Source organism: Streptomyces venetus, assembly GCF_039540295.1.
Taxonomy (GTDB): Bacteria; Actinomycetota; Actinomycetes; order Streptomycetales; family Streptomycetaceae; genus Streptomyces; species Streptomyces venetus.
In genome coordinates, this window is record NZ_BAABET010000010.1 from 223,620 (window position 1) to 336,694 (window position 113,075).

Here is a 113,075-nt window from a genome sequence, read left to right on the forward strand (position 1 = left end):
ATCCACGCGGACATGCGCGAGACCGACCTGATCTTCGACCACCCCGACACCAAGCGGCTGATCGACTTCTCCGAGCCGGTGTGTGTGCTGTTCAACTCGGTGTTCCACTGCATCCCGGACAGCGACACCGACGGGCCGCTCGCGGTGGCCCGCCGCGTGCGGGAACGGCTGGCACCCGGCAGTTTCATGGTGATGTGCCAGTTGGTCAGCGAGGACGCCGAGGTCCGTGACTTCGTCACGAACTTCATGGACCAGGCGACGCAGGGGCATTGGGGCCGCGTGCGCGAGCCGAAGGACGTCGCCGCCTACTTCAAGGACCTGGAGATCCTGGAGCCGGGGCTGGTGGAGGTGTCCACCTGGCGTCCGGACACCGAGGTGGCGCCCCGTCAGCTCACGCACGAGTGGATCGAGTTCGGCGGCGTGGGACGGATCCCGGCGGAGAAGTGACCGCGGCGCCCTGCGCGGGACGCCGGTCGTCCCGCGCACGGAGCCCTCGCGTCAGGGGTAGCGCTGCTCCATCGTCCGGCGCAGCAGCTCCAGGGAGTCGCGGGGCTTGAGCGCCTCGTCCGCGAGCCGGTCCAGCGCGATCCGGTACTCCTCCGTCTCGTCGCGGTCCTCGAGGAAGTTCGCGCTCTTGATGTGCTCCAGATAGACCACGTCGGGAAGGTCGAGGCCGCCGAAGCGCAGATAGGTGACCGGGATGGCCGGCGCCGAGGCGTTCGTGACGCTCAGCGGCACGATCTGCAGGGTCACGTTGGGGCGTCCGGCCATCTCCACGAGGTGCGCGAGCTGCTCCCGCATCACGTCGGTGCTGCCGAGGACGCGCAGCAGCACGGACTCGTCGATGATCGCCCAGAGCTGCGGGGCTTCGGCCCGCGACAGCAACCGCGCCCGCCGTTCACGGAGTTCGACGCGACGCCGCACCTCACCGGCCGGGGCATTGGGCAGACCTCGCTCCACCACGGCCCTGGTGTAGGCAGGGGTCTGCAACAGGCCCGGCACGTACTGGATCTCGAAGGTACGGATGGTGGCGGCGGCCTCCTGAAGTCCGACCAGCCGGTCGAACCACTCGGGCATCAGCCGCTTGTCGTACCGCTGCCACCAGCCCGGCTCACCGGCACGCTGCAGCAGTTTGAGCAGCACCGAGACCTCGTAGTCGTCGGTGCCGTAGAGCTGAAGCAGCGCGCGGACGTCGTGCTCCGTCGGTGGGCGGCGGCCCTTGCCCGACTCGATGCGGGAGAGCTTCGCGGCACTGAAGCCGACAGCGCGTGCCGCCTGGTCCTGTGCGAGCCCGGCGTCCTCGCGGAAGCCTGCGAGCTGCACACCGACCAGCATCTTCAGCAGTGTCGGCGCAGGCTCGGGCCTGTCCAGGTAGGGTTCCAGACGGGAGATGCGATGCGACGCGGCGGACATCCTGACTCCCAGCAGACCGGCACAAGGGCGACTTACACTATCGCACCCTGCCCGGCCTTCCCGCACCCGTCCGAAGAAGCCGCTCGCAACTGGGTAGTTGAGCTCCGGTCACAACAGGTGGTCGAACTCGCCGTCCTTCGCCCCGGCCACGAACGCCGCCACCTCCGCCGCCGTGTAGACGAGCGCGGGACCGTCGGGGTCACGGGAGTTGCGCATCGCGATGCCCCCGTCGACGAGGGCGGCCACTTCGACGCAGTTGCCCTCGGCGTTGCTGTGCCGGCTCTTGATCCAGCAGGCGCCCAACGAGCTTGCCTGCACTCCGTTCTGCACTGGTGGCATCGCAGTCTCCTTGCTGTTCTCGTTCCGACTCGCGTACCCGCGACGGCTTGATGTGTGCGCAATTTCTCGTGCAATTGCACGCGAGGGCCTTCAGCGTGGATAATAGCCGCGGCGTCAACCCCCGGGCTGGCGCCGCGTCCTGACGTCGCATCGGGGAGATGCCGTGTCATCAGCTGCGCAGTACGTGCTCCGTCCGCCGGGTGAGGTGGCGGCACACACGGGCGCACCCGGCACGAGCGACACACTCCCGGCCGGGCCGCGCGCGGAGGCGTCGTACGGGATCCCGTCTTCGGCGCCGGAGAAGCTGCCGCAGTTCTCCGGTTCCCTGTCCGCCTCGGCCGACCTGCGAGTCGAGTGCAGCCGGGAGGGATTCTCGCGGGCCCGGTCCTTCACCCGTGACACGCTGCACGCCTGGTCCCTCGACCACCGCTGCGACGACACCACGCTGGTCATCACCGAGCTCGCCGCCAACGCCGCGACCCACGCGGCGCCGGGGACGGCGGATGCGCCGGGTGGGCCGGAGATCCGGCTCGGATTGCTCCTGGCCCCCACCCGCCTGCTGATCACCGTCTCCGACCCCGACGACCACCCGCCCGTGTACGGACCCGAAGGCTCCGGCCTCGTGGAGCACGGCCGGGGCCTGCACATCGTCGACGCGCTGTCCGAGGAGTGGGGCTGGACCCCCTGCCCTCCGGCGGGCAAGACGGTCTGGGCCAGGTTGTCGACCCGTCCACCCCACTGACACGACTGCCGCGGAAAGGCCCCTCGCCATGCGCAGCGCTTCGACGGAACACCCGAGCAGCGAGCGCCCACAGCGCCCCGACGTCCCCACCGGGGTGGCCAGGAACACGCCGCTCATGACCCTGGACCGCGTGCCCTGGGACGACATCCAGGACTCCACCGGTGCGGCGACAGCCATTCCCCTTCTGCTCAACGGCATCGCCTGGGGCGACGCCGACACCGCCCGGTCCGCCCTGGACGATCTGCGGAAACGGATCTGCCAGTTCGGCTTCGTCGTGGAGCAGGCGACGGCCGCCACGGTCCCCTTCCTCTGGGAGCTCGCGAAGCTGCCGCAGGTGACCTGCCGGCCCCAGATCATCCGGCTGCTCAAGAACATCGCCGACGCCCGGCAGTGGGAGAGCACGGCAGCCGCCTATCCGAAGCTGCTGAACCGCCGGGAGAATCCGGTGGTGTGGGAGCGTGCGGCGCGACAGGCGGTGCGTGCGCGGCGCGCGGAACTCGGGCGGCTGCTGGCGGACCAGGACGCGGAGATCGCACGGGCGACGACCGAGCTCGCCCGGTCCCTGGGCGCCTGACGTTCGTCGCGTCCCGTTCGCCGTGTCCCGCCCGGCCGGCCGCGTGCCCGCCAAAGCGGAAACGGACGCGCAGGCCCCGTCCGCCCACAGACGTGATGAAACGGTGAGAGCCCCCTGTCACCATGGGTGATGCCTCTCGCCTCCCGGGGCCTGGCAGTGTAGGAATGGCACATGGTCCGACTCTTGGGTCGATCCGGGACTCGATCGCCCCTGCGGCCCGGCGCTGCGCCGTCCTCTCGGCAGCGGCGGGAGGCGGGCCCGTCGCGGTGGAATCCGATGGCGGGGTTGCGGCCGGCGCTGGGGGGACGAAGCGTCGCCGGACAGGTGTTCCTGCTCGTCGTGGTGATCGTGCTGCTGCTGGTGGTGGCGGCCGTGGTGGCGCTGGTCCTCCAGGTGCGCCACGACACGACGAAGGAGGCCCGCAACCGCTCACTCGCCGTCGCGGAGACCTTCGCCAACGCTCCGGGCACCATCGCGGCACTGGAGAGCCCCGACCCCACGGCCGTGCTCCAGCCGCGCGCCGAGGCCGCCCGTGAGCAGTCGAAGGTCGACTTCATCGTCGTCATGAACACCGACGGGATCCGCTACACCCATCCCAAGCCGGACCGCATCGGGAAGAAGTTCGTCGGGACGCTGGCGCCCGCCCTCGCCGGGAGGACGGTGATCGAGCAGGTCGAAGGCACCATCGGCCCCCTCGTGCAGGCCGTGGTGCCGGTGAGGGCCCCGGACGGCCGGGTCGTCGGGCTGGTGTCGGCGGGGATCACGACGAAGAACGTCGGCGGCACCGCCGACCGTCAGTTGCCACTCGTGCTGTCCGCCGCCGCGGTGGCGCTCGCCCTGGCGACGGCGGGCGCCGCGCTGGTGAGCAGGCGGCTGCTGCGCCAGACCCACGGGCTCGGGCCGCACGAGATGACCCGCATGTACGAGCACCACGACGCGGTGCTGCACGCCGTACGCGAGGGCGTGCTCATCGTCGACGACGAGGGCACGCTGCTGCTCGCCAACGACGAGGCGCACCGCCTGCTCGGGCTGCCGGCCGACGCCGAGGGCCGGCACGTCCTCAGTCTGGGACTCGACCCGGGCACCGCCGACCTGCTGGCCTCCGGGCGCGTCGCCACCGACGAGGTGCATCTCGTCGGGGACCGGCTGCTGGCCGTCAACCAGCGCACCACGGACCGTGCGGGTGTTCCGCCCGGCAGCGTCGCCACCCTGCGTGACTCGACGGAGCTGCGTGCCCTGTCCGGCCGGGCCGAGACGGCGCGGGAACGGCTCAACATGCTGTACGACGCCGGGGTGGGTATCGGGACGAGCCTGGACGTGACCCGTACCGCCGAGGAGCTGACCGAGCTGGCCGTGCCGCGGTTCGCCGACTTCGCCACCGTGGACCTGTTCGACGCGGTGCTGAGCGGCGGGCAGCCCGACGCGGCGGCCGCGCTCAGCCGGACGGCGCTGAGCGGGATCCGCAAGGACGCGCCCCTCTATCCCGTCGGCGAGCGGATCAGGTTCGTCGACTCGTCCCCGCAGGGCCACAGCCTCAGCACCGGACGTCCGGTGCTGGAGCCCCGGCTGGGCGAGGCACCCGGCTGGCAGGCACAGGACCTCGAGCGCTCCGCGCAGATCGTGGAGTACGGCATCCACTCCCTGATCACCGTGCCGCTGCGGGCCGGCGCCCTGGTGCTGGGCGTGGTCAGCTTCTGGCGCTCCGAGAAGCCGGAGCCCTTCGACCCGGACGAGCTGGCCCTGGCGGAGGAACTGGTCGCGCGGGCCGCCGTCTCCATCGACAACGCGCGCCGCTACACCCGTGAACACAGCATGGCGGTGACGCTCCAGCGCAGTCTGCTGCCCCGGAACCTGCCGGAGCAGGACGCGCTGGAGATCGCCTACCGCTATCTGCCGGCCCAGGCCGGGGTGGGCGGCGACTGGTTCGACGTGCTCCCCCTGTCCGGGGCCCGGGTCGCGCTGGTGGTCGGGGACGTCGTCGGCCACGGGCTGTACGCCGCGGCCACCATGGGGCGGCTGCGCACCGCCGTGCACAACTTCTCCTCCCTCGACCTCCCGCCCGACGAGCTGATCAGCCTGCTGGACGAGCTGGTCAGCCGTATCGACCAGGACGAGACGGAGGAGGAGGGCAGCGCCCCGGTCACCGGCGCGACCTGCTTGTACGCCGTCTACGACCCGGTCTCCCGGCGCTGCACCGTCGCCCGGGCCGGGCATCCCCCGCCGGCCCTGGTCCGGCCCGACGGCAGCGTGGAGTTCCCGGACGTGCCGGCCGGCCCCCCGCTCGGACTCGGAGGTCTGCCGTTCGAGACGGCGGAGCTGGAGCTGGCCGAGGGCAGCCGGCTCGTCCTCTACACCGACGGGCTGGTCGAGGATCGTGAGCGGGACATCGACGTCGGTCTGGAGATGCTGGGCGAGGCGCTGGGCCGGGCCGGCGAGTCCCCCGAGGAGACCTGCCAGGTCGTGCTGGACTCGCAGCTCACGGCCCGCTCCAGCGACGACATCGCCCTGATCGTCGCGCGCACGCGGGCGCTCACCGCCGACCGGGTCGCCGAGTGGCCGGTGCCGGCCGACCCGGCGGCCGTGGGCGAGGTGCGGGCGGCGGTCACCCGGCAGCTGGCCGAGTGGGGGCTGGACGAGCTGACGTTCACCACCGAGCTGATCCTGAGCGAGCTGGTGACCAACGCGCTCCGGTACGGCGGCGGCCCCATCCACGTACGGGTGATGCGGGACCGCAACCTGATCTGCGAGGTGTTCGACAGCAGCAGCACCTCGCCGCACCTGCGGTACGCGACGATGACGGACGAGGGCGGGCGGGGTCTGTTCCTCGTCGCGCAGCTCGCCGAGCGCTGGGGCACGCGTTACCTGCCGGCGGGCAAGGTGATCTGGGCGGAGCAGCCGTTGCCGTGAGCGGCCGTCGGTCCGTGCGGCACCTCTGAGGCGGCGGCTCGCAGGACCGGCGTGCGGTGTGCGGCGTCGCCCGTAGCGCCGATAAGGCCGTCTGTGACCGGTCATAAAGTCGCCTTATGAGCTCATAGACCGGACCCGCGTACCAACTTAGGCATGCCTCAGTTTAGGCTTCACAGCGAGATCGCTTGTCGCCGCTCGAAGGGAACCTGACCATGCCCCGCCCCCTGCGGGTAGCCATCGTCGGATCCGGCCCCGCCGGGATCTACGCCGCCGACGCCCTGCTCAAGTCCGAGGTGGCCGCCGAACCCGGTGTGTCCATCGACATCTTCGAGCGCATGCCGGCGCCGTTCGGCCTGATCCGCTACGGCGTCGCCCCCGACCACCCGCGGATCAAGGGCATCATCACCGCCCTGCACCAGGTCCTCGACAAACCGCAGATCCGGCTCTTCGGCAACGTGGACTACGGCACCGACATCAGCCTGGACGATCTCCGTGCGTTCTACGACGGCGTGATCTTCGCCACCGGCGCGACGGCCGACCGGGCGATGTCCGTCCCGGGCATCGACCTCGACGGCTCGTACGGCGCCGCGGACTTCGTGTCCTGGTACGACGGCCACCCGGACGTGCCGCGCACCTGGCCGCTGGAGGCGGAGAAGGTCGCCGTGCTCGGCGTCGGGAACGTCGCGCTCGACATCGCGCGCGTCCTGGCCAAGACGGCGGACGAACTGCTGCCGACGGAGATCCCGCCGAACGTCTACGAGGGTCTGAAGGCCAACCGGGCCAAGGAGATCCACGTGTTCGGCCGACGGGGCCCGGCGCAGGCGAAGTTCAGCCCGATGGAGCTGCGGGAGCTGGACCACTCCCCCAACATCGAGGTCATCGTCGACCCCGAGGACATCGACTACGACGAGGGCTCGATCGCCACCCGGCGCGGTAACAAGCAGGCCGACATGGTCGCCAAGACTCTGGAGAACTGGGCGATCCGCGACGTCGGCGACCGGCCCCACAAGCTCTTCCTGCACTTCTTCGAGTCGCCGGTCGAGGTCCTCGGCGAGGACGGGAAGGTCGTCGGCCTGCGCACCGAGCGCACGGAGCTGGACGGCACCGGCAACGTCAAGGGCACCGGCACCTTCAAGACCTGGGACGTCAGCGCGGTCTACCGGGCGGTCGGCTACCTGTCGGACAAACTCCCCAAGCTGCCCTGGGACATCGACTCGGGCACCGTCCCCGACCAGGGCGGCCGGGTCATGCAGGAGACCGGCGAGCACCTGCGGTCCACGTACGTCACCGGCTGGATCCGGCGCGGCCCCGTGGGCCTGATCGGGCACACCAAGGGTGACGCGAACGAGACGGTGTCCAACCTGCTGGACGACTACGCGAACGGCCGGCTGCACACGCCCGCCTCCCCCGCCCTCGACGCCGTGGACTCGTTCCTCGCCGAGCGGAACATCCGCTTCACCACCTGGCAGGGCTGGTACGAGCTGGATGCCGCGGAGAAGGCGCTGGGCGAGCCGGAGGGTCGCGAGCGCGTGAAGATCGTCGAGCGTGAGGACATGCTGCGGGCGAGCGGCGCCTGACGCCTCACACCTCGGGGCGGGTTCGGTGGCATTGTCACCGAACCCGCCCTTCTGCGTACTTGAAACGTGTACGATCCGGATGCTTCACCGAACCATCACATCGCCTTCACCAGAAGGCCATGCAGGGGGGGACGAACGTCCATGCGTATACGCCTTGTCGCCACCACGGCCGCCGCTGCCGGAGCCCTGACCGCCTTGACGGCGGTTCCGGCCCAGGCCGCCGAGTACGACTCCGCACTGAAGATCCGGGGTGTCCAGTACGACGCTCCCGGCCGCGACTCCAACCGCTGCTCGACGGGGAACACCGACGACGAGTACCTGACGATCAAGAACTACTCGCGGTCGACGACGGTGAACCTCAAGGGGTACGTCGTCAGGGACGCGGCGGGGAACAGGTTCACCTTCACCGCGAGCCACACCCTCCAGCCGGGTGACTACGTGAAGCTGCGCGGTGGCAACGGGACCGACTCCGACGCCGGGAACGTCGTGTACCGCGACAACTGCAACTTCATGTGGAACAACGACAAGGACACGATCTACGTGTACAAGCCGTCCGGCAGCCGTGCCGACGTGCATTCGTACACGAGGAGCGGCTCCGACGGGGACGGCAACGGGTACATCACGTACCACGGCTGACCCTTTGCCGAAACGGCAAAGGGTTGGTGTGCGTCGCGGCGGGCGCTGGATGATCGGTGGACCGAGAGCCCCTTGCTGGACCGCGGGAGGATCCATGCCGCAGACGTCCGCCGTCGACCACACGCACCGCCTCGTGCCTTCACCGGCCGGTCGCATCCACCTCGTCGAGCAGGGTGACGGGCCGCTGGTGCTGCTGCTGCACGGATTCCCCGAGTCCTGGTACGCGTGGCGTCACCAGCTTCCGGCGCTGGCCGCCGCCGGTTACCGCGCGGTGGCCGTCGACGTACGCGGCTACGGCCGTTCGTCCCGGCCCGCGGCGGTGGACGCCTACCGGATGCTCGAACTGGTGGCGGACAACGTCGCCGTGGTGGAGGCGCTGGGCGAGCGGTCCGCGGTGGTCGTCGGGCACGACTGGGGTGCGACGATCGCCGCGACCTCCGCGCTGGTCCGGCCCGAGGTGTTCCGCGCGGTGGGGCTGCTGAGCGTGCCGTACACGCCGCCCGGCGGCCCCAGGCCCAGTGAGGTCTTCGCGCGGATGGGCGGCGAGGAGGAGTTCTACGTCTCCTACTTCCAGCGGCCGGGCCGGGCCGAGGCGGAGATCGAACCCGATGTGCGCGGCTGGCTGGCGGGCTTCTACGCCGCCCTGTCCGCCGGCACCAGCCCCGAAGCCGACCCGCACTTCGTGGCACGGGGAGGGCGGTTGCGCGACCGGTTCCCCGCCGGCCGTCTGCCGCACTGGCTGAGCGAGGCCGACCTGGACGTCTTCGCCGGAGAGTTCGAACGGACGGGGATGACAGGTGCCCTGAACCGGTACCGGAACATGGACCGGGACTGGCAGGACCTGGCGGCCTTCGCCGGAGCCCCCGTCACCCAGCCGTCACTGTTCCTGGGCGGCGGTCTGGACGCGTCCCTGACCTGGCTGGCCGACGCGATCGAGGCATATCCGACCACGCTGCCCGGACTGCTGGGCTCCCACATCCTCGACGGCTGCGGGCACTTCGCGCAGCAGGAGCGCCCCGACGAGACCAACCGGCTCCTGATCGACTGGCTCCGCGCCCTCGACCGCTGAGTCAGCGACCGGGCAGCCAGCGGTCCAGATAGGCCCACAGGCCGGTCAGGTCGGTGCCCCGTGCCGCGTAACCCACATAACCGTCGGGTCGTACGAGGGCGTGGGCGGTGCCCGGCCAAGGGCTGTCCGCTCCCAGGTGGTGGACGCTCACCAGGCCGTGGGTGAGCGGGGCCCGTGTCCAGTGGTGCGCGGGGCCGGTGAGCAGGAGGTGGTAGCCCGGTGCGGAGGTTCGCCGTTGCAGTCCGGCCGGCTGGTCGGGGAGGCGGTCCCCTGCTCGTGGTCCCGCCGCCGGCCGGTGCGGTCCGGTACGGGAGGCGGGACTTCGGCGGTAGTGGATGCCGAGTTCGGAGACCGTGCGGAAGAGCCGCGCGCGGAGGCCGGGGGCGCGCAGGAGCAGGGGCGCGAACCGGGGTGCCAGGTGGTTGCGGGCCAGGCGCAGGGCCGGGTGGTTGTTCGTGCCGACCGTGAACGCCCGGTCGGTGAGGCGCCGAACACCGTGACCGACGGGAGCCCGCTCCGCCTCGTACGTCTCCAGCAGTTCCTCCGGCGCCGCGCCACGGCAGACGTGGGCGAGTTTCCAGCCGAGGTTCAGCGCGTCCTGGATGCCGGTGTTCATGCCCTGGCCCCCGGCCGGGCTGTGGATGTGCGCCGCGTCGCCGGCCAGGAAGAACGGGCCCTTCCGGTAGTGGGTGGCGCCGCGGTTGTGGAGCCGGAAGGAGGTCATCCAGACCGGGTCGCGCAGGGTCAGCCCGTCGGTCGTCCAGTTGTCGGCGAGCCGCTGAAACAGTGTCAGTGTCACCTTCTCGGCCGGAGCGCCCGGCGGGTGCATCGCGATCATCCGCCAGGTGGCCGGGGTGCCGAGCGGGAAGAAGAACAGCAGTCCGTCCGCGGTCATGAAGGTGTGCGCGGCTCCCGGCTCCAGCCCGTCGACCTCGAGATCGGCCAGCAGGAAGGTCTGCGGGTAGGAGTACCCCTGGAAGCCGATGCCGGCCTGGGCGCGCACGGTGCTGTGGGCTCCGTCGCAGCCGACGACGTAGCGGGCCCGTACGGATTCCTCGCCACCGTCCCCGTGTCGCAGCCGGCAGGTGACGAGTGCGTCCCGCGGCTCGGCGCTCAGCAGCTCCGTGCCTCGCTCCACCCTCACGTCCCCCTCGGCCAGACGCTCCGTCAGGACCGCCTCCGTCTCCGACTGCGGGAGGAAGAGGAGAAAGGGGTACGGCGAGTCGTCGCAGCCGACGTCGAACACCGGTACGCGCAGCAGCCGTCCGCGCAGATGCAGCTGGAGCCGGACCGCCGTGCTGCCCCGGTCGACCAGGTCGGCGGTCACGCCCGGGCCGGCCAGCATCTCCAGGGTCCGGGGCTGGATGGCCGGGGCGCGTGACTCCCGCGCCCGGTCCAGCGATCGGTCGACGATGCGGAACCCAGTGCCGTAGGCGCGCAGTTGGGTCGCGAGGGCGAGTCCGGTGGGGCCCGCGCCGACGATCAGGACGTCCAGGGGTGCCGTCATGACATCCACCGTAGACGCGGCCGTACGGCGTGCCGGGGCCCTCCGCGACGTGTCCGCGGCGGAGGGCTCCCGTCCGGTGGTGCGGGTTCAGACCTCCAGGTCGGCCTCGATCCGGCGGAGCTGGTGGCGGGCCATCGCCAGGTTGGACCGGCTCCCGTCGAGCACGAGGTAGAGGAACAGCCCGCTGCCGCCGCGTCCCTTCAGCAGCCGGATGAGGTGGTACTGGGAGTTCAGGGTGATCAGGATGTCCTCGATCTCCTCCTTCAGGCCGAGGAGCTCCATGGTGCGCAGCTTGGCCCGCACGACGTCGGTGTTGCCCGCCGCGGCGACTTCGAGGTTGAAGTCCTTGGTGCCGCCGAGGGTGCCGAGGGCCATGCCGCTGGTGTAGTCGACGAGTGCCGCGGCCGTCGCTCCGTCGATGGAGCTCAGGCATTCCTTGAGTGCGGTCTCCGTGTTCGCCATGGGTCGGTTCCTTTCGTTCGGTGTTCTTCGGTCGGTCCGGAGGTTCGGGTGGTTCAGGTGCCGGTCTGCGGGCGCGGCTGATGGGTGGGCCGCTGCGGGGTGCGTACCGGGAGGGTGCCGATGGGGCGGGCCGTGGCCGGGGGCGCCGTGGCGCGGTGTTCGGCGGGTTCGGGCGCGGCCCGGTCGGCGTGGCGGCCGGTGCCGGGGCCGACGCGCGTGGCCACCAGGTCCGCGATGCGGCCGCCGCTGCGCCGGCCCTCCAGGTGCAGGCGGCCGACGTTGACGCGGTCTTCGGCGAGGAGGGTGAGGACGGCGGTCGTGCCGGCCGCGTACGTGGCGACGTAGCCCCGGGCGCCACGCACCAGCAGTTCGCGGAAGTCGCCGCGGCCGGCTGTGTCGGTGAGGCGGTAGGCGACGCCGAGGGCGGCGGCGGTGAGGGCCGCGAGTCCCTCGGGTTCCGTCTCCGGTACGTCGTGGGCGAGGACGAGTCCGTCGACGGTGGCCGCCAGGGAGCCCGTGAGCCGCGGTACGCGGGTGCGGAGCCGACGCAGTTCGTCCAGGACGTCGGTCTCGACGGCCATGAGCAGTCTCCTTTCGGCACGCTGTCGTCGCGCGCGGATCACAGTGCCTCCAAGGCGTGCAGGAGCCGTCGCAGCAGTGCGGTGTCGGGCTCGTCCGGTGCCGCCGGACGAGGGGCGGGGCCCGGCTCGGTGGACGCGGTGGCGGGGGCGGTGGCTGGGGCGGGGGCTACGGGGACGACCAGCCCGGCGGCGGCCAGGCGGCGGAGTTCGACCAGGGTGTGGAAGGTGCGGCAGGCGAGGGCACCGGCGATCTGGGCGGCGGTGCGGACGCCGTCGACCTGGGCGAGGGTGCGGCCGCGTCGGGCCGGCAGGTCCACGGTGTCCCGCCGCACCCGGGCGAGCGGGGCGAGGTCGATGGCGGGCTCGGGCCATATGCGGTGCAGCAGTTCGCGACGGCGTCTCGACTCGCGCAGGACGGTGTCCACCGGTACGGAACGGACCGCGCCGAGCCAGTGCGTGACTCCGGGGCGGAAGCGGAGCGCCGGTCCGTCGTGGGCGAGGACGAAGTACGCCGCGTCGAACAGGGCGCCCAGGTGGCACAGTTCCAGCGCGCCGGTGGTGAGTTGGCCGCTGTCCACCAGTTGCCGCCCGACGCGGCAGCCGCGTCCGGCCTGGTCGATCGCCTGCCACCAGCCGTCCGCGGCGAGCGCGCCGCTGTGGGTGAGCAGGTCGCCGAGGTCTGCTGTGACGGCGGACTCGACGTGGACGACGTGTCCCGCGGAGAGGTAGAAGATCCCCCACTCGGTGGACAGGGCGCCGCTCGCACCCTCCGCGGCGAGGGTTCCGAGCAGGGCCGAGGCCGGTTCGTCCGTGCGTGGGGTCAGGGCCGACGCGATCATCCGAGCACCAGTCTGTCCGCCATCTCGGCCAGCCGGATGCGGGCCAGGGCGAGGTTGCCCTCACCGCGGTCGAGCCATAAGTGCAGGAACACCGTGCTGTCGAACGTCGTGGCGACGAACCTGAGCAGGTGGTACGAGTCGGCGTTCGTGATGATCAGGTCCTGTACGGGTGGTTCCTTGCCGGACGGACCTCCGGGGTCGTCGCCGGCCGGGGCGAGCGCGCCGCTCTCCGTGGCGAGGCGGGCGAGCTCGGCGGTCTCGGCGGCCGTGGCCTCCGCGTCTCCACCCGGTGCGTCGCCCACCGCGCCCAGGGCCAGACCGCTGATCCAGTCGACCACCGACGCCCCTCGCGCACCAGGCAGCCGCATGGCTTCCAGCAGACTCTCGTCGATTCCGGGCACGCCGGATCCCCTCCCCCTGCACGGCCGTTCCCGCGAACGTGAGCACGACACTACGGAATGTGCTCGGCGCAGGTGAGCGCTTTGGCATTTTCCAAAGGAATGTGCAGTGGAGTGAACAGAGGGGCATGTGGGATCGATCCGAAGCGAGCAGGAGTCGTCGCGCCGCGCTCCGGGACTCTCAATCACCGTCGTGACCTGGGCTCCAGCGAGCCGAAGCCTGCATCCCGCGCTCCGCAGCGGGGCGCATGCTGGGGCGACTTCCGCAGGGTGCCTCAGGGCTCATGCTGACCACTCGCGGCTCAGCTCCAGCTCTGCGAGGTCCTGGGCCACTCGCTGTACGGCACCGGGCGGCCGGTGAACGCGTCCAGGACCAAGCGCTCGCCGACCGGCCGGTCCAGCTCGACCGACACCTTTTCGCCGCGCATTTCACTGCTGCAGTTACCGTCCTCGGAGCCGGCCGCGGATGCGGACAGCACCACGCTGCCGCTCGTCTCGAGCACCCCCACGGTGGGGCCGTCGTCGCAGGAACCGTGGGTGGCCACCACAGTGATGGACCGGCTGTCCTTCGACACCTCGGTGAGGCCACCGAGTGGCGCCAGCACGTCGGTGGGTACTTCTTCCTGCCCGAGCGGCTTGATCGGTGGCGCGGGGGGCTTGGACGGGCTGACCGCGGCCCGTTTGAGGGGACCGGCGTAGCCTTCCACGGTGAACAGCCAGGCCGGGACGGTCGCCGGTCCGCGAGTGGTGACCACGGTCATTTCGCCGAGCCGCGCTCCGGTCACTGTCAGGCGGGGTCCGGGGCTGCTGTCACGGTCCAGGGTCTTGTAGGCCTTCTCGGCCTCCATCAGTGGTGTCGTGAGCGAGCTTCCGCTTTTCCACCTCACGTGTCCGCTCTTGTGCGGGGCGGACGGGAGCTTCCCGCGCAGGTCGAAGTTCCCGGTCTCATAGGCGCGCCTGTCTGCTGCGCTCCGGAGGCCGTTCTCGGGCGGCTGAACGACTGCCTCCATGGGGTAGTAGCCCTCGTGCCACGCCTCGGCTGCCTTGGAACCGGCCCAGGCATCGGCTACCTGGCGGGCGCGAGCCCCCGGCTGAGGCGCCGGCTCGGTGCTGCGGGCCTCTGCGTCACCGTGGTGGGCCTCCGTGGTGCCGCACCCTGCGGCGGCTCCAGCTCCGACGGTGCACATGGCAAGCACGGTGAGAAGGCGGATGGTGCGCCTGATGTGGGTATGCATGGGTCTCCCCGGGGCTGGTCGGTGACCGACAGAGGTTGGGTGACGGACGAGTGGGGGCCGTTCCCTCCCTGTGACGCGCCGCCCCCGGCCCGGGTTCGGTCCCGTCCTCGTCCGCCCGAACCCGTTCAGATCAGCGGACCTTCAGGTCCTGCTTGTTGAGGGCAGGCTCCCGGCCCGTATCTCAGCAGGGCGGCGCCGCCTGCCCGGAACGAAGACCTTCGCCGTGTGGCCTGTGAGCGAGCGCCTCGCTGTGGGTGGGGGATTCAGCTGGTCAGGTGGGTGACCACCGAGCGCATCGCCTGGTGCATGGCCGGGAGCGTTTCCTCTGGTGCGTCGAGGGTTTCGAACCCGTGGTGGCCGTTGGGGACATCGACCAGTTCGAGGCGCGCGGCACAGTCGCTGCTCGCGGTGACGAACGCATCGACGGTTGCGGCGATCTCGGGTGTCTCTCGCCCGGCGCGAAGGAGGACGATGGGCAGGGCCCCCGCCTGCTCGACCGCCCTGGCGGGATGGAAGCGGCTGCCGGCCATCCCCCAGGCGGGAAGCGGAGCCAGAATGGGGTAGGAGGCGGCCAGGCAGCGCAGCCAGGTGGGGGGCTGTGTCAGCCAGTCCGTGGTGAGCAGGCCGCTGCCGGAGAAGAACCACAGGGCGATCCGCTCGGCGTCCACCCGGGCGTCGGCCCGCACCAGTTCCACTCCGGCGGCGATGTCCGCGGCGGCACGTTCGTAGTCCGCGATGTCGTGGAGGCGGTGGTCGAGGGTCGCGCCGACCATGCCGCTGGCGGCGGCGAAGCGGGCGTATCCCACCAGGGCCAGCCACTCACGCGGGCTCGGCCTCGCTCCGGCGGGCACCGGTCCGCCGTGCACGAAGACCACAGCCGGTGCTGGGACCTCGACGTCGGGGACGTACAGATCAACATGACTTCGGCGCTCGCGAGGCAGCTCGGGGACGTCCAAGGGGAACGGGCGCAGGTGGGCAGGCGTCTGCGCATCGTCGCCGGCCGGCCGCAGGCGGTGCCCCTCACCGTCCGCGGCCCGGAGCAGGACGTCCGCCAGTGCGGCGGGGCAGGACAGCATCGGCCAGTGCCCGGTGGGAAGCTCGAAGAAGGTGACCTGGGGTGCGGTCAGAACGGCCAGCGCCGGGTCGCCGAAGTCGACGAGCCTCTGCACCAAGTCGATAGTGGCGCCGTTTCGCGCGCACAGCACGCCGGTGACGGGAACCGCGGCCACCGCTCCGGTCAGCCGCAGCGGCTGCAGCAGGGTGCCCAGCGGCTGAGGCGCTGCCAGGGCGGTCAGCCGCTCCAGGGCCGCCTCGCCGAGGTCGGCGGTGCTGCCCCAGCGCTCCCACTCGTCGTGGGCCGGTGGTGCCAGCACGCCCTCGCGCTCGCCGGCCTCGGCGCGTTCGGCCAACTGCGCGCGCAGTGCCTGGTCCGGCACGGCGGCCAGGGCCGGGACACCGTTCTGCGGCATCCCGCAGTCCAGGTACACGACGCGTGCGATGCGCTCCGCCCGCCGATCAGCGGCGCCGAGCACGGGGTGGATCCCGTAGTCGTGACCGACGAGCACGATCTGTCGCCCGGACGTCACGTCCACCGCGTCGATCGCCGCGATCACGTCCTCGATGTGCGTCTCCAGACCGACGTGCGCCGACACGGCGGGCCGGGCCGGGTCGATGCCCGTCAGCGCGACCGCGTGCACCGCATGGCCCGCCGCGACCAGCCGCGCGGCCGTCTCCTGCCATACATGAGCCCCGGTGAACGTCCCCGCCACCATGATGAACACCTGCACAAAGCCCTCCCCGGACTCGTCACGTGGCGCCGCGCCGTTCGCGTACGCCAACGTCCGCGGACACGGCGTCTGCCTGGCCCGCGCACCGGTACCGTAGAAATTCCCCTTAAGGGAGGTTCAACTGTCCACGTCACACGAGCCGTTGTGGAGCATTGGGGAGCTCGCCGAGCGCGCCGGTGCCACCGTGAAGACCGTCCGCTTCTACTCCGACCACGGCCTGCTCCCCGAAGCCGCCCGCAGCAGTGGCGGACACCGCCGCTACGGCCCCCAGGCACTGACCCGGTTGCAGCTGATCCGCTCCCTGCGCACCCTTGACCTGCCCCTGCCCGAGATACGCCGCATCCTCGAGGACGAAGACGCGACCGGCCCCGCACTGGAGAACGCCCTCGATATCCGTCTGCGTGAGCTCGGCAGTGAGTTGAAGGCCCTGCGCTGGCGGGAAGCGGCACTTGAACTGGTGCGGGACTGCCCGCCGGCTCAGCGCGCCGGTCGGCTGAGGCTGCTCAGCGCGCTCGACACCCCACCGAGCACCGCACCACTGGCCAGGTTCTGGCGCACCTGGCTGCCACCGCGGATGCCACGCCCGGCAACCTCGGCATTCCTGGAGGCGGCCGTCCCCCAGCCGCCCGACGAACCGCACCCGTCCCAGGTACTCGCCTTCGCCCGGCTGCACGCCATGATGACGGCTCCCTGCACGGACGGCAGGCCGCCCCAACCGGATGTGCACCGAGTCGCAGGGGCCCGCGGTGCCGCCCTTCTGTACGCGGGCCTCCTCGAAGCATTCGAACTCGCGGCGCCGCACCTGCGCCGGGCACACGACCCGCATCCCGGCGAGGCTCTGGACGCCTACGTCGCGGCCTACGCGAGCGCTTACGGCAGCCGTGACACCCACGAGTTCCGCCGCTCGCTGGCCACCCGTCTGTCGGCCGAGCCGCGCCTGGACCCGTACTGGGAACTCGCCGCCGTCGTCCTGACCCCGCCGGGCAGCCGCCCGCAGCCGACCCCGGGCTCCACGGACAACTGGCTGCGCACGGCACTGCAGTTCGACAACGCCAGAGCGGCTTGAGCCCGGATATTGCATCCGAGAGTCACGGAAAAGCGAACAACGAGTAACAGAAACCACGTTTTCCCCGCAATTTCCCCATGGCATGGAGAGAGTGTGTGCGCGGCCAGTCGGCCGCAACGCACACCACACCCACTCCCCCGGACAGCCTGTCCCGTTGCACCGCCGTGGCCGACGGAATCCTCGTCGAACGCTGCCGTCTTCGGTGGTTCATGGCCACGGGACACTTGAAGGGACAAAGAGGTCCATGGGCAAGAAAATGGGACGTCCGCACGGCAACGGCCACACGGCAAGGCCGGGTCGGAGAAAGGCCGGCCGATCCAAGCGCGCGTCCGGCAAGCTCGTGCGCATGTACCGCCGCTACCACGCGTGGCGCGCCCCGTTCCCGCTGTGGGCGCGGATCGTGTGCGACATCCTGTTCTGGGCCGTCATCGCCGCCGCGGCCTATGTGGCGATCGGCAGCCTGTGCGGAGCAATCCTCCTCGCGGCTCCCCTTGTGCTCCGGTTCCTCGGACTCGCATCGAGCAAGGAGTACGACGACGGCATCGACTGGAGCGACCACCGCATGGGAGGGCAGATCAGGAACCCCGGGCCCAAACTCTAGAGTGGGGCGAACGCTGCGACGAGCCGGTCGTGGAGGGTCTGCGCACAGCGGTGGGGGTCGCGGCATGGTGTGATCGTGTAGATGCCGCGGGTCGGGGGGTCGACGAGCCTCACCGTGGTGACGTCGGTCCGCAGCGCGCACGTCAGCACGCCGGGTATCAGCGCGATGGCATGACCCGTCGCGACCAGGGCCAGCTTGCCGGGCAGATCTGCTGCGCTGAGGTCGATGCGCACGCTGACCCCGGCGCGGGCGGCGTGCTGACGCAGGAGCGCAGCCGAACCGTCGTTGTCCTCGACCCAGGTCTGGTCGGCCAGCGCCTGGATGTCCACCGGACCGCTCCCGGCCAGCGGGTGTCCGACGGGCAGTACGACGACCATGTCGTCCAGCCCGAGGAACCGTCGTTCCAGCCGCGGGTCCTGGGGCAGTCCCGGTGGGGCGTCGGTGACGACGGCGATGTCGATATCGCCGTCGATCACGCGCTGGTGCAGTTGCGCGCTGAGGCCGGGGACCAGGCTCCAACGGATGGCTCCGACCTGCTTCAACAGGCCCCGGACGGCCTCGGGGACGATCCCGGAGGCCAGAGAGGGGGCGGCACCGACGGCCAGCGGCCGGTTGAACGCCCCGTCGCGAGCGTCTCGTGCGGCGCGGACGGCGCGGTCGGCCTCGTTGAGTGTGGCCAGGGCGTGGCGCCGGAACACCTCGCCGGCAGGCGTCGGACGCACACCGCGTGCATGTCGCTCCAGCAGCGACACACCGAGCTGCCGCTCCAGTCCGGCGATCTGCCGGGAGACGGCCGATTGCGTGTGGTTGAGTTCGGCGGCCGCCGCCGACAGCGACCCGAGACGGCACACGGTCACGAAGGTCCGCCACACAGTCAGATCCATCGCGCCAGTATGCCCGGCAGGCATGCGTGTCTCGCAGGGCTGACCTGCGAAACCTGCGCTTGTCGCAGCTGCCGCGGTGCACCACTCTGGCGCACATGACCCCACCACGCACGCCACGAACCGTCGCTGTCCTCGGCTTGGGGCGCATGGGCGCCGCGCTCGCGGCCCGACTCGCCGCCAAGGGCTGGGACGTAGTCGGCTGGACACGCTCCGGGCGTACGTCAGGCACCGTCGAGGTGACCGGCGATCCGGGTGCCGCCGTGGCCAGGGCCGACCTGGTGCTTCTGTCACTGTTCGACGGGCCTGCCTGCCAACAGGTCCTCGACGAGGTCGGCGACTCGCTGCGCACGGACACCATCGTCCTGAACGCCAGCACCATCGCTCCCGCCGAGGCGTCGCAGCTTGCCCGGCGACTCGGCCCGGCCTATGTCCACGCGCCCGTCCTCGGCTCTGTGCCGGCCGTCGCTGCCGGCACCCTGGAGATCCTTGCCGCCGCCGACCAGGACATGCTGGACAGGGTCCGGCCGGTTCTGGAAACGCTGGGCACCGTCCGGCGCGTCGACGATGCCTCCACCGCCGCCGCGCTCAAGCTGATCGCCAACCACAGCCTCGCCGGAGCCGTCCTCGCGCTGCGTGACTCGCTGCGGCAAGGCGAGGCGCTCGGCCTGTCGCGTGCCCAGGTGCTGGATGTCCTCGCACTCGCCCCACTCGGGGGGCTCGTGGCCCGCAAACGGCCCTTCCTCACCGACCAGCCGACCGCGTGCACAGCCGAATTCACCATCGGTGCGCTGGCCAAGGACATGGCACTGCTGTCCGCCGCGTCAAACACCCCTTCGCGCAGCGCGGCCGACCTGGCCGGTACTCCCGCCGGTCCGGAGGCCGACATCGCCGTCGCCGCCACGGTCCCCGCCGTAGCGAGTACCGTGCTCGAACCGCTCCGTGCCTACATCCGCGGGCACGCCACCGGCGACCCCGCACACTTCCGCGACGCGTTCCTGCCCACCGCCCACATCGAGGGCATCCGGGACGGCGCTTTCGTCTCGTGGCGCCTGGACGAGTACTGCGCCCTCTTCCCCGGCCGGCCGGCCCTGGACGAACCGACCCGCTCCCGCCGTATCGACGTCACCGACGTCCACGGCACCGTCGCGACCGCCACCATGACGCTCTGGCACGGCCCGGACACGTTCACCGACATCTTCCTGCTGGTCCGCGTCGACGCCGGCTGGCGCATCGCCAACAAGGCCTACCACCGTCACTCCTGAGAGAGCTGGAACCGGTCCGGCGCGACCTGCCGGATGTCACGCCTGGACGGTGGGGCGGGCGAACGTTGGTCTCACCGAGCTCGACGCCGGGAAGGCGGCCGGTTCCCTCCGTACGGACGTGGACGCCCACGGGGTCTCGCTGCTCATCGTCTACCTGAGCCGACTGGATCGGGGATGGGAGGGTGGCCAAAACCCATCCCGTGGAGTGCCGTGCGAGCGTCTGCTCTAGTCTCTCGTGCATGGCACGCTGCTTTTCGGCCTACCAGGTGACGAAATCAGCCACGTACGCCGAGGTTGTCAGGAGGACCGTTGCACCACGATGAGCGGGCAGACCGGCCCGGAAGCCACGGCGAGCACCAGATCCAACGTGAACTGGGCACGGTCGGCCGCGCCGACCGCTTCTACGACGAGCAGGTGCTGGACCGGCTCAACCCACGGATGCGGGAATTCGTGGCCCGCCAGGAGATGTTCTTCCTCGCCACCGCGGACAGCCACGGCGAGTGCGACAGCACCTTCCGGGCCGGCCCACCCGGATTTCTCCAGGTACTCGATGACGCGACCCTGGCTTACCCGGAGTACCGCGGGAACGGCGTGATGGCCTCGCTCGGCAACATCCGGGAGAACCCGCACATCGGCATGCTGATGATCGACTTCTCCCAGGACCGCATCGGTCTGCATGTCAACGGCCGCGCACAACTGGTCACCGATGACACGATGCGCCGGATGTTTCCCGGCCTGCCGGTCGATCCGGTCCCCGGCAGGCGGCCCCACCTGTGGGTGTGGGTCGAGGTCGAGGAGGCATACATCCACTGTTCGAAGCACATACCGAGACTTGTCCGGGCACCGCTCCGGCAGAACGGCGACAGGACGGACCTGTCCACCGCCGACGGCGAGCGGGCCTGGGGTACGGACGACGCCAGACGCAAGGGCGGCGACTACTTCGGAGCGGCGTCCCAGAATCGCGGGCTGACTCCCCGCTGAAGTCGACTCCCCCGAGGCATCGCGCATGACCGAGCTGGACTCGCGGTGCCACAGTGAGCCGTCCGGGCTCCGGTTCAGCCCGGTCCGCGGCGGCCGACGGCGGCACGCACCCGGTTGAGCCCCTCGGCTCTCCAGTGGTCCCGGTCCGGCATCTGGTCGTCTCGGCGCCAGCGCCAGGCCGAGAACAGCGCCCAGTTCAGGGCGCGGCACCGGTGCGTCAGGTCGTGGTCGGCCCCCGCATAGTGTTGTGCCACGTCTTCGGGCGCATGGGCGAGGTCGAACTCGATCGGTCCGCGGCAGCACGTGGCGAGGTCCACGAAGAGCGGCCCTCTTTTTGTGTTCAGCAGGTTGCCCGGGTGCGGTTCGCCGTGCAGCAACTGCTCGCCGGCGCTGTCGGCGCTGATCGCGGTGCTCAGAACACTGAGGGTGTCACTGAGGAACCGCCGGTCGGTATCGCACAGCTCGGGGGACCGCTCCCGGTTGTTCACGTCTCTCAGTGCCACCGCGACCCGGTCGGTGAAATGCGGTGCCTCCAGATCGATGCGGCGCAGTGCGGCGTGGTGCCGCTCGAACACGTCCGCGTAGTCGGCCGGCGCGGTCTCCGAGCCCACAGGTTCGTAGTAGGTCCAGAGCGAGATGGCGAAGGTTCCGCGTACGTGGACGCGGGGGGCGACTCGCGGGTCGAGCTCAGCCACCGGGGCGTCGACGCCGGCGAGACGGTGAGCGACCTCGACTTCGAACTCGGAATCCGCCAGCTGCCCCGAAGGTGCGACCCGAGCCAGGACACCGCAAGGGACCAGGCGCAGCGCGACACGGTCCGAGTTGTGGATGACGATCACCTCGTCGACCTGAAGTCCCAGCTCCGAAGCGGTCGCCCGTGCCGCCTCAACCGCGCGCCGGAGTTCCGACGGCTCCACGGCACCCTCCCTCACTCACTCATGCGGTGGCCCTACGTCGTTCGGTATGCCCGGAGAAAGGTCCGCACCCCCTCGACGACGAGTGGCCGCACGCGGGCGTCCTCCGCGGCGTTCGCGGAACCGAGCCTGTCCAGTGCGACGCCGAAGGTCAGCGCGATGAACTGGTCGGCCGCGAGCCGGGGGTCGGGGACGTCGAGCAGCCCGGCCTCGGCGAAGGCGGCGAACCGTTCGGCCAGTGCCTCGTCGGGGGTGTCGGCCATGGAGTTGTAGCCCCGGTGCGGCAGGTGGCCTGATTCCGCCCGCACCAGTCGTTGCAGCGTTGCGTACTCCGCCGAGCCGAGCATGTCGGTGGCGATGCGCATCGAGAACGTGACCAGGGCGCCCTCGAGTTCGCCGGCCTCGGTGAGGTCGGTGAGGGTGTCGTCGAGGGTGCGCCGGATCGTGGTGATCAGTGATTGGCCGACAGCGTCGACGACTGCCTGGAGCAGCGTCTTCTTGTCGCCGAAGTAGTCGTAGACCGTCCGCTTGGACACCTCGGCCCGGGCGGCGACGGCGTCGACGCTGGACCGGTCGAAGCCGTCGGTGAGGAACAGTTCACGGGCCGCGGTGAGGATGGCGGCCCGCTTCCGCGTGGACCCCTCGCGCAGTGTCTTCGTGGTCGGCATGGGCTCATCCTAACCTTTCTACACTGCACGGTGTAGTGTAGTTTGACGTCCACGGCCGGCCCGTTCCTCGCCCGGCCATGACGGAAGGACGTCCATGACCACAACCCTGGCTCCCCCGGTTCACATCGGGAAAGCCGCTGTCGGGGCCCTCGGCGTGCTGGCGGTCGCCACCGGTGCCCTGGAGTCGGTGGTGACGCCGACGCTCCCGCTCCTGCAACGCGAACTGGACATGAGCCCCGCCGAAGGGGCGTTACTCAGCATCGTGCTCCTCATCACCGGCGCGCTCGTCACACCGGTCGCGGGCAAGTTGGGCGACCGCTACGGCGGAAAACGGATCCTCATCCGGCTGATGGCGGTGGTCAGTGCCGGTGGTCTGGTGTCCGCCCTCGCTCCGAACCTGCCGGTGCTCCTGCTCGGCCAGGTACTGCAAGGGGCGATGGTGGGCGCGCTCCCCCTGTCGTTCATCCTGGTGCGCCGGCACCTCCCCGCGGGAGAGTCGAAGGTGGCCATCGGGGTGGTCAGCGGGTTGTTCGTGGGGGGCGGGATGGCGGGGACCCTGTCGGCCGGGCCCGTGGCGGAAGAGCTGTCCCGGCACTGGATGTTCGCGCTGCCGACGATCGCGGTCGTCGGGGCCACCCTGCTGGTGAACAGGCTGATGCCGCATGACCCGCCGGGCCGGCCGGACGACGCCGGCATCGACTGGCCCGGCCTGGTTCTCCTGAGCGGGACGCTGGTCACGCTCATGCTCGCGCTCGCGCTGGCGCCCGACATCGGCTCGCAGCCCCTCGCGTTCGGCGCTCTCATCGTGGTTCTGGCCGCTTTCGTGACCGGATGGACGGCCGTCGAGCGTCGTGCGGCCTCGCCGATGGTCGACCTGCGCATGCTGGCACGGCCCGCGATGTGGAAGTCGTGCGTGCTGACGTTCGTGATCTGCGTCGGTACCTCGGTGGCGGTCTACCTCGTCCCGCAGCTCTTCGCGGTGTCCGGCGACGGGTACGGCTTCGGGGCCGGCGCCACCGAGATCGGCTTCTTCCTGCTGCCCGGTGCCGTGGCCGCGTCACTGGCCGGGCCGATCAGCGGGATCGGGGCGCGGCGTTTCGGCTCGCGTGCCGTGGTCACCGCCGGGATCTTCCTCATGGCCGCCGCCCTGACCACGCTGGCGGCCGTGCACACCGAGGTCTGGCACCTCGTCATCGGCAAGGCGATGATCTCGCTGGCCAACGGCCTGTGCGTGACGGCGATGGTGACCAGCACCGCCACGTCCGTCGGTCAAGGTGACACCGGCATCGCCACCAGCCTGGTCCTCGTGACCCGCGTGATCGGCTACGCCGTGGGTGCGCAGGTCGGCGGTGCGCTCCTCACGGCCGGAACCCCTTCCGGTTCGGACGTCCCGGCGGAATCGGCCTTTGTCGCCGGCTTCATCATCGCCGGCGCCGTCACGGCGCTGTCACTGCTTCTCGCCCGCACCATGAGCCAAGGAGTCAAGGAATGAGCCGCACCGGTCTGTCGAGGCGCAAGGTCCTGATATCCGGGGCCGGCGTCGCGGGGCCCGCCCTCGCGTTCTGGCTGAACCGTCACGGATGCGCCGTCACGGTGCTCGAGAAGGCGGGCACACCTCGTGGCGGTGGCTACCCCGTGGACGTGCGCGGCACCGCACTGGAAGTCGTCCGGAGGATGGGAATCCTCCCGCGGCTGCGGGACGCGCACATCGACCTGCGCCGGCTGACCTTCCTCGACGGGGACGGCAGCGAGGTGGCCTCGCTCGACCCGCACACCGTCACCGGCGGTGTCGCGGGACGGGACCTGGAGGTGCGGCGCGGGGATCTGACCGCCGCTCTTCACGCCGCGGTCCGTGACGACGTGGAGTTCTTGTTCAACGACTCCGTCGACACCCTCGACCAGTCCGGCCACGGGGTCGACGTCACCTTCCGCGGAGGCGGCAGGCGGACGTTCGACATGGTGTTCGGTGCGGACGGTCTGCACTCACGTACCCGCGAGTTGCTGTTCGGTCCGGAGCAGCAGTTCCACCGCTACCTCGGCTACTGCTTCGCCGGGTTCACCATGCGCAACACCTTCGGGCTCGCGCGCGAGACCGTGATGTGGAACGACCCGGGCCGGGCCGCGGCACTCTACGCGGTGGACGACGAGGACGACGTGCACGCCCTCCTGAACTTCGCCCACCCGGACCCGCCGTTCGAGGCGTTCCGGAACCCGGAGGCCCAACGGGACCTGGTCGCCGCGGTCTTCGCCGACGCGGGATGGGAGGTCCCGGGCATGCTCGCCGCCCTGCGCGACGCGGACGACCTGTTCTTCGACGCGGTCAGCCAGATCCGCATGCCTCGCTGGTCCGGCGGCAGGGTCGCGCTCGTGGGCGACGCCGCGTACGCGCCTTCGTTCCTCACCGGCCAGGGCTCCAGTCTCGCGCTCGTCGGCGCGTACATGCTCGCCGGCAACCTGGCCGGCCGGGACCACGCCGCGGGCTTCGCCGCCTACGAGCACGACACCCGCGGGTTCGTGACCCTGAACCAGGATCAGGTCGGCAAGGGCGACGCCACACTCTTCCCGACCACCGCCCTGGCCCTGAAGCAGCGCAACGACATGCTGCGCAATCTCAGCGCCATGCCCTCCACGGAGGAGCGGCCGGCCCATTCGGCACTCACCCTGCCCGCATTCACGCCCCTGACCTGAGCACTCGGGACACTGTGGGCCGGGCAAGTCCTAAGCCTGTGCGACCCGTTCGCGTCCCTCCGGCAGCAGCCAAGCCTCCGCGTCCCGAAGGATCCGCGCGGCGTCGAAGCCGTCGTACTCCAGGAGGACCGACCTCATCGTGCCTCTCCCCCGGTACTCGTCCATGATCGCGACGTGCTCCGGCAGGCGTACGAAGCCCGCCAGAGCCCGTCGCCCGGTCCACACCGAGACCGATCCGCAGCGCCGGGCGGTGGGCATGACCCACAACCACATCCCGACCGCTCCGTCGAGATGCGGCCAGTGGCGCCGTAGCGCGAAGCCCCGACGCGCGATTCCGGGCAGGGCCCGGTAGGTCTCGCTCGTGAAGTCGGTGACGCTGACGATCAGCGGACCGCTCCGGTGACCGCGCGTGCCGCTGCCGGCGTCGTTCGCCGCGCCGCCGTCCGGGGCATCACCGGCCGGGCCCGGGCTCCAACTGCTCCTCAGCACGGCCGCTGCGTCCAGGACGGGTCGCGGCCGAGCAGGGCGAGCAGGCGGTGGCCCGGCGGGGCGTCGTCGGGAACGGCGATCCGCCGGCGGAACGCGGTACCGGCGCCGCGGCCCTCGTCCGGGACCCGGGCGGCGACGCGCAGGGCGGCGGTGGTGAGTTCGGCGGAGGGCTCCCACGGGGCGCCGATCGTCACCGCGACGTCCCAGGCGTGTGCCACGTAGTCGAGCACGTGGAAGCCGATCGCGATCCGTCCGGGGACGGTGAAGCCCTCGCCCACCTCCGGCAGCGCGAACTTCCGCTCCAGCACGCCGTCCTGCGCGAACGCCGCGGTGACCTCGTCCGCCGATGCCTCGTACGCCGCGGCGGGGTCATCGCCGAGATCGCCGCCGTGCCACACGGCCCACGGCTCACCCGCGCCGCTGGCGGAGGCGGCGAACCCTTCGTTCTGGCTGACCAGATGGCGGAGCAGGCCGTACAGGGTCCAGTCCGCGCACGGCGTCGCCCGTCCCAAGTGATCGGTCTTCACCCGGGAGACCGCCTCCCCGGCCAGCGACAGCGCCTGGCGGTCCAGTCGTCGTATGTCCATGGCCGGAGCGTAGGATCACACAGCGGTTCAGCTCCAGAGCCAATATGTCGTCAGTTGATTGAGCCAATCGCGAGCGCCGGAGCCGACGACGGCCGAGTCGATATCGCACAGTCGAGACGGGAAGCCGACATGGACGTGCACGTCAGGCTCGACGGGAAGCGCGACCTGTCCGGCCAGATCTACCGCCAGTTGCGTGCCGCGATCCACGACGGGCTGCTGCGGCCCGGCGATCCGCTGCCCCCGACGCGGGAACTGAGCCGCCGTCTCGCGGTGGCCCGCAACACCGTCGGCGTGGCCTACGAACGGCTCGTCGCCGAGGGTTACGCGGACAGCAGGGTCGGCTCCGGGACCCATGTGCGCGCCACGGGCCTGCCCACGCGCGGGGCCGCGACCGCCACCGGCACCCCCGGCTCGGGGCTGCGCCCGCGCGCCCTGTGGGCGGGCCTGTCCCCATGGGCGTCCCCGGAGATCACGGGAGCGACCACGGCGGCCCACGACTTCCGGGCCGGCTTGCCGGACGCCCGGCTCTTCCCCTACGACGCCTGGCGTCCCCTGATCGCCCGGGAAATGCGCCTCTCGGCGACCGGGGGCGTCGGATACGGCGATCCGGCCGGCCACGCCGGGCTGCGGGCCGCACTCGCCCGGCACCTCGGACTCTCGCGCGGGGTGCGGACCCACCCGGACGACGTGCTGGTGACCACCGGCACGCAGCAGGCCCTCGACCTCATCGGGCGGGTGCTGCTCGAACCGGGTGACCGGGTGGCCGTCGAAGAGCCCGGCTACCCACCGGCCCGGCTGCCGTTCCTGGCGCAGGGTGCCGACGTCACGGGCGTACCGGTGGACGCCGAGGGCCTGCTGGTGGACGCCATCCCGCCGGACACCCGTGCGGTGTACGTCACCCCCGCCCACCAGTTCCCGCTCGGCATGCCGATGTCCCTGCGGCGCAGAACGGCGCTGTTGCGATGGGCACGACGGCACGGAGCGGCAGTGATCGAGGACGACTACGACAGCGAATTCCGGTTCGGCGGGCGGCCGGTCGAGACGCTGCAGAGCCTGGACCGGGACGGGCACGTCATCTATGTGGGGTCGTTCTCCAAGGTGATGCTGCCCTCCCTGCGCGTCGGGTACCTGGTGGCGCCCGCCACGCTGCGCACAGCACTGCGCACCGCGAAGTACACCGCAGACTGGCACACGGCGGTCCCCACGCAGGCGGCGCTCGCCCGCTTCGTCGACGACGGGTTGCTGGCCCGGCACATCCGCCGGATGCAGCACACCTACGCGGCCCGGCACCAGTCGGTCACCGGCTTGCTCACCGACCACTACGCGGACCTCACCGAACTGGTGCCGTCCGCCGCGGGCCTGCATGTGACCGCGTTCACCCGGGGCCGCCTCGCCGAACCGGGCGCCGTCGCGGACCTGGCCGGCCGGGCCCGGGCGTCCGGCGTGGCGGTCTACACCCTGGCGGAAGTCGCCGCGAACCGCTCCGCACGTCCGGGCCTCGTCCTCGGCTACGGCTCGATCAGCACCCCGGACATCGAGCCGGGCCTGTTCCGCGTACTCGGCCCGCCGGCTCGGTCAGCGGGGCCGCCAAGGTGACCGACGCCTACTCCTTCGCCTCCGGCGGCAAGGCGGTGACCGGTGTCGGCAACGGAAAGGGGGGTGGCCGGTGGTCCACCGGCCACCCCGGCCGCCCCGGCCACCCCGGTCGGCACGGTGACGAACGTTCCCTGGGCGTCCGGCGTCATAGCGGTAGCCGTCTTCGAAGGGACCGCCGCCATGACCGCCGTTTCTCTCACCGCCCGTGCCGTGGCCGGTGCCGTGCTGATCGGAGGGGTGTTCTGCGTGGCCGCCGCCTGCGGCAGCGGCGCCCCGCAGAGCGCGCAGCCGCAGGACCGCGCCCCCTGGCAGGAGCCCGCCTCGTACACCTACACGCTCCGGTCCAGCGAAGGAGAGCGGAGTCTGCTCGGCACGTTCCGGATCTCGGTCCGCGACGGCGCCGTCGTCAAGTCGGTGGGCCTCGACGGCATGGGCCGACGCGCGGTCGAGAGCGCCCCCGACGCGGTGCCCACCATCGGGGAACTCGTGGAGGAGTTGGAGCAGGCCCGCCGCGAGGACGCGGACACGGCCGAGGCGGAGTACGCCCCCGACGGGCACCCGGTACGGATCACACTGGACTGGGAAAGGAACGCGGTCGACGACGAGGCGCGTTACGTCATCAGTGCCTACGAGCGGACCGAGCAGTAGGGGACGCTGGACGCCCGTCACGGTGGCTGCACGCGGCGTGCCAGTCTGCGTGCCCAGGCCTGGCTCGGCCTTTCGACGTAACGATAGGTCATTAGGCAGATGGGCAGGAGCACCGTGAAGAACGCGATCTCGAGCGCGAGTTCGTCGTGCCGCTGCCGGCCGATCGTGCTGTCGATCACCGCCAGCAGCAGCGGGTGCACCAGGTAGACCGAGTAGCTGATCGTTCCCAAGCCGGTCAGCAACCTCGGTATGCGCCGGCGCCGCGACGCCATTCCGGCGCCGAAGGTGAGGACGGCCAGGAGGAACGCCAGGATCCAGCCCCGTCGTGTGAAGTGGTCGCCGTCGCCGTACAGGGAGGCACTCCCCACAGAACAGGCGACCACCACGACGGCGGTGCCGACCGCGCGACGCCAGGTGCTCTGACCGTGCTCGGCACGGTGGACGGCGGTGCCGAGGAACATCACGGCGAGTACCACCAGGCTCTCCCAGAGCGGAACGGTGCCGTTGCACAGGACCAGGGCGAGCGCCAGCACCCCGCCCAGCACGCCCCCGAACCTCCGGAGAACGGGTGACCTGGCGCTCGCACAGCAGATGGCGCCTCCCATGGCGATCGAGGCGAACGCGATCAGCGGGCCGGTGCCGACCAGGCCGGACAGGGCGGAGGCCGGCAGCACGACCCCTGCCGTCACGCTCAGGGCGGCGAGCACGGCCCCTGTGACGGCGATCGCCGCGGACTGTTGATGCAGGCGGACCGTGAACAACGCGACGACCAGCAGGTAGAAGGACATCTCGTAGGAGAGCGTCCACAGGACGAGCAGGAGACTGGGCGTGCCCAGCAGCTCCTGGAGCATCGTGACGTGGGCGACGGCCACGGCGAAGGCGCTGTGCCCACCGAAGTCACGTGTCTCCGCGACGCCTGAGAGGTGAGCGGCGAGGAGCACGGTGACGACGACGGTCCAGAGGGGGTACACACGGAGGACCCGTCCGATCCAGAACGTCCGGACGCAGCCCCGGCGTTCCAGTGACGCGGGGATGATGTAGCCGCTCACCAGGAAGAACAGCATGATGCCGTAGCGGCTGGTGTTGAACTGCGGCATCAACTCCCGCCGGAAGTCCGCCATGAAGGTGTACGAGGAGTGGTCGAAGACCACGACGATGGCGGCGATGCCGCGCAGCGCGTCCAGCCAGCCCAGTCGCGACGGGCCGGCCGTCGTGATCGCCGTAGGAAACTTGAAGGGGACGGACGGTGAACCCGCTGGAGAAGCGGGTTCCACGGGTGGGGATTCCATGATCCGAGTTCAGCGGCCGGGGCATTGTTCGGCAGTACCGTTCCGGCGGCCGAACATTGCCTCTGTCACGGGGGCAGCGGAGGGGTGAGGGTGTGGCGGGGCGTCGTGAGGTGCCGGTGGATCCGGCGGCGGGTCCGGTGCAGCGGTTCGCGTTCGAGTTACGCAAGCTGCGGGCAGAGACGGGAGGAATCACCTACCGGGCCCTGGCCCAGAGGGCGGGTTACTCGGTGACCACCCTGTCGCAGGCCGCGGCGGGCGAGCAGTTGCCGACGCTGCCGGTGGTCCTGGCCTACGTACGGGCCTGCGGAGGCGAGGAGGCACTGTGGGAGGCGCGGTGGAAGGAGGCAGTGGAGGAGTCCGCCGGTGACGCCACCCGCGACGCCGAGGGAGCACCTGCGCCGTACCGGGGGCTCGCACGGTTCGAAAGCGGCGACAGCGGCCTGTTCTTCGGCCGGGAACAGCTCACCGCCGACCTGGTCGACCTGCTGCGCCGCCGTCGGTTCGCCGCGGTGTTCGGCCCTTCCGGCAGCGGCAAGTCCTCCCTGCTGCGGGCCGGCCTGATACCCGTCCTCCGGCGGACTCAGGAGGCGGACCTGCGTCCGGCGGCGGTCCGGATCCTGACTCCGGGCGAACGCCCCGCCCGCACCCACGCCTCCCTTCTCACACCCGTAGGGCCGGGCGACGGCAGCGCCGGCGCGGACACGTTCGTGATCGTCGATCAGTTCGAGGAGGTCTTCACCCTCTGCCACGATGCCGCCGAACGTGCCCGCTTCATCGACCTGCTGCTGGCCGCCGGAGAGCCCGAGAACCGATTGCGGGTGCTGCTGGCGGTGCGCGGCGACTTCTACGGACGCTGCGCCGAGCACCGCGACCTGGCCGAGGCACTGCGCGATGCCAACCTGCTGGCCGGTGCGATGAGCCCGGCGGAACTGCGCGACGCCGTCGTCAAACCGGCCGCGGCCGCCGGACTGACCGTGGAACGCGCCCTCACCACCCGGCTGGTCGAGGAGGTCGCCGACGCGCCGGGCGGGCTGCCACTGCTGTCCCACGCCTTGCTGGAGACCTGGCGCCGCCGCCGGGGCAAGACCCTCACCATGGCGGGCTACGAGGCGGCCGGATGCCTGGACGGCGCGATAGCCAAGACCGCCGAGAAGGTCTTCGGCCGGTTCACCGACGACCAGGCGGCCACTGCCCGCCGGGTGTTGCTGCGTCTGATCGCCCCCGGTGACGGCACCCCCGACACCCGCCGTCCCGTCGAACGCGCGGAACTGCTGCCCGGCACCGGCCGGGAGGACACCGCCCAGGTGCTGGAGGCACTCGTCCGGGCTCGGCTGCTCACCCTGGACGGCGACACCGTCGAGATGGCCCACGAGGCCCTGATCACGGCCTGGCCCCGGCTGCGCGGCTGGATCGAGGAGGACCGCGAACGCCTGCGTGTGCACCGGAACCTGACCGATGCCGCCCACGCCTGGCAGGAACTGGGACGCGAGAAGGGCGCCTTGTACCGGGGAAGCCGGCTCGCCGCCGCGCGGGAACACTTCGGCGGCGCACCCCGCGAGGATCTGACCGATCTGGAGCACGCCTTCCTCGACACCAGCCGTGACCACGAGCGAAAGGGCCGTCGCCGGTACCGGCTGATGCTCGGCGGGGTCACCGCCGCCCTGTGCATGGCCCTGGTCGCCGCCGGCCTCGCCGTCGGACAGTGGAGGAGCGCGGTCACCGCCCAGGTCCTGGCCCAGTCCCGGCAACTGGCCGCCGAGTCCGGTGCACTGCTGGACACCGAACCCGACCTCGCCGCACTGCTCGCTGTCCAGGCCTACCGCACCAGCCCGACCCGCGAAGCCACCGCCGCCCTCTACGCGGCGGCGGCGCTGCCACTGCGCAAGCGCCTGATCAGCGGCGGCGAACCCGTGCGATCCATCGCCCTCAGCCCGGACGGCCACACCCTCGCCACCCAGAGCGGAGACGGGAAGGTGCGGATCTGGAGTCTGCCCGGAGGGCGGCTCCGGCGCACGTTCACCGGTCACGACATCAGCACGGTTGAGGCGTTCAGCCCCGACGGACGCGTCCTCGCCGTCGTCACCGAGGGCAAGGCCGGCCAGGCGACGCTCCTGGACTCGGACACCGGCAGGAAACTCAGCACCTTCGCCGTACCTGACGGTGCGGTGCGCGGCATGGCCTTCAGCCCCGACGGACGTACCGTCGCCGCCGGCTCCGTGACGGCTGTCCGGGTGTGGGACGTGGCCACCGGCCACACGCGGCACAGCTTCACCGGCCTCCCCGACCCGGAGGCGCTCGTCTTCGGCCCTGACGGACGTACCTTAGCCGCGGCAGGCTTCAACGGCTCGGAGCGGGTGTGGGACCTGGCCACCGGCCGCACCCGGACCGCCCACGACCAGACCGGGGGCCGTGCGGTGGTCTTCAGTCCTGACGGCCGGACCTACGCCGTTGTCCTCATGGACGGTTCGGTGCAACTGCGGGAGACGGCCACCGGCGTCCTCCGGCGCGTGATCAAAGACGGTCCTGTCCATACGAACGAGGTCGCCTTCTCCCCGGACGGGCGGACCCTCGCCGTCCCGCACCCGGGGGACACAGTGCGGCTGTGGGACACCGCCTCCGGCACGGCGCGTGCCACCGTGACCGCCGGTCACCGCGGAGGCGGAGCCATGAAGGTGGCCCTCAGCGCGGACGGGCGGACCTTGGTCACCAGCAGCAACACCGATCCCGCCGTCCGCGTCCATCGGCCGTCCGCTGAACAGCCGCGGACGACTCTGTCAGGTCACGCCGGCACGGCCGTCGCCCACCTGGCGTTCAGCCCGGACGGACGCACGGCGGCCACAGTTCACCAAGGTCCGCCCGGCCGTGGATCAGTAGAGCTGTGGGATGCCGGGAACGGCAACCGAGAAGCCTCACTGACGCTGGACAGCGACCAGGCACGCCAGGGAGAGGACCTGCGCGTCATCGTTTCCCGCCTCGGAGCCGTGGAGTTCAGCCCGACCGGGCGCGCCGTAGCTGCCAGGTCCGTCAAGAGAGGGGTGATCGAGGTGCGGGATGTCGCCACCGGCCGCCTCCGCCGGAGCCGGGTCCTGGACACCTACACCGCAGCGGTCTTCGGCCCCGGCGGGACGCGGCTCGCCATGGTCGACGGAACGGGGGCGGTCCGCGTCTGGCACCTCTCGACCGGCGCACTCCGCACGGTCCGCGCCGGCCACGGCCGATCCGTCAGAGCGGTGGCGTTCGCCCCGGACGGCCGGACCCTCGCAGTCGTCGACCATGAGGCCGATGACGAGAGGGTCACGCTGCTGGACGTCTCGACGAACCGCACACACCGCACCATCAGGCCGGGCGCCCGGAGCGAGCTGTCCCTCGCCTTCAGCCGGGACGGGCATGTCCTGGCCACCGCGAGCGGCAGGAACGGATCCGTGAAGACGTGGGACACGCGCACCGGTCGGCTCCGTGAGAGCTTCACGGCCGACGGCGAGGTGAGGTCGATGGCCTTCAGCTCCGATGGACGCACACTGGCCGTAGGCAGCGTCAGAGGCGTCCAGTTGTGGGACCTCGCCACCAGCCAGCCCAGAATCACCCTGCCCACCGGCTCGTCCACGGCAGTGGCGTTCAGCCCGGACGGACACACCCTGGCCATCGCCGCGGGCGGCTCCGCGGGGCTGTGGAGCGTCGACCTGCCCGACCCGGCCCGCGCGATCCGCACCATCTGCGAGGCCGTCGACTGTGCCGCGAGTACGGTCGCGCGGCGATGACCGCTGCCCCGGCGCGGGTCGGGTGGTCGCCGGGCGGTGCCTCACCGGTCGGCCGGACGGTCCGCCGTGACCAGCCATGACGTGCTGCGCAGCCGAACGGTGCCGTCCGCTGTTTCGTGGTCGCGCAGATGGTCCGTCAGGACCTGGCGGGCGCGGGTCCGGGCGGTCGGGGCGGCCTGCTCCAGCAGGTGGCGACCAGGACCCGTCCCCAGCAGGAACTCCGCCGCGTCTTCGGCGCCGTGTCCCCATGTCCCGTACACCCGCGCCTGGTTGATGGCGATGGCGGTGAACCCGGCAGCGGTGAGGACGTCGCGGATGCGGTCCGGGACGGACAGGGAGAACATGCCGGGCAACCCCGGCCGGCCGAAGTCGCCGACCGGCAGGACGACGCGCAGTGATGCGACCGCCGCCACCCACTCGTTGAACGTGGCGTCCGCCGGGCAGACGAACGCCAGGCGCCCGCCGGGCCGCAGCGCCCGGCCGACGTTGGCGAAGGCAGCCACGGGGTCGGCGAAGAACATCACCCCGTAGCGGCTGATGGCCGCGTCGAAGACGTCCGCCTCGAAGGGGTGCGTCTGCGCGTCGCCCTGCGTGAACGCGACGTTGGTGATGTTCTCCCGCTCAGCGCGGGCCCGGGCCTCGGCGAGCATCGGGCCGGACAGGTCGAGGCCGAGCGCGTGTCCTCGGGGCGCCCGCAGTGCGGCGAGGCGCGTGGTCTGCCCGGCACCGCACCCGAGGTCGAGGGTCCGGTGGCCCCCGGTGATTCCGGCGGCGTCGAGGAGCGGCTCGTCGAACCCCTCGTTGACGGCGTTCCAGCGGTCCTGGTGGCGGGCCCAGTGGGCACCTTCGGGGCCGTTCCATGCCTGCGCCTGCTCGGTGTTGACGATGTCCGGCACGAGTGCCTCCTGGGATGGACGACGGGGAATGGGCATGCGCCCAAACAGTATGGGCGCATGCCCAAACTGGCAATCCCCGCTACGATCCGAGGGGTTGTGCCCGTTGAGGCGGCCGGGACGGAACGGAGGAGAGGCCCATGTCACCGCGTGGAGTGGCGACGCCGGACGTGCGCGAGCGGCTGTTCGCGGCCGCCGAGCGCGTCGTGACCAGGGACGGGCCCGGTGCACTCACCAGCCGTGCGGTGACCACCGAGGCAGGGTGCGCCAAGGGGCTGCTGCACGCGCACTTCGCGGGGCTCGACGAGTTCGTGGCCGAGCTGTGTCTCGACCGGTTCGCGCGAACCGCAGCCAAGGCGAGGGAACTGCGGGGGCTCGCCGGACAGGGAACGGTGGCCCGGAACCTCGACGCCGTAGCCCTCGCACTGTTCGACTCCGGCGGCCCCGCCATCTCGGGCCTCGCCATGACCCGTCCCGCCGCCACGCTGCGCATCCGGGAAGCCCTGGAAGGCGGGGCGCCCGGCTTCACGGCGATCCAGGAGGCCATCGCCGGCTACCTGGAGGCGGAGCGGGGGCTCGGCCGGGTGCCGGAGAGCGTCGATCCCCACACGGTGGCCCTCGCCGTCGTCGGAACCGCCCACCACCTCCTGATGACCAGCTGGCCGGGCACACCCGACCCCCGGCCCCCCATGAAACGCCTGGTCGCCGCGCTGGTGGAGGGCTGAAGCCTGCCTGACAGGTCATGGGGCGAGTGACGGGGTACCGGCCGGGCATGCGGTAGGTCGGGCTCGTCCAGGAGCCCTGGACGTATTGTCCCCATGGCCCCTGTGGAGGTTTGGCATGGTGGTCGACGGCATACCGGCACCCCTTGCTCGCGGCGCCGCGCCGGACACAGCAGCGCGCAAGCAGCGTCTGCGCCGCCGTCTGGAGCGGCTGCTCGGCGTGGCCGCCACGGAAGGCAATGACCTGGTGCCGCTGCGCAACGGTGACGAGATCTTCCCGGCCATGCTCGGGGCGATCCGTTCGGCCCGGCACACCATCGACATGATGACGTTCGTGTACTGGCGCGGCCAGATCGCCCACGACTTCGCCGCCGCCCTGGCCGACCGCGCCCGCGCGGGGGTGCGGGTGCGGCTGCTCTTGGACGGCTTCGGCGCCAAGGAGATCGAGCCGCGGCTGCTGGAGCTCATGAGCGACGCCGGTGTGCAGGTGGCCTGGTTCCGCAAGCCCATGTGGCTGTCACCGTTCAAGCAGAATCACCGCTGTCACCGCAAGGCCCTCGTCGTCGACGAGCACACCGCCTTCACCGGCGGCGTCGGCATCGCGGAGGAATGGTGCGGCGACGCCCGCAACCCGGACGAGTGGCGAGACACCCATGTACAGGTGCGGGGTCCGGCCGTGGACGGCATCGCGGCCGCGTTCGCGCAGAACTGGGCGGAGTGCCACGACGAACTCTTCGACGACCGTGACCGTTTCACCGAGCACCCGCAGGCCGGCTCGTCGGTGGTGCAGGTCGTCCGGGGGTCCGCGAGCATCGGCTGGCAGGACATGCAGACCCTCATCCGGGTGCTGCTCACCTCCGCCGAGGAGCGCTTCCGGCTGGCCACCGCCTACTTCGCCCCGGACGCGTACTTCGTCGACCTGCTGTGCGAGACCGCTCGTCGCGGGGTGCGTGTCGAGATCCTGCTGCCCGGCCCCCACACCGACCAGCGCGCCTGCCAGCTGGCCGGTCAGCACCACTACACGCGTCTGTTGCGGGCCGGCGTGCACATCCGGCAGTACCAGCCGAGCATGATGCACGCCAAGATCATCACCGTGGACTCGGTCGCCGCCCTCATCGGATCGACCAATTTCAACCGCCGGTCCATGGACCACGACGAGGAGATCATGCTCGTCGCCCTGGACGAGGAGTTCACCGCCTCGCTCGACCGCGACTACGACGCGGATCTGAAGCGCAGCGTGGAGATCGACCTCACCCGGTGGAGACGAAGAGCGGTACCGCAACGCGTGAAGGAAGCCGCGGTCACGCCGATCCGGCGCTTCCTGTAGCTCCACCGCACATCCGCGGCCCGGCACCGGATCGATCAGGAGATCGCGCAGACCGGCGCACCGACCTGGTCGTCGTCGAAGTGGACGGTCTCGTCACCGCACTGAACGCCGCGCGCAATCCGGAGAAGCGGTCCCGTCCGGAGCGGGAGACCGCCCTGGGCCGCTGAATCCGCGGCTCTTCCGTCCGGCCGTGTCGGGGTTTGTCCCGAAGTGCCGGCGGCAACTCGGGTCGTGAGATCCGGCCCGGGCAGCCGGGCGGAACAGAGGTGTCCGATGACGACTGTCGGAGTGGAAGAGGAGTACCTGCTGCTCGACCCGGTCACGGGTCTGCCGGTGCCGCAGGCCGACAAGGTCCGTACCGCGGCGGGCCTGGGGCGTCTCGTGGCCGATCAGGAGGTGCAGTACGAGTTGCTCCAGGCGCAGGTCGAGGTGGCCACGCCGGTGTGCGGGACCCTGGAGGAGGTCGGCGGGCATCTGCTGCGGCTGCGGCACGCGATCGGCATGGCCGCCGAGGAGCACGGCTGCCGGATCGCGGCCTGCGGGACCCCACCGCTGCGGCACGGCCACCCCATGGCCGTCACCGACCAGGCCCGGTACCGGGCCATGGTGACGCAGGCGCCGCAGCTGGTGGCGGAGCAGCTGGTCAACGGCACGCACGTGCATGTCGCCGTGCCGGACCGCGAGGCCGGGGTGCAGGTGCTGAACCGTATCCGGGCCTGGCTGCCGACCCTGACGGCCATGTCGGCGAACTCCCCGCTGTGGGACGGCGGCGACACCGGGTTCGCGAGCTGGCGCACGGTGGTCTTCGGCCGCTGGCCGGTCAGCGGCATGCCACCGTACTTCCACGACGCCGCCGACTACGACCTGCGGGTACAGCGGCTGCTCGACGCCGGTCTGATCTCGGACACCGGTCAGCTGTACTGGCAGGCCCGCCTCTCGCCCCGCTACCCCACCGTCGAGGTGCGGTGCCTCGACGTCCAGCTCAGCGCCGACGAGGCGGTCATGCTCGCCGCGGTCACCCGGGCTCTCGTGGAGACCGCCCTGGCGGAGACCGCCGCCGGGGCGCGGGCACCCGACCTCAGCCCGGAGATGCTGCAAGCCGCCATGTGGCACGCCGCCCGGTACGGCCTCGGCGACACCCTGGTCGGCCCGGGTGGTGCGACGCACCGGGCCGGTGACGTGCTCTACGAGTTCCTCCGGCACGTCTCGCCCGCGCTCGAGGCCTCCGGCGACAGCCGCCAGGTGACGTCCCTGGTCCACCGGCTCCTGCAGAACGGGACCGGGGCGGACCGGCAACGCGCCGCCCTCGCGCACGGCGGCCTCCGGGCGGTGACCGACCTGGTCAGCGGCCAAAGCACTGGGACGTGACGCACCGGACGGCCGGCAGGTGGCCGGATCGCCGAGGAATACCGCCGGGCAGGGTGGGAACGCGGGGCGCTGTCCGAACCCGAACAAGGCCGGTGGCGCGATGACCGAGTACGAACGTTCACGCACGATGCCCGCACAGCCCGAGCACGTCTTCGACCAGGCGGCGAACGTCGGGCAGCTGGACACCTGGCTGCCGGAGGCCCTGCACGTGGAGGCCCGTGAGCTGCCCGCCGTGACGGTGCACGAGGACCGCACCGACGAGGACACCTCCGCCCTGCTGCGCGCGCAACGCGACCAGATGCGGCTCGAATGGGGCACCCGTGACCAGGGCACGTACACGGGGTGGCTACAGGTCGCCGGTATCGGTGCCGGAGCCAGTGAGGTGACCGTGCACCTGTCGTTCTTCGACGACGGTCACGACCCGGGCGAGACGACGGTGCGCGACGCACTGGACACCAGCCTGCGGCGCCTGGAGGAGCAGGTGCGGCTGCGTGTCGAGCACACGGCCGGCTGACCCGGCCGCGCACGGCATGGCACGGGTCAGGCAGTACGTCGTCGCCGCGTCCGGGCAGTGGACCGACGAGGAGGAGGGCCGGCGTCGGCTGCCCTCCGGTGAGGTGCACGCCTGGGAGCCGGGGTTGAACCAGACCGTCTGCGGGCTGTCGCTCAGCCGCTCCGGCCTGGTCCGTTTCCCGCACGTCGGATGGCCGGACACCTTCCCGGAGTCCGGCGGGGCGGCGGACCGGGTACGGCGGCAGTGCCCGCGCTGCGCCTCGGTGGCCGGACGCCGGGGGCCCGACGCACGTCCACGGTGGCGTCGCGTGAACCCGCGCCCCTGAACGGCCCACCGGAACGACCGGACGCGTCGGCACACGGAGCGGCCCCCAGGGTGGGACAAGGAGCGTCCTGAACACGTACGACGTACGACGCCGGCGAGCAGGACCCGCCCCGATGCGGATGGTGGGCGGGCCCTGCTCGTGCGGACCATTGTCGGGACCGCGTCACGGCGTGGCCACGAGTGAGATCCACCGATGTGCGCGCGGCGCGCACACCCCGTGCGCGGCGCGCGCTTCCCGCACACCCCGCGCGGTCTGCCGGCGCCGCCCGGCACAGCAGGGCGCCACGCCGGGTACGACCCCGGGTCAACCCCGTCGGCCTGCGGCGACGATACTGGCAGGCGGACCTGCCCCCGCTCCCAGATGGACCCATGCCGACCTCCCCCACCGTTCGCCCCATGACTCCCGCCACGGTGTGGCTGGCTCGCGGCCGCCATACCCGAGGCGCCACGGCAGACGTGCTCCGGCGCTCGCTAGAGCAGCGCAAGCGCAGTCGGGCCATCGACGACTTCCTGGAGTTGCCCGAGGACGAGACCGCGCCGGCGGAGCGGGTGTTCGAGGCACGCTGGCGGGTGGACGAGACGGTGACCGTGCGGTCCCGGCTGACGCTGCGGCCCGCCTCGGACGAGGGACAGGAGTGGGTCCTGGTCGCCGAGGCCGAGCAGCCGTGGCGCGACGAGTGGCCCTCCCCCGCCGCCCTGTTCTGGCCGGAGGAGCCGGACGCCGGCTGGGACCGGGACGCCACCGCTGAGCTGTCGCTGCGGGAGATCAACCCGATCCCCCAGGACGACAAGGAGACCCGGCGTCTGCTCAGGAACGCGGTGCGCGGCGGGTGGCACATCCATGTCGTCGTCCACGAGGCCATGACCACGGACGAGCGCGGCCGGAGGCCGGTGGCGCGGTGGCTGCCGCCGGGCCTGCGGCACCGGGTGGTGGAGCACCGTGCCGCCCCGCAGCAGCTGCGGGGACTCAACTGGGCCCTGCGGGACTCCGGCATCCAGGTGCCCCGCGGCGGTGCCGTGGTGCTGCCCGGCAGCCCCGCCCCGGAGGGCTACGAGGCGGCGGACTTCTCCGTCCGCGCGGTCTTCCTCGACGGTTCGGAGCCGGCCGACCTCATCGACGCGGTGACACGGTTCGCCGCGCTGCCGAGGCCCCTGCCCGACGGCGCCGAGGACGCCCTCACCGCACTGCGGGAGGACTGGCACCTGCTGACCCTGCAGGAGGATCTGGACCGGCAGCGCGGTCTGGTCGCCATGTACGCCGAGGCGCTCGAGGCCATGACGAGGTCCCGTGACCTGTACCGCGAGGCGGCCGAGCGCGCCCACGAGGCCCTGACCGCCTACCAGGAGACCGCCGGGGCGGCTCCCGCGGCGCAGCAGCCCGCCGACGCTCCCGTCGCGTCGCCGCTGCAGCAGCTCACACGGACGTTCGAGCGTCTCAAGGGCAGGTCCCCGCGACCTGCGGGCCCCTCCGGCGAGCGGGAATAGCCGCCGGGACCAGGGACGGGCGCCGCCCTGCCGGGGCGGACGTGTCAGTCGCGGCCTTCTGGATACGCGGTCCGTACGGCAGTACGGTCCGCCCGGGAAGGTCCGCGACGACATGGCCAACGAAGAGCACCACTCGGAGACGACGCTCCGCGTCAACGGCAAGCCCCACACGCTCACCGTCGACCACCGGAGAGTCCTGCTGGACCTCCTGCGGGAGGATCTGGACCTGACGGGCGCCAAGAAGGGCTGCGATCACGGTCAGTGCGGTGCCTGCACGGTCCTGGTGGACGGCCGGCGCGTCAACAGTTGTCTGCTGTTCGCGGTCGCCCTGGACGGCTGTGAGGTCACCACCATCGAGGGTCTCTCCGGCGACGGAGAGCAACCGCATCCGCTGCAACAGGCCTTTGTGGAGCGCGACGCGTTCCAGTGCGGCTACTGCACGCCGGGCCAGATCTGTTCCGCGGCCGGCATGCTCGCCGAGGCGGCGGCCGGTCACCCCTCGCACGTCACCGACCCGGCGGCGCCCTCGGGTGAGCCGGTGCCGCTGGACCGGGAGGAGATCCGGGAGCGGCTCAGCGGCAACCTGTGCCGGTGCGGTGCGTATCCGCGGATCGCCGAGGCGGTCGAGGACGTGATCCGGTGAAGGGGTTCGCCTACGTCCGCGCCGGGAGCGTCCAGGAGGCGACCTCCGCGTACGCCTCTCACACCGGCGCGCGTTATCTCGGTGGCGGCACCAACCTCGTCGATCTGATGAAGCTCGGCGTGGAGCGGCCCGCCGCCCTCATCGACGTCATCCGTCTGCCGCTGGACGCGGTGGAGGAACTGCCGGACGGGGCGCTGCGGATCGGGGCGATGGTCCGCAACAGCGACCTCGCGGCCCACCCTGTGGTGCGCGACCGGTACCCGGCGCTGTCCCAGGCGCTGCTGGCGGGCGCGTCCGGGCAGTTGCGCAACGCCGCGACGACCGGCGGCAACCTGCTCCAGCGCACCCGGTGCCCGTACTTCCAGGACCTCTCGAAGCCGTGCAACAAGCGCGAGCCGGGCAGCGGCTGCGGTGCGCGGGACGGCGTCCACCGTGATCACGCGGTACTCGGGCACTCCGCGCACTGCATCGCCACCCACCCCTCCGACATGGCGGTGGCGCTGGCCGCTCTGGACGGGAGTGTCGAGCTGTACGGTCCCGAGGGCGCCCGGAGTGTCGCGGCGGCGGAGTTCCACCGGCTGCCCGGGGACCGCCCCGAGCAGGACACCGAGATCCGCCCCGGGGAGCTGATCACGGGCGTGGTGCTGCCGGCCGCCACGGCCGGTCTTCCGTCGGCGTATCGCAAGGCCCGCGACCGCGCCTCCTACGCCTTCGCGCTCGCGTCCGTGGCGGTGGTGCTGCGGGTCTCGAACGGTGTGGTCGACCATGTGGGGCTGGCGTTCGGAGCCCTGGCGCACCGGCCCTGGCGGGCCCGGCGCGCGGAGGAGGCGCTGGTGGGCGCGGCCCCCACGGTCGCCGCGTTCGAGCACGCCGCCGACGTCGAACTGTCCGCCGCACAGCCGCTGCGGGACAACGCCTACAAGGTGCCCCTGGCCCGCAATCTGGCCGTGGACGTGCTGTCCCGGCTGGCGGACGGGGCGCCTGCGAGGAGGACTCCATGACCGGCAGCGTGGGCGCTCCCGCCGAGCGCCGGGAGGGGCGGGAGAAGGTCAGCGGCGCCGCCCGCTATGCCGCCGAGTACCACTTCCCCGGCCGTGCCCAGGCCTGGCCCGTGCCGGCGGCCGTCGCCCGGGGCCGCGTGACCGGCGTCGACACGGCGGAGGCCCTGGCCGTGCCCGGTGTCCTCGCCGTCCTGACCCACGAGAACGCCCCTCGCCTCGCGGAGGCGGACGATCCCACGCTCGCCGTGCTGCAGAGTCCCCGGGTCCCCCACCGCGGCTGGTTCGTGGCCCTGGTGGTGGCCGAGACGCTGGAGGCGGCCCGGGCCGGCGCGGCCGCCGTCCGCGTCACGTACGCCGCCGAAGAGCACGACGTGGCCCTGTCCGCCTCGCACCCGGGTGTGTACGTCCCCGAGGAGGTCAACGGCGGGTACCCCGCCGTCCGTGGGCAGGGCGACCCCGAGGAGGCGTTCGGTTCCTCGGCCGCCCGGGTCGACGTGGCCTACCGGGTGCCGCCGCTGCACAACCACCCCATGGAGCCGCACACCAGCACCGCCCGCTGGGACGACGGCGGGCTCACCGTGCACACCTCCAGCCAGGGCACCGGTGTCGTACGGGCCGTGCTCGCCGAGTTGTTCGAGACGCCCAAGGAGCGGATCGTCGTCACCTCCGAGCACGTCGGCGGCGGATTCGGCTCCAAGGGCACGCCACGGCCCGACGTCGTGCTCGCCGCGATGGCGGCACGGCAGACCGGGCGGGCGGTCACGGTGGCCCTGCCCCGCCGCTTCCTGCCCACCGTGGTCGGGCACCGTGCCCCGACACTGCACCGGGTGCGGCTGGGAGCCGGCGCGGACGGGCGGCTGTCGTCGCTCATCCACGAGGTCACCACGCACACCTCCCGCATCAAGGAGTTCGTGGAGCAGGCGGCGGTGCCCGCGCGGGTGATGTACGCCGCGCCCCACAGCAGTACGGTGCACCGGGTCACGGCGCTCGACGTGCCCTCCCCGTCGTGGATGCGGGCGCCGGGCGAGGCCCCGGGCATGTACGCGCTGGAGTCCGCGATGGACGAACTCGCCGCCGAACTCGGCATGGACCCGATCGAGCTGCGCGTGCGCAACGAGCCGGACACCGAGCCCGACAGCGGCAAGCCGTTCAGCAGCAGGCATCTGGTCGAGTGCCTGCGCGAGGGTGCCCGGCGCTTCGGGTGGGAGGGGCGCGATCCCCGACCGGGCTCCCGCCGGGAAGGGCCCCTGCTGCTGGGGACGGGCGTGGCGGCGGCGATGTATCCCGTCATGGCGTGGCCCTCCGCGGCCACGGCCCGCGCGCTGCCCGACGGGACGTTCCTGGTGCGGGTGAACGCCACGGACATCGGTACGGGCGCCCGGACCGTGCTCGCGCAGGTCGGCGCCGACGCGCTCGGAGTGCCGCTGGAACGGGTGCGGATCGAGATCGGCAGCACCGAACTGCCGTCGGCGTCGCTGGCCGGCGGCTCGTCCGGCACCGCCTCCTGGGGCTGGCCGGTCCACGAGGCCTGTGACCGGCTGGCACGGCGGCTGGCCGAACACACGGGGCCGCTGCCGGAGCAGGGACTGGAGGAGCGCGCCGACACGAGGGGCAAGGCCGACGCCGAGAGCGCCTGGTCGCGGCACGCCTTCGGGGCACATTTCGCCGAGGTCGCGGTGGACACGGTCACCGGCGAGGTCCGGGTCGCCCGGCTGCTCGGGGTGTACGCCGCCGGGCACATCCTCAACGCCCGTACGGCGCGTTCCCAGTTCGTCGGCGGCATGACGATGGGCCTGGGAATGGCGCTGACCGAGGGCAGCACGATGGACGTCGCGTTCGGTGACTTCCCCGAGTCGGATCTGGCGTCGTACCACGTGCCCGTGCACGCCGACGTCGCCGAGATCGAGGCGCACTGGATCGACGAGGACGATCCGCACCTCAACCCCATGGGCAGCAAGGGGATCGGGGAGATCGGCATCGTCGGAACGGCCGCGGCGGTCGGCAACGCCGTCCACCACGCCACCGGTGTCCGCTTCCGTGAACTCCCGCTCACGCCGGACCGGGTGCTGGCCGGGCTGCTCGACCACCGGGCCACGAACGACGCCCGGACCGGACCCGCCGCGAGCGGATCCGGTCCGGTACCGCGCCGGTAGCGGTCACTCCGCCGTTCGGCGTACCCCGGGCGCCGGGGCGGGCGCCCACTGTCTGTCCATGAGGGGCAGGAGCATCCGGAAGGCCAGGGTGGCCACGGCGAGCAGCGCGGCGCACACGGCGGCCCCGGAGGCGAACCACGGCGGGGCGAGTGCCAGTTCCACGGCCCGGGGCAGGGACGCGGACGGGAAGGAACTCTGGTACGCCTGCGCTCCGGCCAGCACCGTGGGCACCACCACCGCTCCGGCCAGCACCACCAGGACGGGGCGCAGGACCAGCAGCAGCGCCAGCACCGTGCACAGCACCGACAGGGCGAGGGCGTACGCGTGCAGGCCCAGGGACGCTCCGCCGCGTTGCAGCGGGAAGTGGGCCACCGCGCACACGGCCAGGGCGAGGGCGGCGAGCCATCCGGTCCACGACACGGATCGGGCGAGCCGATCCGTGGCAGGGTCGTGGCCCGCGGGTGCGGAGCCGAACGTCCGGCGGTGCCGGCGCGCCGGGTCCGGCCGCGCCGCGCGGCGTCCGGCCGGCCGGCGGGGCGGCTCGGGACCCATCTCGCCCGGGCCGGGGCGCGAAGGCCCTGTGGGCCGGGGGCCGTTGCGGTCCAGCCGCTCCAGGCCGAGGCGGTCGATCAGCTCGACCAGTTCCTCGACGGACCGGCCGGTCGCGGCCGCCCGCAGGGCCTCCTCGCGGACGTGGGGTTCCTGCGGCTGCTTGTGCAGCAGGGTGACCAGCCTGGTCACTTCCTCCACGGGGCGGTGGGCGGCCGCGGCCCGGATCGCCTCGTCCGCGCATTCGGGGTCGCGCGGGGGCCTCGTCAGCAGGGCGATCATCCGGCAGACGTCCTCGACGGCCCGGCCCACTCCGGCGGTGCGGAGCGCGTCGACCCTGGCCTCCGTGTGGGCGGGGGACGCCTCCAGTGAGGTGATGAGGGCGACGACCTCCTCCAGGGGCCGGTCCGCCACCGCGGCGTGCACGAGGTCGCTGACGGCGTCGCCGTACGGTGGGGCGGCGTCGGGGCCGGTGCCGGGGCGGAGCTCGACCAGGTTCTCGTCGAGCGAGCGGACGACGAACGGTCCGGAACCCGGCTGGTCCGTTCCGCGCGCGGCGGGCCGGCTCGTCCGCTCCGGGGCGCGAGCGGCAGGCCGCGCGGCCACTGCGTCCACCCGCCGCGCGTCGGGAGCCCCGACCTGTTCGGCTGCCTCATCCGCCTGGTCGTCGAGGGCGGCTGACGGGGCGTGCGCCTGGTCCTCCTGAGGAGAGCCGAGGGCGACGGGCTCGGTGTCCGCCCGTTCGACACGGCGTGAGCCGGCCACCGCGGGCTCGGGTGCCGTCGGGTTCGTCTCGTACGGGCCCGCGGCGGGCTGCGTGCTCGTCTGCTCCACCTGGTGGCCACGGGTGACGACGGTTGTCCCGGCGGACGGCTCGACGGCCCCGTTCGGCTCAGGCGGTACGCCGGGTTCGTGCGAGCGGGGTGATGAAGAGCAGGTGGTCATACTCGCCTCCAGGGGAAGAGTGCGGCCGCTCCTGCGCCCCCCGTCGTGTGACGAGCGACGTTACGCTGACCATTACTAGGCGCCCCCGTCACACCGTGCCACTCGGGTACGCCACCGGGATGACCGCCCGCACGGGAAAATCCGCCGACGCGCCGACATGTCCGGCTCCGGCGGCAATACAGCCGCCGGAAACGGGAATCCACGTAAAGACACCCCGTGTCGCGGCACGCCTGGGAGGGGACCCCGTGGATACGACCACACAGGTGATCATCGTGGCCGCGGTGCTCGCGGCGATCGTGCTCGTCTTCGCCATCGGCATCTTGGTGCGGCTGGTCCGGGCCCGGCGCGAACTACGGCGCGTGGGATTGCCCACAGGCCCGCGCTGGGTCTTCTGGGGCGCGGTCCTCTATTTCGTGCTGCCCGTCGACCTGCTGCCCGACCCCGTGTACCTGGACGACATCGGCGTCCTGCTGCTCGCTCTGCGCACCGTCCGCGGCTCCCTCGGCGAGCGGGAGCGCAGTACGGCACGTCGGCCGGACCACCAAACGGCGCGATGACTACGGAAAGTAAGGAAACCAACCACCCGTTCGATTCGTATAAGTCTCTGGAAGCCGAAACGAGCCGGCGGACCGGGTGGCCGTGCCCCTGAACCACCGCTCGATCGGCGCAGCACCGACGAGGGAGAGACGATGCAACCGTTCGCGCTCAACTACGCGCGCCCGGCAGTGGAGTTGGAAGCTGTCATTCCGTACGTGTACGACGCCGGACTGCAGCTGAACGTGCTTCTGGACGGCCGGGTCGCCGCCTGCGACTTCGCCGTGCTGAGAGAGGTGGGGACCACGACGTCCACCGCCGGTTCCAAGACGCACTTCGACGACTGAACACGGGCCGCCGAAGATGACCGTACTGATCCTCACCTGTGAGGAGGACGTGACCGCGGACATGGTGGTCGTGCACCTCAACGCCTCCGGGGTTCCGGTGGTCCGGGTCGATCCCGCCGACCTGACCGGGGGTGTGGCGCTGTCCGGGGAGTACGTCCACGGCCGTTTCCGTGGCCATCTGTCCGCCGGGGGGCGGCTGGTGAGCATAGGCGGGCTGCGATCGGTCTGGGTGCGCCGGCCCGGCGCGCCCGCCGGACGGGCCGCCCAGCCGTCGGCGTGGCTGACCGAGGAGGCCGCCCAGGCGCTCTACGGCATGCTGCGGGGCTCGGACGCGCGATGGATGAACCATCCGGACGCGGCGCGCCGGGCCCGGCACAAGCCGTGGCAGTTGCGCCTCGCCCAGCGGTGCGGCCTGCCCGTGCCGGCGACGCTGATCACGACTTTTCCGCGCGCCGCCCGTGAGTTCGCCGAGCGTTACCCGGAGCTGGTGGTCAAGCCTGTGTCGGGCGCGCATCCGCAGGACCCGCCGCGGGCCGTGCCGACCAGCCGGGTCGCGCCGGACACGGATTTCTCGGCCGTGGCGTTCGGGCCGACGCTGTTACAGCGGCGGATCGGCAAGCGGGCCGACATCCGTCTCACCGTGGTGGGCGAGCGGATGCTGGCCGCCCGCAAGGCGACCGCCGCGGACGCCGACCCCGACGAGGTCGACGTGCGTTTCGCCGCTCCCGGTTCGCCGTGGGAGCCCACCGACGTGCCGTCGAGCATCGCGCCGGGCGTCCGGTCGTATCTGCGGGAGGCGGAACTGGCGTACGGCGCCTTCGATTTCGCCGAGGACGCCGACGGGACCTGGTGGTTCCTGGAGTGCAACCAGTCCGGACAGTTCGGGTTCGTGGAGGTGGAGACGGGGCAGCCGATCGCCCGCTCCATCTCCGAGTGGCTGGCCCGTCCCGTTCCGGATGAGCGGTCGCAGGTCAACGGCTGGAACGCGAGTATCCGTTGAGTGGGACGGGGCTCACGGCTGCCGCGGGGCGGGCAGCATGGCGGTGCGTTGCCAGCCCGTGCCCGGGGAGTGCGGCCGGTCGTAGCCGGGGGACTGCGCGGGCCGCATGACCAGCTCCAGTTCCCTGCTGACGCGTTCGGCCTCGCGGCGAACCTGTGTGGGCACATCGCCGCACTCCGCGATGAGTCGGTCGTAGATGGGGGAATCCTGGAACACCCGTCAACGTGCCTTTCTGATCGTCGCCCCCGTGCGAGGCGAGAGTGCGAGTGTAGGCGGCCCGGTGTCCCGGAGTGTGAATTCCCTGGGCGGACTTGACGCAGACCGGACACCTGTGACAGGCGCCTGGCGGGTGGGGCTCAGGCTCCTGTCGTGGAGCCCGGCCGGACGATCATCAGGACGGTGACCGTCGCCCACAGGAGGTTGAAGACGCCTGTGAACATGGCGAGTCGCACGGTGTCACGGTGGTCGACGCCCCGCTCGCCCTCGAGTCGGCCGAGAAGCTCCTCCTGCCGGGGCAGGACGAAGGCCACCAGGACACCGGCCGCCGCCGCGGTCAGTGCGATGGAGGTCACGAGCCATCCGCTGCCCAGGACGCCCATCGCGGCACCGGTGGCGAACCCGAGGAGGGGAACGGCCAGCCCGACAGCGCCGTAGACGCGGCAGATGCGGTGCAGCAGGGCCACGGTGCCGACGGCGGACGGATCGGGGGCGTCGCCGCCCGCGGGAGCGGCACGGCGCGCCGCCGGCGGGAACATGCTGCCGGCGACGGTCACGGGACCGATGGCGACGATGGCGGCCAGGACGTGGAGAGACAGCAGGAACTTGGTCACCGGGGCTCTTTCCGTGATGCGATCGACGGTGCCCGGCTCACGTTAGGGAGCCGGGACATGGATCCCCCAGGGGCTGAAACGACAGTCTCCGACGGATTCCCGCCAACTGGCCTGACCTGTGCCTTCGTCTCGACGGGCCGCCCCTCCCCCGTCCGATGCGGCTGGCGGGAATGCACCTAGGGTGGCGGTCATGCACACCGTGGCGATCCTGGTTCTCGATCGAGTCGTGCCGTTCGACATGGCGGCGCCCCAGCAGACGTTCGCGTGGACACAGCTGCCTGACGGGCGGCCCGCCTACCGGGTCCGGTTGTGCGCGGAGACACCGGAGGTGCGTGCGGACGGCGGTTTCACGCTGCGCGTCGACCGGGGTCTGGAGGCACTGGCGGAAGCCGACACCGTCATCGTGCCGGGCTGCTCCCCCGAGGCCGCGCCGCCTTCCGCCCGGGTGCTGGCGGCCCTGCGGCAGGCGGCCGAGGCCGGCACCCGGATCGCGTCCGTCTGCGTGGGCGCCTTCGTGCTGGCGGAAGCCGGACTGCTGGACGGGCTGCGCGCCACCACGCACTGGGTGGCCGCCGGTGAACTGGCCCGTCGTTACCCGCGGGTCGAGGTGGAGCCGGACGTGCTGTACGTCGACAACGGGCAGATCCTCACCTCGGCCGGTGCGGCTGCCGCGCTGGACCTGTGCCTGCACATGGTCCGGCGGGATCTGGGGTCGGCGGTCGCGGCGAACATCGCCCGGATGTCGGTCATGCCGCTGGAACGGGAGGGCGGGCAGGCCCAGTTCATCGTGCACGAACACCCGCCCGTGCCCCGGGGGTCGGCGCTGGAGCCGTTGCTGGAGTGGATCGAGGACAATCTCGCGCACGAGGTGACGCTGGGAGCGCTGGCTGCGCGGGCGGGGATGAGCGAGCGGACCTTCAGCCGCCGTTTCCGCGAGCAGACCGGCACCACGCCGTTGCAGTGGCTGCTGCGGGCGCGGGTGCGGCGGGCCCAGTACCTGCTGGAGAACACCGACCACTCCGTCGAACGGATCGCGCGTCAGGCGGGGTTCGGCTCGCCGACGGCGTTCCGGGAGCGGTTCCGCAAGGTGGCGGGGACCACGCCGTACGCGTACCGCACGGCGTTCCACGGGCGGACGAACGCCCCGGCGGCCCGTTCGTAGGCCGCCGGGGCGCGACACCCGGCCGTGCCGGGTTTCTCACGGTCTCAGCCGACCAGCGTCAAGCCGTTCTCCCCGTCCGCGGCCTCGGACCGCCCCTGGGTGAGCAACAGGGCGTCGGCCTTGGCGATGGCGTCGTGAATGCCGGAGGTTCCCATCATCACGCACAGCGTGTAACTGAGGTCCTCCAGCTCGCGTGCCGCCGTCGGCACGTCCCGCTCCGCCTGAGCGATCCTCAGCGACGCGTACCGCGTCAGCAACTCCCTGACGACCTTCCGGTCCGGTACGAGCACGTAGCGCCCCTCTCTCTGTTTTCGCTGCGTATGCCCGAACCACGCGGAAACATTCACATGTTTTTCTCACCTGGGGCGGAAATGACGAGAACTGATCGGCTCCTGCGGCACCTCGGGCAACTGAATCGGTCCCCCTCCCCCGGCCGGCCGCTTGTCACAGGGGGATGAAAGCCGGCGTCGAAGGACTCAACTCCCCCACACAGAACGGCGATCGACTCGGCACTCCGCTGTCCCACTGCCATATTCGAGGACCACTTCGGAGGTGGTCGTGAGCACAGAGGTGACGGCATCCGGTCCGGGAGAAGCGACGACGTACGTGCCCGGGAGCACCGCGGAGCGTGTCGCCGGCCTGGAGGACCGCCGGGGCGCGGCGGTGGCTCCGGGCGGGCCGCGCAGGCGCGGGGAGCTCTCGGCCCGGGAGCGGATCGAACGGCTCGTGGACAAGGACTCCTTCACCGAGACCGGCTTGTTCGTACGGGCCCGGCCGGCCGGGGTGGACGCGCGGCGCCCCTACGGCGACGGTGTGGTCACCGGGTACGGCACGGTCGACGGCCGCCCGGTGTGCGTGTTCGCCCAGGACTCCACGGTGTTCGGCGGCAGCATGGGCGAGGCGTTCGGCGAGAAGACCGCCGCCCTGATGGACCTGGCGCTGAAGACCGGGTGCCCGGTGATCGGCCTCAACGACGGGGGTGGGGCCCGGATCCAGGAGGGGGTCGCCGCTCTCGCCCTCTACGCCGAGCTGGTGCGGCGCAACGTCAAGGCGTCCGGGGTGATCCCGCAGATATCGGTCGTCCTCGGGCCGTGCGCGGGCGGTGCCGCGTACTCGCCGGCGATCACCGACTTCACGGTGATGGTGGACGGCGCCTCGCACATGTTCGTCACCGGCCCCGACGTCATCGAGACGGTCACCGGCGAGCGCACCACCGCCGAGGAGCTGGGCGGCGCCCGCACGAGCAACACGGTCAACGGCAACGCCCACTTCCTGGCCGCCGACGAGGCGGACGCCCTCGACACCGTGCGCGACCTGCTGTCGTACCTCCCGGCCAACAACCTGGAACGGCCGCCGGAGTACGCCCCCGGGCACGCGCCGCCCGGCGCCGGACTCGACGAGGTCGTCCCGGACCGGCTGGGCGAGGCCTACGACATGCGGGACGTGCTGCACGCGGTCGTCGACGACGGTGAACTGCTCCAGGTGCAGGAGCTGTTCGCGCCGAACATCATCTGCGCCCTGGCCCGTGTCGAGGGCCGCTCGGTGGGTGTCGTCGCCAACCAGCCGCTGCACGCGGCCGGGGTTCTCGACATCGACGCGTCCGAGAAGGCGGCGCGGTTCGTACGGTTCTGCGACGCCTTCGGCATCCCGCTGCTGACCTTCGCCGACGTGCCCGGGTATCTGTCCGGGGTACGGCAGGAGCAGGCCGGGATCATCCGGCGCGGAGCGAAACTGCTGTACGCCTACGCCGAGGCGACCGTGCCCAAGGTCACGGTGGTGGTGCGCAAGGCCTACGGCGGCGGGTACGCGGTGATGGGCTCCAAGCACCTGGGCGCCGACGTGAACCTCGCCTGGCCCACCGCCCGGATCGCCGTGATGGGCGCCGAGGGGGCCGTGGGCGTACTGCACCGGCGCGAACTCGCCGCCGCCACCGACCCCGAGGCGCTGCGCGCCCGCCTGCTCGCCGCGTACGAGCGCACCCACGGCACCCCGTATCTCGCCGCCGAGCGCGGCTATGTCGACGCCGTCATCGCGCCGCGCGAGACCCGGGAGCAGGTCTGCCGCGCGCTGCGCGCCCTGCGCGGCAAACGCGCTCCGATGCCGGAGCGCCGGCACGGCAACATCCCGCTCTGACCGCCCTCCCTCTTTTCGCGACCCCCCAAGCAGATCCGCGCCGTGAGGAGCCCCGCCTGATGGACAGCCGCCGCCCCCCGCTCGCGCCCGTGTGCCCCACGCTGCCGGAGTACGTGCGGCACTGGGCCGAAACCACCCCCGAACGCCGGGCGTTCAGCTTCGTCGAGCATCCGGCACCGCACTCGCGCGGCGTCCACCGCACCCTGACCTGGCGCCGCCTGGACGTACGCGTGCAGGCGCTCGCCGCGCGCCTCGCCGGGCAGGCAGGGCCCGGGGACCGGGTCGCGCTGCTGTGCCCGCAAGGCACGGAGTACGTGACCGCGTTCCTCGCCGCCCTGACCGCCGGGCTGGTGGCCGTGCCGCTCTATCCGCCGGGCCTGCCGGGGCACGCGGACCGGCTCGCGGGTGTGCTCGCCGACGCGTGTCCCGCCGTCGTCGTGACCACGCGCCGGGCCCGGGACGAGGTACGCGAGTTCGTCGGCGGCGACGGGCCGCGGATCGTCGTCGCGGACGAGGTGACCGACGACGAGGGCCGGAACTGGCGGCCGGTCGCACCGGACCCCGGGGCCACCGCCTATCTCCAGTACACCTCCGGTTCGACGCGAGCCCCGGCGGGCGTGGAGATCAGTCACGGCAACGTCGTCGCCAACGCCCGCCAGGCGCTCGCCGCCTACGGTGCCGACACCCGCCCGGTGACCTGCGTGGGCTGGCTGCCGCTCTACCACGACATGGGTCTGGTGCTCAGCGTGGCGGCCCCGGTGGTGCGCGGGGCGCTGTCGGCGCTGATGGACCCGGCGGCGTTCCTGCACGAGCCGGTGCGCTGGCTGCGGCTGCTCGCCGCGCATCCGAACGCCATCAGCGCGGCACCCAACTTCGCCTACGACTACTGCGTCGCGACCGTCACCGCCGAGCAGAAGGAGGGCCTGCGGCTGGACGGGGTCACCGCGCTGATCAACGGCAGCGAGCCGGTCCGGCCGGGCACGGCCGCCCGGTTCCACGCCACGTTCGCCGCCCAGGGCCTGGCTCCCGAGACGCACTGTCCGTCGTACGGGCTGGCCGAGGCCACCGTGTTCGTCTGCGCGGCCCGGCCGGACGAGCCGCTGCGCCGGTTCGCGCTGGACCGTGACGCCCTGGCGGCCGGGAAGGCCCTGCCCGCGCGGCCGGACGATCCGCGGGCCGTGCTGCTCGCGGGCTGCGGCAGCCCGGCGGACCAGCGGGTCCGGGTCGCCGACCCCGTGACCCGGGCGCTCCTGTCGGAGGGCGAGGTCGGCGAGATCTGGGTGCAGGGCCCGAACGTGGGCCGCGGCTACTGGAACCGGGACTCGGAGGACGTCTTCGGGGCCGAGTTCGCGGGCGCCGCCGCGGAACCCGGCCGCTGGCTGCGCACGGGTGACCTGGGGACGGTGCTGGAGGGGCAGCTGGTCGTCACGGGACGCCTGAAGGACCTGATCATCGTCGACGGCCGCAACCACTACCCGCAGGACGTCGAGGCGACGGCCCAGGAGGCGCACGCGGCGGTGCGCCGGGACCGGCTCGCGGCGTTCGCCGTGCCGGGCGCCGCCGGTGGTGAACGGGTGGTCGTCGTGGCGGAGCACGCGCGGACCGCGCGCCTCGCCGAGCTGGACGTGCCGGGCGTGCTGCGGGCCGTGCGCGGCGCCGTCTCCACGCGGCACGGGCTGCGGCTCGCCGACGTCGTGCTGGTGCCGCCGGGCACGGTGCCGCGCACCTCCAGCGGGAAGGTGTCGCGGGCGCTGACCCGGGCCCGGTACCTGGAGGGCGCCTACGGCGGACAGGACCGGGTGGCGGCGGGTGCCGCGGGATGAGGCCCGTCGAGGAGGACGCGCTGCGCCGGCTGATCGCGGAACGGGTGGCCGTCTGGTACGGCACCTCCCCCGAGGACGTCCCCATGGACCGGCCGCTCGCGGATCTCGGCATGTCCTCGCGGGACGCGGTCGCCCTGGCCGGTGAGCTGTCCCGGGCCACGGGCCGCGAACTGCCGGCCACGCTGCTGTGGGAGACGCCCACCGGGGAGGCCCTGGTGGCGCGGCTGTGCGGCACCGAGGTAGAGGCGTCCCCGGTGTCACCTCGCGAGGTGCCGGGCGGTACCGCCGAGCCGGTCGCCGTCGTCGGGGTCGGCTGCCGGCTGCCCGGCGCGGTGCACGGCCCGGACGACTACTGGCGGCTGCTGAGCGAGGGCGTCGACGCGATCCGGCGGGTGCCGGAGGACCGCTGGCGCGACTTCACCGCCTTCCCACCCGCCGACGCGCACCCCTACGGCGGGTATCTCGACGACATCGCCGGGTTCGACGCGGAGTTCTTCCGCGTCACCCCGCGCGAGGCCGCGGTGATGGACCCCCAGCAGCGGATCCTGCTGGAGGTCGTCCACGAGGCGCTCGACCACGCCGCCGTACCGGCCGGGTCGCTCGCCGGCACCGCCACCGGCGTGTTCGTCGGTGTGTCCGCACCGGAGTACGGGCAGCTCACGGGCGCCGATCCGGCCGCCGTCGATCCCTGGGCCCCGGCCGGGGGCGCGTTGAGCGTCACCGCCGGACGGCTCGCCTACGTCCTGGACACCCGGGGGCCGAGTCTGGCCGTCGACACGGCCTGTTCGTCCTCGCTGGTCGCGGTGCACCACGCCTGTGTCAGCCTGCGTACGGGTGAGAGCGACACGGCGATCGCCGCCGGGGTGAACCTGCTGCTGTCGCCGGCCGTGACGGTCGCCTTCCACAGAGCGGGCGCCCTCGCGCCGGACGGACGGTGCAAGCCGTTCTCGGCGGCAGCCGACGGTATCGGGCGCGGCGAGGGCTGCGCGGCCGTGGTCCTGAAGCGGCTGTCCGACGCTGAGCGGGACGGGGACCGGGTGCTGGCCGTCATCCGCGCCACGGCCGTCAACTCCGACGGCCGCTCGAACGGGCTGATGGCGCCCAACCCGGCGGCTCAGCGTGCGTTGCTGGAGAGCGCGTACACGCGGGCGGGGCTCGCCGCGGCGCGGGTCGACTACGTGGAGGCGCACGGCACGGGTACGCCGCTGGGCGACCCGATCGAGGCGGGCGCGCTCGGCGCGGTGCTCGGCGCGGGCCGCGACCCGGACCAGCCGCTGCTGCTGGGGTCCGTGAAAGGCAACCTCGGCCATCTGGAGTCGGCCGCGGGCGTCGCCGGCCTGGTGAAGACCGTGCTCGCCCTGCACCACGACGGCATTCCGCCCTCGCTGCACTGCGCGCGGGGCACGTCCCTCACCGACGACCGGCTGCGCGTGGTGACCGAGCCGGAGCCATGGCCCCGCTACGGCGGCACGGCCGTCGCCGGGGTCTCCGGGTTCGGCTTCGGCGGCACCAACGCCCATGTGGTGCTGGAGGAAGGGGCGTCCGGCCCGGTCCGCGCCCGACCGGCCGAGGAACCCGCCGCCCGCCTGCACCTGCTCTCCGATCTCGACACCGAGCGTGTCCGCGACACGGCGGGCAGGCTCGCCGACTGGCTGCGCGGGAGCACCGCGCACCCCGCCGACGTGGCCCGGACCCTGGCCGGGCGGACCGGCCGAGGCCCCGTCCGCGCCGCCGTCGTGGCCCGGGACCGGGCCGAACTGGCCGATTCCCTGGGTGCGTTGGCGGAAGGCCGGGCCGACGCGCGGGTGGTGACCGATGACCGTGACCGTGTCGGGCGCGGCCCGGTGTGGGTGTTCTCCGGCTACGGCAGCCAGTGGCCCGGCATGGGCCGCCGCCTGCTGGCCGAGGAACCCGCGTTCGCCGCCGCCGTGGAGAAGCTCGACCCGCACCTCGCCCCGGAGTGCGGACTGTCCCTCCGCGACCACCTGTCCTCCGGGTCCGGCCTCGACCGCCTGGAGGTCGCCCAACCCGTGCTGTTCGGGATCCAGTTGGCGCTCGCCGAGCTCTGGCGTTCGTACGGGGTCGAACCCGCGGCGGTGATCGGCCACTCCATGGGCGAGGTGGCGGCGGCCGTGTGCGCGGGGGCGCTGGACGTGGCGGACGGGGCGCGTGTCATCGCGGTACGGGCCCGGCTGCTGAGCGGGCTGCGCGGCGGCGCGATGGCCGTGGTGGATCTGGACGACACCGAGCTGGGGTTCCTGGAGCGGGACTTCCCCGGGGTGCACGTCGCCGTGCACTCCTCGCCCCGGCAGAAGGTCGTCACGGGAGAGGAGGCGGCGGTGGCCGGGCTGGTGCGCCGGCTGGAGGGGCAGGGCCGGGCGGCCCGGGCGATGCGGGTCGTCGGCGCCGGGCACTCTCCGCAGGTGGACGCGCTGTTGCCGGAGCTGACCGACGCGCTCTCCGGCATCCGCGGCGGGCGGCCGGACGTCCCGGTGCACTCCACCGTCCTCGACGATCCGCGCGGCGACTGCGTCTTCGACGCGGCCCACTGGGCGGCCAATCTGAGACGGCCCGTACGGCTGGACCGGGCGCTCGCGTCCGCGGCGGCCGACGGCCACACGGCCTTCGTCGAGATCTCGCCCCACCCGGTGCTGGCAGGAGCGATCGCCGACACCGTGCCCGGCGCCCTCGTCCTGGCCACACTGCGCCGGGACGCCGACGGGGCGGAGGCGTTCGCCGGCCGGCTGGGCGACTTCTACGCGGCGGGCGGGCGGCTCCCCGTGCCGCCCGGCCGGGTCGTCGACCTGCCCCTGCCCCGGTGGCGCCACGTACGGCACTGGTGGACGGACGGCCGGGTGCGCGCCGAGCCGGTGCCCGTGGAGGAGCCTTCCGCCGACGTGCCGGAGCCCTCCTCGGTCCTGGGCCGGCTGACCGGCCACATCGCCGCCGTCACCGGCCATCGGCCCGCCCGCATCACCCCGCAGGCCCGTTTGGCCGACCTCGGGCTGGACTCGCTGATGGCCGTCCGCATCCGCACCGCCGTCGAGCACGAGTTCGGCATCGAACTGTCCCTGCGCGACCTGTTCGCCGCCGTCACCGTCGAGGACGCCGCCGCCCGTGTCCAGCGGGCGCTCCCCCGTGCGGACACTCCGCTGTCCGCACTGCGCGCCACCGGCTCGCGGCCCCCGCTGTTCCTGGTCCACGCGGCGGGCGGCCCGGTGTCCGTGTACCGCGCGCTCACCGAACGGCTGGGCGACGACCAGCCGGTGTACGGGCTGGAGCGGATCGAGGAGGCCCGGACCGTGCCGGAGAAGGCACGGCGCTACGCGGAGGCGATCAGCGCCGTTCGCCCCGACGGGCCCTGTGTGCTGGGCGGCTGGTCCTTCGGCGGCTTCGTCGCCCAGGAGACGGCGCGGCAATTGACCGCCGCCGGGCGGGAGGTGCGGCTGGTGGTGCTCATCGACTCCGTGCGGCCCCTCCCCCGGCCGGGGCTGACGCGGGCCGACCGGATCCGGGCGCACTTCGAGGGCTTCGCCCGCCACGTCGCCGAAGCCTACGGCGTCGAACTGGAGTTGCCCTTCGACCGGCTCGTGGCCATGGACGACGACCGGGCCCGCATCGACACCGTGCTGGGGGCGCTGCGCGAGGCCGCCGACGTGCCGCCCGCCGCGCTGGAGCACCAGCGGGCCTCCTATCTGGACCTGGGCATCGGGGAGTCGCACCGCCCGGGCGGCTACACCGGGCAGGTCGTCCTCTACCGGGCCACCGAGCCCGCTCCCCACACCGTGCGCGACCCGGCGTACGAGCGGGACGACGAGGCGCTCGGCTGGGACGAGGTGTGCCCGCGTCTGGAGGTCGTGCGGGTGCCCGGTCACCACCTCTCACTGCTCGACCCGCCGCACGTCGACGAGATCGCCGCCCACCTCAGCCGGGTGCTCGCCGAGCGGGCCCCCTGAGCCGGAACCCGAGGAGCCGCCATGTCCGATCTGCCGCCGAAGCCCGCCTCCGCAGTGTCCCGGCGCACCGTCGCCCGGGCGACGGCCGCCGCCGGCCTCGCCGTCCTGTTCGGGGCCGCGAGCGGCACGGCCCGTGCCCGGGCGGCCACCCGGCTCGGGCCGCGCACGCTGGACGTGTCCGTGCCCTCCGCCGCGCTCGGCCGCAGCGCGCCGGTACGGCTGATCCTGCCGTCCGGTTTCGACACACAGCCGGGGCGGACGTATCCCGTGCTGTACCTGCTGCACGGCGCCCACGACGACTACACGTCCTGGACACGGGAGGCCGACATCGAGGCGTTCACCGAGGGCCGCGACCTGATCGTGGCGATGCCGGACGCGGGCCCCACCGGCATCCCCAGCGCCTGGCGGGGCGGACCCGACTACGAGACGTTCCAGGTGAAGGAGGTGCCGGCGCTGCTCGCCCGGGACTACCGGGCCTCCGGGGCACGGGCGGTCGCCGGGGTCTCCACCGGCGGCTACGGCGCGATGGCCCACGCCGCCCGTCACCCCGGGCTGTTCGGGGCCGCGGCCTCCTACAGCGGCATTCTGGACACCACCGCCCCCGGTGTTCCCGCCATCATGGACGCGATCGTGGCCCGCGAGAACCTGCCGGCCGCGTCCCTGTGGGGTCATCCCGTGCTCAACCTGCTGACCTGGCGGGACTTCAACCCGCGCGCCCGCGCCGGCGGTCTGCGCGGCACCGCCCTGTACGTCTCGCAGGGCAGCGGAGTGGGCGGCGGCAGCGGCGATCCGCTGCCCGGGATCCTGGAGAGCGCCCTGTGGCCCTCGGCCCAGGCCTTCGCCGGCACGCTGGCTCTCCTGGGCATACCGGTCAGCACGCACTTCTACTCCGGAGGAGGACACGACTGGCCCTATTGGAAGCGGGAGTTCACCGCCTCATGGCCGATGCTCGCCCATGCGCTGGGCGTGCCGGAGTGACGGAGGTGCCGTCGGGGCACGGAACGGAGCGGAAGGGACGTCCGTCCGAGAGAGGACTGCCCACTTCTCCCACTGGCAACCGCCCGCGGGTGAGCCGCTTCCGGTCGAAAGGAGTGTCCGTGATGGCTGTGCCCACCCCGCACGGTGTGCCGGACCGCCCCGACACACCGCCGGTCCCGCCCGAGCTGGCGGAGCTGTTGCGCTCCCAGCTGGCAGTCGTCGCCGACAAGGTGGAGGAGGAGGTCCGCCGTCAGGTCCCCGAGTACGCGCGCCCCGCCGACGGGGCGTATCGCCGCAACCTGCGGTCCGGGGTGGTGCAGGCGCTGACCCTGTTCGTCGACCACATCGCCGACCCGCGCGACGACGGGAGTGCGATCGCGGCGACGTACTACGAACTCGGGCGGGGCGAGGCCGTGGAGGGGCGCAGCCTGGACGCGTTGCAGTCCGCGCTGCGGGTCGGCGGACTGCACGCGTGGCGGCTGATGGGCCGCACGGCGGAGCGACTCGGCCTGGACTCCACGGCTGTGGCCGCGCTCGGGGAGCTGGCGTTCCGTACCGTGCACGAGGTCGCCCAGGCGGCCGCGGCCGGCTACGCGGAGGCCCAGCTGCGCAGCTCGGACGAGCTGGAGCGGCGCCGCAGACGGCTGCTGGACCTGCTCCTGGAGGACGGGCCGGTGGCGCTGGAGGCCGTGCAGGACCTGGCGCACAGCGCGCGCTGGCCGGTGCCCCGCACGGTCGCCGCGGTGGCGCTGGCCGCCGCCCCGGACCGGCGGGAGGAGGACCGGCCGCTGGCGGCGGCCGGCGCGCTGGTGGACATGGAGTCCCGGCCGCCGAGCATGCTGGTGCCCGATCCGGACGGCTCCGGCCGTTTCGGCGGCCGGGCGTTCACGCTCGCGCTGCGCGGCCGGCCCGCCGCGATCGGCCCGACGGTCGCGGTCACCGAGGCCGCGCAGTCACTGCGCTTCGCCACCCGGGCGCTCGGGCTGATGGGGCGGGGCATCCTGCCGCGCCAGGGCGTGGTGCGGTGCTCGGACCATCTGTCGACCCTGCTGCTGTACGGCGACGAACCGCTGCTCGAACGGCTCCAGGCGCGGGTCCTCGCGCCGCTCGACACGGTCTCGGTGGGACAGCGCGAGCGGCTCGCCGAGACGCTGCTCGCGTGGCTGCTCAGCGGCAGCAACGTGCCCGACGTCGCCGTTCGGCTGCACATCCACCCGCAGACGGTCCGCTACCGCCTGCGGCAGCTGGAGAAACTGTTCGGCGACGCCCTGCACGATCCGGAAACCCGCCTCGATCTGATTCTCGCGTTACGCGCGGAAGCGTTGCACACACGACGGAACTGACCCCACCTGTTCGGGTGCCGTGCTCAATCGGCGACAAAAAACCGCGGCGATTCCATAATTCCGTCCATAACCTCCGGCGAGGGAAAGCGAATACGTTCGGGCCGTCCTTTTTCGCAGGCGCTCGACGCGCCTCACACGCGGAGGATCCCCCATGCGTATCCGTTTGTGTCTCGCCGCGCTCTCGCTGGCCGGCGGGGCCGGACTTGCCACCCTCTCGGCTCCCCCGGCCACCGCTGCGGCCTGCTCGGACGTCGAACTCGTCTCGGCCCGCGGCACGTTGGAGCCGGGCACGCTCGGCTTCATCGTCGGCGACCCGGTGTATTCCGCCCTGCAGAAGAAAGCGCCGGGAAAAAGCGTGTCCAGCTACAAGGTGAACTATCCGGCCGACCTCTCCCCGACGTCCGCCGCGCAGGGCAACGCGGACCTGGTGAACCATGTGCGGAGCCAGGCGGCCGCCTGTCCGAACCAGAAGTTCGTGCTCGTCGGCTATTCGCAGGGCGCGAACGTCGTCGACAACTCGATCGGCATCAGCAGCGCGGGCGCGGTGGTCGGCAGCCCCATCGTGGCCACACTGCCCGCCGCGGTCGAGCCCAAGGTCGCCGCGGTGCTGCTGTTCGGCAACCCGATCCGGGCGCTCGGCAAGAGCGTCACCGGCACCTATCAGAGCCGCACCCTGGACATCTGCGCCAAGGGCGACCCCATCTGCGAGAGCGGCGGGGGCGACGTCGGGGCGCACCTCGGCTACCGGGACGACGCCGACGCGGCGGCCACGTTCGCCGCGGGCAGGCTCTGAACCGCGGCCGCACCCGTAGGGGCCCGGGAGGATCTCCTCCCGGGCCCCGTGCGTACGGGGAGGCCTCAGCGGGGTGACCGCGCGAAGCCGGCGAGGCTGGTGGAGACGGGCTCGGGCCGGCCGTTGTTCTGCTCGGCCGTGGCGGTCAGTACGTCGAGGTGCTGGTAGCCGTCCGCGACCACGGGATGCAGTTCGGCCGGGACCCGTCCGGCCAGCAGTCCCTCACCGGCGAGCACGGTGAGCACCGGGTTGGCCTTGAGCCCGTCGGGATGAACGACGAGCTTCTTCACCTGCGGCGAGCCGGACAGCTGGATGTCGGTGACCAGCTTGGTCGGGAAGTACTGCTCGGTGAAGTCCAGCGGCTGCTCGGCCAGGCTGCGGGCGAGCTGCCGCACGTCGGTGACCTCCGCGCCGGGGCCGGTGAACGGGGTGCCGTCGGCCGACCGGTAGCCGGGGTCGTCGGGGTCGCCGACCCGGTCGTAGTTGCGCCAGGTGTAGAGCGGCCCCTTCGGCCGGTCCGGGACGGCCTTGTACGCGGTGCCGTACAGCCCGGGCTGCCGGTCGCTGCCGTTGGCGGCGGGGAAGCTCTTGTCGGCGATCGGCCCGCCGTCGAAGAAGCCGACACTGGTCTGCAGGAACGCCAGCGGTACGGAGTTGTCGTCGAGCAGGGCTCCGAGCACCGCCCCGTTGGTGAGCCGGAAGTCCTTCACCGCGGGCGAGCCGCTGAGGAAGGCGGCGGTGTCCTTGGCGAACAGGAAGCGGTGGGTGGCCTCGATGTTGAGGTTGGAGGGCAGATAGCCCGGCAGGTCGGCCTCACCGTCCAGGTCGTCGAGGGCGCCGAGGCCGGCGATGCCGAGCAGGGTCATGGTCTCGGGGTTCAGCAGCACCGGCGCGGACAGCGTGCGGGACAGCACGCCGCTGTCGAGCCCGGCCTGGACCACGCCGTAACCGAGGCCGACGTCGGGCAGGTTGGTGTCGTCGGGCAGATTGCCGCTGAGGTCGGCCAGCGAGGTGGAGACGGTGGTGTCGAGGGCGAAGTAGCCGGCGCACTGGTTGTACCCGGCGTCCGTCGTGGTGGCCCTGTTGCCGTCGAAGTCGGCGGCGGCGAAGTATCCGGTGATCACCCCGCCGAGCGAGTGCCCGCCGCACAGTACCTTCCGCTTGCGCTGCGTCTGGTCGGGCAACTCCGCGGCGAGCAGGTCGTACTGGTCCCGTACGGTCTGCTCGATGCCGAGCTTCGCCATCCAGCCCAGCTGCCCGTTCTCGGCGTAGCCGCCGAAGGTCCGGCCGTCGACCTGCTTGCCGCGGTAGTAGTAGTCGACGGCCGTGTGCTGGTCACCGGAGGCGATGCCGGTGCGGTCCTCCAGGCAGTTGGAGCGCCGGTCCAGCGCCCAGAACTCGATGTGCGCGCCCTGCTCGGCGGCGCGCGCCACGGTGTTGCGGGCGACGCTGTCGAACGCCCCCGCTCCTTCCAGGATGCCGGGCTGGGCGATGAGGATCCGGTCCGCGTCGGCCGCCGCGCCGGGCCTGTCGGCGGAGCGGTAGCGCAGGTACGACAGCCAGTCGCACGCGGCCGGGCGGGGCCCGGCCGACTCCGGCAGCGGCACCTTCACCCGCACCACCGTCTCCGTCACCCCGGTCACCGGCGACGTCGACGCCACCGGCGTCTCGGTCCGTGCCCCGTCGGCCCGGGCGCCCGGGGCGGTGGCGGTGAGTGTCCCCGCGGTCAACAGCACCGCCAGCGCGGTACCGCGCCACTTCCCTCTGTTCCTACGGTTCATGTCCATGCCATGGACGCTAGGGCGGGGGCGCAGAGCCTCTCAGGGAGTGCTGATGAGAACTCAGCTTCCGGATCGCGCCTTGTCACCGGCGCACAGCGCACACGCTGCCGGGGCCCGGGAGCGCCGGAGCGCGCCCGGCGTGTCCCGCTTCCGGCCGCGGTCGAGCTGCGAACCCGGGGTTTCGGGCGCATGGTGGGGCTATGGACGGTCAACCCCCCGTGGTCGTGCAGCCGCCCGCGTCGGACGGCGGACGGCTGGTGACCATCCACGGCGAGCGCATGGGCGTCGCCTACAGCCTGTTCGACGTACTGGACCTCCTGCACCGCGAGGGTCTGCCCACCACCGACACGGCCGTCGACGACACCGAGCTGATCGAGTGGCAGGGCGGCGGGCCGTACGACTGGAACAACGGGGCGTCCGACGAGGCGTGAGCCGTCGCGCGACACCGTCAGCGGAGTCGGCGCCGCAGGGCCGGCCGCGGAGGCACCTGGATCCCACCCCCGCACGGAACGCCCGGCGAGCCGTTGTCAGTGCCCGGGGTTACGCTGCGCGCAAATGGCTTCTGCCCCCTTTCGGGAGGTTCTCATGGTCTCGCGCCTCAACCCGTACCTCACCTTCAACGGCGACGCCCGGCAGGCGATGGAGTTCTACAAGGAGGTCTTCGGCGGTTCCCTGAACCTCAACACCTACGGCCAGTTCGGCCAGGCCGACGCCCCGAACGCCGACAAGATCATGCACGGCATGCTGGAGACCACCAGCGGCTTCACCCTGATGGGCGCCGACAACCCGCCGGGCACGGAAGCGGGACAGGGCCAGCCCTTCTCCGTGAGCCTGAGCGGCGACGACGACGCCGAGCTGCGCGGCTACTGGGAGAAGCTGTCCGCGGACGGCTCGGTGTCCGTCCCGCTGGAGAAGCAGATGTGGGGCGACGTGTTCGGCATGTGCACGGACCGCTTCGGCGTCCCCTGGATGGTCAACATCGTCAGAACGGAGAGCTGAGCAGGCCCTCCCGGGCGGTCCCGGACCGTCCGCCCCCAGGCCGCCCGTACGCGCCGTTCACCTGCCGGCGCGCTGGAGCGGAGCGCCCGGGGGATACAGGGGCGGGACGGGAACGCGGGGCGGGCCGCCCCGGTCAGCCTGGAACCGGCCCGCTGGTCCCGCGTACCACCAGCTTCGGGTCCAGCACCGCCTCCCTCGGCTGAAGTTCCTTGTCCTGAAGTCGTTCGACGGCGAAGCGGACCGCGTGCTCGGCCATGAGGAGGGCGTCCTGGCGGACGGTGGTCAGGCCGATGGGCATGAGGTGGGAGAGGTGGCTGTCGTCGTAGCCGACCACGGACAGATCGCGCGGAACCTCGACGCCGGCCCGGGTGAGGGCCATCAGCAGACCCATCGCGCAGCGGTCGTTGCCGGCGAGGACCGCCGTCGGCATCGGCCGCCCCGCGTCCCGTTCGCCCAGCAGCAGACGGCCGGTCTCGACGCCCGACTCCTCGGTGTGGTGACCGGGGATCACCCGCGCCTCGCCCCCCAGCCCGTGGCGGCGCATCGCGGCGCGGTAGGCGCGTCGGCGCTCCGCCGAACCAGGGCCGCGTCCGCCGTCGATGTGCACGATCCGGCGGTGCCCCAGCTCCACCAGGTGGTCCATGGCCTGCCGGACGCCCTTGCCCTCGGCGGAGTGCACGAAGTCGACCCGGGCCTCGGGCACCCGGCGGCTGACCGAGACGGCGACGGTGCGCTGACCGAGTGCGTCGAGGTAGGCGGGGTCGGCGTCCGGGCCGAGCAGGATCACCGCCTCGCAGCGGTGGCTGAGCAGCGCCTCGATCGCCTTGGCCTCGCTGCGGCCGTGCGTGGCTCCGGAGAGCAGGACGTCGTAACCGAGCCGCTCGGCCTCGGGGTAGATGCCCGTGATGAGATCCGTGTGGAAGGTCTGGTGCACGGTGAACATCACGCCGAGCGTGCGGCTGCGCCCGCGGGCCAGCAGCCGGGCCGCGCTGTCGGGCCGGTAGCCGATCTCGTCGGCCACGCGCAGGACCCGTTCCCGCGTCTCCCGGGCGGCCCCGGCCTGATTGCGGAAGATGATCGAGACCAGCGCACGGGACACGCCCGCCTTCTCGGCGACGTCCGCCATCGTGGGCCGCTGCCTGCCCGATGCATCCACCTGTGATCCACCCTCCGCCGCCGACCACCTTAAAGGGTGCTCCGCACCGCGCCGCCGCGCACGGCTCCCGCAATCTCCCGGCAACAACCTATTGACATGACATTTGGAACGAGGCCATCGTACTCGAACTAGAGCGCACTAGTAGAGCGCGGCAGGACCTTCCCCACTTCCAGCTGAGCCCCCTGTTTCCCTCCCCGAAGGACACCCCCATGGCAACGGCGCCTCCCCCTCTCCGTCCCACCGTCGGCAATCTGTGCCTCGGCTCCGCCCCCGGCTCCCGGGGCGCCCGGTTCCCCGGGGTGCCGAACCCGGCCGACACCAGCGGCCTGTCGGGTACCCGGCGCCCGATTCTCGACAGGTAAGGAGCGGCCATGGACCTCAGGGACGACGCGACACCGGCCCCCACCCCAGCCCCTGCCACCGCCGTCGCGGACGACGCTCCCCCGGCGGTCAAGCGGCGGCTGCGGCTCATCACGATCATCGCCACGTTCGGTGGTCTGCTCTTCGGCTATGACACGGGCGTCATCAACGGCGCCCTGCCCTACATGACGGACGACCTCGGCCTGACCCCGGTCACCGAGGGCATGGTCACGAGCTCGCTGCTGCTGGGTGCCGCGCTGGGCGCGGTGACCGGCGGCCGGTTGTCGGACGCGCGCGGCAGGCGGCGCAACATCCTGCTGCTGGCGGTGCTGTTCTTCGTCGGCGCGCTCGGCTGCACGCTCGCCCCGACGACCGAGGTGATGATCGTGGCGCGGTTCGTGCTCGGTCTCGCGGTCGGCGGTGCGTCGGTGACCGTGCCGGTCTACCTCGCGGAGGTGTCGCCCGCCGAGCGGCGCGGCGCCCTCGTCACCCGCAACGAGCTGATGATCGTCAGCGGTCAGCTGCTGGCGTTCACGTCCAACGCGATCATCGCCCAGGTCGGCAGCGAGTCCGGTGGCGTGTGGCGCTGGATGCTGGTCGTCGCCACGCTGCCGGCCGTGGTGCTGTGGTTCGGCATGCTGGTGATGCCGGAGAGCCCGCGCTGGCTGGCGTCCCGGAGCCGCTTCGGCGAGGCCCTCGAAGTCCTCAGGCAGGTGCGCTCGCAGGCCCGCGCGGAGGCCGAGCTGAAGGAGGTCACCGCGCTCGCCGTCAAGGACGAGCAGGAGAAGCTGGGCGGCTGGCAGGACATCAGGAGCACGCCGTGGGTGCGGAAGCTGATGTTCGTCGGGTTCGGCATCGCGATCGTGCAGCAGATCACCGGCGTCAACACGATCATGTACTACGGCACGCAGATCCTCACGGACGCCGGTTTCGCCGCCGACAGCGCGCTGACGGCCAACATCGCCAACGGTGTGATCTCGGTGCTGGCCACCTTCGTCGGCATCTGGCTGCTCGGGCGGGTCGATCGCCGGCCGATGCTCATGACCGGCCAGATCGGTACGACCGCGGCTCTGTTGCTGATCGGGATCTTCTCCCTGGTGCTGCCCTCGGGCGACCCCCGGGCGTTCGCGGTGCTCGCCATGACGGTCACGTTCCTCGCCTTCCAGCAGGGCGCGATCTCGCCGGTGACCTGGCTGATGCTGTCGGAGATCTTCCCGATGCGGATGCGCGGCTTCGGTATGGGGATGGCGGCCGTGGTGCTGTGGCTGACCAACTTCGTGATCGGGTTGGTCTTCCCGTCCCTGGTCTCCGGGATCGGGATCTCCAACACCTTCTTCCTGTTCGTGGTGGCGGGCGTGCTGTCCCTCACCTTCGTGAAGCTGTACGTCCCCGAGACCAGGGGCCGCACGCTCGAGACCCTCGAGGCCGAGCTCCGGACGCGCTTCTCCTGACCTGCTCCTGACCCTCTCCTGATCTTCCGCAAGGAGTGCATCATGACCGTACGAGTCGGCGTCATCGGCGCCGGAATGATCGGGCAGGACCACGCCCGGCGGCTCACCGAGGTCGTCACGGGGGCGACCGTCACGGCCGTGGCCGACGTCGACGCCGAGCGCGCCGCCGAGGTGGCGGCCCGGTTCGGTGCCACGGCGCTGCCCACCGGCGCGGAGCTGGTCGCCTCCCCGGACGTGGACGCCGTCCTCGTCACCTCGTGGGGGCCGACGCATGCCGAGCACGTCCTGAGCGCGATCGCGGCCGGCAAGCCGGTGTTCTGCGAGAAACCGCTGGCGACCACCGCCGAGGACTGTCTGCGGATCGTGGAGGCCGAGCGGGCGCACGGCCGCCGCCTTGTGCAGGTGGGCTTCATGCGCCGCTTCGACGCCGGTTACCGCCAGATGAAGGAGGTCCTGTCGACCGGTTCGCTCGGCGCCCCGCTGATCGTGCACTGCGCCCACCGCAACCCGACGGTGCCGGAGTCGTACCACTCCGCCATGGCCGCGCAGGACACGGCCGTGCACGAGATCGACGTGCTGCGCTGGCTGCTGGACGACGAGATCGTCTCGGCCCAGGTGGTCACCCCGCGCGCCACGAGCAAGCGGTTCGGGCACCTGAAGGACCCGCAGATCATGGTCTTCGAGACGGCCGAGGGCGTCCGCGTCGACCTGGAGGTCTTCGTCAACTGCCAGTACGGCTACGACATCCAGTGCGAGATCGTCGGCGAGGACGGCCTGGTCCGTCTGCCCGACCCGGCGGCCGTCGGGGTCCGCACCGCGGCCCGGCACGGCACCGGCGTGCTCCAGGACTGGAAGGAGCGCTTCGCGGAGGCCTTCGACACCGAGTTCCGCGAGTGGGTCGCGTCGGTGGCGGCCGGCACCGAGCCCACCGGCCCGTCCTCCTGGGACGGTTACGCCGCCACCGTCATCACCGACGCCGCCGTCCGGTCCCTGGAGTCCGGCGGCGAGATCGCCGCCGTCGACATCAAGCCCCGTCCCGCGCTCTACGGAGGCACCGCGTGAAGATCGCCCTCGACCCGTACATGTTCCGCGCTCTGCCGATCGACCAGATGGTGCGCACGGTCGCCGAACTCGGCTACGAGTACATCGAGTTGTCTCCCCGCGAGGACTTCATGCCGTTCTTCCTGCACCCGCGTGCGGACGACGAGCGGGTGTCGGAGCTGAAGAACGCGCTGCGCAGGCACGAGGTGCGGCTCTCCTCGGTGCTGCCGCTGTACAAGTGGTCCTCGCCGGACGAGACCGAGCGGCAGGCAGCCGTCCGCTACTGGAAGCGGATGATCGAGATCACCGTCGAGCTCGAATGCCCCTTGATGAACTCGGAGTTCAACGGCCGTCCCGAGCGCGCCGCCGAGAGCGAGGCCGCGTTCTGGCGGTCGCTGGAGGAACTGCTGCCGGTCTTCGAGCGGGAGGGCCTGGCCCTGAATCTGGAAGCCCACCCGGACGACTTCTGCGAGGAGAACACCCCGGCCGTCGACCTCGTCCGCGCGATCAACAAACCGTGGGTGAACTACCTGTACTGCGCCCCGCACTCCTTCCACCTGTCGGGGGCCTCGGAGACGGGCGCCGACATCGCGGCGATGATGCGTTACGCCGGTGACAAGCTCCAGCACGTGCACATCGCGGACTCCTTCAACCACAAGGGGTCCAGCGGCCTGCGCTACATCCTGAACCCGCCGGGCACGGCGGCCCGGATCCACCAGCACCTGGACATCGGTCAGGGCGAGGTGGACTGGGACGTCTTCTTCGGCACGCTGCGCGAGCTGGGCTTCGACGGTGTCGCCACGTCCTGTGTCTTCGCCTGGGAGGAGCGGGCCCGGGAGTCGTCGGCGTTCATGCTGGACCGTATCCGGAAGGAGCTGGCCGCCTAGGACCGCTGCCCGGGCCGGGCGGCGGGTCGGGAGCTCGTGAGGATCACGAGTTCCTGCGTGGCCCGGGTCAGCGCCACGTAGTGGTCGACGGCGCCCTCGATGCCGTCGCCGAAGTTTTCCGGGTCGACCAGGACGACCAGGTCGAACTCCAGTCCCTTCGACAGCTCCGGGGTGAGCGACCGGACCCGGGGCGAGGCCGGCCGGAACGCGGGATCGCCGATGACACAGGCGATCCCGTCGGCGTGTCCGGCCAGCCAGGTGTCGAGGATCGACGTCAGCTCGGTCGCGGCCGCGTGCCGGACGGGTACGCCACCGCTGCGGATCGAGGTCGGCACGTTGGCGTCGGGCAGCACGGCACGGATGACCGGCTCGGCCTGCGCCATGATCTCCTTCGGGGTGCGGTAGTTGATGCTGAGCGAGGCCAGGTCGATCCGGTCCAGCCCCACCCGTTCGAGCCGTTCCCGCCACGACTCGGTGAACCCGTGCCGGGCCTGGGCGCGGTCCCCGACGATGGTGAAACTCCGCGACGGGCAGCGGAGCAGCAGCATCTGCCATTCCGCGTCGGTCAGTTCCTGGGCCTCGTCGACCACGATGTGCACGAACGGTCCGGCGAGCCGGTCCGGGTCGCCGGCGGGCACGGCGCTGTCGTCCACCAGGGAGTTCCGCATGTCCTGTCCGCGCAGCATGATCAGCACGCCTTCGCCGTCGTCGTAGGTGTGCGCATGAAGCAGGTCGTCGATGACGTCTTCCATGCCTTCCCGCTGGGCGGCGACGGCGGCCTCCTGCCGGCGCTTGCGGCGCGACGCCTCCGGGTCGCCGAGACGCTGCCGTGCCGCGTCCAGCAGCGGCAGGTCCGACACGGTCCAGGCCTGGGCCTCCTCGCGTTGCAGCGTGCGTACCTCGTCCCGGGTGAGCCAGGGGGCGCACATGCGCAGATAGGCCGGCACCGACCAGAGGTCCCCGACGAGGTCCGTCGCCTCCAGCAGCGGCCAGGCGAGGTTGAAGGCCGTGCGCAACTCCCTGTCCCGCGAGAGCGACTTGCGCAGCAGGTCCTCCGAGACCTCGCCCTCGTGCTTGTCGACGAGGATCGTGAGGAGCTCCTCCCAGACCTGGTCGCGTGCCTCGTTGTGCGGGGTGCCGGGCTCCGCCGCGTCGAACGCGACGGCCCAGTCGTCGGCGCTCAGGCGGATGTCGGACCAGTGGGTCGTGACCGTCATGCTCTCGGCGGGCGGTTCCTCGTAGAAGCGGACCGCCTTCTCGACGGCCCTGACCATGTCCGCGGACGACTTCAGCCGGGCCGCCTCCGGGTCGGTCTCCTCCTCCGCCGTGGCCCCTTCGTCGACGAGATCCCGCAGGACGCAGGTCTGTACGCCCTCCTCGCCGAGGCTGGGCAGGACGTCGGAGACGTAGGCCAGGTAGGGCCGGTGCGGGCCCACGAACAGGACGCCGCCCCTGCGGTGCTGCCCGAGACGGGGGTCGGAGTAGAGGAGATAGGCGGAGCGGTGCAGGGCGACGACGGTCTTGCCGGTGCCCGGGCCGCCGTCGACGACGAGGGCACCGCGGGACCCGGCGCGGATGATGGCGTCCTGGTCGGCCTGGATGGTGCCGAGCACGTCCCGCATCCGGGGCGAACGGGTGGTGCCCAGGCTGGCGATGAAGGCGGACTGGTCGTCCAGCGCGGCGTGCCCGGCGAAGCCGTCCGCGGTGAACACCTCGTCCCAGTAGTCGGTGATCCGGCCGTCGGTCCAGCGGTACCGGCGGCGGCTCCTGAGACCCATGGGGTCGGCGTGCGTGGCCCCGAAGAACGGCTCGGCCGCGGGGGAACGCCAGTCGACCAGCAGCCGGCGGCCCTCGCTGTCCGTGAGGCCGAGCCGCCCCACGTACACGGGCTCGGAGTCGTCCGCGCCGACCATGTGCCCGAGGCACAGGTCCAGTCCGAAGCGGCGCAGGGCGCGCAGCCGGGTGGTGAGCCGGTGGATCTCGGCGTCCCGGTCCATCGCCTGCCGGCCCTTGCCGCCGGGTGCCTTGCGCTCTGCCTCGAGTCGGTCGGACACTTCGGCGATCGTCTGCTCCAGGCACTCGGCGACGGCCGCGAAGTGCCGCTCGTCACCGGCGATCAGTGCCGGGTCGTCCTTGGCCGAGAGGCGGTCGGGGAGATCGAACGCGCTGGTGGTCAGGGGGGTCACGGCATGCTCCCGTTGTCGCAGGTCCTGGCTCAGGCCGGACAGTGTGCGGCACCACGGGGGCCTTGCCGCAAGACCCCCTGTGTGCTATAGGTTGAGAGTGGCAAGGAGAGGGCTCCTTGCCTTTCTTGTTTTCCGCCGCTCCTGTTTTCCGCCTTTGCTGGTTCTTGCAGGACCGCCCGCCCATCCGCCGTCTTTCGTATGGCACGCTCTTTCGTCCGGGCAGCGTGGAGAGGCGGCGGTATGCGCATAGGACTGCTGGGCACCGGACCCTGGGCGCAGATGGCCCACGCACCCGCCTTGAGCGGGCATGAGGAGCTGGACTTCGTGGGGGTGTGGGGCCGTCGCCCCGAGGCGGCCAAGGAGCTGGCCGAGCGGCACGGGGTCCGGGCGTACGACGATGTCGACGAGTTGTTCGCCGAGGTGGACGCGGTCGCCGTGGCGCTGCCGCCGGACGTGCAGGCCGGGCTCGCCGCGCGTGCGGCGCGGTCCGGGTGTCATCTGCTGCTCGACAAGCCTCTGGCGCCGACGGTGGAGCAGGGGCGGGCCGTCGTCGAGGCCGTCGAGGAGGCGGGTGTCGCCTCGGTCGTGTTCTTCACGACCCGCTTCCAGCCCGAGCCGGCGGCGTGGATCGCCGAGCAGGCGGGGGTGCCGGGCTGGTTCACGGCCCATGCGCGGTGGCTGGGGGCGGTGTTCACCAGCGAGAGCCCCTTCGCGACGCCGTGGCGACGGGAGAAGGGCGCCCTGTGGGACGTGGGGCCGCACGCCCTGTCCGTACTGCTGCCGGTGCTCGGCGACGTGCGGCATGTGACGGCGGCCGCCTACGGCCCGGGCGACACCGCCCATGTCGTCCTCGACCATGCGGGCGGTGCGTCGAGCACCCTCACCCTCAGCCTGACGGCACCGGCCGAGGCGACCGGTGCCGCCGTGGAGCTCCGGGGGGAGGCGGGCGTCACGAACCTCCCCGACAGCTCCGAGGGAGCGGTGCCCGCGCTGATGCGGGCCGCGGACGCCCTGCTCACCGCGGCCCGGTCCGGCCGCCCGCACACCTGCGACGCGGCGTTCGGCCTCCGGGTGACGGAGATCCTGGCGGCGGCCCAGGGCCTGCTGAACGGTGACGCCGTTTGAGCCGGCCGTGGCGCGAGGCGCTCCGACGGTTCACCACTGGTAGAGGTACTGGTTCCAGGTCCCGTAGTACCCGGTCCCGTAGTAGCGCCACGTGTCGGTGTCGAGCAGCAGCACGTGGCCGCCCCAGTAGGCCGCTTCGTTCAGCTGGAAAACGGCCCACCATCCTGTGTTGCTCATCGGGGTGTTGCTCGTGCGCACCGCTCGGGACTGGAACCAGGCCCACATGTCACGTGCTCGGATGGGCCGACGGGCGGGGGTGTAGCACCGGGCGTTGATGTACGGGTTGGCTGTGGTGAGTTCCGTGTATCCCGCGCGAATGAAGGCGTCCGAGAGGAAATGGGCGCAGTTGTTGGAGAACGTGTCGCCGCCCAGGCAGCTTTCCGTCCAATAACTGCCGACGGTGGAGAGGGGAGGAAGGACCCTGGGCACCGTCACCTGAGCCGTGTCCCCGCCGGCGTAGCTCGGGGCGCCCGCCAGTTCCTCGCTCGGTGGAGGGGCGATGTGTTCCATCTGCTCGTCGGTCACCGACGTGCTCGCCGCGGTCGGATCCCCCGCCAGGTGAGGGGAGGCCGGCGGTGCGATGTTCTCCATGGCGACCGTGAAGGAGTCCTCGGGTTCACCGGCGCGTATCCGGCTCATGCGGAAGGCTGTTGCTCCTGCCCTCACCCACACTCTGACCCGGTCCTCGCTGAGCTGCTCCCGCTCCATGATGTCGGACTTGGCGAACGAGTAGACGGATTCGTCGGAGACCACCACCACGATGTTCCCCGGGATGTTCCCGTCCTCGCGGCTGTAACCCTCGAAGGGGACGGTCGAATTGCGCCTCGCGGCCCGCTCCATAAGCGAAATGAGGTCGCTTTGTTGATCCTTCATGAAATGCTCGGCCATTTTTGATTCCCTCCTCAACAGTCCACCGTCTTGAGTGCTTTCGCAGATCACCACCCCGTTTCAGCGTGCACCTGCGCTCCGATGTGCGCCACCTGTGGGGTTGTGCCTACCGAGGCGGTATGCGGCCAGTCGACGTACGATGAAAAAGGCATTCGCCCAGAACCCCGCACAGCACGAGAGGGGTATTTCCGTGACTGCGCTCGTCGACTACCGGAGCAACAGGATCGTCCAATTGATGCAGGAGCCCGTGGAGCGACGCGACGCGGCGTGGTTGCGGGATTCTTTGCAGCAGGCCGTTCTCCTGGAACTCGCCACGCTCCCGCCCTACTTGTGCGGCCTGTGGTCGATCAAGGATCCCGTCCAGGACGAGGGCGTCTTCAACGCCATTCGAGAGATCGTCTTCGACGAGATGTCGCACCTGGGCCTCGCCGGCAATCTCCTCACCACCATCGGCGGCTTCCCCCACCTCGCGGACGAGAGGACGGCTCCGGCCTACCCGGGACCGCTGCCCGGGGGCGTCCGGCCGGACCTGACCGTCTCCCTGAGCGGCCTGTCCAAGAACTCCCTGGACATGTACGCGCGCATCGAGGAACCCGACCACCCGATCGCGAAAGCCGACACGTACACCTCGATCGGGGCCTTCTACAGTGCCGTCCTGGCGGCGTTCAGGGAGCATCCGGAACTGATCACCGGTGCTCACCAGCTGATCAGGAACATGTCGGGCCACGGCCAGGGCAACACCATCGTGGCCATCGGATCCCTCGCGGACGTCGAGGCGGCGATCGGCGTGATCAAGGAACAGGGCGAGGGCACCTCGGCGTCCCCGGAGAATCCCCACCACGGAGACACCGACGAGATGGCCCACTACTACGTCTTCCGCGAGATCTACCACGGCCGCAAACTCGTCAAGACCGCCGAGAACCCGGACCGGTGGGAGTTCGTAGGCGACCCGATCCCCCTGCCTCGCTGCCTGCCCATGGCCACCGTCCCTCCCGGGGGCTGGGGAACGACGGGCGCGGCGGCGCCCGACGCCGAGACGAGGCGACTCCTCGACGAGTTCAACCAGGTCTACAGCGAGATGCTGCGGCTCCTGGAATCGGCTTGGAAGGCAGATCTTCCGGCGACGAGGAAGGACCTGCTGAACAAGGCCGTGCGCCAGATGTCCGGCCTCCAGGAGCGTGGTCCGACGCTGATGGAGCGTCCGCTGCCCGGCGGCAGCGGCGAGACCTACGGCCCGGAGTTCCGGTACGTCCCCGTGTGAACGGGCGCAGGCGCACAGCCCGTTTCTCTATACGGGCCGGAAGTTGAGCCGCTCCTTGACCACCGGGAAACCGGCCTTCGCGAAATGCGCCGCCATGGGGACGTTGCCCCGGTCCGTCGCCGCGGCGATGAACTCCGCGCCGTGGTCGACCAGCCAGTGGGTGCATTCGGTCAGCAGGTCGTAGGCGTAGCCGTGGCCTCGCTGGTCCGGCAGGACACCGATGAAGCCGATGCACGGGCCCGACGGGTTGTGGGCCGGGATGTGGATACCGACCGGTTCGCCCCGCGGTGTGTGCGCGACCTGCCACCACTCGCGGGGCGAGGGGCACCAGTGGAAGAAGTCGAGTTCCTCCTGGGCCGCCTGGTCGAGCCCGCCCTCTTCGATGGCCTTCAGCGCGTGGACGTCCAGAGTGGCGGAGTGGATGCGGCGCAACGCGTCGAAGAACACCGCGTCGTCCGGTTCGGGGCGGAACTCCAGGCGTCCGGGCCGGTCGGGCAGGCCGTGGTCGGGCGTCCAGCGGTACAGCAGGCGTTCCACCAGCAGTTCGTAGCCGGCCGTCCGGGCGGCGGTGAAACGCGTCTCGGCCGCGGTGCGCGACGCCGGGTCGTCGCGCCAGCCGGCGGGCAGGTTCAGCTCCAGCTCCACCTGCCAGGGCGCGGAGCGCAGGAGTGCGGCGCCCGCTTCCTCCTCGCCTTCGGCCACGTCGAACCAGTTGAGGTTCACGGGCTCGGTGTCGTCGGGGCCGCCCCACCAGGCACCGCGGGCGACGACACGGCCGTCGCGCAGCGCCACCCGTTTCCAGTCGGGGCGGTGCCGGGTCAGCCGGTGGCTGTCGCGGGCGCCCAGCGGGTCGGGCAGGGTGTCGAAGAGATCGGCGTCGCTCGTGTCGAGCGCGCGGATGACCACGTCAGTCATGGACTTCCTTCGGGAGGCAGGCTGGCTGCGGGCAGCGCTCCCGGTGAGGTTTCAGACGTGGCACGCCGGGACGGGGGGCAGGGAGCGCCGGGACGGTGTGAACTGCACGACTCGGCCCTCCTTCCACGGGTCTCGGGGCGTGGCGGGCCACACGCTACGGGATCACTGACGGTCCGTCCATGGCTTTTCCCGCCCGGTGGGGCGCCCTGCCGACTCCCCGAGGCCCGGCGTGCGGCGCTCGGTGGGGCGTAGCAGCGTGGTGGTGTGAGCAGTGCACGCAGGCGGCTGCCGCGCCGGGACGGGTACCGGGACCTGGACCGGCGCGGCTGGCTGCGTGGCGCACCGCCACCGGTCTGGGCGCGGATGCTGCCGACGGCGATGCTGGCGGGTGTGTGCGCGGCGGAGCTGATCAGTCCGGATCCGCTGGACATCGGCTTCCTGCTGGGAGCGATCCCGCCGCTGGCGGTGCTGGCACACGGACCGGTCGCGACGGCGGTGCTCGGTGCCCTCGCGGTGGTCGTGCTGACGGTTCCGCTGTTCAGTCTGAACGATCCGGGCAGCACCGATGTCCTGACCGTGTGCTTCGTCGCGCTGCTGAGCGTGCTGCTGTCGTTCGTCCGCAGCACACGTGACGCCCAGCTGGTCACCGAGCGGGCCGTCGCCGAGGTCGCGCAGCGGGCCGTCGTACCGCCGCTGCCGGAGCGTGTCGGGCCGGTGCGGTGCGCGGGACTGTACCGGGCCGCGCAGAGCGGGACACTGGTCGGGGGCGACTTCTTCGACGTACGGGCGGGCCCCTACGGCGTACGCGCGGTCATGGGCGACGTGCAGGGACACGGGCTGTCGGCCGTCGCCACCGTCGCGTCGCTGCTGGGGGCGTTCCGAGAGGCGGTGCTGGACCAGCCGGACCCGGAGGCGGTGGCCGCCCGGCTCGACCGGAGACTGGCCGTGGACTCCTCGGGCGAGCCGCATGCCGAGCTGTTCGCGACGGCGGTGCTGATGGACTTCTCCGCCGACGCGGGTGTGGTGCGGATCGTGGCGTGCGGGCAGTCCGGGCCGCTGCTGCTGCGGGGCGGGCAGGTCGTCGAGCTGGACGTCGAGCCGGGCACACCGCTCGGGCTGGGCCTCGCCGAGGTGACTCCGCCGAGGGTCGTCTCGGTGCGGCTGCGGGCGGGTGACCGGCTCTTTCTGGCGTCCGACGGTGTCACCGAGGCCAGGGACGCCGACGGGGCGTTCTATCCCCTGGCCGAGCGGCTGCCCGGCCTTGCCGACGCGGATCCGGGCGCGCTGGCCGAGCGGGTGTGGAGCGACCTGATGCGGCACTGCCCGGACGTCCGGGACGACGTCACGATGCTCGTGCTGGCGCCCGGCCGGCAGGGCGGGACCTGACGGCGAGGGGCGGCGGCGGGCGGCGGCCCGCGGTACGTCGCGGGCCGCCGCCTGTCGGCCGGTCGGCCGGTCGGTCGGTCGGTCGGTCGGGGCGTCAGTGCCCGATCTTGCACCTGTCGCAACGCCATACCGGTTCCCGCACACCGCCGCCCGAAGATCTACCGGACGTCATCCCGGCACCCCGCAGGCAGCCGGTCAACCGGACACACCCCGCGAGCCCGCCGACGCCCTCCGTGAGCCTGACGGACTCCATACCCGGGGGCCCGTCGGCCGCCGGCCGAACATCCGCCCGACACCCTCCCCGGAACACCCGGAACACCCGGAGCCCGCCGACAGCCGATCAAGGATCTAGCGGCCGCAGGACCGCAGGGCGATGATTTGCCAGGCCTCGCCCCACGGCTCGGGGTGCCGTTCCGTGGGCTCCGGCCGTCGGGCGGGATCGTTCGCGTACCGTTCGAAGGGGCTGTCGGTGGGTTCCTGGTGGGGTCGCCGCTGTGGTCGTGCGGGCTCTCCGGATGCACGCCGGGCTCGCGCGTTGAATGGTGGTCTCGGACCCGTTTTTCAGCACCGGGGCCGCACCAGCGATCCGGACCCTAGGAGCAGAGAACATGTCGAATTCAGAGCCCCACGCGTCCCGGCCGCCCGAGGACCGCGCCACCCCGGACCGCCTGCTCCACGCCCACACCAGCACCGACGTCTCCCCGGAGGACCTCGTCCTCGCCTCGGGGAAGGACCTCACCCCGCACAACCTGGAATGGGCCAAGCGCAAGCTGGCCGCGGAGGGCCCGGCCGCGCTGGAGAAGCTGCTGCCGTAACCCTCAGGGACGCCCGGGGCCCCGAGACCACCGGCTGCCCGGCGCGGAAGCGCGCGGATGCGGTGAGGTCACGCCCTGCCGTCCTCCTCGGGCAGCGCGTCGTCCTCCACCACGTGGACCGCCGCCTCCTCCGCGCCCGCGGCGCCCCCGTCGATGCCCGCGTCCGTGGCGACGGTCTCCTTCGTCGTGTCGGGGTGGGCCCCCTCGTCCGGGGCGACCAGACGCCCGGCGCGGGTGGTGCCGGCTTCGGGGTCGACCGGTTCGCCGTCACTGTCGGGGGTGTCGCCCACGCCGTCCCCGAGGGGCTCGGCCGACACGTCGGGGACCTCCTGCGACAGACGTTCGTCGAGGGTCTCGCCCTCGTGCTGCTCGGCCGCGGTGGTGCCGGTCTTGGTGACGCCGAGCGGCTTCTCCGGCGGGGAGTAGCCCTCGTCGAGGGTGTCGTCGTAGGTCCGTTCGTCGACGGCGTCCTGGAGGTCCAGCGGCGCGGCGTCCTCCTGCTCCTCGTTGCTGCCGGTGGGCTGGTACGCGTCGTCCGCCATCGGTTCGGAGTGCATCGGTTCCGTGCCCATCACTTCTGCCTCCCTGTCGTGCTGCGTCGACTCGTGGGTCTCATGTGCCCGTTCCGCGTTTCCCGTTACGCGGGCTCTAACCTCGGCCGACCGGTGGTGGAGGTCACCCACCCGCATCCCCCGACGGCTTGCGGGTGGTGTCGTCGATGGCGGCGATGTGGTCGGCGTCGAAGGCGTGCCGCATGCCGAGCGTGTACGCGGTGACGCCGATGCCGACGCCGAAGGTCCGGGTGCCGATGGTGTGGTGCTCGGGGGCGACGATCGCGGCGAGGGTGAGCCAGCCGATCACGTGCAGGGCGACGATGACGGCGGCCATCCCCCCGACCCTGGTCCACTCCTGCCGCGTCATGGAGGCGTGGACGCGGCGCCGGGCCGTGCGCTGGGCAGGGGCCGGGGCGGGGAGGGGAGGCGTGGACTCAGGGGCGGCCGTCATCGGGGGGAGGGTCTTTCTGTCGGACGGACGGCTGCGCTTCACAGCCTCGCGCCATCCTCCGGTACCTGCAAGTCATGTGCAGTAAAGCCCGTGACAGGTCTTGTTCACGGAACCCAAAAGTCCGTGTCCGCCGCCGAGTGTTCGCCTCAGGTCGCCGGCGCGACGCGGACGTCCAGGTTCGAGATCCGGTGGACGGGCCAGGTGCGGGCGTAGCGGGGTGGAGTGCCGCCGGCCGGGCTGATGTGGGCGACCGGGAGGCGGTCCGCGGTGCGCAGGATCTCCGCCACGGTGGTGTTCTCGTTGTGGCCGGAGGTCGCGCCCGAGGAGCAGCCGGTGTAGTAGCCGATCGGGATGGCCTCGTGGCCGGTGAGCAGGCAGGGCGGGCGGACGCCGAGGCGGTGCAGTGCGCCGGCGGTGCGGTCCCAGTCGCGGCGGCTCTCGGTGTTGCGGGCCACGGCTCCTTGCAGGACGGCCAGCTGTACCGCCAGATGCCCGGCCAGGCCGAGTGCGACCAGGGCGGCGGCGAGCGGTCGCCACGTCCCGCGCGGGGTTCTGACCAGGTGCCACAGGGCGTCGGCGACGGGGATCGCGAGCAGCGCGTAGGCAGGCTGGAGGAAACGGGGCGCCGCGTAGCCGATCATGAACAGGTACGGCAGGGCGGCCGTGGTGGCGCAGGCGAGTGGCACGACGGTCCGTGACGGGCGCCGGGCCCGGACGGCGACGACCAGCCCCAGGGCGGCCAGCACGGGCAGGACGAACCACCAGGCGGTGACGAGCGGGTGGGGCATCGAGCCGGTGCACGGCCGGCACAGGGCCCGTCCGCCCAGGCTGCGCAGCTGGTCGTCGACGGCGATCTGCCAGCCCAGTCCGCCCTGGATGCGGGAGGCCTCCGACAGTCGCTGCCCGAGCCCGCCGTGGTCGGCATAGGCCTCGACCACCCAGTCGACGGCGCCCGCCGCGAGGCCCGCCGTGAGCGCGAGGAGCAGGCGCCCGTGGCGGCGTAACAGCGCGAGGACGAGCAGGGGTACGGCCACGTAGACCGCGTCGGTGGGCCGCATCCACGCCATGAGCGCGGCGCCTGCGGCGACGCCCCACAGGGCCGCCCGCGCGGAGTGGTCCGCCCGCGCCCGCAGGAAGCAGCCCACCGTGATCAGCGCGCCGATCGCGACCCAGTAGTTGGGCATGGCCTGCGGACCGTAGAAGAGGGTCACCCACAGGGAGGCGAAGAAGGCGCCGCCGACGACCAGGACGCGGGTCGGGAACAGGCCGCGCCAGGCGCGCAGGGCCAGGTAGAGGGCGAGGCCCGACAGCAGGGCGAGGTAGACGCGCAGCAGGGGAACGGACGAGGACCAGGACGCCACGGGCGCCACGAGCAGGGACACGCCCCGGGAGCGCGGCGCGCTGAAGAAGGCCGCCGGGGTGTGGGGGGTGACCTGGCTGACGTAGACGATCTCGTCCCAGCCGAGACCCAGCACGGGCCGGACCAGGACGAGCTGCGCGAGGGTGAAGACGGCTGCCACGACGGCGAGCGGCCGGTTGCCACGCGCCGTGCGGGCCGTGCCAGGCCGGCCCGTCTGTTCGCGTCTTCGTCTGCGAACGAGGATGGCGTTCGCGCCGTCAGCCATGTTCCGCCCCTTGTCCCGATGATCCGAAATCCCGATCAAGCTAACCCGTCGGGTGGGGACGTGCAGGGCGGAATACGGCCAAGTGTCCGAGCCGGGGAGTGAGGGTCAGCGGACGTTCGGGGCGCGGTGCGGGGGCTGGCTGGGGGCCGGGCGCCGGGGCAGCGGAGGGACGGGGCGGGAGACGGGGCTGCCCTCGTGCACCGTCACCTCGGTGCCGTGGTGACGGATCGTCAGGGGCGGGCCCGAACGCAGGGTGTACGTGGCCTGTCCGTCGGTCAGCTCGACCCGCAGGCGGCGGCCGAGGAACCCCACCGTGAACGCCAGACGGCTGAACCTCTCGGGCAGGCGCGGCGCGAACCGGAGACCGCCGTCGGTGCACCGCATGCCGCCGAAACCGGCGACCAGCGCCATCCAGGTGCCGGCCAGCGAGGCGATGTGCAGTCCGTCGCGGGTGTTGTGCTCCAGGTCTCCCAGGTCCATCAGCGCGGCCTCGGCCGTGTAGGCGCAGGCCAGGTCCAGATGGCCGGTCCGGGCCGCCATGACGGCCTGGACGCAGGCCGACAGGGAGGAGTCCCGTACGGTCAGCGGCTCGTAGTAGGCGAAGTTGCGGGCGATCTGCTCCTCGTCGAAATACTCCTCGAAGAAGCTGCCGCAGGTGTACATCGCCAGCACCAGGTCCGCCTGCTTGACGACCTGTTTGCGGTACAGGTCGAAGTAGGGGAAGTGGAGCATCAGCGGGTACTGGTCCGGCCTGGTGCGTTCGAAGTCCCAGCGCTGGTACCGGGTGAAGCCGGCGTGCTGTTCGTGGACGCCGAGTTCGTCGTTGTAGGGGACGTGCAGGGCCTCGGCGGCGTCCCGCCAGGCGGCGCTCTCCTCCTCGTCGGCGCCGAGCCGTGCCGCCTCGTCGGGGTGGCGTTTGCAGACGTCGGCGGCGGCCAGCAGGTTCGCCCGGGCCATGAGGTTGGTGTACGTGTTGTCGTCGGCGATGGCGCTGTACTCGTCCGGTCCGGTGACGCCGTCGATGTGGAAGACGCCCCGGTCGTCGTGGTGGCCGAGGGAGCGCCACAGCCGGGCGGTCTCCACCAGCAGCTCCACGCCGACCTCGCGTTCGAACTCCTCGTCGCCGGTGACCGCCACGTACCGCACCACGGCGTCGGCGATGTCGGCGCCCACGTGGAAGGCGGCGGTGCCGGCCGGCCAGTACGCGGAGCCCTCCGAGCCCTCGATGGTGCGCCAGGGGAAGGCGGCGCCGCGCAGGCCGAGCTGGGCCGCGCGCTCCTGCGCGGCGGGCAGCGTGTCCAGGCGCCAGCGCAGGGCCTCGGCGGCCGCCCCCGGCGCGGTGTAGGTCAGCAGCTGGAGCACGAACGCCTCGGTGTCCCAGAAGGCGTGCCCGTCGTAACCGGAGCCGGTGAGTCCCTTGGCCGGTATGGCGCGCTGTTCGGCCCGGGCGCCGGCCTGGAGGACGTGGAAGAGGGCGAAGCGGACGGCCTGCTGGATCTCCTCGTCGCCGTCGATCTCGACGTCGGCGCGCGCCCAGAAGTCGTCGAGGTACTCCCGCTGGTCCGCGAGCAGCCCCGACCAGCCGCTGTGCGCGGCTGCCGCCAGCGCCGCCTCGACCTGGTCGCTCATCGCGGGCCGGGACCGGGCGCCGGACCAGCCGTGCGCGACCAGCTTCTCCACCCGAAGCCGCTCCCCCGGCTCCAGCACGGAGGTGATGGTCAGCCGGGCCACGTCCACGTTGCTCTCGCTGCTCGTCGTGGTCCGCTCGGGGCCGTCGACGACGTGGTCGGCGGCCACGGCCACCCGCAGGCCGCTGCGGCGGGTGCGGTGCACCAGCCGCAGCCGGCTGCCCGAGGCGAAGTCCTCCTCCGGTTCCAGCGGCGACTTCAGCGCCATGGCGGCACGCGGGTCGCCGTCCGGCTCGGGCAGGCTCTCGTTGGCGACCAGTTCCGACTGGACGACCACCCGGGTACGGCTGTCGACGGGCTCCACCTCGTACGCCACGGCGGCGATCGCCCGCTGGGTCAGGGAGACCAGCCGAGTGGAGCGCACCCGGACGGTCGAGCCCGCCGGTGAGGTCCACTCACAGACCCGCTCCAGCACGCCCCGCCGCAGGTCCAGGGTCCGTTCATGGGTGACGAGCCGCCCGTAGCGCAGGTCGAACGGCTCGTCGTCGACCAGGAGGCGCAGCACCTTGCCGTTGGTGACGTTGATGGACGTCTGGCCCGACTCGGGGTAGCCGTAGCCGGCCTCGGCGTACGGCAGGGGGTGCAGTTCGTGGACCCCGTTGAGGTAGCTGCCGGGCAGGCCGTGCGGTTCGCCCTCGTCGAGGTTGCCGCGCCAGCCGATGTGGCCGTTGGACAGGGCGAACACGGACTCGCTCTGCGCCAGGACGTCGAGGTTGAGCTCCTTCTCCCGCACGGTCCAGGGTTCGACGGTGTACGCCCGCTGTGCGATCACTGCGCGTCCCCCAGTTCGGCGAGGTCCTTCACCACGATGTCGGCGCCGTGCGCGTACAGCGCGTCGGTCTGCCCGACGCGGTCGACGCCGACGACGTACCCGAAGCGGCCGGCGCGTCCCGCGTCCATGCCTGCCAGCGCGTCCTCGAAGACGGCGGCCTCGTCCGGCCGGACGCCGAGGTCCTCGGCCGCGGCCAGGAACGTGTCGGGGTGCGGTTTGCCCGGCAGCTTGCGCTCGGCGGCGACCACGCCGTCGATCCGTACGTCGAAGAAGTGCTCGGCGCCGATCGAGCGCAGCACGTCCAGGCAGTTGGCGCTGGAGGAGACGATCGCGGTGCTCAGGCCGTGGGCCCGGACCGCCTCCAGGTAGCGGAGGGTGCCCTCGTAGGCCTCGACGCCGTCCGTGCGGATCTTCTCCAGGACCAGATCGTTCTTGCGGTTGCCCAGCCCGTGGACGGTCTGCGCGCCCGGTGGGTCGTCGGGGTCACCCTCGGGCAGGTCGATGCCCCGGGACGCGAGGAAGGTGCGGACGCCGTCGGCGCGCGGGCGGCCGTCGACGTACTCGTCGTAGTCGCGCGCCGCGTCGAACGGCCGGAAGTCCTCGCCGTCCCGCTCCCGCAGGAAGGCGTCGAACATCTGCTTCCAGGCGGCCGCGTGCACGACGGCCGTCCGGGTGACCACGCCGTCGAGGTCGAAGAGGCAGGCATGGATGTCGTCGGGAAGACCGAGCTGCGTCATACAGAACCGGTTCCCGAACCGGAGACGTCCAGTGAGTGGCGCACGCCACATCCTCGGGGGCGCGCGGGGTCAGTCGTGCGGAAACGAGTGGTGTTCGTGCGCCACCAGCCAGCGGCCCTCCTCCTTGCGCAGCCCGAACGTCAGACGCAGGCGCAGGGTGGGGCGTTCGGCCAGTTCCTCCGGGGTGCCGCAGCGCAGCAGGGCGTACGCGTAGGCGGTGTCGGTGCCGGCGGTGACGTCGAGGGTGTCGATCTCGAAGCTCGCGCCCTGGGCCTGCCACTCGAAGAACGGGGGCCAGGCCGCGCTGTAGACGGCCAGCCCGTGGAGGCCCTCGTGGGGCGGCGGTACGTCGTACATGACGATGTCCTCGGCGTGGTCGGCGAGGACGCCGTCGAGATCACCCCGGTGGACGGCGTCGGCCCAGTGGGTGATCAGTGCGCGGATCCGGGCTTCGTCGTCGGACACGGTGCGGCTCCTTTCTCCCCCTCCCTCTGGCGGACGGCCCGCGCGCAGGGTGACACACTCGGCTGTGTGCCGCTCACCTTCGACGACCTCGTCCACCGCGCCCGTACCCTCCCGCGGGACGGCCGGCGCGCGATCCTCGGCATCGCCGGGTGCCCCGGCGCGGGCAAGTCGACGCTCGCCGAGCACCTGGTACGGGAGCTGAACGGAACGGGCGAGCCGTGGGTGGCGCATGTCCCCATGGACGGCTTCCACCTCGCCGACAGCGAACTGGAGCGGCTGGGCCGCCGGGACCGCAAGGGGGCGCCCGACACGTTCGACGCGGCCGGGTACGCGGCCCTGCTGGAGCGGCTGCGCGCGGAGCCGCACGACGAGCTCGTGTACGCGCCCGGCTTCGAACGCGTCCTGGAGCAGCCGATCGCGGGGGTGATCCCGGTCCCGCCGACGGCCCGGCTCGTCGTGACGGAGGGCAACTACCTGCTCCTGGACAACGGCCCCTGGGCCCGGATCCGGCCCCGGCTCGACGAGGTGTGGTTCTGCGAGCTCGCCGAGCCGGAGCGACTGCGGCGTCTGGTGGCCCGGCACGAGGAGTTCGGCAAGGGCCACGAGGAGGCGGTGGCCTGGGTGATGCGTTCGGACCAGCGCAACGCCGAACTGGTCGCGACCACCCTCGGCCGGGCCGACCTCGTCGTGCCCGAGTCGGCGCTGCCGCGCGTGGAGGCGTGAAGACCTCGGCCGGGCCGGGGGCTCAGACGGACAGCGCCAGCTCCGGTTCCGCGTGGGCGTCGCCCGCCGGGTCTCCGATGACCGCCGTGAACGCCTCGGTGCGGACCCTGAGGGCCGTACCGTCGCGTTCGAACGTCGGTGTGAAGGCACTGTCGTCCGGGCCGTAGCGGACCGCGAAGACGTGCAGGTCCTCGGGGGCGCCGGGGGCCGGTCCGGCCTCCAGGGCGGTCGAGGCGACCAGATGGCTCCAGCCCTGGTCGGGGTTGCCGTAGCCGCGGGGGTCGGCGGCCAGGGCGAAGGCGGCCTGCTCCTGGGTGGTGTCCGCGCGGGCGTCGAAGTGGTGCGGGTCGTTCGCGTCCGGGTGGGTCAGACGCAGGTCGCCTGCCGCTGCCGCACGGGGTTCGGCGGTCCTGCGCACCCGGTCGCCGTCGTCCGCGGCGTACGGCAGGCCGGCCAGCAGGTACGGCGTGCCCGGGAGGCGTTCGACCGCGACCGTCGTCCACAGCGCCGTGCCGTCGGTGACGTACAGGGACTGGACGTGCCGCAGCACGTGGTCGCGGCCGACCACCGGTTTGGTGACCAGCTTCGCCCGCAGTCCCCCCGCCGCCACGTCCCGTACGCGGACCTCGCCCATCGGGCGGCACAGCAGGAAGCCGTCGGTCACCGGGCCGAAGCCGTGCTGGCGGTTGACGGCGGCCGGCAGGTAGTACGTGCCCGCCGCCTCGACCAGGGACGGGGTCATGTGGGTGTCGAAGGCCACCGACACCGAACCCGCGCGCAGCTGGTGGCGGACGAGGGCCGTGGAGGGGGTGCGGTGCCAGCGGGTGGTGTCCTGGATCTGCCAGACGAGCATCCACGCGAAGTGCCCGTCGATGCCGCCGTCGTCCTTGACCGCGTACCGGGCCCAGCGGCTGTCGCCCCGGTACCGGCCCAGGTCGGAACCGATGCGGGCGCCGAAGTAGCGCAGGCCCAGCACCGACTCGAACGCGGAGTGCTGCTCGCTGTAGCGCGGGCCTCCGTTGTCGAAGCCGCCGACCGTCAGGCGGGCGTCGATGTAGCGGGCGAGCGCGTCGCCGTCCTCGGCGAAGACCTCCTCGCCGCTGACCCGGTGGGCCTGGGCGAGGAAGGACAGGGAGATCGGGCCGTAGTTGTTGTCGTAGGCGCCGCCGTGCTCGGGGGGCAGCAGCGCGCCCCGGTCGCGGACGCGGTGGGCGCGGATCTCGTCGGTGTACAGGCCCATGGCGCGGGAGCGGACCCGCTCCCCCTCCTCCGGCGGCAGGTGCCGGGCCAGCATCAGGCCGCCGACGACACAGCCGATGGCCTGGTTGCCGGCCTCCTGCGGGTTGAAGAAGGTCGCTTCGGTCAGCCAGCGCCAGTACCCGTGCGCGACCTCCGTGAGTCCGGCGCGCTGTGCGTCGTCGACCAGCCCGTCGGCGGTGTCCAGCACGTTGACGGCCTGGAGCAGCGCCCACACCGTGCTCGGCCAGTCGCCGATGGGGTGTGCGCCGGGGGCGAGGACGTACCGGGCGTACGGCAGACGCGAGTCGCGCACCCGGAGGTTCGGGTAGCCGGGGTTGTCCTCCCGGTACACCCGCTCGCGCAGGTGGAAGGCGAGGCTGCGGCGGACCGCCTCCGGCAGGCGCGGATCCTCGGTGCGCCGCCAGGCGAGGGCCAGCAGCGAGGTGATGCCGAGGGAGGTGTCGCCGATGTCGCCCACGCAGTCGGGGTGTTCGAGGCTGCCCTCCGGGGTGAGCCGGGCGAGGGCCTGCTCGGTGACGTCGGCGAGGACGGCGTCGTACGCCTCCGGGGTGTCCGGCAGGTCGTGCAGCGAGCCGAGCTGACGAGGGAGGTGCACGGGTGGATCAGTCCTTCAGTCCGGCATTGATGTCGGCGCCCATGACGTAGCGCTGGAAGACCAGGAAGACGGCGATCAACGGGATCATGGAGATGACCGATGCACCGAGCAGTACCGACCAGTTGATGTTCTGCGCGCCGACGATGCTCTGGATGCCGATCTGCACGGTGAACTTGTTGGGGTCGTTGAGCATCAGCAGCGGCCAGATGTAGTCGTTCCACCGCCACTGGAAGGACAGGATGGCGAGGGTCAGCATGATGGGCCGGGAGAGCGGCACCATGATCCGCGCGAAGATCGCCAGCTCGCGGGCGCCGTCGATGCGTGCGGCTTCCACGAGTTCGTCGGGGACCGTCAGGAAGAACTGGCGGAACATGAAGCATCCGGTGGCGGTGAGCACGGCCGGGAGGATGACGCCGCCGAAGGAGTTGTAGAGGCCGAGGTCGCGGACCACCAGGAACTCCGGGGCGAGCATGACCTCGGACGGCAGCATCGTGGTGGCGAGGATGCCGATGAAGAAGACCTTGAGCCACTTGTTGTCGTACTTGGCCAGCGCGTACCCGGTGCAGCAGCTGGCTCCCACCGTGAGGATCGTCGTGATCACGCACACGATGGCCGTGTTGATGAAGTACTGGGAGAAGTTGGCGCTGCGCCAGGCCGTGAGGTAGCCCGACAGGGTGGGGTCGTGCGGAAACAGCGTCAGCGGAGTGGAGAACAGCTCACCGGCCGGCTTGAGGGAGCTGAGGACGAACCACAGCACCGGCAGCCCGTAGAGGCACGCCAGGACCCACAGCAAGGTCGTCGCGGGTATCGCTCGCCGGAGCCCACCGCCGGCGCTGCGGGACCGTTTCTTGGAAACGGCCCGTCCGGGACCGGCGTCGACCGGGCGTGGCATGTCTGTGGTTGTCATCGGTTCTCCACCCGCCGGTTGACGATCAGCTGGATGATCGCGACGGCCATCAGGATGAGCATGAGCACGAATGACGCGGCGCTCGCGTAGCCGATCTGGCCCCGTTTGAAGCCGGTCTCATAGATGTACTGGACCATCAGGTTGTTCGACGATCCGGGTCCGCCGTTGTTGAGGGAGACGAACAGCGGGTATTCCTTCATCGCGTTGATCGTGTTGAGCAGGATGACGATGAACGAGGTGGGCGCGATGCTCGGCAGCGTGATGTTGAAGAACTGGCGCCACGGGCCGGCGCCGTCCAGCGAGGCCGCCTCGTAGTACGACACCGGCACGTTCTTGATCGCCGCGATGAACAGCAGCATGGAGAAGCCCGTCCAGGCCCAGGACGCCGCCATCACCACCACCAGCAGCGACAGGTCCGCGTTCGACTGCCACGGTACGGCGGCCCCGCCGAGCTTCTCGATGACGTAGTTGACCAGTCCGAAGTTCTCACCGAACAGCCACCGCCACAGGACACCCACGACGATGGGCGACAGCAGCCACGGGATGAAGAAGAAGACGCGGGCGACCGACGCGCCCTTGGCGTGCCTGCTCACCACCGTGTTGGCGATCAGCAGCGAGAGTGCGAAGTTCAGCGGGACGAAAAGCACGGTGTACAGCAACGCCCGGGTCAGCGCGGCGTAGAAGGTGGAGTCCCCGAACAGGTTGTGGTAATTGTCCAGCCCGACCCACTGGAACGCCCCCACGCCCGTGTAGTTCGTGAAGGAGTAGACGAGCCCGATCACCGCAGGCCAGACGAAGAACAGCGAGAAGAGCACGACATTGGCCGCGATGAGGACGAGCGGCGCAAGGGTGTACTTACTGCGTCTCCTGGGCGGGCTCGTGGACACGTCCGAGGCGCGTTTGGTCATCTTCCTGACTCCGTGCTGGTGGAATGGATTCCTGTGGGCTCACGCCATGAGCCCGGCATCACGTGGAACCTCGGGTCCGGGCGGCGGCGTCTCGACCCCGCCGCCCGGCCTTCCGGCTTACGATCAGCCGCCGACCTGCTGGTTGTAGATGTCCACGATGTTCTTCAGGGCCTTGTCGACCGACTGCTGGCCGTTGATCGCCTTGCCGAGCTCCGCCTTGGTCGGGTCCTCGGGGAGGCTCTTGCCCTTCAGCACCCACTTCGTCTGCGCGGAGTTGAAGTAGCCCGAGATCGGCGCGTAGAGCGGGATCTCCTCGTTGTAGAGCTTGAACGCCGCCTGTGCCGCCTCGGAGGTGAAGGGGTACTTCGGGTTCAGACCGGTCTCGACGGGCAGGAACCCGGACGCCTCACAGAGCGTGCGGTAGTTGTCCGGCTCGTACAGCCAGTTCATGAACTTCTTCGCGGCGGTGGCCGCGGCGTCGTTGTTGTTGAAGCCCACCATCATGCCGCCGCTGTTGACGTCGCTGGCCTGCACCGGCTCGGCGGGGGTCGGGACGCTGGCCCAGTCGAACTTCTTGATGCTCTCGGCGAAGGCGGGGACCTGCCACACGCCGGACCAGTAGGCGACCACGTCACCGCTCTGGAACATGGCCGACGGGTCGGCGCCGCTGGTCCACACCGACTTCGGCATGGTCTTGTCGTCGTTCATCCCGACGAAGCGCTTCACGGCCTTCTGGGTCGCGGCGTCCACCGAGAACTTGCCGGAGGAGTCCGCGTGGACGTACTTCCCGCCGAGCTCGTACACCATGGCGCGCAGCCGGGACGGCGACTGGTCGAACGTCAGGGAGTACTTGGCGCCGGTCTTCTCCCGGACCTTGTCCGCCGCCTTGATGAAGTCGGTCCAGGTCCAGGTCTTCTGGGGCGAGGTCGGGAAGGAGACGCCGGCCTTCTTGAACAGCGTCTTGTTGATGAACAGGCCGGACGCGGTGATGTCCGAGGGGATGGACAGCACCTTCCCGGACGAGTCCTTGGCGACGAAGTTGTTGTTGATCTTGTAGCTCTTGTTGCCGGCGATGGAGCTGAGGTCGATCAGCTTGTTCGACCAGATCGGGTCCAGCGCCGGCACCGCCGCGACGTCGGGCAGGGAGTTCGCCTGCGCGGCGTTGTGCAGCTTCGTCGGGTACCCGTCGTAGGGGATGTTGACGAGGTTGACGGTGACGCCGGTTTCCTTCTTGTACTGCGTCACCAGCTTCTTCCAGCCCGCGTCCTGCCCCGGAACCGTGGAGATCCAGAACGTCAGCGACTTGGAGGTGCCGCCCGACTCGGACCCCGACCCGCAGGCGGAGAGCAGAAGGGCACCTGCCGTGGCCACGGCAGCGAGGGGAACCACGCGGCGTATACCGCCGCGGCCGAGACGGCGGGAGCGCCGCACACCCACACTGATCATCTTCGATCCCTTTTCTTCGTAGCGGAAGAAGCACGGCGCCAGCCGAGGCGGCACGGGTGCATATTGCAGGAAATTTCGCTTTCCGGGGGCACGGCCTCGCCCGGCCGCGTCGCCTTGACGGGTGGGGTCCCCGGCCATGACGGCCGGCGTCGCACAAGCACGCCCTCGTGCGGCTGCCGTACTTCGCGTACGGGCGGGAGGCTCACCCGGAGTCGACGTCCCGGCCGACTCAGAAAGCGCTTGTCCGGACATTGGCAGATCGAGTCGGAGCCGTCAATCCTTCGCCCGCGCAACCTGGGTCACGGTTTGGACTCCTCGGGAGACCGCGAGCCGAGCGGCGCCCACGACGGTGCCGAGATCGCCGACCGTGCTGCTGACGACTTCGGTGGGCCAGCTCAGCCGGGCGAGCTCGGCCCGGACACCGGGCAGGAGCTGCGGATACGCGCCGGTGCTGCCTCCCAGCACGACCAGCCCCGGGTCCAGTACCGCGGTCACGGCGGCGGCCAGCCGGCCCACGTCCACCGCATGGCGTTCGACGACGGCGCGGGCGGCGGCGCGGCCCTGTCCGGCGAGGGCGAAGAGCTGCTCGGCGGTGCCGGGGCACGGGCCGTCGGTGTCCGGCCAGGCCTCGGCCGTGCGCCGCAGCAGGGAGCGTGCGCCGATGTACTCCTCCAGGGCCTCGTGGCGTGGTTCGCGGCCGTCGTCCCACGGGTAGGGCAGCCGGGCCAGCTCACCGGCGGCGCCGTTCGCTCCGCTCAGCACCTGGCCGCCGACGACGATGCCGAGACCGATACCGACGCCGATGCGCAGGTAGCCGAAGGTGCTCCGTCCCCGGGCGGCACCCTCGTGCAGTTCGGCGAGCGCGGCGCAGTTGACGTTGTTCTCGAGGTGGACGGGGACGCCCGGGGGCAGCGCGACGGCCACGGCGTCGAAGACCGGACCGGCCTTCGCGGTCGCCGGGCGCATACCGGCGCCCTCCTTGCGCGGCGCGGTGACGTCACCGACGGCGACGACGATGGTCCGCAGCGGGGCGTCGGCGGGCAGCGCGTCGAGCGCCTCGCGCACGACGTCGGCGGCGTCCGCCCGGGAGCCGGTGGCCTCGGCGAGCAGCGTGCCGTCCAGGGCGCAGCCGCGGACCCGGGTGAGGGCGGGGCCGAGATCGACGGCGAGCACGGCCCCCGCGGCCGGGCCGAGTCGATAGACGGCGGCGTTGCGTCCCGTACCGCTGGAGGCCGTGCCGGAATGGGCGGCGAGCCGGACGCCCTCCAGTTCCGCGACGGCGGCCGACACCGTCGGCTTGGACAGGCCCGCGAGGCTCGCGAGCTGCGGCCGGGTCGCCCGGCCGGCCTCGGCCAGTACGGCGAACACCGCGCCCGCGCTCTCGGTCAGGCGAGGGGGTCTTGCCACGTCAGGTTCCAACAGTTCCCCCACACGGGTAACGGGCCGCGCTCCCGGGTCGATCGTCTCGGATCGTCTCGGATCGCTTCCAGGGGACGCGGCGAAGGGATTCCTCTTGACGCACTGTACTTCGTTAGTTAACTTCCTAACGAAGTTCACGGTACTCGCCTGCCGTGCTCCGCCAGAAGCCCGTCCCGGGGCTTCCCTAGTCTTTCAACTGCCCGTCCTTCAGGCACGGTTCGCCCGCCGTCGCAGCTCAGCGCAACGACGAAAGAGGAACCGTGCCGGACTTCGCGCCCCTCGTGGTCGGTATCGACGTAGGCGGCACCAAGACGCATCTCCGCGCTTTCGTGGGCGACGTCCCCGTGGCCGACCACGTCCGTGCGAGCAGCGGCTGGCGGCCGCACGACCCGGTGACCGCCGCCGGATGGCTGGCCGCGCTGGTCGCCGACGCGCTTCCGGCGGGCGCCCGCCCGTCGGCCGTGGCCGTCGGCGGGCACGCCTGCGAGACCCCCCGCCAGTGCGCGCGGATACGCGACGCGCTCCAGCCGCACGTCGACGCGCCCGCGCTGGTGGTGGGCGACGCACAGCTCCTCGTCCCCGCGGCCGGACTGGACAAGGGTGTCGGTCTGGTCGCCGGCACCGGCTCGGTGGCGGTGGGGCGGCTGCCCGACGGCACCGCCGTCCAGGTGGGCGGCTGGGGCGCGGTCCTCGGCGACGAGGGCGGCGCCGCCGGTCTCGTCCGGGAGGCGGCACGGGCCGTGTGGGCGGCCCATGACCGCGGGGAACGGCCCGACGCGCTCGCGCTCGGGCTCGTCGCCGCGCTCGATGTGCCCGAGGTGCCCGCGCTCGGCGCGGCCTTGGAGAAGGCCACGGATGTCTCCGCCGAGTGGGGCCGGCACGCTCCCGTCGTCTTCGCGGCGGCCGCCGAAGGCTCCGCGCTCGCCCGGACCGTGATCGACGAGGCGGGCCGGTCGCTCGCCGCGCTGGTCACCCGGCTCGCCGCCCGTGGGGCCGCGGTCGACGACGTGGTGGTGGCGGGCGGCACGGTGCTGGCCCAGTCCGAGCTGTTCGACTCCTTCACCGTCGCGCTGGCCGACACGGTGCCCTCGGCCCGCGCCCGGCCCCTGCGGGTGCCACCGGTCGAGGGCGCGATGGCACTGGCGCGCTCGCTCCTGTGAGCCGGGGCCGCGCGTTCACCCGCGGGACACGTCCCGGCCGCCGAACCCTCGTCGACGGGACATCGCTCGGCCTTCGAATCAGGCAAGATCGCACGACCTCACCGGGCCGCACGGCCGCAGAACTGAAGAGAGGCACACCCATGCCGTCATCCGCCGGGCACCACTCCCCCACGCTGGACCGGAGGGGTTTCCTCAGAACCTCCCTGGGTGGCTCGGCCGCACTGGTCGCCGCGCCGACCCTGGTCGGATGGCTGGGCGCCGCGGACGCCAAGGCCGCCACCGCTCCCGCCGCGTTCGTCGACGACTACCGGACCAACGTCCTGACGAACCTCACACCCGAGACCAACGCGGTGGTACGGATCCTCGGCGGCATGGCCGAGGTGTGGAAGACCGGCGCCGCCTGGAACACCGGCACGCCGCTGAGCCCCGAGGTGCTGCGCGCCAACATGCGGTACTGCGCCCGGGTCACCGGCGCGCGCACCGAGGCACAGGCGCGGGAGGCGTTCGTCTACGACCGCCAGCACCAGAGCTACGCGATGATCGCCGGTCTGGGCCCGCTGTCCGACCTGTACAAGGCGGGTGCCAAGGCGGTCACCTCGATCACCGCCGCGCCGGACACGACTCCCCCGACCACGATCAGCGACTCCGTGCCGGCCGACGCGCCCGCCGGGTCCGCACTGGGCGCCGGTTCCCACACCTCGGATCTGGGCCTGGTGGCCGAGCTCGTCGACACCGTGCGCGGCCCGTTCGCCTCCGGGAACCCCGGCAAGTACGCCTTCCAGTACCCGCGTCCCTGGCGCATGAACGAGGACAGCGAGGTCGTCGACACCGGCCGCACGGACGAGTTCGGCTACCCGGTGTACGACTCGGACGTGATCGTCGTCAAGCAACTGCTGCGTCAGCGCAGCACCTCCCCCGTCGACGACGGCGGCTTCCCCAGCGGCCACACCAACGCCTTCCACCTGGCCGGTCTGGCCCTGGCGTACGCGGTGCCCGAGCGGTTCCAGGAGCTGGTGACGCGGGCGTTCGAGCTCAGCCACACCCGGATCATGTCGGGCATGCACTCCACCGTCGACGTCATCGGCGGCCGGATCATGGCCACCGCCCTGACGGCGGCGACCCTGGCCGACCCGGCGAACGCGGAGCTCAAGGCGGCGGCACGCGCCCAGGCGCTGGCGTACTTCACGCAGCGGACGGGTACGACGGCGAACACGCTGTACGACTTCGCGCACTCGGACGCCGGTGACGCGTACGCCGACCGGGAAGCCAACGCCCGTGCCGTCGCGCCCAAGCTGACGTACGTGCTGCCCCGCCGCGGCCGTAAGGACCCGCTCACGGTGCCGAAGGGCGCGGAGGTGCTGCTGGAGACGCGGCTGCCGTACCTGAGCGCGGCGCAGCGGCGAGAGGTGCTGCGCACGACCGCGTTGCCTTCCGGATACGTCCTGCTGGACGGCTTCGAGCAGTGGGGCCGGCTGAACCTGTTCGCCGCGGCGGACGGGTACGGCGCCTTCGACCAGGACGTCACCGTGACGCTGGACGCGGCGGCAAGGGGCTTCCACGCGGCCGACAGCTGGCGCCACGACATCGAGGGCGAGGGTGGCCTCACCAAGCGCGGCACCGGCGCGCTCACCCTGACCGGCCACAACCGCTACCACGGCGGGACGGTCGTCGCGGACGGCACGCTGGTCGCCGCCTCGGCCAACGCCCTGGGAGAGGGGGACGTCCGGGTCACGGGCGGCACCCTGCGCGCGGACAAGGTCCTGCGGGTGCGCGGCGCGTACGTGCAGGAGGGCGAGTCGACGCTGGAGCTGCTGCTGCGTGCGAGTCACGGCCCGGCGCTCACGGTGGGCGGACGGGTTCTGCTGGGCCGGGGCAGCGTGCTGGCGCTGCGGCTCGACGCCCAGCGGCCGCCGGCCGCGGGGACGATTCTCCCGGTGCTGTCCGCTCCGGCGCTGCGCGGCCGGTTCGACCGTGTCGAGCTGGACTCCGCGACGCTGCGGGCCGTGCCCCTGTACACCGCTGACGGTCTGTCGGTGCGACTCGTGCGACGGTGACGCCGTGAGCGGCGGGGGCTGATGCAGAGTGGGTCCATGAGGGACCTCTGGGCCGCTGCCGCCCTCCCGCGTCCGGCGTCGCTCCCGCCCCCGTCACCGGCGGGGGCGGGAAGGCGGTCCGGCAGACGGTGGCCGGTGCCGCTTCTCGTGGCCCTGCTGCTCGCGCAGATGGCCTTCGCGATGGTCACCACCGCCGTGCGGCAGACCCCGACGATCGACGAACCGGTGTACGTGGGCGCGGCCGTCGAGTACACGCACGAGCACCGGCTGCGCCACAACCCCGAACACCCGCCGCTCGGCAAGCTCGTCATCGGCGCCGGGGTGGCCCTCGCGGATCCGCACATCGGTCCCTCCGTCACCGGCGACCAGGGCGCGGTGGGACGGCGTCTGCTCTACGAGGAGGGCAACGATCCCTGGCGGCTGATGCTGTGGGCGCGCCTCCCCGTGATCACACTGACGCTGCTGTTCGGGCTGGTCGTGTTCGCCTTCGCCCGTGAACTGGCCGGGGTCACGGGGGCGTTGGCCGCGCTCGCCCTGTACTGCTTCTCCCCCGACGTCATCGCCCACGGCTCGCTCGCCACGCTGGACGTGCCGGCCGCCGGGTTCGTGCTGACGTCGGCCTGGCTGCTGTGGCGGGCGCGCCGCGGACCCCGGCTGTACGTGCCGCCGGCGGGGGCGGCCCTCGGGGCGGCCCTGGCCACGAAGATGAGCATGCTGCCGGCCGTACCGGTGCTGACGGCACTGGCCGCCGTGTCGGTCTGGCACGCCTGCGGGGACGACCGGCGCCGGGCTCTGATCCGGGCGGCGACCGGCGCGGCTGTCGTGGCCCTGGCCGCGGTCGCGGTCGTGTGGGTCACGTATCTGACGGTCGATCCGAAACTGCGCTGGACTCCGGAGCAGCACGTACCCACGGTGCACGGACTTCGCGGTGCGCTGGTCGACCTGATGCCGTTCCCCGAGGCCTACCGGGACGGTCTGCGCGTCCAGTTCGGGCTGGAGAACCGGCCGTGGCAGGGATTTCTCTTCGGCCGGTTGTACTCGGGCTCGCTCTGGTACTACCTGCCGGCCGCGCTGCTGGTGAAGACGCCGCTGGGCATGCTCGTCCTGTGGGCGGCGGGTGCGGTGGCGGTGGTCGTGGTCCGGCGGCTGCGGCCGGCGGCGCCGTATCTGCTGGCCGCTCCTCTGGTGCTGCTGGCCGCGGCCATGCAGGGCACACGGGATCTCGGCACCCGGTACGCCGTGTTCCTGCCGCTGTTCCTGACGGTGGCGGCGGGCTGCGTGCTCGTCGTGCGGCCGCGGTGGGTCCGCGCCGGGGTGGCGGCGCTGGTGGCGTTCGTCGCGGTCAGCTCGCTGCGGACGTTTCCCTTCTATCTGCCGTATTCCAACGAGGCGTTCGGGGGGCCCGCCAGGACCCGGGAGCTGTTGCACGACTCCAACGTGGACTGGGGGCAGGATCTCGGGCTGCTCGCCGCGCGGTTGCGTGAGCGGTATGCGGGTGAGCGGGTGTGGCTCGTGTACAAGGGCAGTGGTGTGCCGTCGTACTACGGCATCGAGTCGCGTGATCCCCGTCGGGTGCCGGCCGGTGAGGTGCGGGGGCTGTTGGTGGTGTCGGACTCGGCTGCCGCGAAAGCGACGGGGCGGCTGGCCGAGTTGATCGGCGGCAGCCGCCCCGTCGACGACATCGGGCATTCGATCACGATCTATCGCCGTTGAACGTGCGCCCGTTCGCCATCTGCCGGTGCGAGGTGGCTGGTCGCGCAGTTCCCCGCGCCCCTTGGGGGCGCGCTTCAGTGTGCCGCGTGGAAGAAGCCGTCCACGCTCACGTGCTCCATCACCCTGCTGGCCACACGGTAGCGGCCGTTGGGGACGTCGGGGCACCTCGCGACGTGTACCGCCAGCGGGCCCGCGAACTCGTAGCCCCTGCGTTCCGCGTGGCGGGACAGGCTGTCGGTGAGGGCCTGTCCCACGTCCGTGCCCTGGCGCGACAGTTGCTCGTGCACCTCGTCGGCGAGTTCCACGTCGTAGGCGTTGGGCACCATCACCCGGCCCGCCCGGCACACCACGGCGTTGTCGTCGCACTCGCGTCGCAGCGCGTCGAGCACCTCGACCGGCTCCTTGTCGAGGACCCGCGCCCAGAGGGCCTCCCATCGGTTTTCCAGAGTCTCTTCCAGCGCACTCAGCGCGCCCATTCTTGTCTCACCTGCCGGAAGCGTCGTCGGTTCGGTCGGGACGGCCAGGGGTGTGCTAGTGCTCGTCGTAGTCGTCGGGCCGCACCTCCGCTTCCTCCAGGGCCTCGCGCATCGTGCGGCCGGTGGCGCCCGGCGGCCGGGACCGGTTCTCGTCCTGCTGGTCCAGGACCACGTCCGTGGTCTGCGTCTTCGGACGGTTCTCCTCGGGGACGGTCATGAAGGTGGCTCCTCGTCGGTGGTGTCGGGATCTTCTGCCGCGGCGGGTTCCCGCCCGGCGCACGGGTATCCACCGGCCGGGCACTCATGTGCCGTGCACAGAAGCCCTGGTCACCACGGTGCGTGAGCTATGTTGAACGTCCGTGGGAGACGAAGGAGGCGCACCGGTGCCATCGCCGCAGCAGGCACGCGCACAGGCATCCGCGATCACCTCGGGGAAGGCCGCCCCGGAAGCGGAGGTCTCCCCGTCCGCGCAGCTCAGGACGCTCTTCGACCGGCCCCGGCTGTCTCCGGGGCAGCGTCGTATCGCCCAGTACCTGATCGAGAACATCACCGAGGCCGCGTTCCTGTCGATCACGGATCTCGCCGACCGGGTCGGCGTGAGTCAGCCCTCGGTGACGCGTTTCGCCTCGGCGGTCGGCTTCAGCGGCTATCCGGCCCTGCGGGAGAAACTCCAGTCGATCGCGCTGGGCACCCTCGCGGGCGGCCCGGCGGAGGAGATCGAGGGCAACGAGTTGCAGGCGGCGGTCGACGCCGAGATCGAGAACCTGGAGAACCTGCGGCGGGACTTCGCCGACCCGAACCGGGTGATCGACATCGGCCGCAAGCTGTCCTCGTCGACGCCCCTCACGGTCCTGGGCCTGCGGATCTCCGTCTCCCTCGCCGAGTACTTCGCCTACGCCTCCCGGCGGATCCACCCGGACGTGCGGCTGGTGACGCGGGGCGGCAGCGTCGCCTACGACGCGCTGCTCCAGTCGCGCGAGGCCGGCGGCACCTGGGTGCTGGCGTTCTCGATGCCCCGGCACGCCCAGGAGACCCTCACGGCCGTCCAGGTCGCGCGGGGCGCCGGCCTCAAGGTCGCCCTGATCACCGACCTGGCGCTCGGGCCCCTCGCGGACGAGGCCGACGTCGTCTTCGCCACCGGGACCGGGTCCCGTCTGGTCTTCGACTCCTACGCCGCCCCGGGCGTGGTGTGCGCGGCGCTGCTCCAGGCCATGACGGACGCGGATCCGGAGCGCACCCAGGCCCGGCTGGAGGAGTACGAACAGGTCGCCGACCAGCACCATTTCTTCCTCAGGGACTGAGCCGCCCCGACAACGGCCACACACCGGGGCCATCCACAACAAAGCACGCATGAATGTTTTCATGCGCCTTGAAAACTGGATGGCATATATAAATACTGCTCACGGATCGCGACCCGGTGTCCCGGATCCGTTCCGCACCCGTGGAGGCCGGGTCCTACCCGCTCCGGCGTCCCGGGTGTCCGTGGCGGCCCCGGTCATCCCCTAGGCCGGGGCCGCCCCGACCCGTCGTCCACCCTCACGACGCCGCACACCCGGAAGCGATGATCATGCCTCTGACGTCCACGCGCCTCAGCCCGGACTGGCCCTGCCAGGTCAAGACCCCCGGGAGCTACGACTGGGAGCGCTCCGCGGCCAAGTGGCTGCGCGAGCTGGTGCCCGCGCGCTACGCCGGCTACCCCGTGTTCGTCCGCCACCCGGTCCTGCTCGCCCGGCACGCACAGATCCAGGTCCAGCACGAGATCCGGGTGGCCCGCACCGCCCTGCAGACAGCCCGCGCCGACCTGCCCGGGCTCGGCCTCCACGAGGGGGTCATCGAGCACACGATCAAGCTGTACGCGGCCGAGGTCATGCAGTTGCAGCACATCGCGCGCAGCGTCCGGGCCGTCACCCGGGCCCTGGTCGAGGCCAACCGCCCCTGAACGGCCGGGGAAGGGCATGAGCCGCGCCACGCGTGGCACCCGTGAGTGAATGAGCACCACCGAAGTCCGTCGCGGCGAGCCGGTGACCACGGTCCTGACCTGGCAGGTGCGCCCCGGCCGGGAGCAGCAGTTCGAGGAGTGGACGCAAGGCATCAGCCGCTGCGCCCGGCAGTTCCCCGGCAACGAGGGCGTCTCCTGGCTGACGCCCGAGGACGGTCACCTGTACCACGCGGTGCTGCGCTGGTCCGACCAGCACCGGCTGGCCGCCTGGCTGGAGTCGGAGGAGCGCGCGCACTGGCACCGGCGGATCGAGGACATCGCCACCGAGGTCAGCAGCGAACGCCAGTCCACGACCGGCATGGAGACGTGGTTCAGCCTGCCCGGCACCGCGGTGCAGGCCCCGCCTCGCTGGAAGATGGTCCTCACGACCTTCCTCGGCGCCTACCCCTTCGTCCTGCTCATCCAGTGGCTGGTGACCCCGCAGACCGCCGGATGGCCGCTGCCGTTGCGGGCCGCCGTGTTCCCGCTGGTGCTGCTGCCGGTGCTGACGTATCTGGTGATGCCGCGGCTCAGCCGGCTGCTGCGGCTGTGGCTGTATCCGCGCGATGGCCGCTGACGAGTTCCGCGATACGGATGTGACCGGCGGGGCCAGGGAGGAGCGGGTGAGATCCGGGCTCACAAGGCGCTCTTCGAATCGGCGCAGGTGTGCAATGCTCGACGCGTGACGAGCGAGCCCGTGAGCCCGGCGGAGCCCGGTGCCGCGCCGGACCTGGTCGAACTGGCCAAGATCGTTGCCCGCCAGCGCGCCGAGCTGGACCGGCTGCGCGACCAGGCGGCGACATCGGCTGTCGTGGAGCGGGCCAAGGGCGCTGTGATGGCGCTGACCGGGTGTCCCGCGGACGTGGCGGGAGAGCACCTGCTCCAGCGGGCCAAGGCTGCGCGGCGCACCCTGCTGGAGGAGTGCTGGATCACGCTCGGCACACTGGCCCCCATGGCCCCCATGGCCGCCCGCCCGGGCAGGGTCGCCGAGGGCAACGGAAACGGCACACCCGGCTCCGCGGCCGACGCGCAGGCGGAGACGATCGCCCCGGACGACGTCGCCGCCGCCCTCGCCCGTCTCGGCCAGGCCCTCGTTCGGGTGATGACACCGCAGGACCTCGCCCGGTGTCTGCTGGAGCATCTCGCCGCGGACCTGGCGGCGGACGCGGTCATGATCTACGCCCGCAGGCCCGACGGCGGTCTCGAACTGACCGGGCACGCCGGCATCGACGACAAGCTGGCCGCGCAGTGGAGCCAGGTGCCACCGCTGAGCGGGATGGCGGCGCTGGACGCGCTGCGGTCGGGCGAGCCCCGCTGGCTGGAGGACTTCGCCGCGGACGCGGAGCGGTACCTGCTGATCGGGGATCCGCCCGAGCGGTGGCGGTCGCGGGCCTGGCTGCCCGTGGTCGTCGCGGACTCGGCCGAGGTCTGCATCGGCGTGCTGCGCCGCCGGGCCGAGCCGTTCACCTCACGCGACCGCGCTCACCTGCGGGGCGTCACCGGGCTGTGCGCCGGCCGGCTGCGCGCCTTCGACGCCCCGGCCGAGCGGTCCGCCGACGCCGCGACGGACGCGGTGCAGGCCTTGTTCGAGGCGCTGCCGGTGGCGGCGATGCTGCTCACGCCGCTGTGTGCCGCGTCGGGCGCCGCCGAGGACTTCCGGGTGGAGGCCGCGACCGCTCAGGTGGGCGACCTGCTGGGCCGGACCGGCGAGGAGCCGGCCGGGCGGCGTCTGCTGGAGTTCCGGCCGTCGCTGGTGGCCGAGCCGCTGTGGCGCGGCTGTCTGCACGTGCTGGCCACCGGGCAGCGGTACGAGGGCGAGCCGTTCGCGCACGAGGAGGTCGTGGCGGGGGTCGCCGAGCTGTTCACGTACACGGCGCGGGTGGCACCGCTGGGAGACGCCCTCGTCGTCTCCTGGATCCGGCACGGTTCCTCCGACCGGCAGGAGCAGCGGCTGGCGGACATCCAGCGGCTGGGCAACCTCGGCTGGGCGAACTGGAACCTGGCCACGCGGGAGGCCTCCTGGTCGACCCAGGTGTTCACCATCGTCGGCCGGGACTCCGCGCGGGGCCCGGTGCCGCTCGACGAGATGCCGGAGCTCGCGCTGCCGGAGGACACACCGGCGCTGACCCGCGCCGTCAACGAACTCGGCCAGGAGGGGCGGGCGTTCGACGTCCCGTTCCGGATCAGGACGAGCGGGGGGATCCGGCATCTGCGGCTCGTGGCCGAGGCGGTGTCCGACCGGAACGGCACGCCCGTCGAGGTGCACGGCTTTGTACAGGACATGACCGCCCGGCGGCGGGCGGAGCTGGCCCTGGTCGAGAGCGAGCGGGCGATCCTCACCCAGCACGACGTCCTCCAGGCCGAGCGGACCCTGGCCTCCCTGCTCCAGCACGCGCTGCTCCCGCTGGCCAACCGGCCGGTGCACCTGGCCGGGCTGCGCGTGGAAGTCGCCTATCTGCCGGCCCAGGCGGGTGTGCATGTCGGCGGCGACTGGTTCAGTGCCATCGAACTGCCCGACGGGGACGCGCTGCTGGTGGTCGGCGACGTCGCCGGGCACGGTGTCGACGCCGTCGCCACGATGGCGCAGCTCCGGTTCACCGCGAAGGGCATGGTCATCACGGGCTCGTCGCTGACCGGCGCGCTCGCCCGGCTGAACACGCTGCTGCTGCACTCGCGCGACTCGCACACGACCGCCACCATGGTGCTGGCCCGCTACAGCCCCCGGCAGCGCCGTCTGGTGTGGGCCCAGGCCGGGCACCCTCCGCTCCTGATGCTGCGGGACGGCGAGGCGCGGTATCTGAGCCGCCCGCGCGGGATGCTGCTCGGGGCGACCGGCACGCCGGTCTACGAGGAGGCGGAGTGCCGGCTCGAGCCGGGCGACCGGCTCATCCTGTTCACCGACGGCCTGGTGGAACATCCTCCGGAGAGCATCGACCGTGGCCTGGAGCGTCTCGCCGAGGCGGTGGCGGCCCCGCCCAACGACGGGCCCCGGTCGCTGGGGCCGCTGCTCACACGGATGCTGCCTGAGGTGCGGCGGGACGACGTGTGCGTGGTGGACGTCCGGGTTCCCGGGGTTCGGGAGCGGTAGGACGGGACGCCGCCGTTCACGAGTCACCGCGGTGCCGCCCGTACCACCACAGGCCCACGACCAGGGCCACCAGGAACAGGGTGGGCAGCACCAGGCCCGGGATGCGGGAGCCGTTCATGGGCGTGGCCTTCGGTCGCGGCGGAGCGGGCGGCGCGGATGTCGCCCCGACCCAGGGTGACGTCGGCCGGGCGCGACTCCGCCCTGCTTTTCCCAGCCGTTGCCCGGCGTTCGAAACGCGGGGCGCAAGGTCAGTCGACCGGGTGACCGGGGGAGATGTCGACGGCGTCGGAGAGTCGCAGCAGGGGTCCGTCGTGGGACTTCCGTCCGCCCCACTCGACCGGGTCGAGGACGAAGCCGACGTGGTCGCCGCCGCCCGCGCGCGTCACGATCCGGCCGACGAACCAGGCCGGCGCGTCCTCCAGGACGAGGGCCCCGCCGTAGGCCTCCCGCAGCCGCACGCCCTGGAACTTGTCCGTCTCGTCGCCCGTGTGCCCGCCGAACAGCTCGGCGAGGTCGTGCTGTTCGCGGTCGAGCAGATGCACGGCGAGGACCCCGGCGTTCCGGGCCACCCGGAAGGTGTGGTTGAGCTCGGACAACCACACGACGAACCGCACGGGCCTGAGCGAGCACTGCGAGGCGAACCCGACCAGACAGCCCGCCCGTTCACCTGCCGCGGCGGCCGTGACCAGGCACATGTCGGGGTTCAGCCGGTCGATGAACTCGTCCATGCCCGCCATGTTCGCATCCCTGCCGCGCCCGCGCGGCCGGCGCGCACCGCGGGGGCCGCCCCGGATGCGACGCCGTCAGCCGGGCACCGGTGCCGTGCGGGACTCCAGCGCGGCACGTGTGTCGTTGCCGTAGACACCGGTCTCGTCGCCGCGGATGCCGTACCAGAGCTGGAAGCGGGCGACCGCCGCGGTCAGCGTGGGGTCGTAGCTGCCGCTGGTGGCGCCGTCGCGGTAGACGTCCGGAATGCGCAGCAGGCGCTGCTGGAGCTCGGTCACCTCGGGGCCGGTGGCTCCCTCGCGGAGCGTGCCGGCGCCATCGGGGTCCACGGGCGCCGACGCCGGCGGTGTGGGCGTGGGAGTGGGTGTGGGCGTGGGCGTGGGTGTGGATTCCGGGGTGGGGGCGGACCGGGTCGGCCGGGGTGCGGGGGCCGCTTCGTCGTCCGTGTTCCCGCCGCGCAGCAGCAGCGCGCCGCCGAAGCCGATCACCGCGGCCGCGAGGACGGCCACCGTGACAGCGGTGCGGCGCAGTCCGGATCCGGCGCGTCCGACACGGCCGTCTCCGTAGCGGCGGGTCGAGGGGGCGACCGGCGGAAGCTCCTGCGTCAGCTCCTCGGAACCGGCCGGTGGTGCCGGCAGCTCGACGGGTTCGTAGCCGCCGGGCTCCCGGCCTGCCTCCTGCTGGAACTCCCGCATCAGTTCCGCGAGGGCGTCGGTGCGGCGGGGGCGCAGGACGCGGATGGGTTCGAGGGCCGGGCCGTCGTGCGGCTGCCGGGGCTCGGACGGTGTCGACACGCTGCTCTCCTTCCGTCCGGGCTCGGGGGCGCCCGTCGTCGGGGATCGTCCTGCCGCTAGATACGCGGCTGCCGCGCCAGGTATTCAGAGGGAACTCGGTTCCTCGTCGAAAGTGCACTCAGTGCCGTCGAGGGCTCTTCGGGTGCTACGTTCCAGACCATGAGCTCCGACAAGGCCGGCACGGGGAACGGAAAGCCACCCATGCGGGACGCCCTGGTGACGGCGGCCTTCCGGCTGTTCCTCGAGCGGGGGTACGAGCAGACCACCGTCGACGACATCGTGTCGCTCGCCGGCGTCGGACGCCGCTCGTTCTTCCGCTACTTCCCCTCCAAGGAGGACGTGGTCTTCCCGGACCACGAACGGTGCCTGGCCGACATGACGGCCTTCCTCGCGGCCGGCACCGGCGACGAGGAGCCCGTGCGGCGGGTCTGCGACGCGGCCCGGCTCGTGCTCCGGATGTACGCCGAGAACCCCACGTTCTCCGTGCAGCGCTACCGCCTCACCAAGGAGGTCCCCGGGCTGCGCGCCTACGAGTTGTCGGTCGTGTGGCGCTACGAACGGGCCCTCGCCGACTACCTGCGCCGGCGTTTCGCGACCCGCCGGGACGGGACGCTGCAGGCCGACGTGATCGCGGCCGCGGTGGTCGCGGCGCACAACAACGCGCTGCGCTCCTGGCTGCGTTCGGACGGGCAGGGCGAGGCGAGCGCCACCATGGACCACGCGCTGGCCTACGTGCAGTCCGCGTTCGGCGACGCTCCGGCGCCGGTGGCCCAGGAGCAGCCGGAGGACGTGGTGGTCGTCGTCTCACGGCGCGGAGCACCCCTGTGGCGGATCGTTCAGGAGATCGAGTCGACGCTGGGGCGGGACTGACCGGTCCGCACATTGAGGGTACGGAGTGCCTTTACGAGTGGCACTGAGTGCCATACTCTGTGCTGCGTGCACGGTGGCACGGCGAACCGGGCACGCGTGTGCGCGGGTCGCCGCGTATGCGGGATTCCGGCCGAGTGCAGGGAGTTGACCAGCGTGTACCACCACTCAGGAAGCGTCACTCAGCAGGCAACCGGCTCCGCGACGGGTCTGCTCGCCCCGAAGGGACCCGACTCGGACGCCATCCTCTTCCAGCGCTGCACATGGTGCGGCACCGCGATGTTCCACCGGCTGCTGTGTCCGGTCTGCCGGGGCAGCGAACTGCGCACGGAGCGCAGCGAGGGCACGGGCACGGTGCGCCACTCGACGGTGGTGCACCGCAACACGCCCGCGGCACGCAACGTGTCCCTGATCGAGATGTCCGAGGGATTCGTCGTGCGCGGCCGGGTGATGGGCCCGCCGATCGGCATCCACAGCGGGGACCGGGTACGGCTGTCCACGGCCAAGGACCCGGTACGAGGGGAGCCGGTGTTCCAGCTGCTGGACGAGCCGTACCGGGCCTGGAGCTGACTTCCTCTCAGGCGGTCTTCCGGGCCGCGATCAGTTCGTCGGTGCGCACCGGCCGTCCCGTCTCGAAGCTCCGGTTGGCCGCGAGGCCGACCGCCAGGGCCAGTGCTCCGTCGCGTTCGGTGGCCGTCGGGTGGGCCGCGGCGGCGGTGTCCGCCGGGCGGGTGGGGTCAGCCGGTCCGAACAGCGCGTCCAGCATGCGCGGGTCGCCGCCGCCGTGGGCCTCGTGGGCGACCGCGATCGGCACGTCCACCGGGGGCCGCCACAAGGGACGCAGGGTGAGGCGGGCGCCGCCCGCGTGCTCGGCGGCCGTGTCCCCGTGCAGGGCGCCTGCGGTCGACGTGACCCGGGTCAGGGGCGGCTGCCAGTGGCTCTCCTCGACCTCCAGCTCCAGGCGGCCCGCGCTGCCGTTGAACATCACCCGGTAGCCCTCCCAGGGGGAGTAGGCGGTCAGGTGGTACGTCATGGTGGCGCCGCGTGCGTAGCGCACGAGGACGGACATGTCGTCCTCGATGGTGATCGGTCCGTCGAAGACGTTCCGGTCGCGCAGATAGCCGTCGTCGTGTTCGGCGTCCAGGTAGAGGGCGCGCAGGGTGTCGTTGGCCGCGAGGTCCAGGGCGAAGGGGTCGTCCGCGGCCGGTTCGGCGCCGTGCGCCCGGTCGTAGTCCCGGCGCAGTCCGTGCCGCTCCCCCGCCGCCCGGCCGTAGAAGCCGAGCCGTCCGTAGCCGAAGGCCTCCCGGGGCTCGTCGCCGAGCCACCAGTTCACCAGGTCGAAGTGGTGCGAGGACTTGTGCACCATCAGGCCGCCGCTGTGGCGCTTCTCGCGGTGCCAGCGGCGGAAGTAGTCGGCGCCGTGCCGTACGTCGAGCAGCCACTCGAAGTGGACCGACAGCACCTCGCCGATCGCGCCGTCGGCGAGCAGGGCGCGGACCGTCTCGTGCACGGGATTGAAACGGTAGTTGAAGGCGACGGTCAGGGAGTTGCCGGTCTCGCGGACAGTGTCGAGGATGCGGGCGCAGCGCTCGGCGTCGACGGTCATCGGCTTCTCGGTGACGACCCGGCAGCCCGCCCTCAGGGCCGGGACGATGTAGCGGTCGTGCTCGGCGTCGACGGTGGTGACGACGACCTCGTCGATGTCCTCCTTCACGAGCAGGTCGGTGAAGCGGTCGGGCTCCCACGCGGTGGCGGCGGGCCGGCCGGCGTCGGCCAGCAGCCTGTTGTGGAAGGCCATCCGGGTCGGGCTGGGGTCGCACAGCGCGGCCACGAGGTGGCCGGGGCGCTCGGCGAGGCCTCGGGTGAACAGCTGGGCCCGGTGGCCGGTGCCGACGACGGCTGCGCGCAGGACGGGAGTACGGCTCATGGCAGGTGGCCTTTCCCGGAGACGGGCCGCGCACTCCCGTGGAGCGGAAAGCGCTTGCTGAATCTCAGGGAGCGAGAACGATCCGCAGACCCACGGTGCCGTCCAGGCCCCTGCGCAGTCGGCTGCCGAGCAGCGTGAGCCGGCCCGTGATGCCGTACTTGCGGGCGATCAGCCGCCGGTAGCGGGCGGTGGTGTCCGGGTCGCAGATCTCCGCCGTCGCGGGCAGCTGCTCGCCGGTGGGATTGCCGCGCAGGTCGCAGGGGCCGACCAGGACGTCGGCGCGGTTGCGGATCCGCTTCACCTTCCAGGAATCGGCGACCGTCCAGACGCCGAGTGCGTCCCCGTCGCGCACCACCCAGACGGGCGTGGCGACCGGCGTACCGTTCCTGCGGTAGCTGGTGATCAGCAGGTACTTTCCCGCGGCCAGTTGGTCCAGCGCCCTGTCGTCCATGGCGGGCAGTCTACGAGCGGCTCGCACCGGGCGGGGGCCCAGGGGCTGCGGTTCAGTCGAGCGCCGCCGTCATCCTCCGTACCGCCTCGGTGATCACCTCGGGCGAGGTCGCCAGGTTGAGGCGGGCGTGGCCCGCTCCGCCGGTACCGAAGGGGAGGCCGGAGTTGAGGGCCACCCGGCCGCGGCGCAGGAAGGCGTCCGCCGGGTCGTCGCCGAGACCGAGGGCGCGGCAGTCGAGCCAGGCGAGGTAGGTGGCGTCGCCGGGACGGTAGCGGACCCCGGGCAGATGCTCGGCCAGCAGGTCCGCGAGCAGCCGCCGGTTGGCGTCGAGGCCGGCCAGCAGGGCGTCCAGCCAGGCGACCCCGTCGCGCAGGGCGGCGGTGTGGGCGATGATCCCGACGTGGCTCGGGCCGTGCCCGACCTCCTCGGGCATCCGGGCCAGGTCGGTGGCGGCGCCGGGCCCGGCGATCGCGAGGGCGGCCTTGAGCCCCGCCAGGTTCCAGCCCTTCGAGGCCGACATCAGGGACAGGCCGCGCTCGGCGCCCGGCACGCTCAGGTACGGCACGAAGTCCGCGCCGCCGATCACCAGCGGCGCGTGGATCTCGTCGGCGACGACCCGCACGCCGTGCCGCTCGGCCAGCGCGGCGACGGCGGACAGCTCCGCGGCCGTGTGCACGGTGCCGGTCGGGTTGTGCGGACTGCACAGCAGGTAGGCGGCCGGGCGTCCGCCCGCGACGGTCTGCCGGAAGGTGTCCTCCAGGACGCCGAGGTCGATGCGCCCGTCGGCACCGAGCGGGGCCTCGGCCACGCGCCGGTCCATGTGCCCGACGAAGTCGTAGAACGGCGGGTACACCGGCGAGTTCACCACCACCGCGTCCCCGGGCCCGGTGACCAGTTTCAGCATCTCGACGACGCCCTGCATGACGTCGGGCACGATCGCGGTGCGTTCCAGGGCGAGCCCGTCCCAGTCCCACCGCTTCTCGGCGAAGGCGGCCAGGGCCTCCGCGTAGGCGGTGCCGGCGGGGTAGCCGGTGTCGCCGAGGTCGAGTGCGTCGGTGACGGCCCGCACGACGGGCTCCGCGAGCGGTACGTCCATCTCCGCCACCCACACCGGCAGCACGTCCGCCGGGTAGGTGCGCCACTTCATGCTGGTGCGGCGGCGGAGGCGGTCGAGCGTGACGGCTTGCAGAGGATTAGGTTCACCGGACGTCTCGTGCGGGATCCTGGTCATGAGCACACGATAGGGGGCTGTGCAGTGAGCGGGAATCGTGCGGACGGGGAGCGGGGAGAGGCGGCGGGCCCGTTCCTGGAGATCGCCTGCGACGAGTCGGGGTCGGACGGCGAGAACCTCACCGGCGGGAACACGGACGTGTTCGCGCACGCCGGTGTGTCCCTGCCGGAGGCGATGGCGGCGGCGATCGTACGGGAGATCCGGGACCGGATCCGCTCACCGGCCGAGGAGTACAAGGCGAACCATCTGCTGCGGGAGAAGCACCGGGTGGTGCTGGAGTGGCTGCTGGCGCCGGACGGGCCGGTCCACGGTCAGGCGCGGGTGCATCTCATGGAGAAGACGTACTTCGTGGTGGACCGGGCCGTGAGTCTGCTGCTGGACGACCCGGCCGGGGCCGTGACCCTGTTCCGCGTGGGCCGCCGGACGGTCGGGGAGGACGGCTGGCGGGCGTTCCTCGCGGCGGCCAACCACCTGCTGCGGGTCCGCCACGACGGGGACCCCGTGGAGGGCTTCTACCGCACGGTCGACACCCTGCGCCGCGCGCACCCGGGGACGGACGCGGCTGAGATCCTGGAGCGGCTGGCCGCGACCCGGCCCCGTGCGGAGGCCTACCGGGCGGGGTTCCTGGACGCACCGCCCCTCATCCCCGTCCTCAACCCGCTGCTCCCGGCGATCGTCCGCACGGCCGTGCTCTGGAGCGGCGACGGGCGGCCGGTCCGGCTGGTGCACGACCGGCAGAACATGCTGACGCCGGACCGCATCGCGTGGATCGAGGACACGGCCCGGCGGGCCGGAGCCCGCCTCGCCGGGGTGCGGCTCGTCGTCGCGCGGGACGACACCCGGGTGCAGGTGGCGGACTTCCTCGCCGGGATCGCCCGCAAGATCGCCTCGGACGAGCTGAACGGCCGCGGTGACCCGGCGCTCACCGCCCTGCTGCGGCCCTACGTGGATCCGGCCTCGGTGTGGGGTGACGTGCGCAGCCGTGCCCTGCTCGCCGCCCCGGTGGCCGGCCGGTGGTGAAGAGATCACGCGCCCGCTGAACGCGGCACGGCTGCTGCCCGTATGGGAAGAGGGCACTCAACTCAAGGAGTGCCCCGTGGTGTTCACACCACGATGTTCGGGTTCGGGAGCCATGCATGAGGCACGCACGACGACGGGTCGTCCGGCGAGTGACACGGCTGGCGGCCGTCGGCGGACTCCTCCTCGGAGGAACGATGGTCACACAAGCCGTGGCGAGCGAGCCCCCGGACCCGACGATCGGCCTGCCGTACTCCGCCCGGGCCGCCACCAGCAAGGGCGCCGACCTCGTGTCCAGCCTCGGCACCTCCCGCACGGCCGGCAACTGGGTCGACTCCGCCGGCCGGCCGGTCGTCGCCGTCACGGACGGCAAGGCAGCCGCCGAGGTCAAGCGCGCCGGCGCCCGGGCGAAGATGGTGCGGCACAGCATGAGCGACCTCAAGTCCGCCACGGCGACGCTGCGTTCGGCGCCCCGGGTGTCCGGAACGTCCTGGGCCCTCGACTACAAGAACAACCAGGTCGTCGTACGGGGTGACAGCACCGTGTCCGCCTCGGACTGGTCCCGTCTCACCGAAGTCGCGGAGGACATCGGCGGTTTTGTACGTATGGAGCGCACCGAGGGGACGTTCACCCCGCGGCTCAACGGCGCGCTGCCGATCCTGTCGACCGCCGGGCGCTGTTCGGCCGGCTTCAACGTGACCGACGGCAAGAGCGACTACATCCTGACGGCCGGGCACTGCGGGCCCGACGGTTCCGTCTGGTTCGCCGACGACCGGGGCCGGGACCAGGTCGGGACGTCGCTCAAGGGGAGCTTTCCCGGCGACGACTACTCGCTGGTGAAGTATGCCGGCGGCCGCGCGGGCAAGGGCGCGGAGGTGGTGTCGGTCGGTGACGGCGAGGGCGTGCGGATCACGGGCGTGGCCGATGCCGAGGTCGGGCAGAAGATCTTCCGCAGCGGCAGCACCAGCGGACTGCGTGAGGGCGAGGTGACCGCGCTCAACGCGACGGTCAACTACCCCGAGGGGACGGTCACCGGCCTGATCGAGACGAACGTGTGCGCCGAACCCGGGGACAGCGGCGGCCCGATGTTCGCCGACGGCATCGCGCTGGGCGTGACGTCGGGTGGCAGCGGGGACTGCACGGCGGGCGGCACCACGTTCTTCCAGCCGGTGACGAAGGCGCTGACCGAGCTGAACGTCAAGCTGATCGTGTCCAAGCAGGCGGGTGGCGCCGGACCCGCGCGGTCGGCCTCCCAGGGCACCGCGTCGCCCGGCTCGTCGGCACCGGTGACGGGCGAGGGCGTGTCGAGCCTGCTGACCCGTCTCACCGACCCGCGCAACGTCGGCCCCGGAATGCTGGTCATCGCGGGCAGCCTCGTGGCCCTGGTGGCGACCCGGTGGATCCGTGCGGAGCAGGACCGCAAGGCGTATCGGCAGTACTACTCGGCCACTTGGGGATGACGCCCGGTGGTGGACCTCGGCGGAGGTACCCCTCAGCCCAGTGTGAGCAGGACGGTCGCCACCCCCGCTGCCAGCAGCCCCGCCGTCTGGCGGCGGCTGATCCGCTCGTGCAGCAGGGCAAGGCCGAGGACGACGGGCAGCGCCGGGTAGAGGGAGGCGATGACGACGGCGACGGCCAGCAACTGCCGTTGCGTGGCGAGCAGGTACAGCACGAGGCCGAGGGCCGCCCCGGCCCCGATGAGGAGGGCTTGGACGCAGCGGAGCGGCGGCAGATGCAGCCGGCGCGCGTGGCGCGCGGCGTCCGGCAGGAGGACGAGGACGGCCGCGACCCGGCCCGCGGCGACGGGCCACAGCCCGCTTTCGGGGCCTGCCTGGCCGAGGGCGAGGTACTGCACGGCGACGCCCGCGCTGGCGAGCAGGCCGTCCGCCGTCCCCTTGCCCGCCCCGGTCCCGCCTCCGGAGACGAACCACAGCGCGGGCACCGTGACGGCGATGCCCAGCCAGGCCAGGGCGCCCGGCCGGTCGCCGAGGACGAGCACGCCGCACAGCACCGACAGGGCGACGCCGGTGACGGCGCTCACGGGCACCACGACGCTCATCGCGCCGCGGCTGAGCCCTCGATTGAGGAACCGCATGGCGACGCAGCTGCCGATCCCCGACAGCGCACCCCACAGCAGGTCGGTGACGTGGACGGCGTCGGCGGGCAGGAGGAGCGCGGCGGCGCAGGCGAGCAGCAGTCCGCCGAGCTGGCCGAAGAAGGTGACGGCGGTGTGGTGCACGCGCCGGGACAAGAGGCCGCCGGCGAAGTCGACGATGCCGTAGACGACGGCCGAGGAAAGTGCGAGAAGGGCACCCATTCGGTCAGGGGTGCCCTTGGACGAGGGTCCGATGCGTCAGCGGACCTGCACGAGGCTCAGGCGGCAGGCGCCGACTGCGGGACCGCGGCGGCCCACTCCAGTACGAGCCGCCGGTACTCCTCACGCTGCTCGACGCTCAGTGTCCCGCCCGACCGGCGCCACAGGGCACGGATCTCCTCGTTGACCTCGTCAGCCGATCGCTCGGATGAGGACTCAACAGTGGTGGACATGCTGTGAAGCATACGATCCCGGACGTGAAGGCGATGTGAGTAATCACGAGCCAAACGGACATTCCGGACAGTGTTACTGATCACGTCCATCTCCCGGTAAACGTGAGGCTGTTCACGCTTCGGCTGATCCCAGGACCAGCACCTTGATGGCCAGGACGGCCGCGCCGCGCGCCCAGTCGTGAAAATCGGACACCTTGGTCTCCAGGTCGACGGGAGCCGCCAGCGGGTGCCTCTGGTCGCGGACGGTCTCCTCGACCGTCTTGCCGGCCACGTCCATCAGCCCGACCCCCTCCCCCGCGAGCAGGATCCGCTGCGGCATCACGAAGTTGCAGATCTGCGCGACGAGTGTGCCCAGAGCCCGTCCCGCCTCTTCGATGACGCGGGCCGGCATGGGATCTTTGGCGGCGGCCAGCGCGAGGATCTCCTCGTAGGTGTGGTCGTGGCCGGTGGCGGCCCGGATCTGGTAGCGGATGCTGGGAATGGTCAGCATCGAGACGGCGCTGCCGCGCCGGCCGTCGGGGGTCAGCGGACCGTTCGGGTCGACGATCCAGTGGCTGCCGAAGCCACGGTCCTCCTCCGCGAAGGGCACGCGCTTGCCACCGAGCACCAGCCCGTAACCGAGGCCCGCACCGATGGTGAGCACGACGAAGCGGTCCAGGCCGCGTCCGGCACCGAACCAGGTCTCGGCCTCGACCAGGGCGGCGACGTCGTTCTCGACGACCACGGGCAGCCCGGTGCGCTCCTGGACGAGGTCGGCCAGCGGGACGTCCCGCCAGAGCAGGAAGGGGGACTCGCCGACGACGGCTCGGTCCTGGACGAATCCGCCGACCCCGATGCCGATCCCGGCGAGGCGGGGGTGGTCGCGGGCCATCTCGGCGGTCATCTCTCCCAGCACATCGGCGACTTCGGCGGGGTCGTGGGTGGTGAGCGGGCGGTCGTGGCGGGCGACGATGTGGCTTCTGAGCGTGGTGACGACGCCGTAGACCGTGTCCTCGGTGATCTTGAAGCCGAGGAAGGACCGGGAGTCCGCGACGACGTCCAGCGGCGTCGAGGGGCGGCCCTGGCGCGCCTCCGCCGGCACTCCGGCCTCGGCCACCTCCACCAGCAGACCCGACTCGATCAGCGGCTTGGTCAGCCGGGTGAGGCTGCCGGCCGACAGGCCCAGCCTGCGGGCGAGTTCGGTACGCGACAGCGGACCGTGGACCAGCACTTCGATGGCCACCGAGCGCTCCCCCGTGCTCAGCGGCAGCCAGCTTGCGGTGCCTGCGGTCATGTGCGTCCGACTCCCCTCGGCTTTTTTTCGCACTGAAACCAACACGACCACTCTAGGAGGATGAGGGTTCTTGCGAAAAGATGTTTGCACGCCCCTTGACGCAGCAATTGTTTCGCACCAAAAGTAAGTCCCGCCAGAGGACGAGCCGCCGCTTGCGAGGGAGTCTCCCGATGACCATCGCCTCCAGCAGTCCTCCGTCGCGTCTGCCCGCGGGCGGCGCCTCGGAGCCACGGAGCAAACCCAGGACCCGGCGGACGGAGGTGGGCGAGACTCGGGGCGACGGGCGACTGGCCGCGGTGTTCATCGCGCCGGCGCTGCTCGGTTTCCTGGTCTTCCTGCTCTGGCCGACGCTGCGGGGCATCTACCTGAGCTTCACCCGCTTCAACCTGCTGACGCCGGCGAAGTGGGTGGGCCTGGACAACTACGTCCGCATGGTCAACGACCCCATCTTCTGGGACTCGATGAAGGTCACCGTCGCGTACGTCGTCATCAACATCGGCGTCCAGACGGTCTCGGCCCTCGCCATCGCCGTACTCCTGCAACGACTGACCCAGTCGGCGATGCTGCGCGGGATCGTGCTCACGCCGTACCTGATGTCGAACGTCGTGGCCGGTCTCGTCTGGCTCTGGATCCTCGACACCCAGCTCGGCATCGGCAACGAGATCATCAGCGCCCTCGGCGCCGACCGCATCCCGTTCCTCGCCGACGAGACCTGGGCGATCCCGACGATCGCGCTCATCAACGTGTGGCGGCATGTCGGGTACACCGCGCTGCTGCTCTTCGCGGGTCTCCAGGCGATCCCGAACGACATGTACGAGGCGGCCCGGGTGGACGGCGCGAGCGAGTGGCGGATGTTCTGGCGGATCACCATGCCGCTGCTGCGGCCGGTGCTCGCGGTCGTGCTGATCATGACGGTGATCGGGTCGTTCCAGGTGTTCGACACCGTGGCCGTGACCACCGCGGGCGGTCCGGCGAACGCGACCAACGTGCTCCAGTACTACATCTACGGCTCCGCCTTCGGGCGCTTCCAGTTCGGCTACGCCTCGGCCATGTCCGTCGCCCTGCTGGTCGTGCTGAGCGCGATCACCGTCCTGCAGTACCGGCTCACCCGGGCCGGCCGGACCGACCTCGGCTGACGGAAGGGAGACACCGCCATGGCTGCCGTGACGACCACGACGACCGTACGACCGGTGCGGCGCAGGTTCCCCTTCGGGCGGGCCGCCGCCTGGACCGTGATGGGACTGATCGTCCTCATCACCCTGCTGCCGTTCTACTGGATCCTGCGCACCGCGCTCTCCACCAACGCGGGCCTGAGCGCCGACCCCACCAACCCGCTGCCGGTGGACCTCACCACCAGCGGCTTCGAACGGGCCCTGGGCCTGCAGTCGGCCGAGGAGGCCGTCAAACAGGGCGGAGCCGGTGGCGGGCTGGACTTCTGGCGCTATCTGCTCAACTCGGTACTGGTCTCGACCCTGATCACCGGGTGCCAGATCTTCTTCTCCGCGATGGCCGCGTACGCCTTCTCGCGGTTGCGCTGGCGAGGGCGGGACAAGGTGTTCGGGCTGTTCCTGGCCGGGATGATGGTGCCGGCCATCTTCACGCTGCTGCCGAACTTCGTGCTCATCAAGCAACTGCACCTGGTGGACACGCTC

General features: G+C 71.9%; 103 protein-coding genes and 1 pseudogene (2 of these 104 cut by a window edge). 58 read left to right on the forward strand and 46 right to left on the reverse strand.

Annotation, left to right across the window (positions count from 1 at the left end; genetic code table 11):
• Positions 1–447, forward strand: partial view of an SAM-dependent methyltransferase gene (locus tag ABEA82_RS30250; protein ID WP_345664882.1) — the 3' portion only. The gene continues 381 nt to the left of window position 1, outside the view; 447 of the gene's 828 nt are visible here — the last part of the coding sequence; its start codon lies beyond the left edge, outside the window; the stop codon is at positions 445–447.
• A gap of 51 nt (positions 448–498) precedes the next feature.
• On the opposite strand, the gene ABEA82_RS30255 is transcribed toward ABEA82_RS30250, so the two are convergent.
• Together ABEA82_RS30255 and ABEA82_RS30260 are read right to left on the reverse strand one after the other, a co-directional pair.
• Positions 499–1,413 carry a helix-turn-helix domain-containing protein gene (locus tag ABEA82_RS30255; protein ID WP_345664883.1) on the reverse strand — a complete coding sequence of 305 codons (915 nt, stop codon included), beginning with the start codon at positions 1,411–1,413 and terminating at the stop codon, positions 499–501.
• Between the two features lie 108 nt (positions 1,414–1,521).
• Entirely contained in the window at positions 1,522–1,752 is a 231-nt protein-coding gene (locus ABEA82_RS30260; RefSeq protein ID WP_345664884.1) for a DUF397 domain-containing protein, read from the reverse strand.
• A gap of 163 nt (positions 1,753–1,915) precedes the next feature.
• Between ABEA82_RS30260 and ABEA82_RS30265 the strand changes: the two genes are divergently transcribed.
• The 6 genes from ABEA82_RS30265 (at position 1,916) to ABEA82_RS30290 (ending at position 9,257) form a co-directional block, all read left to right on the forward strand.
• Positions 1,916–2,494, forward strand: coding sequence for an ATP-binding protein (locus ABEA82_RS30265; RefSeq protein WP_345664885.1), 579 nt, complete (start codon positions 1,916–1,918; stop codon positions 2,492–2,494).
• Positions 2,495–2,522: 28 nt separating this feature from the next.
• A complete protein-coding gene (locus ABEA82_RS30270) occupies positions 2,523–3,068 on the forward strand; it encodes a hypothetical protein (RefSeq protein WP_345664886.1) in 546 nt (181 codons plus the stop codon).
• A 276-nt stretch (positions 3,069–3,344) separates the two neighbouring features.
• Positions 3,345–5,975, forward strand: a complete 2,631-nt coding sequence (locus ABEA82_RS30275; RefSeq protein WP_425588568.1) for a SpoIIE family protein phosphatase — start codon at positions 3,345–3,347, stop codon at positions 5,973–5,975.
• Positions 5,976–6,187: 212 nt separating this feature from the next.
• The gene (locus ABEA82_RS30280) at positions 6,188–7,552 is read left to right on the forward strand and encodes an FAD-dependent oxidoreductase (protein ID WP_345664888.1); all 1,365 of its coding nucleotides are present in this window, start codon (positions 6,188–6,190) and stop codon (positions 7,550–7,552) included.
• Positions 7,553–7,693: 141 nt separating this feature from the next.
• Positions 7,694–8,188: a lamin tail domain-containing protein gene (locus ABEA82_RS30285; RefSeq protein ID WP_345664889.1), complete on the forward strand. Its 495-nt coding sequence runs from the start codon at positions 7,694–7,696 to the stop codon at positions 8,186–8,188.
• A 94-nt stretch (positions 8,189–8,282) separates the two neighbouring features.
• Entirely contained in the window at positions 8,283–9,257 is a 975-nt protein-coding gene (locus tag ABEA82_RS30290; protein WP_345664891.1) for an alpha/beta fold hydrolase, read from the forward strand.
• 1 nt (position 9,258) lies between these two features.
• Here ABEA82_RS30290 and ABEA82_RS30295 read toward each other — a convergent pair whose 3' ends face one another.
• The 7 genes from ABEA82_RS30295 to ABEA82_RS30325 all read right to left on the reverse strand — a co-directional run bounded on the left by ABEA82_RS30295 (position 9,259) and on the right by ABEA82_RS30325 (position 16,066).
• Entirely contained in the window at positions 9,259–10,764 is a 1,506-nt protein-coding gene (locus ABEA82_RS30295; protein WP_345664893.1) for an FAD-dependent monooxygenase, read from the reverse strand.
• A gap of 87 nt (positions 10,765–10,851) precedes the next feature.
• Complete coding sequence (locus ABEA82_RS30300) at positions 10,852–11,226, reverse strand: roadblock/LC7 domain-containing protein (RefSeq protein ID WP_345664894.1); 375 nt, start codon at positions 11,224–11,226, stop codon at positions 10,852–10,854.
• A gap of 53 nt (positions 11,227–11,279) precedes the next feature.
• Positions 11,280–11,807 carry a roadblock/LC7 domain-containing protein gene (locus ABEA82_RS30305; RefSeq protein WP_345664895.1) on the reverse strand — a complete coding sequence of 176 codons (528 nt, stop codon included), beginning with the start codon at positions 11,805–11,807 and terminating at the stop codon, positions 11,280–11,282.
• Positions 11,808–11,845: 38 nt separating this feature from the next.
• Positions 11,846–12,646 (reverse strand): hypothetical protein, encoded by an 801-nt coding sequence (locus ABEA82_RS30310; RefSeq protein WP_345664896.1) that lies wholly within the window; start codon positions 12,644–12,646, stop codon positions 11,846–11,848.
• Positions 12,643–13,047 carry a hypothetical protein gene (locus ABEA82_RS30315; protein WP_003995056.1) on the reverse strand — a complete coding sequence of 135 codons (405 nt, stop codon included), beginning with the start codon at positions 13,045–13,047 and terminating at the stop codon, positions 12,643–12,645. Before ABEA82_RS30315 ends, ABEA82_RS30310 begins: the two co-directional genes overlap by 4 nt.
• Positions 13,048–13,346: 299 nt before the next feature.
• On the reverse strand, positions 13,347–13,892 hold the full coding sequence (locus ABEA82_RS30320) for a hypothetical protein (RefSeq protein WP_345664897.1): 546 nt from the start codon (positions 13,890–13,892) through the stop codon (positions 13,347–13,349).
• A 650-nt stretch (positions 13,893–14,542) separates the two neighbouring features.
• The gene (locus tag ABEA82_RS30325; protein WP_345664898.1) at positions 14,543–16,066 is read right to left on the reverse strand and encodes an alpha/beta hydrolase; all 1,524 of its coding nucleotides are present in this window, start codon (positions 16,064–16,066) and stop codon (positions 14,543–14,545) included.
• Positions 16,067–16,187: 121 nt separating this feature from the next.
• Between ABEA82_RS30325 and ABEA82_RS30330 the strand changes: the two genes are divergently transcribed.
• Both ABEA82_RS30330 and ABEA82_RS30335 read left to right on the forward strand, forming a co-directional pair.
• Entirely contained in the window at positions 16,188–17,132 is a 945-nt protein-coding gene (locus tag ABEA82_RS30330) for a helix-turn-helix domain-containing protein (protein WP_345664995.1), read from the forward strand.
• Between the two features lie 346 nt (positions 17,133–17,478).
• Positions 17,479–17,733: a hypothetical protein gene (locus ABEA82_RS30335; protein ID WP_345664899.1), complete on the forward strand. Its 255-nt coding sequence runs from the start codon at positions 17,479–17,481 to the stop codon at positions 17,731–17,733.
• Here ABEA82_RS30335 and ABEA82_RS30340 read toward each other — a convergent pair.
• Positions 17,730–18,617, reverse strand: a complete 888-nt coding sequence (locus ABEA82_RS30340) for a LysR family transcriptional regulator (protein WP_345664900.1) — start codon at positions 18,615–18,617, stop codon at positions 17,730–17,732. The genes ABEA82_RS30335 and ABEA82_RS30340 overlap by 4 nt on opposite strands.
• Before the next feature lie 95 nt (positions 18,618–18,712).
• Here ABEA82_RS30340 and ABEA82_RS30345 point away from each other — a divergent pair, with 95 nt between their 5' ends.
• Together ABEA82_RS30345 and ABEA82_RS30350 are read left to right on the forward strand one after the other, a co-directional pair.
• Complete coding sequence (locus ABEA82_RS30345; protein ID WP_345664901.1) at positions 18,713–19,879, forward strand: nuclear transport factor 2 family protein; 1,167 nt, start codon at positions 18,713–18,715, stop codon at positions 19,877–19,879.
• A 309-nt stretch (positions 19,880–20,188) separates the two neighbouring features.
• Positions 20,189–20,860: a pyridoxamine 5'-phosphate oxidase family protein gene (locus ABEA82_RS30350; protein ID WP_345664902.1), complete on the forward strand. Its 672-nt coding sequence runs from the start codon at positions 20,189–20,191 to the stop codon at positions 20,858–20,860.
• Between the two features lie 74 nt (positions 20,861–20,934).
• Here ABEA82_RS30350 and ABEA82_RS30355 read toward each other — a convergent pair whose 3' ends face one another.
• Together ABEA82_RS30355 and ABEA82_RS30360 are read right to left on the reverse strand one after the other, a co-directional pair.
• On the reverse strand, positions 20,935–21,777 hold the full coding sequence (locus tag ABEA82_RS30355) for a phosphotransferase (protein WP_345664903.1): 843 nt from the start codon (positions 21,775–21,777) through the stop codon (positions 20,935–20,937).
• Positions 21,778–21,809: 32 nt separating this feature from the next.
• Positions 21,810–22,442, reverse strand: a complete 633-nt coding sequence (locus ABEA82_RS30360; RefSeq protein ID WP_345664904.1) for a TetR/AcrR family transcriptional regulator — start codon at positions 22,440–22,442, stop codon at positions 21,810–21,812.
• Positions 22,443–22,536: 94 nt separating this feature from the next.
• Between ABEA82_RS30360 and ABEA82_RS30365 the strand changes: the two genes are divergently transcribed.
• Both ABEA82_RS30365 and ABEA82_RS30370 read left to right on the forward strand, forming a co-directional pair.
• A complete protein-coding gene (locus ABEA82_RS30365; protein ID WP_345664905.1) occupies positions 22,537–23,934 on the forward strand; it encodes an MFS transporter in 1,398 nt (465 codons plus the stop codon).
• The gene (locus ABEA82_RS30370; protein WP_345664906.1) at positions 23,931–25,130 is read left to right on the forward strand and encodes an FAD-dependent monooxygenase; all 1,200 of its coding nucleotides are present in this window, start codon (positions 23,931–23,933) and stop codon (positions 25,128–25,130) included. Before ABEA82_RS30365 ends, ABEA82_RS30370 begins: the two co-directional genes overlap by 4 nt.
• A 30-nt stretch (positions 25,131–25,160) precedes the next feature.
• Here the strand turns inward: ABEA82_RS30370 and ABEA82_RS30375 are convergent, their stop codons facing one another.
• Together ABEA82_RS30375 and ABEA82_RS30380 are read right to left on the reverse strand one after the other, a co-directional pair.
• Positions 25,161–25,619: a hypothetical protein gene (locus tag ABEA82_RS30375; protein ID WP_345664907.1), complete on the reverse strand. Its 459-nt coding sequence runs from the start codon at positions 25,617–25,619 to the stop codon at positions 25,161–25,163.
• Positions 25,613–26,206 carry a TIGR03086 family metal-binding protein gene (locus ABEA82_RS30380; protein ID WP_345664908.1) on the reverse strand — a complete coding sequence of 198 codons (594 nt, stop codon included), beginning with the start codon at positions 26,204–26,206 and terminating at the stop codon, positions 25,613–25,615. The genes ABEA82_RS30375 and ABEA82_RS30380 overlap by 7 nt, the downstream gene beginning before the upstream one ends.
• 129 nt (positions 26,207–26,335) lie before the next feature.
• Here ABEA82_RS30380 and pdxR point away from each other — a divergent pair, with 129 nt between their 5' ends.
• The gene (gene pdxR / locus ABEA82_RS30385) at positions 26,336–27,802 is read left to right on the forward strand and encodes a MocR-like pyridoxine biosynthesis transcription factor PdxR (RefSeq protein ID WP_345664909.1); all 1,467 of its coding nucleotides are present in this window, start codon (positions 26,336–26,338) and stop codon (positions 27,800–27,802) included.
• Positions 27,803–27,982: 180 nt separating this feature from the next.
• Positions 27,983–28,450 (forward strand): DUF6174 domain-containing protein, encoded by a 468-nt coding sequence (locus tag ABEA82_RS30390; RefSeq protein WP_345664910.1) that lies wholly within the window; start codon positions 27,983–27,985, stop codon positions 28,448–28,450.
• 17 nt (positions 28,451–28,467) lie between these two features.
• On the opposite strand, the gene ABEA82_RS30395 is transcribed toward ABEA82_RS30390, so the two are convergent.
• On the reverse strand, positions 28,468–29,739 hold the full coding sequence (locus tag ABEA82_RS30395; RefSeq protein ID WP_345664911.1) for an acyltransferase family protein: 1,272 nt from the start codon (positions 29,737–29,739) through the stop codon (positions 28,468–28,470).
• A 92-nt stretch (positions 29,740–29,831) separates the two neighbouring features.
• On the opposite strand from ABEA82_RS30395, the gene ABEA82_RS30400 reads away from it, so the two are divergent.
• The gene (locus ABEA82_RS30400; RefSeq protein WP_345664912.1) at positions 29,832–33,497 is read left to right on the forward strand and encodes an nSTAND1 domain-containing NTPase; all 3,666 of its coding nucleotides are present in this window, start codon (positions 29,832–29,834) and stop codon (positions 33,495–33,497) included.
• A gap of 41 nt (positions 33,498–33,538) precedes the next feature.
• On the opposite strand, the gene ABEA82_RS30405 is transcribed toward ABEA82_RS30400, so the two are convergent.
• The gene (locus ABEA82_RS30405) at positions 33,539–34,393 is read right to left on the reverse strand and encodes a class I SAM-dependent methyltransferase (RefSeq protein ID WP_345664913.1); all 855 of its coding nucleotides are present in this window, start codon (positions 34,391–34,393) and stop codon (positions 33,539–33,541) included.
• A gap of 137 nt (positions 34,394–34,530) precedes the next feature.
• Between ABEA82_RS30405 and ABEA82_RS30410 the strand changes: the two genes are divergently transcribed.
• From ABEA82_RS30410 to ABEA82_RS30450, 9 genes are all read left to right on the forward strand, one after another.
• Positions 34,531–35,115: a TetR/AcrR family transcriptional regulator gene (locus tag ABEA82_RS30410; protein WP_345664914.1), complete on the forward strand. Its 585-nt coding sequence runs from the start codon at positions 34,531–34,533 to the stop codon at positions 35,113–35,115.
• A gap of 115 nt (positions 35,116–35,230) precedes the next feature.
• Positions 35,231–36,439, forward strand: coding sequence for a phospholipase D-like domain-containing protein (locus tag ABEA82_RS30415; protein ID WP_345664915.1), 1,209 nt, complete (start codon positions 35,231–35,233; stop codon positions 36,437–36,439).
• A 273-nt stretch (positions 36,440–36,712) separates the two neighbouring features.
• Complete coding sequence (locus ABEA82_RS30420) at positions 36,713–37,807, forward strand: carboxylate-amine ligase (protein ID WP_345664916.1); 1,095 nt, start codon at positions 36,713–36,715, stop codon at positions 37,805–37,807.
• 100 nt (positions 37,808–37,907) lie between these two features.
• Positions 37,908–38,321: an SRPBCC family protein gene (locus tag ABEA82_RS30425; RefSeq protein ID WP_345664918.1), complete on the forward strand. Its 414-nt coding sequence runs from the start codon at positions 37,908–37,910 to the stop codon at positions 38,319–38,321.
• Positions 38,322–38,337: 16 nt separating this feature from the next.
• A complete protein-coding gene (locus ABEA82_RS30430; protein ID WP_345664996.1) occupies positions 38,338–38,646 on the forward strand; it encodes a hypothetical protein in 309 nt (102 codons plus the stop codon).
• A gap of 368 nt (positions 38,647–39,014) precedes the next feature.
• Positions 39,015–40,130, forward strand: a complete 1,116-nt coding sequence (locus ABEA82_RS30435; protein ID WP_345664919.1) for a hypothetical protein — start codon at positions 39,015–39,017, stop codon at positions 40,128–40,130.
• A 112-nt stretch (positions 40,131–40,242) separates the two neighbouring features.
• Positions 40,243–40,773, forward strand: a complete 531-nt coding sequence (locus ABEA82_RS30440; RefSeq protein ID WP_345664920.1) for a (2Fe-2S)-binding protein — start codon at positions 40,243–40,245, stop codon at positions 40,771–40,773.
• On the forward strand, positions 40,770–41,774 hold the full coding sequence (locus ABEA82_RS30445) for an FAD binding domain-containing protein (protein ID WP_345664921.1): 1,005 nt from the start codon (positions 40,770–40,772) through the stop codon (positions 41,772–41,774). The genes ABEA82_RS30440 and ABEA82_RS30445 overlap by 4 nt, the downstream gene beginning before the upstream one ends.
• Complete coding sequence (locus tag ABEA82_RS30450; protein WP_345664922.1) at positions 41,771–43,927, forward strand: xanthine dehydrogenase family protein molybdopterin-binding subunit; 2,157 nt, start codon at positions 41,771–41,773, stop codon at positions 43,925–43,927. Before ABEA82_RS30445 ends, ABEA82_RS30450 begins: the two co-directional genes overlap by 4 nt.
• 3 nt (positions 43,928–43,930) lie before the next feature.
• On the opposite strand, the gene ABEA82_RS30455 is transcribed toward ABEA82_RS30450, so the two are convergent.
• Positions 43,931–45,421: a hypothetical protein gene (locus ABEA82_RS30455; RefSeq protein WP_345664923.1), complete on the reverse strand. Its 1,491-nt coding sequence runs from the start codon at positions 45,419–45,421 to the stop codon at positions 43,931–43,933.
• Positions 45,422–45,666: 245 nt separating this feature from the next.
• On the opposite strand from ABEA82_RS30455, the gene ABEA82_RS30460 reads away from it, so the two are divergent.
• The 3 genes from ABEA82_RS30460 (at position 45,667) to tgmB (ending at position 47,302) form a co-directional block, all read left to right on the forward strand.
• Entirely contained in the window at positions 45,667–45,978 is a 312-nt protein-coding gene (locus ABEA82_RS30460) for a YkvA family protein (RefSeq protein ID WP_345664924.1), read from the forward strand.
• Between the two features lie 132 nt (positions 45,979–46,110).
• Positions 46,111–46,302 carry a putative ATP-grasp-modified RiPP gene (gene tgmA, locus ABEA82_RS30465; protein ID WP_003995022.1) on the forward strand — a complete coding sequence of 64 codons (192 nt, stop codon included), beginning with the start codon at positions 46,111–46,113 and terminating at the stop codon, positions 46,300–46,302.
• 16 nt (positions 46,303–46,318) lie between these two features.
• Positions 46,319–47,302 carry an ATP-grasp ribosomal peptide maturase gene (gene tgmB / locus ABEA82_RS30470; RefSeq protein WP_345664925.1) on the forward strand — a complete coding sequence of 328 codons (984 nt, stop codon included), beginning with the start codon at positions 46,319–46,321 and terminating at the stop codon, positions 47,300–47,302.
• Positions 47,303–47,314: 12 nt separating this feature from the next.
• On the opposite strand, the gene ABEA82_RS30475 is transcribed toward tgmB, so the two are convergent.
• On the reverse strand, positions 47,315–47,518 hold the full coding sequence (locus tag ABEA82_RS30475) for a hypothetical protein (RefSeq protein WP_345664926.1): 204 nt from the start codon (positions 47,516–47,518) through the stop codon (positions 47,315–47,317).
• 140 nt (positions 47,519–47,658) lie between these two features.
• Positions 47,659–48,132, reverse strand: a complete 474-nt coding sequence (locus ABEA82_RS30480) for a hypothetical protein (RefSeq protein ID WP_345664927.1) — start codon at positions 48,130–48,132, stop codon at positions 47,659–47,661.
• Between the two features lie 190 nt (positions 48,133–48,322).
• Here ABEA82_RS30480 and ABEA82_RS30485 point away from each other — a divergent pair, with 190 nt between their 5' ends.
• A complete protein-coding gene (locus tag ABEA82_RS30485; protein WP_345664928.1) occupies positions 48,323–49,294 on the forward strand; it encodes a GlxA family transcriptional regulator in 972 nt (323 codons plus the stop codon).
• A gap of 44 nt (positions 49,295–49,338) precedes the next feature.
• On the opposite strand, the gene ABEA82_RS30490 is transcribed toward ABEA82_RS30485, so the two are convergent.
• Complete coding sequence (locus ABEA82_RS30490) at positions 49,339–49,584, reverse strand: DUF5133 domain-containing protein (protein ID WP_345664929.1); 246 nt, start codon at positions 49,582–49,584, stop codon at positions 49,339–49,341.
• Between the two features lie 268 nt (positions 49,585–49,852).
• On the opposite strand from ABEA82_RS30490, the gene ABEA82_RS30495 reads away from it, so the two are divergent.
• From ABEA82_RS30495 to ABEA82_RS30520, 6 genes are all read left to right on the forward strand, one after another.
• Entirely contained in the window at positions 49,853–51,427 is a 1,575-nt protein-coding gene (locus ABEA82_RS30495) for an acyl-CoA carboxylase subunit beta (protein ID WP_345664930.1), read from the forward strand.
• Between the two features lie 59 nt (positions 51,428–51,486).
• Positions 51,487–53,250 carry a fatty acyl-AMP ligase gene (locus ABEA82_RS30500; protein ID WP_345664931.1) on the forward strand — a complete coding sequence of 588 codons (1,764 nt, stop codon included), beginning with the start codon at positions 51,487–51,489 and terminating at the stop codon, positions 53,248–53,250.
• Positions 53,247–57,206, forward strand: a complete 3,960-nt coding sequence (locus tag ABEA82_RS30505) for a beta-ketoacyl synthase N-terminal-like domain-containing protein (protein ID WP_345664932.1) — start codon at positions 53,247–53,249, stop codon at positions 57,204–57,206. Before ABEA82_RS30500 ends, ABEA82_RS30505 begins: the two co-directional genes overlap by 4 nt.
• A gap of 21 nt (positions 57,207–57,227) precedes the next feature.
• A complete protein-coding gene (locus tag ABEA82_RS30510) occupies positions 57,228–58,184 on the forward strand; it encodes an alpha/beta hydrolase (RefSeq protein ID WP_345664933.1) in 957 nt (318 codons plus the stop codon).
• 122 nt (positions 58,185–58,306) lie between these two features.
• A complete protein-coding gene (locus ABEA82_RS30515) occupies positions 58,307–59,527 on the forward strand; it encodes a PucR family transcriptional regulator (protein WP_345664934.1) in 1,221 nt (406 codons plus the stop codon).
• A 151-nt stretch (positions 59,528–59,678) separates the two neighbouring features.
• A complete protein-coding gene (locus ABEA82_RS30520; RefSeq protein WP_345664936.1) occupies positions 59,679–60,320 on the forward strand; it encodes a cutinase family protein in 642 nt (213 codons plus the stop codon).
• Positions 60,321–60,385: 65 nt separating this feature from the next.
• Here the strand turns inward: ABEA82_RS30520 and ABEA82_RS30525 are convergent, their stop codons facing one another.
• Positions 60,386–62,107, reverse strand: a complete 1,722-nt coding sequence (locus ABEA82_RS30525; RefSeq protein WP_345664937.1) for a hypothetical protein — start codon at positions 62,105–62,107, stop codon at positions 60,386–60,388.
• Positions 62,108–62,301: 194 nt separating this feature from the next.
• Here ABEA82_RS30525 and ABEA82_RS30530 point away from each other — a divergent pair, with 194 nt between their 5' ends.
• Both ABEA82_RS30530 and ABEA82_RS30535 read left to right on the forward strand, forming a co-directional pair.
• A complete protein-coding gene (locus ABEA82_RS30530; protein ID WP_003995007.1) occupies positions 62,302–62,532 on the forward strand; it encodes a hypothetical protein in 231 nt (76 codons plus the stop codon).
• Between the two features lie 154 nt (positions 62,533–62,686).
• Positions 62,687–63,100: a VOC family protein gene (locus ABEA82_RS30535; RefSeq protein ID WP_345664938.1), complete on the forward strand. Its 414-nt coding sequence runs from the start codon at positions 62,687–62,689 to the stop codon at positions 63,098–63,100.
• Positions 63,101–63,233: 133 nt separating this feature from the next.
• On the opposite strand, the gene ABEA82_RS30540 is transcribed toward ABEA82_RS30535, so the two are convergent.
• Entirely contained in the window at positions 63,234–64,226 is a 993-nt protein-coding gene (locus ABEA82_RS30540; protein WP_345664997.1) for a LacI family DNA-binding transcriptional regulator, read from the reverse strand.
• 401 nt (positions 64,227–64,627) lie between these two features.
• On the opposite strand from ABEA82_RS30540, the gene ABEA82_RS30545 reads away from it, so the two are divergent.
• From ABEA82_RS30545 to ABEA82_RS30555, 3 genes are read left to right on the forward strand one after another with little or no spacing between them, the layout of a single operon-like run.
• Positions 64,628–66,067 (forward strand): sugar porter family MFS transporter, encoded by a 1,440-nt coding sequence (locus tag ABEA82_RS30545; protein WP_345664939.1) that lies wholly within the window; start codon positions 64,628–64,630, stop codon positions 66,065–66,067.
• A gap of 42 nt (positions 66,068–66,109) precedes the next feature.
• On the forward strand, positions 66,110–67,129 hold the full coding sequence (locus ABEA82_RS30550) for a Gfo/Idh/MocA family oxidoreductase (RefSeq protein ID WP_345664940.1): 1,020 nt from the start codon (positions 66,110–66,112) through the stop codon (positions 67,127–67,129).
• Positions 67,126–67,995, forward strand: coding sequence for a sugar phosphate isomerase/epimerase family protein (locus ABEA82_RS30555; RefSeq protein WP_345664941.1), 870 nt, complete (start codon positions 67,126–67,128; stop codon positions 67,993–67,995). The genes ABEA82_RS30550 and ABEA82_RS30555 overlap by 4 nt, the downstream gene beginning before the upstream one ends.
• Here the strand turns inward: ABEA82_RS30555 and helR are convergent.
• Complete coding sequence (helR, locus tag ABEA82_RS30560; protein ID WP_345664942.1) at positions 67,992–70,181, reverse strand: RNA polymerase recycling motor ATPase HelR; 2,190 nt, start codon at positions 70,179–70,181, stop codon at positions 67,992–67,994. The two genes, ABEA82_RS30555 and helR, sit on opposite strands and share 4 nt — an antisense overlap.
• A 240-nt stretch (positions 70,182–70,421) precedes the next feature.
• On the opposite strand from helR, the gene ABEA82_RS30565 reads away from it, so the two are divergent.
• Positions 70,422–71,306, forward strand: a complete 885-nt coding sequence (locus tag ABEA82_RS30565; RefSeq protein WP_345664943.1) for a Gfo/Idh/MocA family protein — start codon at positions 70,422–70,424, stop codon at positions 71,304–71,306.
• A 30-nt stretch (positions 71,307–71,336) separates the two neighbouring features.
• On the opposite strand, the gene ABEA82_RS30570 is transcribed toward ABEA82_RS30565, so the two are convergent.
• A complete protein-coding gene (locus ABEA82_RS30570) occupies positions 71,337–72,194 on the reverse strand; it encodes a hypothetical protein (RefSeq protein WP_345664944.1) in 858 nt (285 codons plus the stop codon).
• A 190-nt stretch (positions 72,195–72,384) separates the two neighbouring features.
• Between ABEA82_RS30570 and ABEA82_RS30575 the strand changes: the two genes are divergently transcribed.
• A complete protein-coding gene (locus ABEA82_RS30575; protein WP_345664945.1) occupies positions 72,385–73,455 on the forward strand; it encodes a ferritin-like domain-containing protein in 1,071 nt (356 codons plus the stop codon).
• 27 nt (positions 73,456–73,482) lie between these two features.
• Here ABEA82_RS30575 and ABEA82_RS30580 read toward each other — a convergent pair whose 3' ends face one another.
• A complete protein-coding gene (locus tag ABEA82_RS30580; RefSeq protein ID WP_345664946.1) occupies positions 73,483–74,370 on the reverse strand; it encodes a GNAT family N-acetyltransferase in 888 nt (295 codons plus the stop codon).
• A 363-nt stretch (positions 74,371–74,733) separates the two neighbouring features.
• Between ABEA82_RS30580 and ABEA82_RS30585 the strand changes: the two genes are divergently transcribed.
• Together ABEA82_RS30585 and ABEA82_RS30590 are read left to right on the forward strand one after the other, a co-directional pair.
• Positions 74,734–75,756, forward strand: a complete 1,023-nt coding sequence (locus ABEA82_RS30585; RefSeq protein WP_345664998.1) for a PP2C family protein-serine/threonine phosphatase — start codon at positions 74,734–74,736, stop codon at positions 75,754–75,756.
• A gap of 608 nt (positions 75,757–76,364) precedes the next feature.
• On the forward strand, positions 76,365–76,571 hold the full coding sequence (locus tag ABEA82_RS30590; RefSeq protein WP_345664947.1) for a hypothetical protein: 207 nt from the start codon (positions 76,365–76,367) through the stop codon (positions 76,569–76,571).
• 68 nt (positions 76,572–76,639) lie between these two features.
• Here the strand turns inward: ABEA82_RS30590 and ABEA82_RS30595 are convergent, their stop codons facing one another.
• From ABEA82_RS30595 to ABEA82_RS30620, 6 genes and pseudogenes are all read right to left on the reverse strand, one after another.
• Positions 76,640–77,128: a DUF5709 domain-containing protein gene (locus tag ABEA82_RS30595; RefSeq protein WP_345664999.1), complete on the reverse strand. Its 489-nt coding sequence runs from the start codon at positions 77,126–77,128 to the stop codon at positions 76,640–76,642.
• Between the two features lie 142 nt (positions 77,129–77,270).
• Positions 77,271–77,576: pseudogene (locus ABEA82_RS30600) on the reverse strand (HoxN/HupN/NixA family nickel/cobalt transporter); the annotation flags it as partial.
• Between the two features lie 146 nt (positions 77,577–77,722).
• On the reverse strand, positions 77,723–79,201 hold the full coding sequence (locus tag ABEA82_RS30605) for a hypothetical protein (RefSeq protein WP_345664948.1): 1,479 nt from the start codon (positions 79,199–79,201) through the stop codon (positions 77,723–77,725).
• 105 nt (positions 79,202–79,306) lie between these two features.
• Positions 79,307–81,661, reverse strand: coding sequence for a glycoside hydrolase family 65 protein (locus ABEA82_RS30610; RefSeq protein WP_345664949.1), 2,355 nt, complete (start codon positions 81,659–81,661; stop codon positions 79,307–79,309).
• On the reverse strand, positions 81,658–82,398 hold the full coding sequence (locus tag ABEA82_RS30615; protein WP_345664950.1) for an HAD family hydrolase: 741 nt from the start codon (positions 82,396–82,398) through the stop codon (positions 81,658–81,660). Before ABEA82_RS30615 ends, ABEA82_RS30610 begins: the two co-directional genes overlap by 4 nt.
• A 69-nt stretch (positions 82,399–82,467) precedes the next feature.
• Complete coding sequence (locus ABEA82_RS30620) at positions 82,468–82,863, reverse strand: YybH family protein (RefSeq protein WP_345664951.1); 396 nt, start codon at positions 82,861–82,863, stop codon at positions 82,468–82,470.
• A gap of 66 nt (positions 82,864–82,929) precedes the next feature.
• On the opposite strand from ABEA82_RS30620, the gene ABEA82_RS30625 reads away from it, so the two are divergent.
• Complete coding sequence (locus ABEA82_RS30625) at positions 82,930–83,586, forward strand: nucleoside/nucleotide kinase family protein (protein ID WP_345664952.1); 657 nt, start codon at positions 82,930–82,932, stop codon at positions 83,584–83,586.
• 22 nt (positions 83,587–83,608) lie between these two features.
• On the opposite strand, the gene ABEA82_RS30630 is transcribed toward ABEA82_RS30625, so the two are convergent.
• From ABEA82_RS30630 to ABEA82_RS30650, 5 genes are all read right to left on the reverse strand, one after another.
• Positions 83,609–85,441, reverse strand: a complete 1,833-nt coding sequence (locus ABEA82_RS30630; protein ID WP_345664953.1) for a hypothetical protein — start codon at positions 85,439–85,441, stop codon at positions 83,609–83,611.
• A 7-nt stretch (positions 85,442–85,448) separates the two neighbouring features.
• Positions 85,449–86,348 carry a carbohydrate ABC transporter permease gene (locus tag ABEA82_RS30635; RefSeq protein WP_345664954.1) on the reverse strand — a complete coding sequence of 300 codons (900 nt, stop codon included), beginning with the start codon at positions 86,346–86,348 and terminating at the stop codon, positions 85,449–85,451.
• On the reverse strand, positions 86,345–87,256 hold the full coding sequence (locus tag ABEA82_RS30640) for a carbohydrate ABC transporter permease (RefSeq protein ID WP_345664955.1): 912 nt from the start codon (positions 87,254–87,256) through the stop codon (positions 86,345–86,347). Before ABEA82_RS30640 ends, ABEA82_RS30635 begins: the two co-directional genes overlap by 4 nt.
• 123 nt (positions 87,257–87,379) lie before the next feature.
• Entirely contained in the window at positions 87,380–88,702 is a 1,323-nt protein-coding gene (locus ABEA82_RS30645; RefSeq protein WP_345664956.1) for an extracellular solute-binding protein, read from the reverse strand.
• A 273-nt stretch (positions 88,703–88,975) separates the two neighbouring features.
• On the reverse strand, positions 88,976–90,109 hold the full coding sequence (locus tag ABEA82_RS30650; RefSeq protein WP_345664957.1) for an ROK family transcriptional regulator: 1,134 nt from the start codon (positions 90,107–90,109) through the stop codon (positions 88,976–88,978).
• Positions 90,110–90,381: 272 nt separating this feature from the next.
• Here ABEA82_RS30650 and ABEA82_RS30655 point away from each other — a divergent pair, with 272 nt between their 5' ends.
• The 3 genes from ABEA82_RS30655 to ABEA82_RS30665 all read left to right on the forward strand — a co-directional run bounded on the left by ABEA82_RS30655 (position 90,382) and on the right by ABEA82_RS30665 (position 95,048).
• Complete coding sequence (locus ABEA82_RS30655; RefSeq protein WP_345664958.1) at positions 90,382–91,281, forward strand: N-acetylglucosamine kinase; 900 nt, start codon at positions 90,382–90,384, stop codon at positions 91,279–91,281.
• Between the two features lie 140 nt (positions 91,282–91,421).
• A complete protein-coding gene (locus tag ABEA82_RS30660) occupies positions 91,422–93,335 on the forward strand; it encodes a phosphatase PAP2 family protein (RefSeq protein ID WP_345664959.1) in 1,914 nt (637 codons plus the stop codon).
• 168 nt (positions 93,336–93,503) lie between these two features.
• Positions 93,504–95,048 (forward strand): phospholipid carrier-dependent glycosyltransferase, encoded by a 1,545-nt coding sequence (locus tag ABEA82_RS30665; protein WP_345665000.1) that lies wholly within the window; start codon positions 93,504–93,506, stop codon positions 95,046–95,048.
• A gap of 74 nt (positions 95,049–95,122) precedes the next feature.
• Here ABEA82_RS30665 and ABEA82_RS30670 read toward each other — a convergent pair whose 3' ends face one another.
• Together ABEA82_RS30670 and ABEA82_RS30675 are read right to left on the reverse strand one after the other, a co-directional pair.
• Positions 95,123–95,524, reverse strand: a complete 402-nt coding sequence (locus ABEA82_RS30670) for a DUF3662 domain-containing protein (protein ID WP_345664960.1) — start codon at positions 95,522–95,524, stop codon at positions 95,123–95,125.
• Between the two features lie 55 nt (positions 95,525–95,579).
• On the reverse strand, positions 95,580–95,741 hold the full coding sequence (locus tag ABEA82_RS30675; RefSeq protein ID WP_345664961.1) for a hypothetical protein: 162 nt from the start codon (positions 95,739–95,741) through the stop codon (positions 95,580–95,582).
• A gap of 166 nt (positions 95,742–95,907) precedes the next feature.
• Between ABEA82_RS30675 and ABEA82_RS30680 the strand changes: the two genes are divergently transcribed.
• From ABEA82_RS30680 to ABEA82_RS30695, 4 genes are all read left to right on the forward strand, one after another.
• On the forward strand, positions 95,908–96,825 hold the full coding sequence (locus ABEA82_RS30680; protein WP_345664962.1) for a MurR/RpiR family transcriptional regulator: 918 nt from the start codon (positions 95,908–95,910) through the stop codon (positions 96,823–96,825).
• Positions 96,826–97,091: 266 nt separating this feature from the next.
• Positions 97,092–97,463, forward strand: a complete 372-nt coding sequence (locus ABEA82_RS30685; protein ID WP_345664963.1) for a hypothetical protein — start codon at positions 97,092–97,094, stop codon at positions 97,461–97,463.
• Positions 97,464–97,512: 49 nt separating this feature from the next.
• Positions 97,513–98,079: an antibiotic biosynthesis monooxygenase gene (locus ABEA82_RS30690; RefSeq protein ID WP_345664964.1), complete on the forward strand. Its 567-nt coding sequence runs from the start codon at positions 97,513–97,515 to the stop codon at positions 98,077–98,079.
• A 105-nt stretch (positions 98,080–98,184) separates the two neighbouring features.
• Positions 98,185–100,590: a SpoIIE family protein phosphatase gene (locus ABEA82_RS30695; RefSeq protein ID WP_345664965.1), complete on the forward strand. Its 2,406-nt coding sequence runs from the start codon at positions 98,185–98,187 to the stop codon at positions 100,588–100,590.
• A 248-nt stretch (positions 100,591–100,838) separates the two neighbouring features.
• Here ABEA82_RS30695 and ABEA82_RS30700 read toward each other — a convergent pair whose 3' ends face one another.
• Together ABEA82_RS30700 and ABEA82_RS30705 are read right to left on the reverse strand one after the other, a co-directional pair.
• On the reverse strand, positions 100,839–101,327 hold the full coding sequence (locus ABEA82_RS30700; RefSeq protein ID WP_345664966.1) for a flavin reductase family protein: 489 nt from the start codon (positions 101,325–101,327) through the stop codon (positions 100,839–100,841).
• 66 nt (positions 101,328–101,393) lie between these two features.
• Positions 101,394–102,110: a peptidoglycan-binding domain-containing protein gene (locus tag ABEA82_RS30705; protein ID WP_345664967.1), complete on the reverse strand. Its 717-nt coding sequence runs from the start codon at positions 102,108–102,110 to the stop codon at positions 101,394–101,396.
• Between the two features lie 159 nt (positions 102,111–102,269).
• Between ABEA82_RS30705 and ABEA82_RS30710 the strand changes: the two genes are divergently transcribed.
• Together ABEA82_RS30710 and ABEA82_RS30715 are read left to right on the forward strand one after the other, a co-directional pair.
• Positions 102,270–102,980, forward strand: a complete 711-nt coding sequence (locus ABEA82_RS30710; RefSeq protein ID WP_425588569.1) for a TetR family transcriptional regulator — start codon at positions 102,270–102,272, stop codon at positions 102,978–102,980.
• Positions 102,981–103,133: 153 nt separating this feature from the next.
• A complete protein-coding gene (locus tag ABEA82_RS30715; protein WP_345664968.1) occupies positions 103,134–103,547 on the forward strand; it encodes a Zn-ribbon domain-containing OB-fold protein in 414 nt (137 codons plus the stop codon).
• Positions 103,548–103,554: 7 nt separating this feature from the next.
• Here ABEA82_RS30715 and ABEA82_RS30720 read toward each other — a convergent pair whose 3' ends face one another.
• From ABEA82_RS30720 to ABEA82_RS30730, 3 genes are all read right to left on the reverse strand, one after another.
• Positions 103,555–104,904 (reverse strand): Gfo/Idh/MocA family protein, encoded by a 1,350-nt coding sequence (locus tag ABEA82_RS30720; RefSeq protein ID WP_345664969.1) that lies wholly within the window; start codon positions 104,902–104,904, stop codon positions 103,555–103,557.
• Between the two features lie 64 nt (positions 104,905–104,968).
• A complete protein-coding gene (locus ABEA82_RS30725; RefSeq protein WP_345664970.1) occupies positions 104,969–105,355 on the reverse strand; it encodes a PPOX class F420-dependent oxidoreductase in 387 nt (128 codons plus the stop codon).
• A 52-nt stretch (positions 105,356–105,407) separates the two neighbouring features.
• On the reverse strand, positions 105,408–106,586 hold the full coding sequence (locus ABEA82_RS30730; protein ID WP_345664971.1) for a MalY/PatB family protein: 1,179 nt from the start codon (positions 106,584–106,586) through the stop codon (positions 105,408–105,410).
• Positions 106,587–106,610: 24 nt separating this feature from the next.
• On the opposite strand from ABEA82_RS30730, the gene ABEA82_RS30735 reads away from it, so the two are divergent.
• Together ABEA82_RS30735 and ABEA82_RS30740 are read left to right on the forward strand one after the other, a co-directional pair.
• Positions 106,611–107,606 (forward strand): hypothetical protein, encoded by a 996-nt coding sequence (locus tag ABEA82_RS30735; protein WP_345664972.1) that lies wholly within the window; start codon positions 106,611–106,613, stop codon positions 107,604–107,606.
• Between the two features lie 116 nt (positions 107,607–107,722).
• Positions 107,723–109,063 carry a S1 family peptidase gene (locus ABEA82_RS30740; protein WP_345664973.1) on the forward strand — a complete coding sequence of 447 codons (1,341 nt, stop codon included), beginning with the start codon at positions 107,723–107,725 and terminating at the stop codon, positions 109,061–109,063.
• Between the two features lie 32 nt (positions 109,064–109,095).
• On the opposite strand, the gene ABEA82_RS30745 is transcribed toward ABEA82_RS30740, so the two are convergent.
• The 3 genes from ABEA82_RS30745 to ABEA82_RS30755 all read right to left on the reverse strand — a co-directional run bounded on the left by ABEA82_RS30745 (position 109,096) and on the right by ABEA82_RS30755 (position 111,423).
• Positions 109,096–109,920 (reverse strand): EamA family transporter, encoded by an 825-nt coding sequence (locus tag ABEA82_RS30745; protein ID WP_345664974.1) that lies wholly within the window; start codon positions 109,918–109,920, stop codon positions 109,096–109,098.
• A 56-nt stretch (positions 109,921–109,976) separates the two neighbouring features.
• On the reverse strand, positions 109,977–110,162 hold the full coding sequence (locus ABEA82_RS30750; protein ID WP_345664975.1) for a hypothetical protein: 186 nt from the start codon (positions 110,160–110,162) through the stop codon (positions 109,977–109,979).
• 100 nt (positions 110,163–110,262) lie between these two features.
• A complete protein-coding gene (locus ABEA82_RS30755; protein WP_345664976.1) occupies positions 110,263–111,423 on the reverse strand; it encodes an ROK family protein in 1,161 nt (386 codons plus the stop codon).
• A 170-nt stretch (positions 111,424–111,593) separates the two neighbouring features.
• On the opposite strand from ABEA82_RS30755, the gene ABEA82_RS30760 reads away from it, so the two are divergent.
• Together ABEA82_RS30760 and ABEA82_RS30765 are read left to right on the forward strand one after the other, a co-directional pair.
• Positions 111,594–112,559, forward strand: a complete 966-nt coding sequence (locus tag ABEA82_RS30760) for a carbohydrate ABC transporter permease (protein WP_345664977.1) — start codon at positions 111,594–111,596, stop codon at positions 112,557–112,559.
• 18 nt (positions 112,560–112,577) lie between these two features.
• Positions 112,578–113,075: the 5' portion of a carbohydrate ABC transporter permease gene (locus ABEA82_RS30765; protein ID WP_345664978.1), read on the forward strand. Its footprint extends 420 nt past the window's final position; 498 of the gene's 918 nt are visible here — the first part of the coding sequence; it begins with the start codon at positions 112,578–112,580; the stop codon falls past the right edge of the window.

Coding starts and splice junctions, on each gene's coding strand:
- ABEA82_RS30300 (WP_345664894.1), bottom strand. CDS start 11,226: ATGGCGAACACGGAGACCGCACTCAAGGAATGCCTGAGCTCCATCGAC.
- ABEA82_RS30485 (WP_345664928.1), top strand. CDS start 48,323: ATGCACACCGTGGCGATCCTGGTTCTCGATCGAGTCGTGCCGTTCGAC.
- ABEA82_RS30280 (WP_345664888.1), top strand. CDS start 6,188: ATGCCCCGCCCCCTGCGGGTAGCCATCGTCGGATCCGGCCCCGCCGGG.
- ABEA82_RS30345 (WP_345664901.1), top strand. CDS start 18,713: ATGACCCCACCACGCACGCCACGAACCGTCGCTGTCCTCGGCTTGGGG.
- ABEA82_RS30595 (WP_345664999.1), bottom strand. CDS start 77,128: ATGCACTCCGAACCGATGGCGGACGACGCGTACCAGCCCACCGGCAGC.
- ABEA82_RS30530 (WP_003995007.1), top strand. CDS start 62,302: ATGGACGGTCAACCCCCCGTGGTCGTGCAGCCGCCCGCGTCGGACGGC.
- ABEA82_RS30645 (WP_345664956.1), bottom strand. CDS start 88,702: ATGATCAGTGTGGGTGTGCGGCGCTCCCGCCGTCTCGGCCGCGGCGGT.
- ABEA82_RS30420 (WP_345664916.1), top strand. CDS start 36,713: ATGACGACTGTCGGAGTGGAAGAGGAGTACCTGCTGCTCGACCCGGTC.
- ABEA82_RS30275 (WP_425588568.1), top strand. CDS start 3,345: ATGGCGGGGTTGCGGCCGGCGCTGGGGGGACGAAGCGTCGCCGGACAG.
- ABEA82_RS30565 (WP_345664943.1), top strand. CDS start 70,422: ATGCGCATAGGACTGCTGGGCACCGGACCCTGGGCGCAGATGGCCCAC.
- ABEA82_RS30635 (WP_345664954.1), bottom strand. CDS start 86,348: ATGACAACCACAGACATGCCACGCCCGGTCGACGCCGGTCCCGGACGG.
- ABEA82_RS30370 (WP_345664906.1), top strand. CDS start 23,931: ATGAGCCGCACCGGTCTGTCGAGGCGCAAGGTCCTGATATCCGGGGCC.
- ABEA82_RS30580 (WP_345664946.1), bottom strand. CDS start 74,370: ATGACTGACGTGGTCATCCGCGCGCTCGACACGAGCGACGCCGATCTC.
- ABEA82_RS30525 (WP_345664937.1), bottom strand. CDS start 62,107: ATGGACATGAACCGTAGGAACAGAGGGAAGTGGCGCGGTACCGCGCTG.
- ABEA82_RS30260 (WP_345664884.1), bottom strand. CDS start 1,752: ATGCCACCAGTGCAGAACGGAGTGCAGGCAAGCTCGTTGGGCGCCTGC.
- ABEA82_RS30320 (WP_345664897.1), bottom strand. CDS start 13,892: ATGGAGGCCGAGAAGGCCTACAAGACCCTGGACCGTGACAGCAGCCCC.
- ABEA82_RS30755 (WP_345664976.1), bottom strand. CDS start 111,423: ATGACCGCAGGCACCGCAAGCTGGCTGCCGCTGAGCACGGGGGAGCGC.
- ABEA82_RS30685 (WP_345664963.1), top strand. CDS start 97,092: ATGCCTCTGACGTCCACGCGCCTCAGCCCGGACTGGCCCTGCCAGGTC.
- ABEA82_RS30395 (WP_345664911.1), bottom strand. CDS start 29,739: ATGGAATCCCCACCCGTGGAACCCGCTTCTCCAGCGGGTTCACCGTCC.
- ABEA82_RS30380 (WP_345664908.1), bottom strand. CDS start 26,206: ATGGACATACGACGACTGGACCGCCAGGCGCTGTCGCTGGCCGGGGAG.
- ABEA82_RS30740 (WP_345664973.1), top strand. CDS start 107,723: ATGAGGCACGCACGACGACGGGTCGTCCGGCGAGTGACACGGCTGGCG.
- ABEA82_RS30335 (WP_345664899.1), top strand. CDS start 17,479: ATGTACCGCCGCTACCACGCGTGGCGCGCCCCGTTCCCGCTGTGGGCG.
- ABEA82_RS30295 (WP_345664893.1), bottom strand. CDS start 10,764: ATGACGGCACCCCTGGACGTCCTGATCGTCGGCGCGGGCCCCACCGGA.
- ABEA82_RS30270 (WP_345664886.1), top strand. CDS start 2,523: ATGCGCAGCGCTTCGACGGAACACCCGAGCAGCGAGCGCCCACAGCGC.
- ABEA82_RS30750 (WP_345664975.1), bottom strand. CDS start 110,162: ATGCTTCACAGCATGTCCACCACTGTTGAGTCCTCATCCGAGCGATCG.
- ABEA82_RS30545 (WP_345664939.1), top strand. CDS start 64,628: ATGGACCTCAGGGACGACGCGACACCGGCCCCCACCCCAGCCCCTGCC.
- ABEA82_RS30255 (WP_345664883.1), bottom strand. CDS start 1,413: ATGTCCGCCGCGTCGCATCGCATCTCCCGTCTGGAACCCTACCTGGAC.
- ABEA82_RS30360 (WP_345664904.1), bottom strand. CDS start 22,442: ATGCCGACCACGAAGACACTGCGCGAGGGGTCCACGCGGAAGCGGGCC.
- ABEA82_RS30390 (WP_345664910.1), top strand. CDS start 27,983: ATGACCGCCGTTTCTCTCACCGCCCGTGCCGTGGCCGGTGCCGTGCTG.
- ABEA82_RS30535 (WP_345664938.1), top strand. CDS start 62,687: ATGGTCTCGCGCCTCAACCCGTACCTCACCTTCAACGGCGACGCCCGG.
- ABEA82_RS30520 (WP_345664936.1), top strand. CDS start 59,679: ATGCGTATCCGTTTGTGTCTCGCCGCGCTCTCGCTGGCCGGCGGGGCC.
- ABEA82_RS30615 (WP_345664950.1), bottom strand. CDS start 82,398: ATGACGCAGCTCGGTCTTCCCGACGACATCCATGCCTGCCTCTTCGAC.
- ABEA82_RS30675 (WP_345664961.1), bottom strand. CDS start 95,741: ATGACCGTCCCCGAGGAGAACCGTCCGAAGACGCAGACCACGGACGTG.
- ABEA82_RS30670 (WP_345664960.1), bottom strand. CDS start 95,524: ATGGGCGCGCTGAGTGCGCTGGAAGAGACTCTGGAAAACCGATGGGAG.
- ABEA82_RS30640 (WP_345664955.1), bottom strand. CDS start 87,256: ATGACCAAACGCGCCTCGGACGTGTCCACGAGCCCGCCCAGGAGACGC.
- ABEA82_RS30435 (WP_345664919.1), top strand. CDS start 39,015: ATGCCGACCTCCCCCACCGTTCGCCCCATGACTCCCGCCACGGTGTGG.
- pdxR (WP_345664909.1), top strand. CDS start 26,336: ATGGACGTGCACGTCAGGCTCGACGGGAAGCGCGACCTGTCCGGCCAG.
- ABEA82_RS30550 (WP_345664940.1), top strand. CDS start 66,110: ATGACCGTACGAGTCGGCGTCATCGGCGCCGGAATGATCGGGCAGGAC.
- ABEA82_RS30605 (WP_345664948.1), bottom strand. CDS start 79,201: ATGGCTGACGGCGCGAACGCCATCCTCGTTCGCAGACGAAGACGCGAA.
- ABEA82_RS30425 (WP_345664918.1), top strand. CDS start 37,908: ATGACCGAGTACGAACGTTCACGCACGATGCCCGCACAGCCCGAGCAC.
- ABEA82_RS30505 (WP_345664932.1), top strand. CDS start 53,247: ATGAGGCCCGTCGAGGAGGACGCGCTGCGCCGGCTGATCGCGGAACGG.
- ABEA82_RS30455 (WP_345664923.1), bottom strand. CDS start 45,421: ATGACCACCTGCTCTTCATCACCCCGCTCGCACGAACCCGGCGTACCG.
- ABEA82_RS30590 (WP_345664947.1), top strand. CDS start 76,365: ATGTCGAATTCAGAGCCCCACGCGTCCCGGCCGCCCGAGGACCGCGCC.
- ABEA82_RS30710 (WP_425588569.1), top strand. CDS start 102,270: ATGAGCTCCGACAAGGCCGGCACGGGGAACGGAAAGCCACCCATGCGG.
- ABEA82_RS30410 (WP_345664914.1), top strand. CDS start 34,531: ATGTCACCGCGTGGAGTGGCGACGCCGGACGTGCGCGAGCGGCTGTTC.
- ABEA82_RS30285 (WP_345664889.1), top strand. CDS start 7,694: ATGCGTATACGCCTTGTCGCCACCACGGCCGCCGCTGCCGGAGCCCTG.
- ABEA82_RS30690 (WP_345664964.1), top strand. CDS start 97,513: ATGAGCACCACCGAAGTCCGTCGCGGCGAGCCGGTGACCACGGTCCTG.
- ABEA82_RS30365 (WP_345664905.1), top strand. CDS start 22,537: ATGACCACAACCCTGGCTCCCCCGGTTCACATCGGGAAAGCCGCTGTC.
- ABEA82_RS30730 (WP_345664971.1), bottom strand. CDS start 106,586: ATGACCAGGATCCCGCACGAGACGTCCGGTGAACCTAATCCTCTGCAA.
- ABEA82_RS30660 (WP_345664959.1), top strand. CDS start 91,422: ATGCCGTCATCCGCCGGGCACCACTCCCCCACGCTGGACCGGAGGGGT.
- tgmA (WP_003995022.1), top strand. CDS start 46,111: ATGCAACCGTTCGCGCTCAACTACGCGCGCCCGGCAGTGGAGTTGGAA.
- ABEA82_RS30570 (WP_345664944.1), bottom strand. CDS start 72,194: ATGGCCGAGCATTTCATGAAGGATCAACAAAGCGACCTCATTTCGCTT.
- ABEA82_RS30585 (WP_345664998.1), top strand. CDS start 74,734: ATGCTGCCGACGGCGATGCTGGCGGGTGTGTGCGCGGCGGAGCTGATC.
- ABEA82_RS30450 (WP_345664922.1), top strand. CDS start 41,771: ATGACCGGCAGCGTGGGCGCTCCCGCCGAGCGCCGGGAGGGGCGGGAG.
- ABEA82_RS30540 (WP_345664997.1), bottom strand. CDS start 64,226: ATGGCGGACGTCGCCGAGAAGGCGGGCGTGTCCCGTGCGCTGGTCTCG.
- ABEA82_RS30310 (WP_345664896.1), bottom strand. CDS start 12,646: ATGATCGCGTCGGCCCTGACCCCACGCACGGACGAACCGGCCTCGGCC.
- ABEA82_RS30725 (WP_345664970.1), bottom strand. CDS start 105,355: ATGGACGACAGGGCGCTGGACCAACTGGCCGCGGGAAAGTACCTGCTG.
- ABEA82_RS30305 (WP_345664895.1), bottom strand. CDS start 11,807: ATGGCCGTCGAGACCGACGTCCTGGACGAACTGCGTCGGCTCCGCACC.
- ABEA82_RS30720 (WP_345664969.1), bottom strand. CDS start 104,904: ATGAGCCGTACTCCCGTCCTGCGCGCAGCCGTCGTCGGCACCGGCCAC.
- tgmB (WP_345664925.1), top strand. CDS start 46,319: ATGACCGTACTGATCCTCACCTGTGAGGAGGACGTGACCGCGGACATG.
- ABEA82_RS30500 (WP_345664931.1), top strand. CDS start 51,487: ATGGACAGCCGCCGCCCCCCGCTCGCGCCCGTGTGCCCCACGCTGCCG.
- ABEA82_RS30510 (WP_345664933.1), top strand. CDS start 57,228: ATGTCCGATCTGCCGCCGAAGCCCGCCTCCGCAGTGTCCCGGCGCACC.
- ABEA82_RS30415 (WP_345664915.1), top strand. CDS start 35,231: ATGGTGGTCGACGGCATACCGGCACCCCTTGCTCGCGGCGCCGCGCCG.
- ABEA82_RS30665 (WP_345665000.1), top strand. CDS start 93,504: ATGGCCTTCGCGATGGTCACCACCGCCGTGCGGCAGACCCCGACGATC.
- ABEA82_RS30290 (WP_345664891.1), top strand. CDS start 8,283: ATGCCGCAGACGTCCGCCGTCGACCACACGCACCGCCTCGTGCCTTCA.
- ABEA82_RS30515 (WP_345664934.1), top strand. CDS start 58,307: ATGGCTGTGCCCACCCCGCACGGTGTGCCGGACCGCCCCGACACACCG.
- ABEA82_RS30430 (WP_345664996.1), top strand. CDS start 38,338: ATGGCACGGGTCAGGCAGTACGTCGTCGCCGCGTCCGGGCAGTGGACC.
- ABEA82_RS30760 (WP_345664977.1), top strand. CDS start 111,594: ATGACCATCGCCTCCAGCAGTCCTCCGTCGCGTCTGCCCGCGGGCGGC.
- ABEA82_RS30440 (WP_345664920.1), top strand. CDS start 40,243: ATGGCCAACGAAGAGCACCACTCGGAGACGACGCTCCGCGTCAACGGC.
- ABEA82_RS30340 (WP_345664900.1), bottom strand. CDS start 18,617: ATGGATCTGACTGTGTGGCGGACCTTCGTGACCGTGTGCCGTCTCGGG.
- ABEA82_RS30700 (WP_345664966.1), bottom strand. CDS start 101,327: ATGGCGGGCATGGACGAGTTCATCGACCGGCTGAACCCCGACATGTGC.
- ABEA82_RS30745 (WP_345664974.1), bottom strand. CDS start 109,920: ATGGGTGCCCTTCTCGCACTTTCCTCGGCCGTCGTCTACGGCATCGTC.